Here is a 115,343-nt window from a genome sequence, read left to right as displayed (position 1 = left end):
AGTTCTTTTTGTGTCAGTTTAGCAGTGAGTATTTCCTTGATGTTGATCATTCCTGCTACATTATCTTTTTCGCCATCAATAACCGGATACCTTGTGTATTTCTCTTGCTGGATGACATCAATAATCGTTTCAATATCATCAGAAATATCGAAGGTAACAATCTCAGTTCTGGGAACCATGATTTCCTTTGCGATCCGTTCATCAAATTCAAAAATATTGTTCACATAGTTCAATTCATTCTGATTAATTTCTCCGCTTTCATAACTCTCTGATAATAGGATACGAAGTTCTTCCTCTGAATGGGCGATTTCATGTTCAGATGCTGATTTTAGCCCGAACAGTCCGACCAGTAATCGCGCCGAACCATTCAAAACCCAAATGAAGGGGTACATAATTTTATAAAACCAGATGATCGGCCTGGAAAATGCCAGGGTTATTGCTTCTGCTTTTTGGATTGCAACGGTTTTAGGGGCAAGTTCTCCAATTACCACATGCAAAAAAGTAATGGAAGCAAATGCAATAGCGAACGATAATATGCCAGATAATGACTCATTTAAATGCAAGCTTGAAAATACTGGATGGAGCAAATCTTCCACAGTCGGTTCCCCCAGCCATCCTAGACCAAGAGCTGTAATGGTAATGCCCAGCTGACAGGCGGAAAGATATTCATCGAGATGTGTGACCACGTGTTTGGCTGATTGTGCCCCTTTCCTTCCTTCAGCAATTAGCTGATCAATTCTTGATGTCCTAACCTTGACAATTGCAAATTCAGTAGCGACGAAAAAGCCGGTTATTGCGATTAATAAAACAACTAAAAGCAAGTTGGTGATGATCAATGGATAAGCCTTACATATGTAAGGCATTCACCTCCTTAAAAACTTCACTGTCAGATTAAATCATTTTTTAGTTATACCCGTACAATGAACAGCTAACGCATTTTTTGTCAAAAATGCGAATCAATCCATTTTTATTATTCGTAAATTGCGCATATTATATCAGCATTAAATAACTCTTCATCTTTATGGCGTTTCTAACAAAAGGAATATCTAAATAGTACTTTTTTCTTAACAAATTTTTAAATTTGCCGAAAATAACAATAACGATATTTTCGTCTACGATGATTTGAGGGAGTGGAAAAATGCGTTTTAAAAAGAGAAAGAACACTGTCGACAAAGCAGTGACAAAGAAAAGAACAGGAAAAAAGTTAAGTACCACAAATATGAGTTTAAAACTGAAGATCGTATCCTTGAGCATCATTTCTATCCTTGTCCTTGCACTGGCAACATCGTTTTATGCCCAGCATACGATAAAGTCCAGCAATTTTGATTCCATGGAAGCTGAACTTACTACAATTTCGAGCTTATTATCTGACCAGATTTCGGTCGGAAAAGCGAAAACCATTATTAACAATCCATCTAAAAACAATCCAGGTGTAACCTCACTGCAAAAACAGATGGATGAAATTCTTAAAGAAAACCCATTAATACATAATCTTTATTTAATTACATTAGATGGAGATAAATTTATCATCCCAACTATGAGTTCTGCCATGATGACGGATAAGCTGACATATGGTTCACAATATTCTGGCGGTAAAGCTTTTGACCGTGCAGCTTTAGAAGCCCTTAATGAAAGCAAAAGAACCACTACCGAAATATATAGGTCGGATACTGGCGTTAAAATGACTGGATTTGCACCTATCACCGATATGGGCGGAAAAACAATTGCCCTTTATGGAGTCGAGTTTGACGTTTCGCAGGTAAATAAGAAAATCAATGCTGAAGTTGCAGGTATTTGGATACTGTCATTGATCATCCTAATCCTGTCAGGTACGGCAATGTATTACTTAGTTTCGAGATTGATTAAACCATTGAATAAAATACAAGAGTTAACCGCTAACATCGCCAATGGTGATTTGTCCCAAGAAGATATAAAGGTAAAATCAAAAGATGAAATCGGGTCACTCGCTGAAAGCATCAATGCAATGACCATGTCATTGAGGAATTTGGTTTCTCAAGTCCAGACCAGTACTAGAGAAGTATCAAGTGAAACAGTTGGTTTATCCAAGGTAGCATCAAGTTCTGTTGAGGCGATCAGGGAACTGACAGCCGCCAATCAGCAGGCAGCAGCCAGTACACAAGAACAGAACGCGAATATTGAAGAAATGCAGGCAACATTGGAAGAAATCAATGCAGGAATTGAGGAAATCAATGCTTCCGCACAACAGGCAAGCTTTATCGCAAAAAATTCAACTGTTACTTCAAAAGAAGGAACGGAGAGAATTGATGAAATGCTCGCTGGGCTTGAAGCAGTAGATGAGAATACGAACCATCTAGCTAATATCATCACAGTATTGGAAAAACAATCTGACAAAATCACCCAGTTTGTCAACATTATAAACACCATTTCTGATCAGACAAACCTATTAGCATTAAATGCAGCCATAGAAGCGGCAAGGGCCGGTGAGCATGGAAAAGGCTTTGCAGTTGTTGCAAATGAAGTCAGGAAGCTTGCTGAGGAAAGCGCAAAATCAGCTTCAACGATTATTTCCATTGTTAATGAAAATGTACAGAATACCCGTAATGCAGTAGACTACATTGCCAAGACGAGAGAAGCTGTACAGTACAATAAGGACCTCTCACTTAATGCCAGGAATACACTGACAGAGATATATGAAACAACATTGGAGATTGAGGATAACTCAAGTAACATCGCTACTGCCATTGAACAGCAGGTCATCGCAATCGAACAAATCACAAACTCACTTGATACAGTGTCACATGCATCTCAACAAATTGCTGCAGGGACAAGCCAGACAGACCTATCAACGCAGGAACAGCTGCGAATCGCAGAAAACGTGAATGATACCACAAAGATCCTCCAGCAGACGGCATTGGAACTTGAGAAGCTTACCGGCAATTTCAAATTATAAAAAATAATTAATTAATATAAAAAAGGATGCCCATGGGCATCCTTTTTTATCTCTTCCTGAATCCTTCTTCTTCCAAATATTGTTTAGCTTCATTGTAAGAAAGAAATGTACCATCCAGATTCAGGCCAGCATACACATTCCACATATCATCTTCATGTACAAGGATCAATGTGTGGTTTTCAGTATTGATCCAGCGCTCTTCATCATTGTCCTCTATGATGGCTGATTGAATGGTACTGTTAGGTGAAAGGGACTCAATCGAAAGTTTAATGATCGACTTAAGCTCTTCCGCAGTAAAATCGCGAATATTCACCATCCCTTTCGAATCCAAGTCATATCCTTCTAAAAATTCCGCATAGACAAACCCATTCCCATTTGGGTGTAAGTGATATACAACATTTTTTTTGTCATAAATGCTACCTTCAAAATGAAAGTTAATACGGCTTAAAGAAACATTTTTCCGCTCCAGCTCCGGAAAAGATTCAATGATCGATAGTTTTTGCTCAAAAGTCAGCATTGTTGCCTCCAGGTTAATTACAAATTTTTATGATTCTGTTCATTATAACATTCGGCAAAGGGTTCACAAAAAATATCCTTTCTATAGTTAATGTATGTTACAAAAACCTAAAATTGGGTATAATTAAGTCACATAAGGAGGTATAAAAATGCAAGCGGTAAGCCCCATTAAGTCCAAAAATCAAATTGAAGAAATGAAGAGATATCTAGAGGCACATTCCACCAGGGATTATTGTCTTTTTTTGCTGGGAATCAATACTGGCATTAAGCTTCAAGAATTATTGAGCCTCCGTGTTCATGATGTCTGCAACGAAGAAGGAAAAATAGCAGAATTCCTTTCAATACCTCATTACAGCAATCCCCCTATCTATTTAAATGCCTTAATAAGGAAGGTTCTTAAAAGATACTTAAATGAAAATACCTTGATTAGGACAGATTATCTTTTTAGATCAAGGAAAACAGCTGAACCTATAACAAGACAACAAGCTTACCGAATCATCAATGCTGCTGCAAAAGAAGCCGGGGTCATGGAACCTGTTGGAATGACTACACTCAGGAAAACCTTTGGTTATCATGCCTATTCACAGGGTGTTGCCATTTCTCTAATCCAGAAAAGACTTCAGCATTCATCTCCATCCGAAACGATGCATTTCATCGGGTTAGACCAGAACCCAGTAACCGTTACAATTAATATTAACTTATAAGGGGGTTTTTCATTGAATGAAAGTGTTCTAAATACAGATTCCTTCATCTTATTTTTGGCTTTCTTATTCATTGTCGGAGTATTGACCACACGATTTTCGACCAGGCTCGGTGTTCCATCGCTTATTTTCTTTATCATGGTAGGGATGGTCATGGGAAGTGATGTCCTCGGCATTATCTATTTTGATAATGCAGCACTGACGCAAAAAATCGGTGTCATTGCTCTCGTCATTATACTATTTGAAGGCGGACTGCAAACAAATTGGAAAGACGTTAGGCCAGTAATCGCACCTTCTTTATCACTTGCAACCGTTGGTGTATTAATCACCTCGGGAATCGTGGCAATAGCTGCGAAAATGATTTTGGGGCTTGATTGGCTGGAAGCAATATTATTTGGCGCGATCGTTGGATCGACAGACGCCGCAGCTGTTTTTGCAGTCCTAAAAGATCACAATGTTTCTCCAAAACTAGGTTTAACTCTTGAAGCCGAATCTGGGTCTAATGATCCGATGGCTGTGTTTTTAACAGTAGCAATGATTGAACTCATTACCATACCTGATGCAAGTATCTTAAAATTGATCGGGGACTTTTTCTTGCAGATGGGACTGGGCCTGATTCTTGGAATTATTTTTGGAAGAATCGCTGTAAAAGCCCTTAACGCCATCAACCTTGATTCCAGCGGGTTGTATCCAGTTTTTGCAACAGCCTTTGCCCTGCTGACCTATGGACTGACAGCGTTTTTAAATGGTAGCGGCCTATTGGCTGTATACATCGCCGCCATCATAGTCGGAAATGCGGAGATTGCTTACCGCCACTCTATTTTCCGTTTTTCAGAAGGGTTCGCCTGGATGATGCAAATCCTAATGTTTGTCATCCTTGGACTCCTTGTATTTCCTACTGAATTATTCACTCTGGATATTTTAATACAGGGTCTTCTTATTTCAGTAATCCTGATGCTTGTTGCTAGACCTGTAGCGGTATTTATCTCGACAATAAAAATGAATTTCTCGCAAAAAGAGCGAGTTTTCCTTTCATGGGCTGGACTGAAGGGAGCAGTTCCTATCATTCTGGCCACCTTCCCGTTACTAGCCGGAATTGAGGACAGCCATCAGATGTTCAATGTTGTTTTCTTCGTCGTATTGACAAGCGCCCTTATTCAGGGTGCCACCATTCCCAAGTTAGCAGATAAGCTTGGATTAAATGGACCCAAGAAAACTACACCAATGCAGTCACTCGAATTAGTTTCGCTCGGAAAAGCCGATGCTGAAATGATTGAATATGAGATGGAAAGTGATAGTGCCATCGTCGGCAAAACCTTGATGGAAATTCCCTTTCCAGAAGGGACACTGGTGAATGCGATTATCCGAGATGGCAAACTGACCGCTCCTACTGGGAATACAGCAATCTTGGCAGGTGATTTTCTTTACATTTTGTCTGCCAGGAAAAATAAATCCCAGCTGAAAAAACTTTTAAAAGAAAAATCCCATTAGTCCTGAAAACTCTTGAGTTAAATGAAAAACCAGTGGGATTTACTCCACTGGTTTTTTAAATTATGCTCTCAATTTTTCGACGAACATTTCCCGCATTTCTTTTAACGTATTTTTATATTTATATTCATCAAGGATTGTCGCCTGCAGTGTGACACCATTCACCATCGCCCAAAAAATATCCGCGTAAGTGACTGGATCCAAATGAATATTAAATTCTCCTGTATCCTGCCCTTCCTTAATGATTCCGGTTAACAATGAAACAAAGAAATCTTTATATCTTTCAGTCAGTGTCTTTTTTAACTCTGGGTTTCTTGTTGAATAAAGTCTGAACTCATAATGGACAAGAGCCTGGTCCTTGTTCTCTGCATCTTCCGGGTCATTATTTAAATAGGCATCAATCAGAAAGTCAAGCTTCTCCAAAGCCGTCCGCCGTTTGGAGATGGCGTTAGCGAACTTTGTACCTGACTCTTTGGTCTGGACATCCATCAAAGCCAGGTATATTTCATCCTTGCTTTTGAAGTAATTGTAGATCGCCCCTTTGCTTAGGCCCGAATGAGCGACAATGTCATTTACAGTTGCTGCTTCAAATCCCTTCCTTGCAAAACAAGCATGGGCACTTCGCAAAATTTCTTGCCGCTTCCTTTCTTTATACTCCTCCGAAACAATTGGCGTCATTTTCGTTACCTCTATTTCAGCTGGTTTATAACTGGTATACCTTGCTGTACTTCTCTTCAAGATATTGTACAAGATAATCGGCATTCAGTTCTTCACCGGTAGCTCTTACTATCAATTCGTTTGGGGTATATAACATGCCGTATTGATGGATATTCTCCCTCAACCATTTTTGTATGACCGCAAAATCGCCTTTTTCTATGCTTTCGTAAAAATCAGGGACATCCACTTTAATTTTGTTGAGGATTTGGGCTGCATAGAGATTCCCCAATGAATACGATGGAAAATAACCAAAGCCGCCGAACGACCAGTGTATATCCTGAAGAACTCCCTCGCTATCATTCGCAGGGGTAATCCCTAAATATTCATGGATTTTCGAGTTCCATGTTGCTGGAAGATCCTTCACTTCTATTTCACCGGCAATAAGCGCCTTTTCAATTTCGTAACGGACCATGATGTGCAGATTATAAGTCAGTTCATCTGCTTCGACCCTGATGAAGGATGGCTGAACCGCATTGATGGCCCGGTAGAAATCATCCAGTCCAACATTCTCAAGCTGCTCAGGGAAATGTTCTTGCAGCTTCGGGTAGAAATATTTCCAGAATTCTTCACTGCGCCCTACCATATTTTCAAGGAAGCGTGACTGGGATTCATGGATACCAAAAGAAGCTCCTTCCTGCAAAACAGAATCCTCGAACCGCGGATCAATATTCTGCTCATATATACCATGCCCTGCTTCATGGATCGTGCCGAAAATCGCCGAGCGAACATTATCATCTAAATACCTTGTGGTTATCCGGACATCTCCGGTATTGACCGTCTGTGCGAATGGATGAACAGTTTCATCCAGCCTGCCTCCATTCATGTCAAAGCCGATCAGCGGAAGGATAAACCTGTTGAACTCTTTTTGCTTTTCAACTGAATATGATTGTTCAAAAATCTCTACATTCGGCTTGTAAGAAGCATTTTGTATCCGTTTCAGCAAGTCCGTGCTGGATTGTCTTAATTTAACAAACAAAGGATCAAGCTTTTCCACCGTCAAGCCTGGCTCATACTCATCCAGCAGAGCATCGTATGGATGATTTTCATATCCATAGAATTCAATAGCGTTTCTTTTAAACTCAACGATTTTCTCCAGAAAAGGCAGATATTTTTCAAAGTCATTATTTTCCCTTGCCTCTTCCCAGGCATCATTCGCCTTTGATGTCAGCACCGAGAAATCCTTAATCATCTCTGCTGGAATACTTTTTGAACGATTATAGAATTTCAGCCGTTCACGAACCTTTGCCTTTGCTGCATCATCTAAATATTCGTCAGCATTTGGAGAAGAGAGAATACTTAACAATTTCCCCATTTCCTCGGATACGGTCAGCTTGAACGCTTCAGTTCTTAATGTACTGCTAGCTTTTGCAAAAATCGGCCGGCCTTTTTTGGGAGCTATTACTTTTTGGTCCCAGCTAAGCAAACCTGAAATACTATTATAATGGGAAATCTTTTCATCCAGTTCCGTAAATTTCTCGAGTGCAGACAGTATTGTTGGATTCAATACTTTTTGTTTCATGTCTTCTCCCCCTTTTTCTGTCATTCTAATAAACTATCCAGTCGGTTTATTATAATCTATATTGCATTATTTTTTCAATTATCACAAAATTATTAAAAGATCTCTATAAAGTTTTGCAACCTTTCATAACCTTACGACGTCAGACAATATTATAAGTAAAATTTCCCCAAAGGAGGCCATATGAAGAAGTTAGTTCAAAACGCATTATTTATATTGACCACAATTGCAGGTCTGCTATTTTTCATGGCATTTCCCAGGCTTTTTTCATTGAGGACGTCGGGAAGTGAGCACATTGACATTGAACTGGCAGCTCTATTAAAAACCATGTCAGCCACTGCCGAACAGTTATTCAAGCCATCCAGCTGGCAATTTTTAGAAAGCTGGTACCAGGAAACTGTTATCGAAAGGTATACATATTCCATAGAAATCATTTCTGTAAGTCTGTTGTTTACTGTTTTTATAGGAAGCTTTATCGCCTATTTATTTATGACTCTTCCTTATTCCCATCGCTCCAAAGTAAAACATATCCTGAATTTCTTCGGGGGCCTGCCTGATTTACTCATTATTTTCCTGATGCAGCTGGTATTGATTACCCTTTTCAGGGAATTTGATATCCGCCTGGTAAATATGTATGGGCTAGCTGGGAAAGAACCCCTTATTTTTCCAATGATCATAAATTCGTTCCTCCCCTCATTGTTTTTAGCTCAATTCCTAATAAAAATTATGGAGGATGAATTCGAAAAACATTATATACTTTTGGGCCAGGCAAAAGGATTATCTAAAATGCAAATCCTGTTTGTCCACTTAACCCGCAATATCGTACCAGTTGTTTCCATTCACTTCAAAACAATCATCTACCTGGTTTTGACCAACCTTGTTCTCGTTGAACACATGTTTATCCTGGATGGATACATACAAGAACTTTATAATCTCATGATGACACCTGGAGTCTCCCCAGCTAAGATTTTATTTTATGTCGGGGTCTTTATGCTCCCGGTCATCCTCTTGGAAAGACTAGTCACTTTTTTCGGTAAGTTTGTCGGAAAAGCCCGGGGGTTGAATATATGAAAAGGTTCATAAGTCTATTTTCAACTTTATTAGCCTTACTACATAGGAGCATCCATCACCAGAATAGTAAAGCTGGCCTTGGAGGGATAAACAGGAAAACAAAAAGCATGAATATGGGGAAGATAAAAAAAGGAATGGCAGCAAGGACTCAAAACTTATTTAATAGATTAATTGCTCTGTTTCTGTATATTTATAAGCTGAAATATCGGAACGCTAAAGTCGGAGCCCTGATTCTTATCTTATTGTTCATGGTCAGTTGGTTCACTGAACCCATACCAGAGAGTAATGAACCATTAATTTTTGATGAAAACGGTAATTTTGTCGCGGCACCGCCAGCCCCTCCGTCCCTGACTTTCCCGCTTGGGACAGATTTAGGTGCAAGGAGCATGGTGAACCTGATTCTTGTTGGTATTAAATATACACTTGGTGCTGTAATCGGCATCACTCTTATCCGCTTCTTCTTAGGAATCATTCTGGCGTTGCTTACCACATTATGGTATCCAGGCCTTAAACGATATTTCACTGCCTTCTTTTGGCCATTTCGGTACTTTCCGCCTCTGCTGGCCGGTATTATCCTGATTATACCGGTGGCAGCGGTACCTATAGGAATATCTCCAAAAGTAATATTAGAATACCAGATTCTTGTTCTGATGTTCATTGGGCTCCCTGGCGTCTATTCCTTTATCCTGGATTTGATAGACGAGATTGAAAAACAGCCGTTTGTATTGAGTTCTACACTAATGGGAGCAAGCAAGTTCCATACTTTGATCAAGCATGTCTGGCCAAATATCCAGTCCCATTTACTGTTACTGTTCACACAGCAAATGTTATCCGTGCTTCAGCTCTTAACATTCCTTGGCATCTTTTCCTTGTATCTGGGCGGTCCGCACCCCACAGCGCTGACTAATGATCCGCGCCTGATCTATCGATCAATTTCAAATGAACTAGCGGGGATGGCCGGTCAAAATTTCTGGCTGATCAGGCGTGCGCCTTGGATGGCCTACAGCCCCATAGTGATGATTGCTTTTATTGCAATCGTAGTGAATTGGATGAAAAAAGGGATTGAGGACCATATAGCAGGTGTGGTTCCTGTTAGAAATAGAGCTAATAGCCGTGCCGAAAAAGAGGTTGAAGAAAAATTAAGCTGCTCAAGAAGTTTTGTATTAGTTGGCGTGCCGGAGCAGCCTGCTGCAGAGCATGAAAAGAAGAGTTATTATAGTGACTTGTTTCTTGAAAAACTGAGAATGGCCAGGGGGTATATGTGCCGCTATAAGATCTTCCGAATTATCGATATGGGTGCATTGAAGGCTGCGGAACATATATCAGAATACCCTCGCCAGATTTTCACTGCTTTATTGATGGTGTCATTCGTATTATGGGCCGGTGTATTTTCATATGCTGAATTCCTTGGAAAAGATGAGGCAAGCCCAAAACATAAAGAGGCGAAAAGTACAGAAGCATCCAGTGAACCAAAAGAGTCACAGGACCTATATAGTTATAGTTTCACAAATAAGGAACATGTGCCAGTCAATTACAAAGCCGAACTGACATATCAGGATGCAGATGCAATTTTAAAGGGAAGCCTGCATATTTCCACAGTCAATACAACTGGTGCAAACCAGGAAAAAATCTATTTCCACCTTTACCCTAACCAGTTTAAGGAGCCGATTGATGGACCCGACTGGAAATTCATACTAGGTCCATCACCTGCTCCTGGCTGGATGGATATCGCTGACATCAAAGTAAACAACAAGAAAGCTGAGTTTAAAGTCGAAGGCACTATTTTAGAAATTCAAATGAAGGAATGGGAGAGTAAAGAGACCGCAGAACTGGACATTCAATTCAATTTTCAGCTTCCTGTGAATTACAGCAATGCGAGCTATGATTATGCCGCTGTTTGGCTCGGCAGCTTCCTGCCTAAACAAGCAGTGTATGATAAAAATGGCTGGAACTTAGATCCCTATTCACCACTTGGTTATCCGTTTTACAGCGAAACGGCTAATTTTGACGTGACAATTGGCACAGCCGTTAAATACCAGGTCCTTTCGAATGCGGAGGAAGCCAATGCAACTATTGAAAGCAACGGTGAAAATCAGAAATATCACGTCAAGGCGGAAAACTTGCGTGATTTTTCTATCGTCCTTCTGGATAAACAATATTATCAAGCTGAAAGATTCATGGCCAATAATGATACACTTGTGAATGTCTGGTACCGCCCTTCCATTGACAAACAAGAAATCGCAAACAGGAATGCTATGGGCGCTGGGCAATCAATCGACTTTTTCGAGGAAATCTACGGCACCCCACTGCCCTATAAGGAACTGGATGTGATTCGCACCGGGGAAAGTAACCCGCAAATGGCTTACCAGGGAATGATTTTTACACCTGGTTATAATTTTACAGATAATAATTTTTCCTCTCTTAGCATGACAGAGGGTGTGATTCGCCAGTGGCTATCCGGGATGGTCGGAACCCAGGGTTACAAGGAACCATGGGTTAATGAAGGTCTCGTCAGCTTTTCGCTAAAAACCTATATGGGCGAAAAGGGCTACCTGACCAGCAGTTCTGCAGAAGATCAATTAAAGCAGCAGGAAGAGATTGTAAGGATTCAAAAAGAAGGACAGTATTTAAGCAGCCCATTAAGCGATTTTAAGAATATAAATGATTATTCCATCATGATGGGTTTACAGGGTTACAATCTGTATGCTGAGCTGGACAATTTAGTCAAGGCTGGAAAAGTGAATAAAGCAATTAAGAACTATGTCAACGAATATAAGAATAAAAATGCATCCGGACATGATTTAATCACACTTTTTGAAAAGGCCGGCCATCCGCAGGCAAAAGGGTATTTCGAAGGTTGGCTGAAACAGGAAACGAAGGAGTGATGGAGACTTTAACCCTTGCACGTTTAGCTAGAAAAGAATTAATTAGCGAATTGGAAAAAACAGTGATTATTTCCAATTCGCTATAAAAATTTCATTTTCGCTATAATATTAAAAAAGTGGCTATAAAAATGTCTCACACTCAAAAAAACCCTCCTGGAACCTCATTTAAACCGTTCCGTTTTGAGGTGCTTTTTTAAAATATGTGCCGAAATGACAGTTGTATTGGCATCATTATTGGTAAGTAAAAAAGTAAAACTCGCCGTAGTAAAATTGGCGAGTACCTTTATTAGGCATACCAAAACCGTATTTAAATAAAACCTCACTTACTTGTGATATGGTTCACGGTAATCTTTTAAATAAGATGTCTTGTCCTTTATCGAAGCCCAGCAAAAGTAAAATAAGCGGAGATTTTCCGGTTAAATTCAGAATGGAGCTTGTTTCGGGGTAAATAAGGGAAGGTTTTCCGCTTATGCACAGCAAAATCACCTATTTTCGAATTTTTTTAGTCAATAGGCGGAACTTCTCCGTCTATTTTAGTCTTTTTTAATATTAATTACTAATTAAGCGGAATTATTCCGTCTACTTATCAGCTCTGGCGCTTAACCTGATCTCCCAACCGATAAGTGCGGACCCTCTTGATCCTAGAGGCGGAAATCAGCAGCTTATTATCGACTAGCTTATAAGGTTCAATAAAACTGGTGCTTAAAACGGCATTGCAAATGACAGAAGTTTTGCCCCTCTTTAAAGTGTACAATACTTATTGTCCATCATAATAATGAAGTCAATTGATATGTCAACGTTAATGAAATTTCGTAGAAACCTTAATAAATAAAGAAAAAGACGTATGCCAATTCATACGTCAATTCCTGTGTCTATTAATAAGAAAGCACCCGAAAACGGAACCCTTTGATCCTCATTCCAGGCGGGTTTTTCTTCTATTCTTCCTGCTTTACAGCAGCTTCAATCCTGTTTTCAGTCTTGCTTACCCGGATTTCATCTGTCAATGAGTCAATACTGTGCCTGACATTTGCTTTCCCGGAAAAGTTTTCAATCAGATTTTTGACATCTATACCTGATGAGGCTTTTAGGGATTCTTGAAGGGTAGCCATCAAATTGGTGGCATAACCTGTCACCTTGTTCGCTCCGCCATTGGCATCGCTGCCTCCTGTATCGACAACGGTAATCTTGTCAATATTGCCAAGTGGTGCAGCAACCTGCTTCGCGTATTCAGGAAGCATTTTCAAGATCATGTCGAGGATTGCTGCCTGGCCAAATTGTTCGAACGCTTCAGCGATTTTCTCCTTAGCTTCTGCTTCCGCAAGACCTTTCAGGCGGATGATTTCAGCTTCGGATTCACCCTGCGCACGTTCTGCTTCTGCTTTTGCAAGACCATCTATGCGGACTTTTTCAGCTTCTGCGCGTGCCATGGCTTCAATTCGGTATTTATTCGCATCGGCTTCGGCAATTTGCTTCGCTTTATCCGCTGCCGCCGATTGCTCGACTGCATAGCGGTCGGCATCAGCTTTCTTTTTGACTTCTGAATCATACTGTCGCTCGCGGCGGAGGATTTCTTTTTCCTCTAGCTCAATTTGCTTCTGGCGCTCGATGATCTTAACCTGCATTTCTTGTTCTGTAACCTCTTGCTGAGCCCTTGCTGTTTCAAGATCATAAGCCTGGTCAGCACGGGCCTTGGCGATATCCTGCTCACGTCGGAATTCAGCCATTTTCAATCCATTGATTTTTTCGGCTTCAGCTATTTCAGTCGCACGCTCGAATTCTGCTTTTTTTGCTTCCTTATCTGCTTCCGCTTTCTTGATTCGTGTTTCTTTTTCCGCGTCGGCTGTCGCGATATCTGCATCACGCTTTACCTGGGCAATACGAGGTTTACCTAGGGAATCAAGGTAGCCATTCTTATCCCGCACATCTTTGATTGTGAATGACACAATGACGAGTCCCATTTTTGCGAGGTCTTGTGAAGCGACACGCTGAACTTCCTGAGAGAACTTATCACGGTTCTTATAAATCTCTTCTACGGTCATTGAACCTAGAATCGAACGAAGATGCCCTTCTAAAACTTCTTTGGCTTCATTCTCTCTATCTTCCTTTGATTTTCCAAGGAATTGCTCGGCAGCAGTAGCAATTTCACTGATGGATCCCCCGATTTTAATAATCGCGGTTCCATCTGCCATAACTGGAACGCCTTGTTCTGTATACACTTCAGGTGTTGTGACTTCTAGCTTGCTGGAGAGCAGGCTGAGCGGACGTGATTGCTGGAAAACCGGGAAGATGAACGTACCTCCGCCCCTGATGATTTTTATTTTATTATTCGACTCATCTGTATGGACATTGCGGCTTCCGAGAAAGCTTCCAGTAACAATTAAAGCTTCATCCGGTCCTGCAGTTTTATATTTTGTGATGAAAACAGCGATTAACGCAATAATGAGAAATACTACAAAACCAATAACTATAAACATTAGATCCATGCCTTTTCCCCCTAAATATAAGATTCTAATTCTTCATATAATTTAACTTGCAGCACTCCATTTTCGACATCGATAATGAGCACTTTTTTCCCATAGGGTATTTCTGATTTCGTAAAACTGACTGCTGGCTTCGAGATTCGGCCGCTTATATTCTCGATTATGACCTCACCGTAACCGTCGATCGGGATGCCTGTGATTACCGTTCCAATCCGTCCTCTTAAGTCACTTTCTTTATAGACGAGTGACTCCTCAGCATTGGATAGTGGAATCAGCACAAATACATTCAGCAATGTAACGAGAATAAGAGCAATAATTGCGGAAACTGCAGAGATTAATAAGCTTTCCAGCTTTGTAAAAACTTCACCTAAATATCCACCTGCTGAAAAAATCGCGACAAAAGCAAAAATTAACGTTGGATTCATAAAAGGAATAGCTTCTGACAGTCCTTCAAGAGCATCACCAAAAAATAAGTAAAGAATTGTGACGACACCTGAAATTACTAGTCCGTAAAAATAAATCGTTTCTAATGGAATACCAAACAACTCCATTTATATCACCCCTTGCTAAAATCGAACCATGCACCCTCCCTTATTCCATTTATTTCTTGATATGTAATACGATTGTCATAGTTTTAAGTTTCAAAAATTTTTATTATTTTGCAGAAAAATAACTGCATCTTTATTCTTCAAAAAAAAACCGTGAAAGACCTCCACGGATTTTCTTCTTCTTATTTAACTAGAGGGCTCTTTACCCTGCTGTAAATCTTCTTTATCATCCTAATTTGACCACGGTGGTTCAGTTCATCCTCAAGCACATGAAACCATTTGAAGTAATTGTTCCCCTGCTCGTTCCACCACCAGTTCGTTTGTTCGAACAGCCATTCATCAGCTAGTGTATGGAATTTACTATAGGTTTCTTCCCGGACAGCCTGGAGATCGGCAAGATAATGTTCTAGGTCAAATCCCTTTAACGCTGCCTGTCCCTTTTCCCCAAGCTCAAGGCCCGCTGATAGCGTTTCTTCTTCTTCCTCGGTTGGATCCCTTTTCTCAAAGGTTACAATTTGATAGATTGTTTCTACCGCGGCCATATGGCCAAGCAGCATACCAATAGAGTTTGCTTCTTCATGGACAAGAAAATCCAGTTCTTCTATTGAGAGTCCTTCCACTTCTTCCAGAGTAGTCGCACGTACATAATTCATCATCGACACCAGATGACTGAAAGTTGGACTGAATCCTTCCTTCTGATCGATTAAATAAAGTTTAGATCTGTCTGCTCCCATAGTTCCCCTCATTTCCAATATGAATGTGAAATTATAATATTCTACATTTTCCATGATTATCCTTTAGAATTGGTAATCTTCACTCGTCTAATTATTCTCTTATTTATCTGAGCACCAAAAAAACAGCCCAGCTATTTAGCTGAAGCTGTTCATCATTACATCGCTAAATCTTCGGAATTAGCATCATCTTTTCCTTGTGGAGCGATTACTTCATTGTAAAATGTAGCATTAGCCGTACTTATATAAGGAGCGAGCCATAGGAATCCAATTCCTAGAGTAAAAATCGCAATAAAAGCCCAGCCGATAAAGCTTAAATTCAACAGGAAAAACTTCCACTTATACCCTTTCATCCTTTTTTTACTTTCGGTAATCGCTTCAAGACCTGAAAGCTCCGGTTGATCCCTGAGCAGATAAAAAACCTGAGAATATGAAATCCCTTTGATAATACCTGGTATTATCAATAATAATGTCCATAACATGGAAAAGAAAAAGACCAGAATAGAAGAACCTACTACTTTTAATGCCAGTTCCCATTCCTTATATACAGAAAAGACATCAGAGATTTTCGGGTCATACCACCTAGCAATAACTAAATAAAACCAATAGCTGGCTACCGTGAGGGGAATGAAGAAAAGTGTCAGAACAAAATTAACTGATTCTGCGATAAGCGGCGTTTCCGTCTGGGAAACCCACTGCGAAAATCCCCCACTTAGAAATATTTCAATGAACATTGGCACGAAAGTAGTTATGAAAAAAATAGTTATCGTTAAGCCAACGCTAATTCCCCATTTTCCTTTTAGTGAAGCAAGTGCTTTCTTTTTGATTTGTGATATAGTCATTTCCATTTAATTCCCTCCTTTACATAAAAATGTTATCGGTTAATCCCCCAACATCTTAAGTATATTTTATTATATTATCAACTTTTTTATCATACTTAGAATATAAGAAACTTCAAATTATGAAGTTTATTATTAGGTAAGGGGTCCAGTTTGAGAGACAGGATGGTGGGAGGATATGGGCTAGCCCGCTGGAATGAAGATAACTATTGATTTTGAAATAAAATAAGCTGCACTTGGCGGCATTTTCCAAAAAATCTATGCAGTATCCATATAATCTATGCATTTTTTCTTGCCGATCACTGCAAAAAGCGTGTTTAAAGACAAGGATCATTTCTCTAACAACGAAATATGATTGAATGACCTATGTTTAAACCAAAAAAATTAAGCTTATTATGAGAAAAGAGCTAGCACACTTAATATCGAACTACATAATCGCATCTTATCAAGTTAAAATCGGCTTTCGGATTTTAACAACAATCTTTACGAAAACAGCCAAAGACAAAAAAGGGCGCTTAGTAAATACTAAGCGCCCATCTATTAAGATGTCTTGTCTTTTAAGTGGTCTGTCTTTTAAAATGTCTTGCTTAAGAATTCGCGTGTACGTTCTTCAGTTGGATTTTCAAAAATTTCTTCAGGGTGCCCAACTTCAACAATACGTCCTCCATGCATGTAAACGACCCAATCCGCCACCTCACGGGCAAATCCCATTTCATGGGTCACGACGACCATTGTCATGCCTTCTTCCGCCAGTTCCTTCATGGTTGCCAGTACTTCTCCGACAAGTTCTGGGTCCAGTGCAGATGTAGGTTCATCGAATAGCATGATATCCGGCTTCATCGCCAACGCTCTCGCAATTGCAACCCTCTGTTTCTGTCCGCCGGAAAGCTTGGATGGATAGACTTTTTCTTTATCTGCAAGTCCAACCTTGCCTAGAAGTTCTCTAGCCTCCTGGATTGCCTGTGCCTTGCTGACACCCTTTACATGAACTGGTGCTTCAATAATGTTTTCAATAACGGTTTTGTGAGGAAACAAATTGAAGTGCTGGAACACCATGCCGATCTTCTGGCGAACTTCGTTCAGATCATGGCTATCAGCATTAATTTCTTCTCCTTCAATAATAATTTGACCATTATCTTTTATTTCCAAAAAGTTTAAACAGCGCAGCAATGTACTTTTACCAGACCCGCTCGCACCGATCAGGCAGACCACATCGCTTTCTTTTACAGTTATATCAACATCCTTCAATACGTGAAGGTCGCCAAATGATTTATTCAGTTTCTTAACATTGATCATATCTCTTCCGTCCAAAATAATTTCCCCCTTAATCACTTACGGATAGTTTTTTCTCAAGCAGTCCAACTAGAGCAGATATCAGATAAACCAGGAATAGGTAGTATATAGCAACAATGAGCAGATATGTCATATTGTCAAAATTATTTGCTCCTTTTGTTGTCGCTACATTGAATAGTTCATACATTCCTATGAATGCTGCTAAAGATGAATCCTTGAGGCCGATGATGAATTGATTCCCAAGTGGAGGCAAGGCACGTCGGAAAGCCTGTGGAAGGATGATTCTTCTCATTGTAAGGGATCTGCTCATTCCAAGAGAACGGCCTGCTTCCATTTGGCCTTTGTCAATGGATTGAATAGTTCCTCTGAAGATTTCTGCGATATATGCACCGTTATGGAAAGCAAGACCTAGGGCTACTGACCAGAACGCGGAGATATTAAAACTCGTCATTCCAAAATAGAAGATGAAGATCTGTACAATTAACGGGGTTCCCCTGACCAGATAAATATAGGCATCGGCAATCCATTCCAGTACCTTGATTCCTGAAATTTTTAAAAAGGCGAATAACAAACCTATGAAAATAGCAATTAAAATCGACACTGCTGTTACCTGCAATGTTAGCAGCATACCTTTGAGGAAAATATCATACGTGTCAAAAAAGACTTCTATAACATGCGATAGACTTGGCAAGATTCATTCAACTCCCTGTGGGCTCTTTTTATCGTTCGTTTCATAAATAGTTATTGATGTTTTATGAAAATAGCATTTTAAGCAGAAACGAATGTGCAGTTTAACCGCACATTCGCTCCAAATTGACAACTTATTCCTCCGGCTTGGCTGTTATGTCTTCACCGAAGTATTTTTCACTGATTTTTTTCAACGTTCCATTTTCTCTCAAAGTTTCCAATGCTTCGTTGACTTTTTTCAGTAATTCATCATTGTCTTTGGCTATAGCAATTGCCTGCTCGCTTCGGCCAAGAAGCTCTCTGCCTTCGATTTTAAGACCGGCACCAATTGCTTCTTTTCCTGTAACAAAGTCCGTTATGACAGCGTCGTGCCTTTTATTGGCCAATGCTTCCAACGCTGTTACGTCACTATCATAAAGCACAATGTTATCTGTTACCTCTTCTGCCGATTTTGCATAGGTTGAACCTTTCGAAACTGCGATTTCCTTTCCTTTTAAATCCGAAAGTTTTTGAACATCGCTGTCAGGCCTAACAAAGATTTGCGGTCCTGAATAGTAGTACGGAGTTGAAAAATCAACATGCTTTAAACGCTCTTCATTTATGGTATGGCTGGCAACAGCCGCATCGAAACGTCCTGACTTGACTCCTTCAACAATACTGGCAAACTTGAATTTCTGCTGGTTTGGTTCAAGACCCAGTTCTTTTGCCACTGCTTCGGCAACATCGATATCAAAACCGGACATCTTGCCTCCGCCACTTGTCACGCTGAATGGCTTGAATTCACCAGAAGAAGCAAATGTAAACTTTCCTTCCTCAGCGAGATCCATACCGCCTTCACCGGATGTTTTTTCATCACTGCCACATGCAGCAAGGAGACCTGTAAGGGTCACCACTAAAATGAATAATGATAACAATTTCTTCACTGCTAAAACTCCCCCTCATAATGATTAGTTTCTTTACATATTTATTCTGTTAAACGGCTATCATAACCAATCTATGAAAAACCGTAACATTTCACCCTAAATTATTGATACCCACTTGAATACACTAGTAAACTACTATTTTGAAAAACAGTTCTTTTATCCTCTTGGGGTCTAAAAAACCGCTGAATCTCTAAAATATATTAATAAGTATAATTCTAACAATCTCGTAATATGCATACAAAATTCAAATTGTCTGATAATTCATTAAATATTAGCATATTCCCCAACCTCGTTAACTCAGCTAACCGAGCCTCCCTTTTGCCGCCAGATGCTCTTAAATACTCCTGATTCTTCTTTGCTAAGCCAACTGCAAGGAAATATTTTATTATACTAAAAAAAGCCAGGACCCCATAAACCGGCCCTGACTTCAGTCAATTTTACCTATATTTTAATTATAAATTAACCAGGTTATTAATCAACGATTCTCTCTGGACAAGAATATACATTGAAAGATTTTCCCCGGATAAAACCAACAGCAGTAATATTTAAATCCTTAGCCAATTTGATGGCCAGGTCTGTTGGTGCAGATTTGGACAATACTATACCCACTCCGATTTTTGCTGCTTTTAACAATACTTCAGAAGAAATCCTGCCGCTGAATACAATGACTTTATCTCGTACAGGAATCCTGTTAAGGATACTATATCCATATAACTTATCTAATGCATTATGACGCCCAATATCGGTGCGTACTGCAAGGATTTCGGTTGGTGAACAAAGAGCTGCATTATGTACTCCTCCTGTTTCAAGAAAAACCTGTGAGCTGCTTTGCATCTGGTTCATAAGTGCAATGCTTTGTGCTGCTGTTATGGTCGTTCTGGACATGGAAGTTTTAGCTGTCCTGGCGTCATTATGAAAATAAAATTGCCGACTTTTCCCGCAGCATGAGCCAATAAATCGCTTTGAATAATATTCCTGGTTAGTCGTCATATTTACTTTGGTCATTACGTAAGCATATCCTCTGCTCTCGTCGATGCTGAGTGAGTGGATGTCGTTGCTTGAACGGATCACCCCTTCAGAAGCAAGAAAACCGACAACCATTTCTTCAAAATGTGTAGGAGTGCAAACCATAGTAGCGAACTCCATATCGTTTACATAAATGGTAAGTGGAAACTCATTCACAATGACATCTTCTACATCCAAAAATTTCCCATTTTGATATTTTGTAATCGTATATCTATCACTCATATTTTCTAACATAGCCGTCACCTGGATTTTAAGATTTTGAGAATACTTAAAATCTAAACACAATCTTTTAGTTTTCACAAGAAAAATTTCCAACATCATCACAGTGTAAAATTATAATAGCAGTCTTAAAGGGTATTGCAACTATAATGCTAAAATGATAAAATTTTGTCGAAGTTCACAAATCTGTAACATTTTGATTCGAGATAGCGACCCTGTCTTCGGTTAGGATGTTGTGGAAATGTAAGCGATTAACAGTTGGTCATTAAGTAGCGATACCTGCTTGGTACTAACCGTCAATCTTTCTATCAAAGTCCCTTCCTCTATGGGTGGGGACCGGAGAGATTGACGGTTTTCTGTTTGTTTTTGGGGTACATCCTGCTTGAGTCAGCAAAAAGGTACATAGCAAACGGGTTTCATAGCTTGAAAGATTTCATCAACTGCAATTCGTGTCTTTTGGAGATCGAAAATTTAACAGCGCAAAGGGGAAAAAGAATGAAAAAGACTAAGAATCGGTGGCTTATTGCAGCATCAGCGGTCGGTATCCATATTTCCATCGGGTCAGTGTATGCCTGGAGCAACTTTACTAACCCATTAATCGAGGAGTTCGGCTGGACTTCCAAGCAAGTACAATTTACATTCAGCCTTGCCATTTTATTTTTAGGATTATCAGCTGCTTTTCTAGGGCATTTTGTTGAAAAGCACGGTCCGAGAAAAGCTGGGCTTCTCGCTGCAGGCTTTTTCGGGGCAGGCATTTTAGGTTCAGGGCTTGCAGTCAGCCTTGGTTCATTGCCTTTACTGTATATTACTTATGGAGTGTTGGGCGGTATTGGTCTCGGAGTAGGATATATTGCGCCTGTTTCTACTTTGGTGAAGTGGTTTCCGGACAGAAGAGGTCTTGCCACCGGACTTGCGATCATGGGATTTGGCTTTGCAGCAGCAATAAGCAGCCCGATCATGGATTCCTTGATTAAATCAGTTGGAACGGCTAACACTTTTTATATTTTGGGTGCAGCGTATTTTATTATTATGACATTATCTTCCCTTTATCTCGAAAAACCTCCTGTTGATTGGGCTCCAGAAGGGTTCAGGGAAAAAGCCGCGTCAGGCAAGGTGAAGGTAAAGAAGGATCTTTCCCAGCTTACTGCGAATGAAGCGATCAAAACATCCCGTTTTTATTATCTATGGGTAATGCTTTTTATCAACGTAACATGCGGTATCGCCATTTTATCTGCGGCTAAGCCATTAGCTGAAGAGAGTATTGGCTTAACGACTGCAGAAGCAGCAGCACTTGTCGGGATCATGGGTCTTTTTAATGGCTTTGGCCGTATCGCCTGGGCTTCAATTTCAGACTATATCGGACGACCAAATACGTACACAATTTTCTTTGCCACACAAATTGTTTTATTCATGCTATTACCGCATACAAAAGAAGCATTTCTTTTCCAAGTCATGCTGGCTGTAGTATATACGATGTACGGCGGCGGTTTTTCAGCGATTCCTGCATTCATCGGCGACATTTTTGGGACAAAACAGCTAGGAGCGATTCACGGATATATCCTTACTGCATGGGCAGCTGCCGGTCTCGCGGGACCAATGTTCGCAGCATGGATGAAAGACACTACTGGCAGCTATGCAACTAGCTTGACCTTCTTCAGCGGACTTTTTGTTATTGCTCTTGCAGTATCCATTTTAATTCGCCGCGACATCCAGAAACTTCGTAAGCAAAACGAAGCGAATGAAAGAATGGCAGGCTAATCCTTTGTAATTGCCTCACCTTATGGTAAAATACCTTCATCTTATAACCTGTATGGATGACAGGAGGATATTATGAATAAATACGAGGCAGAATTCAGTAACTTGGTACGTTCCTTCCGTAAAAAACATATGGGTAAAGGCCCAAGCAAAATTACCACTACCTTTTGTAAGAAGTGGGCAATTTGCGAAATGGAAGGGAATCTTTCACCAGTTGAGAAGTTTATCGCATCTGCTAATGAAGGCAAGCAGGCACTGCGGGCAGCCAGAACGGAAATGGTGAAAGAAATGTATCGGAAAAACCCTCCGGTTGAAATGGAAGAATTCCTCGGCTGCAAGCTCGTGGAACTTTTTGTAGATATCGATATCGACCGAGATTTCGGAATGTCCATCTTTGTATTTGAAGAGGATATCCAGGAAAAATTCAACAGCTGATTTGGTATGGCACTTGGCAGCGACCCTGCTAAAGACTAACCACCGTTAAACCTGAAGGTATTGTTTCAGGATTAACGGTGGTTTTTTTATAGAATTAAAGATTGTATATAGGAGTGTTTGCAATGGGAAAAACAAAACATCCAGGACCACAGAAAAAAGAGGCAATGCCTGCACCCAAGCACTGGGTCAGCCCAATTCCTTTTGGACTAGGCAAGGTTAAGCCGAAACATATAAGAGATACCATGAAAACACTTTGGGACAATCGGGATAACTTTGGCTATGCGACCAACATCCTGACCAAAGGAGTATGTGATGGATGCGCTCTTGGCGTATCTGGACTACATGACCAGACTTTGACCGGCCCCCATATTTGTACGACCAGATTAAACGTCCTCAGGCTTAATACTGCCGGGGCAATTAATCCGGAAATCCTGCATGCGGACATTGATGAACTAAGAAAATATGACAGTACCCAGCTGCGTAAATTAGGACGCATCCCCTACCCTTTGATCCGCAGAAAAGGCGAGCGGAGTTTTTCTCGTATTACTTGGGATGAAGCAATGGACATGATTGCAGAGAAGATGAAAAAGCTGGATCCAAAACAATATGCTTTTTATCTTACAAGCCGTGGAATTACAAATGAATCCTACTATGTTGCAGGTAAAGTATCCCGTTTCCTTGGGACCAATAATATTGACAATGCCAGCCGTATTTGCCATTCACCTTCCAAAACCGCTTTGAAACGCTCTATTGGTGTGGGCGCTTCTACTTCAAATTATCTGGATTGGATTGGAACCGACGTTCTGCTATTCTGGGGCAGCGTAGCTTCAAACAGCTCCCCTGTTTCATCTAAGTACATGCTTGAAGCAAAGAAAAAAGGAACAAAAATAATCGTCGTCAATCCATATAAAGAGCCGGCAATGGATGAATATTGGATTCCTTCAAATCCTGAATCAGCCTTGTTTGGAACAAAGATTGCTGATGACTTTTATCAGGTCAATATTGGCGGGGATATCGCCTTTATGCACGGAATCATGAAGCACTGGTTTGATATGGAGAAAATGATGTACGGTTCTGCCATCAACCATGAATTTGTCAAGGAACATGTAAATGGATATCAAGAATTAAAAGCTAAAGTTCAGAGTCAAGGCTGGGAAGAGATTGTAGCCTCCTCTGGCATTTCTAAAGAACGTATAATTGAACTTGCGGAACTGCTCGCTAACAGCAAGAATGCCGTTTATGCATGGGCCCTTGGTTTAACAATGCACTCATTCGCAACAGATAACATTTCACAAGTGGCCAACCTGGCGTTGCTCCGAGGCCACCTTGGCCGAAAGCATGCCGGCCTTATGCCATTCCGCGGACACTCTTCCGTTCAAGGCAGCGGTGAAATGGGTGCGGATCCCTTCGTTCTGCCTGGCGGAGATTTTTATGGAGAGAACATTAAGCGCATTGAAGACCTATGGGGATTTGAACTTCCTGAATGGCAAGGCGACATTGTCGGGGTTACTCTGGAAAATACTTTACTCCCCGAAGATCATGAACGAAAAATCAAAATGTACTATCTTTCTGGAGGTAATTTCCTTGAAACGATGCCAGATCCAAATTTTGTCGAGAAAGCATTATCCGAATTGGACATCCGTGTCCACCAGGATATCATTTTAAATACTTCTACTCTGGTAGACGCGATGGAAGCTGTCATTGTCCTCCCTGCAAAAACCCGTTATGAGCAGGAGGGCGGAGGAACATCCACATCTACTGAGCGTATGGTTTATTTCAGTCCTGAAATCGAAGGCAATAAAAACCAGGTTGAAGAAGCACGTGCTGAATGGAAAATCTACGTTGATCTAGCCAAGCGGGTCAAACCTGAAACAGCACACTTGGTGGACTTCCAAGATGCCCAGGAAATAAGGAATGAAATTGCGAAGGCCAACCCTAACTATAACGGCATCCAACACCTGAAAAAAGCCGGCGATGTTTTCCAATGGGGCGGTGCCTGGTTGTGCGAAGATGGAATTTGTCCAACTCCAGATGGGAGAGGAAATCTGATTTCGGTCGATATTCCGGATCTAGGCAAAAAGGAAGGCCAATTCATCGTAACCTCAAGACGCGGAAAACAATTTAATTCAATGGTGTACAATGAGGTCGATCCTCTTAATGGAGCTGGACGCTATGACGTCTTGATGAATGCCGAAGATGCCCAGGACCTTAGCATAGCTGAAGGAGAAGGAATAGTTCTTTACAACGGCTTCGGTGTTTTCCAGGGAAGAGCAAAATTCGTGGACATATCGCGCGGTAATGTGCAGGTGCACTTCCCTGAAGGAAACTTCCTGCTGCCAAGAGGACGCTATGAAAAGTACGCCGGTATTCCGGACTACAATATTACTGTCACACTTGAAAAGGCAGACCGCTTCAACGCCCGGAAAGATGTTGAACACTATGAAAAGCGAATTGAAGATGATGAACTTGATGCACCGGCTTAAAATGCCCAAAAAGCAGCTTGCAGACCGTAAAGTCCGCAAGCTGTTTTTATTTTATATAGAAAGTTTTGTTTTTCACACAGGTTAGCCAATAACAATTTTCAACTCTTTTTGTACTTGCTGATAGAAGTTTACATGTAAGCAAAAACGTTTCAAAGCAAGTTTTCAGCAGTCAAAGCAAAGTTTTTTAACAAATGTTCAGGTGTTTATTGTTCTATTTTCAGCTTTTCTAAAAACCTGTTACATCCATCTCGGGCCTCTGCGACCTTCCTCATGGCCCCTCTCTTCAGAGCTGCTTTCTGACTTCATATGATGCTCTTCCTCAACATCTCTTCCAGGTCTCCTTCGAGGACCAAAAAAGTTCCATGGATTCCTTCTTTCCTCGTGATGACCCCTAGATTGTTCGTTAATAATTTTCACATCTTTAGCATGGATGGTAAGGTGGTCAACGTGGATGACCTTACCTGCTTTTTTTTCGGACATATTTTTCCCTCCTGTTTTTTTGTTCAGTATTATCCTATTCTGTCTCTGGTTAAGGGTATAGGCGAATTTTGATTTATTATTAAGATTTATATTAAAGGCTGTTTTCGTAAAGATTGTTGTTAAAATCCTAAAGCCGATTTTAACGTGATAAAAGCTATTTTGCAGGTCGGTACTAAGTTGGCAAGCTCTTTTCTCTTGTTAAGCGTTAATTGTGAAGAAACTTAAGTAATTCCATCCTATTTTGTAGTCAATAGCAACAAAGTTTGAGAAAAGAGCCATATTAAAAATGCGCTGATAATAATAAGGAAGATATGTAATATTTTTCAGCTTCAATGTTCGTTTATCTTCATTTTGCCCGGGTAAAACTTGTACATCGATAATATAAGCTTTTTTGAAGGAGACTTGAAGTTCATGTTTGGTTTTTCTGATTTTTTAGGTTTTCTTTTAGCCCTTTTATTTATTTATCCTGTCGTATCACTCATTCATGAATTAGGGCATTCCTTTTTTGCATGGCTGTTTGGGGGGAAATTCATTTTCTCATTAGGCCGAGGTCGAAAGATTTTCCAAAAAGGACCTTTCATTTTAAATAGCATGTATTTTTTAGATGCTTTTTGTGAATATGAACAACTGAAATGGAATAATCGCTTTACCCACTTCTTAGTACATGCCGGAGGAGTGATATTCAATCTTGGATCAGTACTGGTGCTAAACCTGCTTATTTCAAAAGGAATTATAGAACCACATACGCTCTTTGTTCGGTATTCCTATTTCTCTGTCTGGATTGCTACTTTCTCATTAGTACCCGTCGATTACGGAAACGAAAATTATAGTGATGGTCTATCCATTTACAAAGTCCTTCGACATAATAAATGGCCAAAGCTGACCGGTTAATTTTAGAAGCCCCTGTGACTGCAGAGGCTTTTTTTACCCATATAAATAAGAGACTTTCCTGGCTGCAGGAAAGTCTCTTCATCCATATCTCTCATATTATTTCTTTTTATTTTGATTTTCTTCTCTGTACCTATTTTCCGCTTTGACTGCCCTTGAAAATTCCTTGGCATAAAGTACTTCCTGGGTATCAGACAATCCGTTATTCTGGTCAGTATTCAACCCTTTGTTAGGAGCCTTGTTTTTATCCATTTCCATTCCCTCCTTTTATTGAATTGAGTTCTGTCTCCATTATGTCCGTACCCTTCATACAATGATATAAACTAGAGAATATCCCCTGTAACCATAGTAAGCTATAGAGCCCAGCTGCGGTTGCGGTGTTTTTCCTTTATGACTTCCCGTAATCTAGCATGGTCTTATCTCCATTTTCATATGATGGTGAAAAGGAGGACAGTCCATGGTCATTTTCAATGCTTATGTATTTTTCACTCTTTTAACCGTCTTACTTGTTTCCATTATATTGGTGCGCAACTACAGGCCTTCTCTGTCTGGCATGAGCGGGATGATTATCTCAATGTACCTGGGAATGAATATAGGGTTAACAACAGGCATCCTGCTTGGAGCTGTTTATCGCGGCGACATGTTTAGTTCCACCCTGCTTTCCATGTTGATAGGGGCTGTATGTGGCAGCATATTAGGAGCTTTATTCAATACTCTCTCCTCAATTGAGGGGCTTATGTCCGGTATTATGGGTGGCATGATGGGGGCTATGCTGGGTGAAATGCTCTTGCCTGAAAAGGCACTCATCATGATTAACATTTTTTTAACGATTACACTTTCAGCCTTATTTCTTTTTAGAATCCTGCTATCTGATTCCTCATCGATTAAGTCAAAAAGGGACCTTATCAAGCCAGCAATCTCTTTTGTTTTGCTTTCAATATATCTTTTATCAGGCAGCTTTTTAGGATCCCAATGGATTGCAGATCTTCAGCATTTACAGGAGCCACAGCAACACATGAATCATAAGTAAAATCAAACTATACGGTGCAAAAATAGATTGTTTGACAGACCTTTTATAAAAACGATTCGCAGCATTTTCATATAAGAAGGTGCGCTCAGGAATTACCCAAGCGCTTATTTGATAACATGGCCTAATCCAATATCGACAGAACTTTTTTCGTAAATGCAGCCATTTCCAGTTTCTCTAAAGCCTGACAGTAATCATATTCAATATTCCCAATCAACGGTTCTTCCTTGTCCTTTAAATAATCCAAAATACGAAAGTCACTGAACCATTCGTTATGGCCGGCATCTTCATGTTCAACATTTTTCCAGGCATTCTTCAGACTCGGGCTATAGATTCTCCTCGCTCCTGCCCGCAGCTTGCAGGTCTTCAATTTCTTTTTGTATTGCAGGCTGGGAATGCCCTCATTCACATGGCTGAAAATGTGAGGCCAATAATCCATTCTTGAGCCAGTGTGAGTGTGTTCTTTAGCCCATTCCACTGCCTTAATCAATAGATCCTTTTCAAATAAAATTGTGTATAGCCTCTTCCCCAGCCGTATCCGTTCAGGCAAGGATTCAAACTGGTTCACTGCCTGTCCGGCAAGCTTTAGAATTCCATAATCTATATATGGAAACAAAATATGATTTAATGACAACAACTCCTGCAATTCAAACTCAAGTGTTTTGAATACTTCTTTGATAAAGGTTTGGTTCTGGATTACTCTCTTTTCAATATAGTTTTGTTCATTGATAATAAGGGCTGTTGTCAGAATTGCGGAATCTGGAGTCCTCCAGCAGTAATCCCATATTGTTTCCATGAAGAATGAAACATTAAAGTAACGAAGCAGGGAAAACAACGGTTCCTTCCTCTTGATACTTTCTTCATACAGAAGCAGCTGAGGAAAGGCATCCTGGAATATAAGCCAATTCCCTCTTTCCAGAAAAGAAAAATAAGACTGTTTTTCCTTTCTCGACAGCAATCTTGATAAAAGCTCCCCCTTCAAATCGGTCATGCTCCAGCCCCCATTGCGGGAGACCATATGTGCAAGGAAAGCCCAATGGATTTCTGGATGCCTTAAATAGAAATCCAGATATGCCTTTGTCCTGGTAACATTGTTTTGGTTCAGTTCCTCCGTCTTCACCATTATTGTATTAATGATTTTTCTTTCTTCCGCTGAGGGTTTCTTTGTAAAGCCCTTTTGTTGCATTTTTATCAATCGATCTTTAATAATATCAATCTGCGTTGTTCCTTTTCTGTAAAAAAAGTGAATTTTTCATTCCCCCTTCTCTGTACTGAAGAACAGGCAATTTATACTCCCCTTCCATTCTATTGCTGTTTTTGCTAATAAATGATGCAGAATGATTCTAGAAGAATTGGTTATAAATATAAATTCTTCTGTGGTTCAAGTTACCTTACCGGCAAAAGCCCATAGGATAGTAGGTAGTGAAATATGTTTTGGGGAGGAATTTGATGTTTTATCATATAAAAGAGTTACAATATCAAGCAAAGCCCGAAAGGCCCGATCCTGTCTATGCAAAAAAACTACAGGAAGTGCTTGGCGGACAATTCGGGGAAATTTCAGTTGCCCTTCAATATTTGTTTCAGGGATGGAACACCCGCGGTGATGGGAAATATCGCGATCTTCTAATGGATACAGGAACAGAAGAGCTTGCCCATATTGAAATGCTTTCGACTATGATTGCCAGACTTTTGGATGGAGCGCCTGTTGGGGCTCAGGAGGAAGCCGCTAAGGATCCGATGATGAAGGCGATCCTGGGAGGAATGAATCCACAGCATGTCATTGTATCGGGACTTGGAGCAATGCCTGCTGACAGTGTTGGAAACCGCTGGACAGCCGATTATATCATTGCAAGCGGCAATCTCCTTGCAGACTTCAGGGCTAATCTGAATGCTGAATCACAAGGAAGACTGCAGGTTGCCCGATTGTATAATGAAACGACCGACCCTGGTGTAAGGGATATGCTTGCATGGCTGCTGGCAAGGGATACCATGCACCAAAATCAGTGGATTGCGGCTATAAAGGAATTGGAAGCAAAAGAAAATGTGGTGGTACCAAGTACATTCCCGAAACATCTGGAAAAACAGGAAGTATCTTATGTACTCTTCAACTTTTCAGAAGGAGACGAAAGTGCCTCCGGCAGATGGGCAAGCGGACCTAGCATGGATGGCTTAGGAACCTTCCAATATGTCCAGAACCCGGTTCCGTTCGGACCAAAGCCTAAACTTAAACCCGCTCCTCCTTATATCCATGACACCCTCCCAGCAGTGATGAAGGATGGCCATATGCCGCCTAACATGATGTAGCGGTTATTAAATTAAGGCTGTTTTCGTAAAGATTGTTGTTAAAATCCTAAAGCCGATTTTAACGTGATAAAAGCTATTTTGCAGGTCGGTACTAAGTTGGCAAGCTCTTTTCTCTTATTAAGCGTTACTTTGTGAAGAAACTTAAATAATTCCATCCTATTTTGCAGTCAATAGCAACAAAGTTTGAGAAAAGAGCCTAAATTAAAAACAGGCCAGTTAAGGCATCAGCTAGCTAGCGGCGGTTTATAAGAAAAGAAAAGCCTGTAACAAATAACTGATACAGGCTTTCTGCTTTTTGAATCCTGCTGAGTTCAAACCAGCCACCTCACCCTGTCAAAATCAAGCAAAAAATATTGTTCCATAAAGTATTTAAAATACTGACAGATTTGGGTTTTATCAGACAGTTATTAAAGCAAATCCAATTAAAAAAGGGAGACAGTTAAACCTTATCAATACATGTGCAACTGGCTATTAGCCCCATAAAAGTTATTAGTATAAGTTCAATCCTTATACTGATAAATGTGAATATTTTACTCACTGATTGGTACATCAATCAATACAATTCCTTCCTGTGATGAGACTTCATGGGCAAGAAGGTTGTCAAGTTCCTTAAGGTCATTCGCCCTTACACCCTTTATCCCAAAGCTCTCTGCCAGTTGAACAAAATCCGGATTGCTGAAACTTACACCATAACTGTGGCCAAACTTTTTTTCCATCATCTGTTTTTCAATCTTCAGCATCGAATCATTCAAACAAATGATCACAAAAGCTAATCCTAATCTTTTTGCCGTTTCAATTTCCCCCACGTTCATCAAGAGTCCTCCATCTCCTGTTATACATATAACTTTCTTTTCTGGCCCAGCCAATTTTGCCCCTATCGATCCTGGCAACGCGATTCCCATGGATGCAAGCCCATTTGAAATGATTAATTGCCCTGGCCAGTCAGGATGGAAGTGACGTGCTATTTTCATTTTGTGTTCACCAACATCAGATAGGACAATGGTGTTTTTGTCAGTATGCTTTTCTATTACATGGAGAATATTCCTGGTTGTTAGAGGCTGTCTACTTATCGTTTCTTCATTCCAGAATGCTTGGCTGTCCTGCAATATCCTTTCTTTGAGACTGTTGGCGGGAACCCACTCTTTAGAAACTATATCCCTATTTATCAGAAGCTTAAAGATTTGTTCCAAATCACCAATCAATTGACTGCATACAGGATAATATTCATCGCACTCAGCCTCCCGAGAATGAATATGCACAACGGGAACCTTATTTTTATTCCAGTCTTTCGGAAGGCTTTCAATCATGTCCATTCCAATCACAATAAGCAGATCTGCCTCAACTATTCCCTCTGATACTAAATCATTCTCTTTGAATCCAAAGGTAAAGTAATTAAGAGGATGACTTTTTGGCAAGACCCCTTTGGCCATAAAGCTGTTTGCTACTGGTATTTTAAGCTTTTCAGCAAAAGTTTGGAAGGCCTCGCTAGCCCCTTGCCTAATTACGCCGTTTCCAATGAGGATAAAAGGTTTTTGACACTGTTTAAGAATTAATTCTGTTTCTTCGATTTCCTTCATCGACGGGACGACACTTGGAGCAGATCTTTTAAACATAGCTTTTCTGGAAATAGCCTCTGATGCCAGGTTCTCTGGTAACTCTACAAGCACGGCTCCAGGTTTTTCACTTTCTGCTTTCCGAAAAGCGTTATGGATAATTTCTGGAACCGTTTCTGACTGTTTAATTTGCACTGACCATTTCGTTACTGGTTCAAAGATTTTCACTACATCAATAAATTGATGAGTCTGTTTATGCTGTCTTTCCATCCCAGCTTGCCCAGTTATCGCTACAACAGGTGAGCCATCCAATGTGGCACTTGCCACACCTGTTAATAAATTTGTGGCACCAGGACCAAGGGTAGCCAGGCAAACGCCAGGTTTTCCCGATACCCTCCCATATACATCGGCCATAAATGCTGCACCCTGCTCGTGGCGAACAGGAACATATTGGATTGATGTTGATCTCGACAATGAGTCTGCAATATCTAATACTTCCTTGCCGAATATCCCAAAAACGCATCTTACGCCTTCCGTTTCCAAACATTGAACAAGCAAATCAGAAGTTTTCATAATTCCCCTCCAAAAATGTGTACTAATTTAATGGTTTCCTCTGATATGTGATTCATTCAAGGGAACTTGTAAATTTCAAAAAAACCAAAAAGCTGTATGATAGCATTCATTACAGCTTTGCGAAAAGAGCGAAATGCTATTGAGTTGTTTCTACGTTTTCTCGGTTGGATAAGGCAAGGAGACCGCAAATGATTTAGGTAAAACACATGCCTAATTAGTTTCTCATATACCCTTACCCATATCGTTCTTGTGTTCTATAACGGTGCAAGGCCTTGCCATACTCTATGACCTATTGTGGTACTAAGAGAGAATTTCCAGCCATATTCTTATAAAAAAATCAATAAGAAGAGGTGAAAAGTTATATGGAAAGAGTAAAGGTGAATTTACAACCGATTGTAAGTAAAATAAACTTACCCACTGTTTTGAAAACTGCCATTTTACCGGGAGACTCGATTGAAAGATTATTTATTGCAACCCAAATTGGAGAAATCTTTTATATAGGTAACGGAGCTATTAAAACTTTTTTAGATATCCGCTCGCAAGTTATTAAATTGGGGGTTCGAGGCGGTGGCTATGATGAACGGGGATTATTAGGCCTTGCATTTCATCCACAGTTTAATTACAACGGTTTGTTCTATCTTCATTATTCAGTAGCTGGAACACAAGGCCCCGGTGCCCTTCCTGAAACTTCAATGCCTGACCCTTGTGATCCAAAAACTATAAATCGAAAATGGGTTAATAGAGAAACTCAATTTGATCATATAGATACAGTAGAAGAATGGATTCTGCATGCGAATGGACAGCCTAAAAAACGACGTACATTACTCAACTTAAGAAGGCCATTTTTTAATCATAATGGTGTCAATAGCTTAAACTTTTCACCTGAAACAGGAAAGCTAGTTTTAACTACAGGAGATGGCGGTTTAGGCTATGATCCATTTAATTTGAGTCAGGACGATATGGAAATTGCCGGTAAAATAATTGAAATCGATATAGCTAAAAATACATCTTTCGATAATCAGCACGTAGTTACTCGTTTTAATGAACTGCCTGCACCAATTCAGGAAATACTTACGGTAATTGCCAAAGGAGTACGCAATATACCAGGGATATCATTTCAAAGATATTATAATCATTATATTAAATATGCGGGAATTGTCGGACAGGATATAGTTGAATCGATTTTTTCATTCATTCATTATAAACCGATACCGGTTACTGAGCTTTTAATGAACTCTAGCCCCGCACAGGAAATCTCTATTAACTTTGGATGGCGAGGATGGGAGGGCGCTTTTCCTACTTCGATTATGAATGTCTGCTCTGCAAATTCGAATTTGGATGATAAAACCGTTGTTTATTACAGTGAAGCAATTGAGACAGCAGTTAAGCGGATTCAGCCATTAACTAATTATTATCATAGAGACCCTCGGCCCGATAAGTTCGAGGGAACTGCCCTTACAGGAGTCCATCCATATATGGGGAAAGCGATCCCCGCTTTGAATGGAAGTGTTGTATTTACCGACTTAGCCCGCAGGGAAGAATCGAGAACTCCAGTTAAAGGGGTTTTAGCTTATACGAGGGTAAGGCCAGATTGTAAACTAAATGATTATAATGTTATTGAAACTGATTATAATTTCGGATCGGAATCTGCTTATTATGTAAGTCTGGGAGCGAATCTAGACCAGACAAGATTATATTTAGGGGTTTATAGCTCGATGAAAGTGACTGACTTTAACCAAGGTACTGTTTTTGAAATCATTCCGTGATTCATAAATTCAGGAACATATCTTACAGGGATATTAAGAATTAAATTAAGCATAAATAAAACCAAGGAAGCGATTAGGCTCCCTTGGTTGTTTGTTTATCCAGGTGCGGAACATAGAATGAGTTGATATCGCAATTTTCTCTCATATAAGTTTCTAGGCTAACTCCCGTATACCTTTTAAAAAATCAAAAATATCCTGTATCATATATCAACAAAGACTGTTCCTGGACTTATACCTACCTGGCAATAATGTGTTGATTTGAGGAAAAACTAACTTATAAACATTTTTAGTCTTTTAAACATGTGTAAAGCAATTTCAACCCACATCCAGCTATAAAGAAAAGCAAGCAAAATGATCCCTGCGGTTGTAAGTAAAGAAAAGGAATCAGGGACGGATGGGCCTAGAACGGGAAAGTGGAAAATATATAAAAGAATCATCATTCCGGAACTTAAAAGAATTGTACCTGAAGTAATAATGCTTAGTCTCTTCCTAAAAAAGTAAAATGATGCTCCTATGCCAAGTCCTAACAATCCTGTTGTAAATGGAAATACAATTAATTCACTTGGCTGCAGGATAAATAATAATATAATGGTCAGAAAGTAGGACATTAGTCCAAGTGGAATGGATAACATAGAACATAACAAAATAGGTGCAGTGGCGAATGGACTAAAAAATAATCCTATACCTGGTAGAAGGCCACCTGCAGCCTGCAGGATCGCAGCAATACAGGCAAAAAGTGCCCCCAAAATAAGCTTCATGGTTTTTTTTCGTTTGTTGAATATTAGTTGAGTTAAATGCACTTCTTCAGAAATAGGCTTAAAAAACATTCACCTTTCCACCTCATGTTAAATGATATCCTTACCAAACATTATATTTATCATTTATTAGAAGTGAACCTATTCTTACTACCTTAAACAAAAGAAAGCAGGCCTTATAATGATGTGCCCCCAAAAGTCAGAATACACTCTAACCTTTAGGGTGCTCATTCATTATTGGACCTGCTTTTTATTTAACAATTACTTTCCCAACCATTCCTTCCTGGAAATGATAGCGACATATCAGTTCATAAGTACCGTTCTGTTCCGGTTTCACGGAAATGTTTTTTTCTTTTCCGGGCTGGAGCTCGATGTCAATCCCAAGCTTTTCCACTGTAAAGGTGTGCTCTTTCTTCCCTTTGTTTATTAATTTCAATGTTGTAGTTGTTCCGTTTGGAATCGTGATAACTTTCGGATTAAAGTAATCATCATTCAACTCTACTTCAATCACCTTAACATTCTCCATTGGTTTAGTTACAACATCAGACACGGCAAAACCGCCTTCTGCGCCTATAGTTGCCACAACCATAAACATTGCAAGAAAAACGATACATCCAGTAATCCACTTTTTCGCAGACATTTGTGATCCCTCCTTTCATATCCTTATTTTTTTCTAAGTTATATGAAATTATCACTCTAAATTAACAGGGAGTACCAAAAAGATATAATAGCAGTGGTTAATAAGTAAAAAAGCCCAGTTAAGCATGAGCTTAACTGAACATTTTTGACCACACATTTTTTTATAGTGCATAAAACATAGATCGCCCATTTGACGACCCATGGCCACTTTTTGTAAAAAACAGAAGAAAGACCAATGGAGCAAAACAGAAACAAAAAAAACCCCCTCTCTTATGATATTAAACCGTTCCGTTTTGAGGTGCTTTTTTTAAAATATGTGCCGAAATGACAGTTGTATTGGCAACATTATTGGTAAATAAAAAAGTAAAATTCGCCGTAGTAAAATTGGCGAGTACTTTTATTAGGCATACCAAAACCTTATTTAAATAAAACCTCACTTTCATCGTAATCTTTTAAAAAAGATGTCTTGTCCTTTATCGAAGCCCAGCAAAAGTAAAATAAGCGGAGATTTTCCGGTTAAATTCAGAATGGAGCTTGAATTCGGGCTAAATAAGGGAAGGTTTTCCGCTTATGCACAGCAAAATCACCCATTTTCGAATTTTTCGAGTCAATAGGCGGAATCTCTCCGTCTATTTCAGCCTTTTTTAATATTAATTACTAATTAAGCGGAATTATTCCGTCTACTTATCAGCTCTGGCGCTTAACCTGATCTCCCAACCGATAAGTGCGGGCCCTCTTGATCCTAGAGGCGGAAATCCGCAGCTTATTATCGACTAGCTTATAAGGATCAATAAAACTGGTACTTAAAACGGCATTGCAAATGACAGAAGTTTTGCCCCTCTTTTTAAGTGTACAATACTTATTGTCATTCATAATAATGATGTCAATTGATATGTCAAACCGTAGAAACCTTGATAAATAAAGAAAAAGACGTATGCCAATTCATACGTCAATTCCTGTGTCTATTAATATGAAAGCACCCGAAAACGGAACCCCTCCCTTATGATATAAGGGAGGGGGCTTTTCAAAAAGTATGATTCCTACTGGGTTCGAACCAGCGACCTCTACCCTGTCAAGGTAGCGCTCTCCCAGCTGAGCTAAGGAATCGTTTTTAAGTTTGTCCTGTCTGATGAGGACATTTATTAATATATACTGAATTCAGCATAATGTCAATAATTTTCCCATAAAAAATACCTGGATTATGTCATTCTTATCTTCTGGATTATCCTTTTAATATATTCATCTTCATGTGGTACGAAGTCCTTTTTGGAGACCAGCATCTCTTTTGGTTTCTTTTCGCCTTCCTCACTTACCAGGAAACCTTTAAGCATTACTTCTCTCGCTTTGTCAAACCATAGATCTTCAAAATCAGTCATACTTGCGACCATGATTCCAGAGACCTCTTCCTTTTGCAGCTGGAATTTTTCAAAAGGCTGATGTCCCTTGTACAGGAAAACATGGCATATCTCTCGATCAATGAATTCCGGACTGATTAGAGAATCTCTAATCGTACCTAATGGCTCCTCAAAGGCAAGGTCGATGCCAAGTTCCTCCTTCACTTCCCTCAGGCCATCCAGTGGATTTTCATGCGCCAGTATATGCCCCGCGGCCGTGATATCCAGCAAACCGGAATAATCTTTCTTAGCGGAACTCCGAACTTGAAAATAAAGAAAGTCCTCTCCGTTTATCCTCTCTGTAAACCAGCAATGAAATGTCTCATGCCAGTGGCCAGCTTTATGAACCTCAAATCTCGGAGCGGTCCCCAAACAGCTCCCCTGTTGATTAAAAATCTTAAGCATCTCACTTTCCATCATTACACCTCCATTCCAGATTATACCACTATCCATTTACCAAAACAACGAACGAATGTTCTAAAATAATTGAATAAAGAACGAATGTTCGGGTATAATAAAATTATAAAATATAAGGAGTGGATCCATATGAATTTCCTTTTAGAAAAATCACTAAAAGAAAGCCATCCGGTTGAAATGATTTATTTTGCAGCCAATAACCAGATTACACAGCGAAGAATTATTGTCAAAGAGATAAGGGGCAATTATGTTAAAGCATTCTGTTTCCTTAGAAATGATGAACGTTTATTCAAAGTTGACAACATCCTATCCGTCATGCCAGAAAAAAGGCAATTCCTCAAGACCAGTTAAAAAAAGAAGCCCCCGGAATGAGGACTTCTTAAAAATCAACTCGCTGTACTTGGCTTAGGGGTATTATTTCTTTTGATCAGTAATTGCAATGCAATTATTAATACAAACGAACCAAGACCAATTATATCGGAAATTTTCTCTGGATATATCAGCAGCAATCCTCCGATAATGGCTATAACTCTTTCATACCAGAACAAGCCCCTTAACCAATGCCCTATGATACCTGCTCCGATTAATATCATTCCTGATAACGCAGTAAAGACTACCCAAATCAACTCATACCAGGTTGTATCAATCATCAGCATTTGTGGTGACAGAACAAAAATGTAAGGAATGATAAACGCAGCAATCGCTAGTTTTGAAGACATGATACCTGTTTTTAAAGGTTCACCGCCTGATACACCGGCTGCGGCAAATGCAGCTAGGGCTACAGGTGGCGTTATATCTGCGATGATTCCAAAATAGAAAACAAAGAGATGTGCTGACAAATCCGGTACACCAAGCATTATGATTGCCGGGGCTGCAATAGTTGAAGTGATAACATAGTTTGCAGTTGTTGGTGAACCCATTCCTAGAATCAGGGAGGCAATCATAGTAAAGATCAAGGTAGGGATTAAAGCTCCGCCAGCAAGATCCAAAAGACCATTTGCAAGTTTCAACCCTAAACCCGTCTTGGTTACAACACCTACAATAATACCAGCTGCTGCTGTTGCAGCTACAACGCCAAGTGCAGAACGGGCACCGTCTACAAGGGCTGCTATAATACCTTTAAATCCTACTCGTGTTTCTTTTCTAATCGCACTCACAACTACCGTAATCACGATACTCCAAATGGCAGATCTCATGACACTCATTCCAGATAACATCAGGATCATGATAGCCACAATGGGAACAAGCAAATAAAGTTTGGAAATGATTTCTTTCTTCCCAGGGATTTCGTCATCTCTTAATCCTCTAAGCCCAACCCTTTTTGCTTCAAAATGTGTCATGATCCAAATTCCTGTAAAATACAGAACAGCAGGAATAGCTGCTGCTTTCGCAATGTCCCAATAACTGATCCCACCGCCAATAAATTCAACCATCAAGAAAGCAGCAGCGCCCATAATTGGAGGCATCAGCTGGCCGCCTGTTGAAGCAGAAGCTTCTACAGCCCCGGAGAATTCTTTTCCGTATCCTAATTTTTTCATCATCGGAATAGTAAAAGCTCCAGATTGAACGACGTTAGCAACCGAGCTTCCGCTTATGGTCCCTTGTAAAGCACTGGAAAAAATAGCAACCTTCGCAGGTCCGCCAATTCTCTTTCCTGCAATAAACACAGCTAGATCATTAAAGTATTGGCCAACACCTGTTTTTTCAAGGAATGAACCAAACAGCAAAAATAAGAAGATAAACGTGGACGATACACCCAGGGGCGTTCCAAGAATCCCCTCGGTTGTAAAGAACATCGTTTGGATCAAGCTGTCAACATCCAGTCCACGGTGTGCCAGGAATCCCGGCATATAAGGACCGTACAATGCATACACCATGAATAAGGCCGCAATAATCATAATTGGCAGTCCTACTGTTCTTCTGGTAGCTTCAAGAACGAGTAAGATTGCTGCTAGTCCAATATAAAAATCAACTGGTGTAAGTCTTCCTACCCTGTTTACCAGCTCGTCTATCATTAAAGGCCAATAAGCTCCAACAGCGACCGCAACCAGTGCTAAAACGATATCATACCAGGCAACTTTATTTTTCGAAAGATTTTTTTTGCGCGCTGGAAACAAAAGGAATATTAGTGCAAGTGCAAATCCTAAATGGATAGATCGCTGAAGCTGTGCAGTCAATACACCGAATATCGAAGTGTATAGCTGGAACAATGAGAATGTCAGCAATAAGATAAATACAACCATCCCCAATATTCCTTTTAGTTTCCTTGAAGCAGCTTCTGGGTCATATTTTTCCATCAACTCCTGCTGCTGTTCGAGTGTTAATGTTTCATTATTTGTTGTGCTCAAGGATATTCACTCCTTCCATTTGCTGTAAAATATTTATTTTTTTCACCTGTATCCTTACCCTGGTCCCTGGCTCAATTGCTTTTGTTAGCGGGAAGGATATATGGCCCTGAACAAAAGTATGGTTAGCACGGACCTTACCGACACGCAGGATGAATTGCTCGAACCTTCTGTTCATATTTTTTATATAGTATTTGCCATCCTTCATTTCAAAGGTTTCACCTTCTGCAACTTCTGACGGCATTCCGATTGCAAAGTCCTCGTACTCCAATTCATATTGGCGGATTTCCTTTTGCTCCGTAATTTGATAGCTTTCAATGACATCTGTAAGATGGATAGAGTGCTTATATTTTATCTTGAAGGTTTCACCGGCCGAGATTGGAACAAAGCATAGAATTTTATCTCGGTCCGGCTCAACAAAAACAAGAGCTTGTTTAGAAGGTATGTATAAGAAAATTATCGCCAAAAAGAGAAAGAGGAACAACAGAACGAAGAGATAACTCTTCTTAATTGATTTCATTTTAATCCTGCCTCGCCCGTCTATTGTCCAATTATAGAGGTTAATTATTAAAGAATAAAAAAGACCGGATGAAATTTCGGTCTTCCTTTCGCAGAATTCAGCTGGAACTCAATAAGAGCAGAATAGGAATTGACCGGACAGAGCCCTGTTTAAAGGGTTTTGTCCGGTCAATGTCTATCTATTACTCCGAAGCCTTGATTCCCTTTTCATCAAAATACTTTTGAGCTCCTGGGTGAACATCAATTCCAACGCCATTCAAAGCATTTTCAGGTTTGATTTGTTTTGCTTTTGCATGTTGAACCTTATCAAGATTCTCAAAAATAGCCTTCGTGATATCATAGACAACATCATTAGAAAGCTCTGCTTTTACAACAAGCATTGCCTGAACTGCAACAGTTGGAACTGCCGCACCAATTTTATAAGTTCCGCTAGCGATTTCTTCTTTAGTATAATATGGATATTTTTCAATAAGCTTATCGGCTTTATCAGCATCTACAGGTACTATGACAACTTTGTCTGTAGCAGAAAGTTCTTCTACAGCAGCAGTCGGATGTCCAGCAGTTACAAACGCAGCATCGATATTTCCATCTTTAATACCGCTGACTGATTCATCAAAGCTCAAATCTTGCTTCTCAATATCATCAAGTGTCATGCCATATACCTCAAGGATTTGCTCGGCATTAGCTGCAGTACCAGATCCCGGTGCACCAATTGAAACCTTCTTGCCTTTTAGATCCTCGACCGTTTTGATTCCTGACTTTTCTGTAGTTACGATTTGGATTGTTTCAGGATATAGTGTGCCAATTGCTTTGATATTGTCAATCGCATTTCCGTCAAACATAAGTTTTCCTTCTGTTGCATAGGAAGCAATATCAGTTTGTGTGAATGCGATTTCACCTTTATCGTCTTTAATGCTCTGCATGTTTTCCGCAGAAGCTCCTGTAGTTTCAGCATTCGTATCAATCCCAGTTGCGTCAGTAACAATGTTGGCAAATGCGCCACCCAACGGGAAGTATGTACCCCCTGTCCCACCAGTAAGGATGCTCATGAATTTTGGTTTTTCTTCTTTTTGTCCCTCGCCGCCCTTTTCTTCAGAGCCGCCTCCGCATGCTGCAAGAACCATTGAAAGAACAAGCATCAATGCCGCGAACAAAATTAACTTTCTTTTTTTCATCAGATTTCCCCCTTATTATTTAGAATTTTTCAACATAATCTTAACATAAGACTTCACACAATTGTCAAAAAAATTACTTGCTATTTAAATTTCTCGATAGATTACCTGAAAAGCTTTTTCGAAACACATATGCTAAAATCGTGTTGATAGATAAAAGAATATTTTTAAGTTCGACATTTGGAGGTAAATATGGATTTTCCTATGGGCAAAATTGAAGAAATCACGCTCCAAAGTAAGGAGCTGGGAGAAAAAATTACGTTGCTGGTATACCTGCCTGCCAACTATTCCCCCTTATATAAATATTCTTTGCTGATCGCACAGGATGGGCGCGATTATTTCCAGCTAGGACGGATTGGCAGGATTGCTGACGAGTTTCTTGGGAACAAAGAAATTGAAAACGTCATCATCGTTGGAATCCCCTATGAGTCAGTCGAGGATCGGCGGAGAAAATATCACCCAAAAGGGGAGCAGAATCAAGCCTATATCCGTTTTCTGGCTCATGAACTTGTCCCTTATTTGGATGAACAATATCCTACGTACCAAATGGGAATGGGACGCGCATTGATCGGCGATTCTCTGGCTGGTACAATTTCACTGCTGGCGGCTCTCCAATACCCGCATACTTTCGGAAAAGTGCTGCTGCAATCACCTTTTGTTAATGAGGATGTATTTTCAGCTGTAGAGGGTTTCAGCCAGCCTGAATTGCTGAACATTTATCATACAATCGGTGAGCAAGAAACAATTGTGAAGACATCTTCATCCAAAAACAAAGATTTCCTGACTCCAAATAGAGAGTTATCTAAGTTATTCAAAGAAAAAGGTTTTGGATACTTTTACGAAGAATTTAGCGGAGACCACACATGGACCTATTGGCAGCCTAATCTGAAGAAGGCAATTAAACGAATGTTTTCTTTATAAATGCTTCTTTATATTATATATTGCGAAAATTTGCTATAATGAATGGTAAATCATAATTTGGGTTTTCTCGTCAATACGAGATGCATCACTATAATGAAACGGGGGTACCTGCGATGAAATTCGGTATTGTCATTTTTCCATCAAAGAAGATCCAGGATTACGCAAATTCAATGAGAAGGCGCTATGATCCACACTATGCGTTAATTCCGCCACACATTACTTTAAAATCTTCCTTTGAAGCGACAGAAGAAGAAATCAAGGAAATTGCTAATAAAATTGATTTAATTTCCAGGAATTTCAATCCAGTCAGCTTGAAGGTCACTAAGATTGGCTCCTTTAAGCCCGTGAATAACGTCATTTACCTGAAGGTTGAATCACCTGAAGATTTAGATACTCTGCATAATCAGCTTAATTCAGCATTTGATGGAAACCAGGAGTATAACTTTGTTCCACATATCACTATCGGACAGAAAATGTCAGATGACGAGCATTCAGATGTTTATGGATCATTGAGAATGACAAAAGTCGAATTTGAAGATACTGCTGACCGGATCCACCTGCTTTACCAGTTGGACAACGGCTCATGGACAGTATATGAAACATATAGACTTGGAAAGGAATAAACAATCGTGGAAGTAAAAATTGTAAACAGCGAACAAGAGTTAGCAGATGCATTTGATGTGCGTAAAACAGTATTTATTTATGAACAGAACGTACCTGAAGAAGAAGAAATCGATCAATTTGAATCAGAATCCGTTCATTTTGTGTTATATGATGATTACGGAAAAGCGGCTGGGGCTGGAAGATTTCGTGTATTGGACGGAGTCGGTAAGGGTGAACGGATTTGTGTCCTAAAAGAAAACCGTAAAACTGGAGCTGGTGTCGCAGTCATGAATAAAATCGAGGATTATGCCAGTTCAAAAGGAATTAGAACACTGAAATTGAATGCACAGACACACGCCATCCCCTTTTACAGCAAGCTGGGGTATGAAACGATTTCAGACGAATTTATGGATGCCGGCATCCCACATAAGACGATGAAAAAATCCATATAAGTTTAAACCCCCATTCTAATTAGAATGGGGGTTTGCTTTTAAATATAAAAAGCACTACAGCTTATTTAAATTGACTCGCTGTAGTGCCTTCCTTTGCCAGTAATTTCTGCATATGCCTGGTTTACCACTAAAGGATTTACTTTTTTCTTATAGACCCTGTCGATACGAGGGAAGCTGGTTTCTGATGCTGCCAGCTGCATCCGTGCCACGGCCTGCTGTTCCTTCCGATCTTGCATCGGTGCTGCTGCTTGCTCCTGTTGTTCCTGGCCCTTTAACACAGGGTCTTCTTTCCGGATTCTGTTGACTCTATTAATCATATATGGGTCATAGTCTAACCCGATTTCTCGCTCAGCATATTGTATGTATTGATAGTTTGTCACTGGAAGAATGTATCCCATTTTAATATCCCCCAATTTACCGTTTTTTAATTCCTCACTATAACCTTCTTTCCTTTTTCCCTGTTTATGACCGTATTAAACTGCTATTTTTATATTTTTCTTTTTGCAGCCTGCTGAGATAACAAAAATCCTATATGTTATCTTTTCTCGGCTGAAAACACCTTTTGTTAGAAATTCTATTCTGGTATGATAAAGATTGTGCTATTTTTCATCCGGAATGAGGGGAAATATGAAAACAGCTAAGTATAACCAACAGGTAATTAGCCTTGAACAATATAATCGAAGTGAATTTCAAAAGCTTTATGATGATGGGAAGAAGGGAATGCTTTCCTGTTCGGTATGCGGAAGCCCTGTTCGCCTTTATCTTGGGATTCAGGAAAAACCCCACTTCTATCATCACCTTTCGGGAAAGGAAGACTGCCAGGAAAAGAGTTTACCTATGCCATCGATACAGGCTCCCGAGAAACAAGAATATATCGAGCGAAATGGTTTCAAAATCCCGAAATCCCGCTCTATAACTGCAGAGGCAGAAATCGAAGAGAAATTCATTTTCCCTCGGGAAATCAAAGTGCCTTCACCCTTTACCCCGCTTCCGCCAGCAAAACCAGGAATAAAGTTGGATTACATAAAACAGCTTAAACAAGCCGGAATCCATTTTGATGGCAATCAGGAAAAAGCCGTTACGGCAACAGATGGACCATTATTGATTTTAGCAGGAGCTGGAAGCGGCAAGACAAGGGTCCTTACCGCGAGAACTGCTTTCATGCTTGAAGAAAAGAAAATCAATCCAGGTTCGGTCATGCTTGTAACCTTCACCGCAAAGGCTGCTGCCGAAATGAAGAAGCGGATTGCTCATTATCCAGCAATGTCACCAGCCAAAGTAAACCAGCTGGTATCTGGTACGTTCCATAGCATCTTCTACCGGATTCTCTGTTATCATGAACGTGAGAAATGGTCATCAGACAAGCTGATGAAAAAAGAATGGCAACGAGAACAAATCTTGAAGGAAGCCGGGAGAAAGCTTCAGCTTGATGATAAAGAGTTTGCCTATGACCTCGCTCTCCAGCAAATCGGTTTGTGGAAAAATACGATGATCATGCCCAATGAAGTTAGGCCAGAGTCTCCATGGGAAGAAAAGGTTGCATTGCTTTATAAAGACTATGAAGCTGCTAAAGACAAACAGAATTTATTTGATTTTGATGATATGCTTCTTGGTTGTTATAAGCTATTTAAAGAACAGCCTTCGATTCTGGAAAATTATCAAAATCGTTTTCATTATTTTCTAATCGATGAGTTCCAGGATATAAATAAAGTTCAATATGAGCTCGTAAAGATGCTTTCTAGTAAACATGGAAATGTTTGCGCGGTTGGGGATGACGACCAGTCGATCTACTCCTTCCGTGGCAGTGACCCTGCATACTTGTTAAACTTCAAATCAGATTTTAAAAATACAGAAGTAATCATCCTAAATCAAAATTATCGATCTCCTCATGAAATTGTGGAAACTGCCAACACACTTATTTCGGCTAATCTTATGCGCCAGGAAAAAGAAATGCGCGCCCAATACTCAGGTGAGTGTCCTCCAGTCATCTTTCATCCTTATGACGAAGAAGAGGAAGCTACGATGATACTGACAGACATCCAGGAACGGATTGAACAGGGAGAGCGACCTGCTGATTTTGCTATTTTATTCAGGACCAATGCTGCAAGCAGGGCAGTATTTGAAAGGTTAGCCAACTCCAGTCTTCCTTTCCGGCTGGACCAGGATATCGAATCGTTCTATGAGCGTTTCATGGTAAAAGGTATGCTTTCCTTTTTGAGGCTTAGCCTGAATCCCGATAATTCTGAGGCGATTAAAAATATTCTTCCATCGCTCTTTTTAAAGCAGTCGATTTTCCGGGATTTACAAGCGAATAGCATCCTTAATGATTGTTCCATGCTTGATGCCCTTACCTACGTGAAAACTGGGCACTCCTTTCAGGAACAAAAATTGAAGAGGCTAATCCCGATCGTCAGCTCCCTGTCATCCATGTCACCGGTTGCTGCAATTGATATTGTAGAAAAGGATCTGGGGTACCAGGACTTCATAAAAAAACGCGGTAACGAGGGCAACCAGCTAGAAAAAGGTTCCGATGATATCCGGGACTTAAAAGTGGCAGCCCGGAACTTTAAAACTCTAGCCGAGTTCATTGATCATGCTGACCACATGATCGCCATGAACAGCGAAATCAAACGCAGCAGCAAGTTAATGACCGACGCGATTACACTGAGCACCATCCACCGGTCAAAAGGTTTGGAGTACGAAAATGTTTATATTATCGGAACAGTTGACGGGAGCATCCCGCATGACTACGCACTGGAAGCCTACAGGAATGGAGACCGCCAGCCACTTGAGGAAGAGCGGCGCCTGCTTTATGTAGCAGTAACCAGGGCAGAAAAAAAACTGTTTATTTCTGTCCCACAGAGAAGGCGGGGCAGGAAAGCAAACCCTTCCCGCTTTTTAGGGAGAATTTGATTTTTTGAAAAGGCCTGCAAGTGGGCCTTTCCATTGATTACTCCAGCGGAACGACAAGTAACTATCAGTTACTTTAAAAAGATACATGCCAAATCAGGACCTGGGGATTTAAACTCAGGTCCTGATTTGGCATTTAAGAATGTCATCATTTCTTGTTAATCATCTTTGAAATCTGTCCGAAATCAAGCTGTTTTCCATCCTTAACAATGGATTCCACAATCTTGTCTTCCATTTCTTTGTTTACCGGCTTATTGGCCAATTGCGAAACACGGCGGATTACGCCCCTTACAGTCTTTTCATCTTTAAAGTTCGCATTTTGAAGTGAATTAGCAAGTTCAAAAACATCCTTCATATTTACGCCAGTTTTCTTTTCTATGTTCTTGAAAAAATTATTATCCATATAAATTCATGCCTCCTTCTTTAACTACTCTATTGTATGAAGGAAGGTGAAAATGGTGATAGACAGTGCTTGGATGATTTATTAGCCCTTAATAGCAAAGCGAAAGCTGTTCCAATGCGGAACAGCTTTCACAGTGCTTTTCAATTAGTTGTAGAAGCTTGCTCCTACAATAATCAACAAAATGAACAATACGACGATCAAAACGAATGTTGAACCATAGTAACCACCGCCATAGCCGTAGCCACCGCCGCAAAAGCCGCCAAAACCGTAGCCCATTCTTCTTCACCTCACTTTTTATTACTCAATAGCAATATATGTAAGGTGTACGGCATTTGTATGGGCGAGCCCCCATCATGTATAAAAGTTGGATCGAAATTAATCGAGATCTGAATCAGGCCTTGCTATTTCTTTATCGTAAAGATCAATACTTATATCACCATTCGAGTCCATCTCTGCATAAAAAATGTCTTGCGGTTCATACCCTTTTTCCTGAATTTTTTTGTTCAGGCTCATTCTATCGACCCCTGCCTGCCTGAGGTTTTCCTCAATTACCTTTCCATCCATGTAAACCGACACTGGTACCGACTCTTTTTCGACTTTTGCATAGATATCTTCATTGGATAGCGGCTGTTTAGCTTTTTTTAATAAAACACTCAGTTCTCCATTTGAATCAAGGCTCGCAAATTCAACATCTGCCACTTTGAAAACACTTTTTTTGCGCAGCTGTTCCAAAAGTTCATCAATACTGTATTTTTCCTTACGCAAGTTTTTTTCGATTATATTTCCATTTTCAATAAATGTTGTTGATTTTCCTTCTACAATCCTTCGAAATTTCCTGTTTCTTAAAGAGATAACTGAAATAGCAAACGGGACGAATGACCAGACAATCATGCTGGCAACTCCGTCCCCAAGGCTGAGGTCTGGATCCATTGATAATGTCCCTGCAATATCTCCAACAGTAATCCCGACAATATATTCAAAAAATGACAGACTTGATAACTGCTTTTTGCCAAGAAGCTTTGTAATGATGAACAAGCCAATGATCAGCAAGATAGACCGTATGATGGTATTAAAGATATCCGGCATTGGATCATCCCTTAACTCTGGAATCAGCCTTTAGGTTTAAAGATCAATGCCCCGATAAAACCGAATATAACAGCAGCGGATATACCTGAGCTTGTAATTTCGAACATACCAGTCAGAACGCCGACCAGACCGTGCTGCTCCGCTTCCTGCAATGCACCGTGAACGAGCGAATTTCCAAAGCTTGTGATAGGAATCGTAGCGCCCGCTCCTGCAAAGTCAATTAAGGGTTCATAAAGTCCAAAGCCATCAAGGATCGCCCCAAGTACCACCAGTAAACTCATAGTATGGCCTGGTGTCAATTTGGCAATATCGAACAGCAACTGGCCAAATACACATATTAATCCTCCAATAATAAATGCCCAGAAGAACATTGGCAGCAATGTGTTTCCTCCTCTCTAATCCATTTCAATCGATACGGCATGAGCAATACAAGGTATTGTTTCCTTCTGTTGGAATGACAGCGGGGATAACAATGCCCCTGTCGCTACAACCAGTATCTTCTTATAGGTTCCTTTTTTCATTTCATTCAATAAGTGGCCATATAATACAGAAGCTGAACATCCAGCCCCGCTGCCTCCGGATTGGACCGGCTGGTCATCTTTATATATCAGCAGTCCGCAATCCTTAAACTGTTCTCTTGTAATATCCAGTCCGGCCTGCTGCAATAGTTCATATGTAGCAGCCTGGCCAATCCTTCCGAGATCACCCGTAAGGATTAGATCATAATAGGAGGGCTGTCGTTTTAAATCCCTGAAATGGCTAATGATCGTATCAGCAGCTGCAGGTGCCATCGCTCCGCCCATATTGAAAGGATCTGAGATACCCATATCGACTACCTTTCCAATCGTAGCGGATGTTGTGACGATTTTACCTTGTTTATCCGAGTTATCAGTCAGTACTGCTGCCCCTGCCCCGGTAACTGTCCATTGTGCTGTTGGAGGCTTCTGCCCCCCATACTCTGTTGGGTACCTGAACTGTTTTTCTGCAGCAGAGTTGTGGCTTGAAGCACCTGTTATGACCTTTTTGGCCCCTTGATAGTTGACGATAAAGGATGCAAGGGCAAGACCTTCCATTGATGTGGAACATGCTCCAAACAATCCGAAATAAGGTATCTCCATCGTCCTGGCAGCAAAGCTGGTTGGCGTTATTTGGTTGATTAGATCACCAGCCAGCATGAATTGCATATCCTCTTTTTGAAACTCCCCTTTTTGCAGAGCTGCTTTGATTGCCTCTTCAAGTAAGACTCTATGAGCTTTCTCATACGAATCTTCCCCCATCCACAAATCGTCATGAAGGACATCGAAATCATTCGCCAGATTGCCTGCCGCTTCAAAGGGCCCTCCGGATGTTCCCCACGATTCAATGACCGGGCGATTGGTAAATTGCCATGACTGCTTTCCAGCCAACATTTAGATCACCCCCATCATTGTCAGTAAAGTCTTGATAAGTGCAACGACAAACGCTGCAAAAACACCAAATAAAATAACGCTCCCTGCCAGCTTAAACATATTTCCCCCGACTCCCAGGACAAACCCTTCTGTACGATGTTCAATCGCTGCTGAAATAACTGAGTTTCCGAACCCTGTAACCGGAACAGCACTGCCCGCCCCAGCAAATTGACCGATATGATCATATACGCCGAACCCGGTCAGGAGCATTGAAATGAAAATCATTGTGGCGACAGTGGGGTTCCCAGCAGTCTGTTCCGTAAAATCAAAGAAGTATATATAAAAATAAGTTATCGCTTGTCCGATTGTGCAAATCAGGCCGCCAACTAGAAAAGCCTTGATGCAATTTTTCACCACCGGCCTCTTGAGTTCATGCTTTTGTTCAAGCTGTTGATACTTTTTTTGCTCCGGAGTCATCTTTTGCTTCTTTTTGTCCCCCATCTCGCCCATCCTTTCCTTAGGTCATTTCCTTTTTCAATGAAATAATCCGCTGCAACTCTTCTTCTGCCTTCTTATCTGGATAGGTCGGATCTTTCATTCTTTCGCGAAGCTCAACCGTTTCAATAAAAATCTTAAAATCACTCGAAACGATGAAATTTTCACCCGGATAATTTTTTTCCAGCTTTTTATTTATTTCCTTTTCAATCCTTTTCATGCCGAACCGCTTCATATGCTTTACTTTGTAAGCAACCAGGGTATCTTTCTTTCCGGCAATGACAGCAACATCAAAAATTTCATCCAGTTCGGCAATATCCTTTTTGACCTTTGCTGCGAGCTTGAGATCTTTTTCTTCAAGATCATTGGTTGCTCCTGGAGCAGGATTAACCGACTGGATCATAGAGGCTCTGCTCTCTGGAGATGTCTTTCCAAAGGAGCAGCCTGCAACACCAAATCCAAGCAATAATAGTACCGCTAAAATTTTTAATGTTCGTTTTATATTCATCCCATAAATCCCTTCCTATGCTTCAGCTGATTGGTTAAAATTATTTTCCGCGTCCACACTCTAATTTATGAATTTTTTATTTCGGGTTTTATTTCCATTAACCATAAAAACAGCCATCGTAGCGGAACTTGATTAACATATCCCAATTTAGATCCACCTTATAAGTTTGTCTAAACAAATAAAATCGCCTGCCAGTAAGGTTGGCAGACGATTTTTCTATTCTTGCTTTCTTTTTTTTCCGCAGCCACAGCCGCCTTTTCTTCGTACTCGGCGGGTTGCTGCTGTTTTACGTTTAGTGCTATTTAAGTTTGAATCTTTATTATTCGATTTTTGCTTTTCTTCCATGATATACAACCCCTTATCAAGAGTTCATATGATAGGTTATGAACAAGTATACTCAGGGGTTCTGGACGTTCTTACTAATTCAAAGCTTAATCTTTAATGAAGGTATGCTGAATCAGTGATGCCACGCCTGCAATGGCAAGTATATTGATTACCGGGATTGCTAACTGAGGAAATAACATATAGCTTCCAAATAAGAATACTGCAGACCAGATGCCGGTGCACCAATGACAGCTTAACAGTTCACCAATCCAATACCTCAAGCCGGTTCCTTTTATTTCTATAAAGGTCTCCGTGGTTCCATCCTCAAGAGTCTCTTCTACAAAATTATGGAATGGTTCACGAAGGAATTCAGTGATTTTATCGTATACGATCAGCCTGGTCAAACGAAAGCTTGCCATCACTAAAAGACAAAATTCAAGCCAACTAACCATGTGCTTTCACCCACCTGTATTTTTTGATTCCATACAGCTTATGCAGGCAAATTCACGGAGGGGAGTCATTAGCCTGTCCGCTCTTGTCATTAATTTTTATATTAACATGTTAAAAATTAGACAAACACCCACACCATTAAGAGGGCGATTCATATTCTATTAAGGACAATAGGTCATATCAACTAAAAGGAGATGAATATATTATGGGTTGCAAAGGTAACAAACATGATGGCGACAGCTGTGTATGCGAAGTTCTGCGCGCAATTGCAGATGCCCAGGATGAAGTGGATGTAGATAACGATTGCGATGTGAGCTGTCACAAGTCTATTCAGGAATTACTGGCAGGTGCACAGACTCCAACCACCGATTTAGATACTATCCCATTAATTCTTTATTGCGGTGATTGCGTACCATTCGAAGGATTCGGAACTCGAATCCGCCCTAATGGAACCGGACCACAGAGACTTGACTGCTTCCGCTCATTCTTCTTCCGTGTCACATCTGTAGATGACAACTGCTGCGCAAAAATCGAGCTGTTGACTACACGCGGAGATGAGGGTGCAGGCTTCGATAATCCTTGCGAGCAAATCACAACTGGAGGATCCACAAACGAATTCTTCAGGACTGGAATCTGCATTACTGTAGACTTGGATTGCTTCTGTGCAGTGACTTGCCTAGACCCTGTTGCGGCATTGCCACTTTCCAGCCTTCCTGGAAATACGCGATAAACAACAAGTTGTAAAATCAGGCTTACCTTAATTGGTAAGCCTTTTTTATAACCCCACCCGCTTAATGTCGATTATGTCTTCTTTACGAATGCTTACACTTTTCTTTCTGGGGCTTATAGAGTGAATGAACAATACTTCTCCTTTTAAATCCAGGAAATAACCTTTAAATGATTGCCCCAGGGTAATGAATTCATATTTAACCTTCGCTACGCTTGCGGGGACAAGCTTCAAATGTTTGATTTTCTCTTCCAGTGTATATTCATTGAAGTTCTTCTTTTTCCGAGCTTCAAGCTGTTCCGCCTCAATATTTACTTCTTCTTCAGTAATTTCTTTTGCCTCCGTTTCGACTTCTTCTATTTTCTCGTCATTTTCATGTAATTGTTGGCTCTCAGACATCTCTTCATTATTTTTAATTGTAAATTGTTTTTGCATATCTGCCTGCGGCAGGTTAATGCTCGGTTGATTAATGTAAAACAAAGGAGATTGCTTACGATTGCGTTTCTTCCCCATTTACGGCACCTCCATAACTTCGCTCACCCTATATTTATGCGATAGCCTAGGATAGGTGCCAGACCAGAAAAATAATAAGATTTGAAAGGCTTGAGAAAAAAACAAAAACCCGCGCATTGGCGGGCTGGTTATTCTTATAGGATATGAAATCCGGAATCTACATGGATATTTTCCCCTGTGATTCCACGCGACATATCACTGAAGAGGAAGACTGCTGTGTCACCGACTTCTTCAGGTGTTGTATTGCGGCGAAGCGGGGCTTTTTCTTCAATTTCCCTTAAGATTGAGTTGAAGTCACTAACACCTTTCGCTGATAGTGTACGTATTGGACCGGCTGAAATTGAATTCACACGGATATTTTGCTTTCCAAGGTCTGCTGCAAGGTAGCGGACACTTGCATCCAAAGATGCCTTCGCTACTCCCATTACATTATAATTAGGAATTGCACGCTCTCCTCCCAAGTATGTCAATGTAACAATACTTCCGCCCTCTGACATCAGTTCTTTGGCTTCCTTAGCTACAGCAGTCAGTGAGTATGCACTGATATTATGAGCAAGCAGGAAACCTTCGCGGGATACATTCATATAGTCGCCCTGCAGTTCTTCCTTGTTTGCGAATGCGATACAATGGGCCACACCATAAATTGTACCCGCAGCTTCCTTAATTTCGCTGAAGCATTTCGCAACATCTTCATCCTTTGTAACGTCACATGGCAATACTAAATAGTTTTGATCCAAAGATTCGGCAAGCTCACGGACACTTTTTTCCATACGCTCACCTGCGTAAGTAAAAATTAAATTTGCCCCGGCATTGTGGAGAGATTGAGCAATACCCCAGGCGATACTTCTTTTATTGGCGACACCCATTACTACATATGTTTTACCGTTCAAAGAAAGAGTCATTTTTCCGTTCCCCCAATTTAATACATGTTATTAGTACCTAGTGCTAATTCTACACTAAACTTTCACATTTGCAAAGAAAAACCCGCCAAGATGACGGGTTTTGTTCTATTTAACACCAGAAACAGAATTCAAGCTCACGTTTAAGTTCATCAACATACTCTTTTGAACCCGTCACAATCAAACGGTCATTAAGCCTTAACTCAGTATCGCCGTGAGGCACGATTGATTCATTCTCACGCAAAATGCGGACAAAAATAACGTCCCCGGTAAATGGAAAGCGCCTTAGCGTCATACCATCAAATTGATCATTAAGCATTCTGATTTCATGCAGGGAATTTTCCTGATTAGTAAGGATGCTCATGACACCAGGAGATTCAATCATTGCGCGCAAAAGGGATTCCGTTGAACGAAGGACCGAGAAGACTTCAATGCCCTCTTCCTGTGCTTTCTCAGCAAGGTCTGGACTTTCAATCCTGGCTATTACACGCTGAATTCCATGCTCCTTCGCACTGACGGCAATTGTTGCATTCAGGTCAGCATCCCCGGTAGAAATCACCACGATATCCGCATCGTACACTCCCTGTCTTTCAAGTGTATCCATTTCATAATTTTCCATTTCGATGATTTCAAAAACAGAATCAGCTAACTGTTTCTCCGCTTTTTCCTGTTTCGTATGAAAGAGTACCGGTTCGTATAAAGAAGATTGCAGTGCTCTTGAAACCGGCAGTGTCATTTGATTTGCACCAATAAATGCAACCTTGACTTTAGCTTTCTCCGCTTTTTCCTGAGGGAATAACTTTTTGAATAAAATAGGCGTCAAGACGCTGGAGATGACCGCAACAAGAATCAGTGTACCGCTCATTTCAGGCGTGATCATTTCCATTCTCTCACCAATTGTTGCCGCAGCAATGACAAGTGACAATGTGGAGGTCAACAGGAAGCCCGATGCAAGTACAGTCTTTGTGTCGTACCACTTCTTCAATATATAAACTGGAATCATCTTTGATAAAAATAAAGCCAGCAGCAGCAGCGGAATCAATAATAAAAGTTTTTTATCACTGAATAATGACCATAAGTCAAGATCAACTCCAACCATCACAAAGAAAATCGGAATCAGGAAACCGTAGCCGAATGAATCAAGCTTATGGACCATTTCCTGGTCTGGGGAAAGCAATGAGACTAGTACCCCTGCCAGAAATGCTCCCAGGATATTTTCTGCGCCAACTGTTTCCGAGATGGCGACAAGCAAAATGATCAATGCGAAAACGGCGCGCGTGCCTATTTGGGTTGTGCCTGTTGACAACGCATTGATGAACGTCCGATTTTTGAAGGATTTGCCGATGAAATAAAGCCCTACTCCGGCAGCAAAAAGCACAAGCAGCAGCCATGTATTTCCGCCGCCAGTATCATACAGTGATACAAAAACGGCAAGAAGGATCATCGTAGCAAGATCTGCTATGACGGCAACTAATAATATGATCTGGCCGATATTGGTTTTCATTAAGTGTGCGTCCTTTAAAGTCGGGACAACGACTCCAAGAGAAATTGTCGAGATAATCAATGTCATCAACAATACATTTTCAATGAACCCTGCCAGAACGAATACATAAGACAATCCAAGTGAAGCAATAAATATTCCAACAAAGATGACTGAAGATACAACAAATGTATTTGGTTCACTCTGGGTATTGGGTTTGGCTTTAGCTTTATTTTTCCTGCTAGAAAAGGCAGTGAAGTCGATTTCCAATCCACTCAAGAACATCAGGAATAAGAATCCTAGTGTAGAAAGAGTGCTGAGCCATGCATCTTCATGGACAATATTAAAGCCGCTCTTGCCAATAATCAAACCCATTATGATTTCGGCAACCACTACCGGGATGATATTCAACCTCAAGCGGTGCAATAAAATAGGTGTTAAAAATGCAACAATAATGACGATTACTAGCGAAGTAATCGAAGCATGCTGTTCCATCCTCTCCCCTCCTTTGTTTAGTCGGATTTGCCATAACCAGTCGGCTTACAGCTGCAGGCATCTAAATATAAACATTTATTGTTTAAGTAAGGTAACTCATGAACGCAGTAGCGATTCCAAAATAAATCAAAATACTGATAATATCATTGATTGTTGTGATGAATGGGCCTGATGCGACGGCAGGGTCAATTTTTAATCTGTGCATAAGCAACGGGACCAGCGAGCCCGCAAGTGTAGCGATGATCAGCGTGATAAAAATTGAAATCCCAACTAGAGCTCCAAGGAAAAGTTCCCCTTTCCAAAAATACACAATGAAAGTGACGAGGAGACCGCAAACAGCCCCTGTTATTAAGCCTGTTCCCGCTTCCCTGAGGATAATACTCCATTTACTCTCTTTCTCAAGATCCCCAGTTGCAATTCCTCGGACAGCAACAGCCAGGGCCTGAGTACCAGTATTACCTGCCATACCCGCTATAAGCGGAATGAATACCGCCAGAATCGCTACTTTATCCAATGTATCCTCAAATCTTCCTATGAGGCTTGCTGTGAACATTCCCAAAAAGAGCAAGATGATCAGCCACGGTAATCGCTTCCTGGCAGCGGTTAATGGATTACGGTCGACAGTGTCAAGATCCGAAATACCGGCCAGTTTCGAGTAGTCATCCGAAGCTTCTTCTTCCATGACGTCTATGATATCATCAACAGTAATAATCCCAAGAAGGTGGTTTTGGAAATCAACAACAGGAAGGGCCAGGAAATTATAATCCCGCATCATCCTTGCGACTTCTTCCTGGTCCTCACCCACCGAAACAGACACAACCCGGTCACTCATGACCTCGGAAATCATTGTCTCATCATCGGCAACAATCAGGTCTCTCAAGGAAATAACACCAGCAAGTCTTTTGTCTTCATCAACGACAAAAATATAATAAATCGTCTCGGCCCGCGGGGCTTCTTTTTTCAGGATATACATTGCCGATCTGACCGTCTGGTTGGCAGAAATGGCAATGAATTCTGTAGTCATGATACTTCCAGCTGTGTATTCCTCATAATGCAGCAAGTCTTTGATTTCCTGTGCTGCGTCTTCATCCATGATCGTCAAATAACTGGCAACCTGATCTTTATCGAGTTCATTCAGGACATCCACCGCGTCATCCGCATACATGTTTGACAGCATGTCAGCGGCATAATTAGGATTCATCTGTGCTAATACATCTTTAAAATCTTCCTCATCCGCTTCGAGGTTCTCAAACAGATCGGCCATTTCCTCAGGGGAGAGGAAATTATATACTTTGGCCCGATCCTCATCATCAAGCTCACTGAAAAATTCAGCCTGATCGTATGGATGCAAATCTAAAAATTCTGCACGAAAGTCATCAATTTTCTCAGAGTAAAGTGCTTCCATCAGCAATCCGGAATTAATTTGCTGCCTGGATGCCGATTCTATCCGTTCTTCAGACATACACCTTACCCCCTTTCCTTTATGTACATTTCATTATACTAGCATTTAATGATTTCTTTGTCTTTTATCTTCACTTTTTCACCTAAAAAAATGGGCAATATATGCTTGTTGCCTCAACGTGATAAATGTTAATCTAAGCTGGAACTTTTCACTTTAATATTCCCTTTTTTCGTTTAAACTTTTCTTTTTTCCGCAGCGGGAAGAATAACCGTAAAAGGAGGATTACTTGATGAAACTTGATATTATTGGTGATATCCATGGTTGTTATTTTGAATTTGAAGAACTGACGAAAAAGCTTGGATATGATTGGAGTTCTGGTCTGCCGGTTCATCCTGATGGAAGGCGTCTTGCTTTTGTCGGGGACTTGACCGACCGAGGGCCGGAATCATTAAAGACAGCCCTGTTGGTTTGGGAATTGGTTATGAACAGCAGGTCTGCTTACTATGTTCCTGGTAACCATTGCAATAAACTATACCGTTACCTTTTAGGTAACAAAGTTCAGACGACTCATGGCCTTGAAACAACTGTGTCAGAATTCTTGTCTCTTACTTCGGAGGATAAGAACATTTTTCGAGAGAAATTCATCAGTCTTTACGAATCAGCTCCTTTGTACCATGTGCTCGATGATGGGCACCTTGTCATTGCCCATGCCGGAATACGGGAAGATTATATAGGCAAAAACAATTCAAAAGTAAAAACTTTTGTCCTCTATGGTGATATCACCGGCCAAACCAATCCAGACGGGACCCCCTTAAGGCGTGATTGGGCGCAGAAGTACCATGGAAAAGCAACAATCGTCTATGGCCATACACCTGTAAAGGAGCCGAGGATTCTCAACAATACCTATAATATAGATACAGGAGCTGTTTTTGGCGGAAGACTGTCCGCCCTTCGTTATCCCGAAATGGATATAGAATCCGTGCAATCCACCATGCCGTTTTTACCCGAAAAATTCAGGGAGTTAAAATAATACCCACAATCGAAAAAGCTAACCATGGATTGGTTAGCTTTTCCTTTTTATTTCCCAATAAACATTTGGGTCCAATAGTTCCCCTGTGAGGTATGACCAACCCCAATATGCGTGAAGTTTGGACTTAATATATTCTTCCTGTGACCTTCGCTGTTCATCCATGCATTCACGACTTCCTCGGCACTCTGTTGACCCATTGCTATGTTCTCACCAGCAGTATTGTAAGAAACCCCAAAGTCCCTCATCATATCGAATGGCGATCCATAAGTCGGGCTAGTATGCGAAAAGTAATTCTTGGCCTGCATGTCGTTTGATTTTTCCTGTGCGACATTACTTAAAGCTGTATCAGGCTGCAGGTTTGACAGACCATTTTTTCTGCGCTGTTCATTTGTCAAGTCAATGACTTTTGCCTCAAAGGCACTGATTTCTGTTCCAGTAGGAGTCGCTTTTTGCTCGGGAGCTGGTGCAGCTTCCCCTTGTGGTGCAGGCGCTGCTTCTGGTGCTGCTGCTCCTTGTTGTGGCGCTGGTGCAGCTTCCCCTTGTGGTGCAGGCGCTGCTTCTGGTGCTGCTGCTCCTTGTTGTGGCGCTGGTGCAGGTGCTGGTGCTTGTTCTGGAGCAGCTCCTTGTTGTGGTGCTGGTGCTGCTCCTTGTTGTGGTGCTGGTGCTGCTCCCTGTTGTGGTGCTGGTGCTGCTCCCTCATTCAAATCAGGTAGATCAACACCATTTCTGCGGTCCAAATCTCCCAGCATCTGATTGAAATCTGCTTGTTGTCCTTCGGTTAGTGTCAATCTGCCCTGCATCATTTCTGTGTGCGGGTATTTCGAACTTGGGATTCCCGTACTGTAGGAGTTCGGGTCTACAGTAATATACCCCTCTGGCATTTGCATGATTTCACTTGTTGAATTTCCGCCATTTCGATTTACTCTTGGCCCGTTTGTATTTCTTTTATTGTTATTTATTTCAGCTCTGCGACTTTGCTGCTTTACCCTATTTGCGTCATTATCCCAATAGCTATCCTGGTCTTTTCCCAGGGTAGTCATCCTGTTGTCTCGCAAATCCATTGCTTCATCATTGTTGTTGCATGCTGCAAGGCCTAATAACATGACAGCAGATACAGCCATTATTTTTCCATGCTTATATATGTTCAAGTGACGTTTCCTCCCTCATATTTCATTTATTACTTCTTTATGATTTGTTGTTTTCACAGAAATATCGGATGAAATTTTTGAGAGAAAATAAAAAGACAAATCGTTTTTATAACGATTTGCCTTTATCAAGCGCTTGCTTCATATCGATTGGAATGCTTGCAAGAAAATTCATTTCTTTATGCAAAAGTGGATGTGTGAAGCTTAATTCCCGGCAATGCAGGGCTTGTCTTGAAATTTTAGTCCTATTGCCGCCATATAAAGTATCACCAAGCAGCGGATGACCTATAAAGCTCATGTGCACTCTGATTTGATGTGTCCTGCCTGTCTTTAATCGGAGCTTTATATGAGTAAAGTCCTCAAAACGTTCACTCACCTTAAACAGTGTACAAGCATACTGCCCATCGGGATTTACCTCCCGTTCGATTATACTGTCAGGCTTCCTCGCAATCGGGGCTTCGATTGTTCCCTCATCCTTCTCGACCATACCTTCAGCAAACGCTTCATAGGTCCGTTTTACACCGCCCGACCTTTGCTGCTTGCTGAATAAATGATGGACATGGCTATGCTTCGCAACGAGGACAAGGCCAGAGGTATCCCTGTCAAGCCTGGTAACAATATGAATCGTGGCAGAAATTCCGTTTTCTTCATAATACCCGATCAGTCCGTTGGCAAGACTGCCAAATGGATGCTCCCTGGAAGGAATCGTATTCATTCCAGGAGGCTTATTGACTACCAGCAAATATTCATCTTCGTAAATTATGGAAAGCGGAATCTGTTCACCCTTCATTCCTAAAGATGGAACTTCAATGGGAAATTCAATTCTGATGTGATCAGCATCTTTCAGTATGTACCTGACATTTACTTCCCGATCATTTACAGAAATCAAGCCGCCTTTGAACTTAATATCAGTCAAAGCCGATTTAGAAATTTCCTTCTCCTTGAGAAATTCCCTAAGCATCATCCCATGGTCAGCAGCCGCGGCCGTAAATTCCAATGTAAAGTTTTTCGCCATCACAGCTGCTCCTGTCTGTCTCGTTTTGTTTAAAACAATTCAATGCTATCATCGACGAATCAAGACGTGAAATATTATATTGGTCCTGCTCGATTTCACCAAAGTTAAACTTTATGCCAGACTATGAAACACCAACCGCTCGTTGGTCAAAGAAACGTTCTTGGGCATTTTGGACGTCCTCTGTCTTCGAAATGTCTATTAAACGCTGGTTCTTGGACATTTTGGACATCCTCTGTCTTCGAAATGTCTATTAAACGCTGGTTCTTGGACATTTTGGACATCCTCTGTCTTCGAAATGTCTATTAAACGCTGGTTCTTGGACATTTTGGACGTCCTCTGTCTTCGAAATGTCTATTAAACGCTGGTTCTTAGACATTTTTGACGCTCTTTGGCTCAGAAAGGTCCAACGACATTTTCAATATTTTACTGCTCTTTAATCACTATCAGAGATAAAGGAATCATGTACCCTTTTCCAGAATGGGAAGGGCCTGAATCTGGCAAAACGGATTTTTTCATCTGCTACTCTGAATTGGATCGATTTAACGTCTTTATGCAGAAGTGTCAAATGGTCTACGGTCACCTGAAAATCTGGTCTGTTTACAGGTTTTAATGTACATGTATGATGATCTGGCAGAATTAACGGAGAGCCCACGGTCCTGAAAACGCGGTTGTTGATTGATGCCATTTCCGCAACTTGAATGGCCCTCAGAGATGGATGCAGGATGGCTCCGCCCAATGCTTTGTTATAGGCTGTACTTCCTGATGGCGTGGACACGCATAAGCCATCGCCGCGAAAACGTTCAAAATGCTGCCCCCTGATTTCAACGTCCATGACCAGCGTGCCTTCAACCGACTTAACAGTCGATTCATTCAAGGCCAGGTACCTGGTTTCCCGTCCGCCGTGCTGATACCTGATGATTACCTCGAGCAATGGATATTCAATCACCTGGTATGGTGTTTTGGCAATAGCAATGACCAGCTTTTCTATTTCTTCAGGAACCCAGTCGGCGTAAAAGCCAAGATGTCCTGTATGTACTCCAATGAATGCGGTTTTATCGAGCCTGCTGCTGTAGCGGTGGAAGGCGTACAAAAGGGTTCCATCCCCTCCAACAGAGATACAGATGTCCGGCTGGTCTTCATCATATTGTAGATCAAAGTCCAATAAATATGTCCTCATTTTATGCATCAATGTATTGGACCGGGAATCTCCCTTTGAAGTGATCGCAAATTTCATGTTTCAAACACCCCTGCATATCGGATTTAAACTATTTCTTCCCATCCTGCTGCATTTCTTTTTTCCGTGTGAAGAATGCCTGTGCATCCTGTATTTCCCCTCTGATCGTCGACATTTCTTCATCAAGGCGGAACGCTGCCTCTGCTGCACGCTGAAGCCTGATTTTTATATCTTCAGGAAAAAGCCCTTTATACTTATAATTTAATGAGTGCTCTACTGTGGCCCAAAAATTCATTGCCAGCGTCCTGATCTGGATTTCAGCAAGGATGTTTCTTTCTCCCCTGATCGTCTGGACTGGATATCGGATGACAACATGGTAGGAGCGGTATCCGCTTGCTTTTTTATGAGAGATGTAATCCCTTTCCTCCACGATTTCAAAATCATTCCGGTTTCTCAGCAATTCAACCACTGTCTTGATATCGTCCACGAACTGGCACATGATTCTCAACCCGGCAATATCCTGCATTTCTGTATCGAGCTTATCCAGTGAAATCCCTTTTTGATGAGCTTTATCCAGTATGCTCGCAATAGGCTTTACCCTTCCTGTTACAAATTCAATCGGGGAATGGTCTGAATGGAGCTCATATTGGCTCCTGATACCTTTTAGCTTTACCTTCAGCTCTTCAACAGCGTGTTTGTAAGGTTCTAAAAATTGATCCCAGTGTTTCACATCAGTCACCTCATCCGGTTCTATTCACGAAAGCCTAAGCGGATGGTGCGGTAAATACCTGTTCCACTTTCGTGACCATTTCCTCTCCATAGTTGCTGTTTCCGGTTATATTTTCAATCAAATATTCCATTTCACCACGGAAGCTTTCCAGTTTCAGCTTGCCTCCCGCATTAGTTAAAAACGCTTCATGCCCAGCCTGGAGCCCTCTTTGAATCGCACCCCATGCAGCTTCTGGGATTGTGACATATTGATATCCCTCTTCATGATCAACAATATAAATAAAGGAAAATTGATCAGAATCTACAAGCATTTGCCCTGTGGCGGAAAGTCTTGTCATTTCTGTCTCCAAGTCTGTATTGAGCAGCAGCTCATCATTTTCAATTTTTGCATCTGTAACTAGAATCTTTTTGCTCATTTTTTTCAACCTCCATAATCTTTTTTATTTTATCATATAGAACCATTTTCTACTAAAGATTGAAGCCAGCCACTTTTAACGAGATAATAAGGGAAGCTTATTTGAAAGGACGGACGTATGTGAGCAAGAATATCGAAATCGAATTCAAGAACATGCTGACTCAGGAAGAGTTCACCTTCCTGTCGGGATACTTCAATTTAGGGCCGGAGCACTTTAAAGAACAGGTTAACCATTATTTTGATACTCCCTCATTTTCCTTGAAGGATAAAGGCTCAGCTTTGAGGATAAGGGAAAAGGGAGATATTTTCGAAATGACCTTAAAGCAGCCTGCTAAACAGGGATTGCTCGAAACGAATCAGATATTAACTCCACTTCAGGCAGAAAACGCGTTGTCAGCCGGAAAATTGCCAGAGGGTGAAGTAAAAACTGCTATTCTGGAAGTGATATCAGATATAGAGGATTTGCAATACTTTGGTTCACTTAAAACCATTCGCGCTGAGGTTGAGTATAAAGGTGGATTACTTGTTCTGGACCATAGTTACTATTTAAATACAGAAGATTATGAGCTAGAATATGAAGTGACGAATGAGTCAGAAGGATATAAGATTTACTCCAAATTCCTGGAAGAACTTAAAATCCCGCTCAGATCTACCGATAATAAAATCAAACGATTTTACGCAAAAAAATACAATCTTTTAAGAGAATAAACCAGGCAGGAGAAATAGAATGAATGTTGATCAGTTAAAATCCATGCTCGAATTGCAGGCCCTTCAAAATTTCAACCAGACCACAGGACAAACTGGCAATGGACTCTTTCAGGATTTGCTTTCAGGCATCCTCAATGATCAAAGCAATGCCCTTGGTGCTACGGCAACAAGGCTAGAAGAGCTGTTCGATAGTGCTCAAGCTGCTGTCAGCTCAATTGATCTAGCTAAACAGAACATCGCACAAATGCTTCCCCCCATACAGCTGACTAAGGTCGCTGCTAAAAATAATGAAGATTTTGATGGAATGATTGATAAGGCGGCTGCAATGTTCAATATCCCAGCCAAGCTGATCAAATCCGTTATTCAAAAGGAATCCAACTTCAATCCAAATGCAGTCAGCCATGCAGGTGCGTCAGGGTTGATGCAATTGATGCCGTCTACGGCAAGAGGCCTGGGTGTGAAAAACGTTTTCGATCCAGGAGAGAATATTTTCGGAGGAACAAAATATCTCCGGCAAATGATGGACAGATATGATAATAATATAGAGCTGGCGCTTGCTGCTTACAATGCTGGACCTGGTAATGTAGATAAATATGGCGGAATTCCTCCATTTAAAGAAACACAAAATTACGTAAAAAAAGTCACCGATGTTTTTTACAGTTAATAAGTGTATATATAAGGAAGATACTTCCACCTTTTTTGACCGTCTGTGAGTGGTAACAGACGGTTTTTTTGTGTAAATTAGTAAAGCAATCATCAGAAAGGTGCAAGCGACTTTTTCACGCCTGCGGGGATTGAAACTTGTCACCAGGTTTTTTATCAAAATTGATGCTTTTTAAAGCTAAAAATCACTGTTTTTCTCGAACACAAGCCTATTTGTTTGAGATATAAATTTAGCATTGCTAAAATAAATAGCATAACTATCAAAGCTGAATGAAATTTCTAAAATCTATTTTAAAGGAGTTATCAATATGGTTGAGAATAAGACCTTACCATTCGAAGCCATTGGCGAAGGGACACTTCACCGGCTGGTTGATGCTTTCTACCAGCGTGTTGGAAGGCATCCTGATCTTGCTCCTATATTCCCGGACGACTTATCAGAAACTGCACGCAAACAAAAGCAGTTTTTGACTCAATATTTAGGAGGGCCGCCCTTATATACGAACGAACATGGCCATCCAATGCTTCGCGCAAGACATCTGCCGTTCGAAATTACGCCAACCAGGGCAAAAGCCTGGCTTGCCTGTATGGCAGAAGCAATGGATGAAGTAGGACTTGATGGCCCTCTAAGGGAGGATTTTTACGCCAGGCTCTACCTGACCGCCCAGCATATGATCAATACACCAGACAATGAAAACGGTGAGAACCTATGAGACTCAGCCGTGAAAACCTTTTGAGCTATGACCCGTCTGAATACTGTCATAGCTTGGATAAGAAGCCTTTAGAAATCTATATGTTTGTTGATCCGCTTTGTCCTGAATGCTGGGCACTTGAGCCAATCATCAAAAAGCTGCACATCGAATATGGAAAATATTTCTCCATCAGACATATACTAAGCGGAAGACTCGCCACTCTGAACATGAACCGAAAGAAACGTTACGAAACCATTGCAGAGCTCTGGGAAAAAACAGCAAGCAGAACAGGCATGTCCTGTGACGGCTCCCTTTGGTTCGAAAACCCTGTATCCTCTCCCTATTTGGCTTCGATTGCCATTAAATCGGCAGAATTACAGGGGAGAAAGAAGGGCATCAGATTCCTGCGCAAGCTCCAGGAAGTATTGTTTCTTGAAAAGCAGAATGTTTCCAACTTTGAAGTGCTCAAGTCATGCGCAAGAAACGTGGGACTGGATGTTGAGGAGTTCGTGACAGATATTCATTCTGAAACAGCTGCAAAAGCATTCCAATGTGATTTGAAAATCACCAATGAAATGGATGTCCAGGAAATACCGACTCTCGTCTTTTTCAACGCCAATGTTGAAGAAGAGGGTATAAAGATTACCGGACTTTACCCCTATGAGGTGTACGTTGAGATTCTCGAAGAAATGCTCCAGGCAAAGCCGAATGCTGCCCAGCCGCCAAACCTTGAACAATTCCTGAAGCAGTACAAAATGGTTGCCTCCAAGGAAGTGGCCGTCGTCTATGACATGACCGTACAACAGGCTGAAAAGGAATTAAAGAAGTTGATGCTAAAACAAAAGGTTGAACAAATCCCCGCTAAATATGGGATGTTCTGGCGATATCTTGAAGGATGACCGTGCCCAGGCACGGTCATTTTTTGTTTAAATAGATGCTGGCTTTTTAAGAAATGGATTTGCTCCAAAATTTGATCTTGATCGATATCTTTGAAAATGTGGTTGATATAGTCAATAAAGTGGTTGATATATTCTCAAAAGTGGTTGATATATTCGAATATGTGGTAGATATCTTGAGGTTTCCTGAAATCCTAACATGCATGGTTGCCATAGGGCGTTTTTGCTTGGTTTTTTTGCCCAGTATCTTTTCGAACCTGGTTTGTCATCATATATTAACACAGAAAAAGACCTTGCAGCTCTCCAACTGCAAGGTCTTTTCTATTTTATACGAACAAAGGGGATGGGAGAAATTTTTCACGGTCAAACAAAGGGGTAAATGTTTGCTTGTGATCAACTTCACGACATAAATATACCATAGCCAAACACATTATAACAATATACTTGTGTGTTATTTCACAATATTGTCAAATACCACTCATCATCACATGGACAGAAGCATATATATCAATTATAAAGTGATCCGGAGTGATGCTGGTGGATAAATTAGGGCTTTGCCTTATAGCTCTTTTCATACTTTTTTCATTTCTTCTCCAAATTGGTGGGTTGATGCATCTTTTGCCTTTATATTTGACCTCCCCTCTCCTTTTTTTCTCACTTTTTATTTTACTGATATATTTAAATAACCGAAAAAAGTTCAAAGGTTTCTAAAAGCCAAAAACCGGCTGCTAAGATGCAGCCGGTTCTTTATTTTAGGCTGTTTTCGTAAAGATTGTTGTTAAAATCCTAAAGCCGATTTTAACGTGATAAAAGCCATTTTGTAGGTCGGTACTAAATTTGCAAGCTCTTTTCTCTTAATAAGCGTTAATTTTGTAAAGATAATCAGGTAATTCCATCCTATTTGGTAGTCAAAAGCAGCAAAGTTTGAGAAAGAGCCTTATTTTATGAAAGCAGTGCTTCCATCTCATTGAGTTTTTCTTCGAATACTTTCAATGCTTCTTCTATTGGCCTTGAGCTGGTCATATCGACTCCTGCTTTTTTCAGGACTTCGATTGGGTAGTCAGAACTTCCTGATTTCAGGAATTCAACATAGCGGTCGACAGCCGGCTGTCCTTCTTCAAGGATTTGTTTGCTGAGCGCTGTTGCAGCACTGAAGCCGGTCGCATACTGGTAAACATAATAATTGTAATAGAAATGCGGGATCCTTGACCATTCGAGGCCGATTTCCTCATCGATAATGATGTCTTCTTCACCGAAGTATTTTTTGTTCAGCTCGTAATAGTCCTTCGTTAACGCGTCTGCAGTCAGTGCTTCGTTATTCTGTGCTTTTTGGTGAATCAGATGTTCAAACTCCGCGAACATTGTCTGCCTGAATACAGTACCTCGGAATCCTTCGAGATAGTGGTTTAACAGATAAAGTCGCTTCTGCTCATCATCAATCGTTTTCAGCATATAGTCATTCAACAGTGCTTCATTGCATGTTGAGGCTACTTCTGCAACGAAAATGGAGTAGCTTCCATATGGATATGGCTGTGTTTTCCTTGTGTAGTAGCTGTGTACAGAATGGCCGAATTCATGGGCGAGTGTGAAAAGATTATTCACATTGTCCTGCCAGTTCATCAGGATATACGGGTTTGTGCCATACGCTCCAGAAGAATAGGCACCGCTTCGCTTTCCTTTGTTCTCATACACATCCACCCAGCGATTTTCAAAGCCTTCTTGAAGAACCTGATTATACTCCTGACCCAGTGGCTCTAGGCCTTTAAGGACATAATCTTTAGCCTCGCCATAAGGGATTTCCATTTTTACGTTCTTTACCAATGGTGTGAAAAGGTCATACATATGAAGCTTTTCCAGGCCTAAAACCTTCCTGCGAAGCTTTATATATCTGTGAAGCAGGTGCAGATTATCATTCACCGTATTCACCAGGTTTTCATAGACACTTTCAGGGATATTATTCGCAGCGAGCGCAGCATGCCTGGCAGAATCATATTTACGAATTCGCGCGTTGAAGTTATCCTTCTTGATATTGCCGCTTAATGTACTGGCAAAAGTATTTTTGAAGCTGCCATATGTTTTATAGACAGCTTTAAAGGCATCCTCACGTACTCTGCGATCCTCGCTTTCAAGAAAACGGATATAGCGGCCGTGTGTTATTTCCACTTCTTCGCCGTTCTCATCCTTGATCGAAGGAAATTCTAAATCCGCATTGTTCAGCATGCCAAAAGTATTTGCCGGAGAGCTCATTACCTCTCCTGCCTGTGCTAGCAAGGCTTCCTGTTCAGCAGAAAGGACATGAGGCCGCTGAAGGTTGATTTCCTCTAATGCATGCTCATATAGTTTTAGCTCTTCTTTTTCCGTTAAAAAGCCCTTGATTTTTTCTTCATCGACAGCGAGAATTTCCGGAACGATGAAAGCCAGCGAACTTCCAGCCTGAGAATAAAGATTCTTGATTCGATCATCAAGACCCTGATAAAAAGAATTCGTAGTATCCTGGTCATAGCGCATATGTGCATATGTATAAAGTCTGCCAAGGCGCTCAAGCAGTTTATCCTGCAATTGGAGAGCATTATATAGCTGGTCAGCACTTTCTCCGAGTTTACCCTGATACTCCTCAACTGAAGGAATCAAACTCTTCACTTCATTAAATTCATTCTCCCAGGCATCATCATTCGCAAAAATATCTTCAAGTCTCCACGTATTTTCAGTGGCAACCTCATCTCTTGATGGCAATTTCTTCACAGCAGATTCATTTGTCATAGGGATCCTCCTTACAAAATTTCGTAATTCGAAAAAACTTTTCTAGTATCCTATATTCTATAATAGAAGCTGATATCCTTCAAAAAATTTGAAAGAGAAAGAAAAGTTTCTTTTATTTATTTACGCATTCTTAACTTCCTTATTTTACGCCTTTACTTTAGTTTTCATGTTATTGGAATACCAATTGTTCAATTTTATTTTCATACTCGGCAAAAAATTTGGCCTCGTTGTCATTTGAATTTTGAATCGTTTTTTCCCTCAACACCTTCACCTTACCAGAATCAATCTTTTCAAGGTACTCTACTTTTGTTAAGAGGAAAACATATTCTGCCAGAGCATACCAGTAATCACGTTGCCCGGCGGCAGGAAGGATCCTTAGTTTTATATCCCCCTTTTTTATGCGGCGAGCAAAAGCTTCCCGAATTCTTGAATAATAGATGATTTCACCTTCTTTGTGATGACGGAATATATCGAGATATATGTATGTTTGCCAGATGAAGGATGGTGTTTCGATATAGGGGCTCGATTGGACAGGCAGGCCGAGAACAGGCGGAAGACCGAAAAGGCTGAGGCGGTTCTTGTATAATTCTTTTAAAAATCGATTTCGCCGAGCTCCAGGTGATGTTTGATACCGTAATTTCAGTTTTTGATTTTCTTTTTGCCAGATTCTCATAAGTGGAAATTCTGATGCTTCTGGACCTATCAGATCTCCTAATAAAAAATCGTTCAGTGTCTTTACTTCAAGTTTAGTGATTGTCTTTCTTGTGGAAATTGGAATGACTCCGTGAAGGTTGATGAATTGGCCTGTTATTGGGCAAAATGCGGGGATATTCCAGACATTTTGGGATCTTCGCAGAAATAGATAGAGGAAATTATTCATAGATACAATCATATTAGACTTACGCTTGATCAGTTTCTCGGCCGCAATCCATATCGGTGTCACTCCATATTCCAGATATGTTTTTGTCCTTTTCGAGAAGACATCTGTATGAATAACTGAACATTGAAATTCAATTGCATATTTTTGCCCCTTCCACTCAAATGCTATATCCGGCTTCTGTCTCATTTGCAAATCAAACTTTTCAAGCTCAGCATGGATGCCCTGCTGCTTCAGCCAATCATACAACTTAAGCTTTCCAGTCAGATGATATTCCGTTTCTCGGTCATATTCATATTCGCAGCTTCCTCCTGCAATATGAGAAAAATGCCAGATTTTTTTATTGCCCAGCTTCATGATTACTTCTTTACCACAGTCTGGACAATAAAATTTTTCGGTTGACCTTATTTCCTTTAACTCTTTTATTGGCCTATCGCTCACTAGAGAAAATCGTTCCCCATTCAATTTGTTGGCTACCAGCAAGCTTTTTCACCTCCTTTATATCCTGAAACTATTCTTCAGTAGAGGAGTAAAAACCTTTTATTTTTGCAAAGGTTAACAGAATGTTCACAGAGACACAAAAAAACAGCCTGGATAAAACCCGGACTGTTACAGCATTGGTGACAAAAGCCTTGAAGTTGATTCGAGAAGTCTGTAGCCGATATTACGATTGTTAAAATCATTCAGGTCAATTTCTTTTGATTGAAGGATATCATTTTCAAATTCCTCGACCAGTTTCCTCGTGCTGCTTGTTTTATAAAGAAATGCATTGACCTCGAAATTCAAGTGGAAACTTCTCATATCCATATTTGAAGTACCAATTGAAGCGAGATCGCCGTCGACAATGACGATTTTGCTGTGCATGAAGCCTTTCTCGTATTCATAAATCTTAACTCCAGCTTCAAGGAGTTCAGGAAAATAGGATCTTGATGCAAAGAAGACAATCCTTTTATCAGGTCTTTTTGGAACAAGCAGCCTGACATCAAGTCCGCTGAGAGCAGCAACTTTAATTGCGCTAAAAATGTCTTCATCCGGAATAAAATAAGGTGACGCAATCCATACAGACTTATCGGCCGAGGATATCATTGAAAAAAATATGTTTTTGATTACACTCCACTCGTTATCTGGCCCGCCAGCGATCATTTGCACTCCGCCATGAGTATTTACCTCAAGGGCAGGTGATAAATATTCTGCCGTCAAAAAGCTTTTATTCGTCATGTAATACCAATCCTGAAGGAAAATCAGCTGCAGGCTCCGGACAGCTTCGCCTTTTGCCATTAAGTGAGTGTCCCTCCAAAAACCAAAATCCTTATTCCTTCCGAGGTACTCATCGCCAATATTCAGGCCACCAACAAAACCAACTGTCCCATCAATGACGATTATCTTACGGTGATTGCGAAAATTAAACTTGCTGTTCAAAAATGGAAGGCGAACAGGGCCAAATTCCACTACTTCGACACCTGCGTTAATCAAGTCCGAAATATAATCTCCTGAAAGTTTCCATGATCCTACGGAATCATACAAGAATCGGACCTTAATCCCCTTCTTGGCTTTTTCAGTGAGAACATTCTTGATTTCATGTCCTATATCATCATCCCGTACTATATAATATTCCATGTGAATGTGATGTGCAGCCTTTTTTAATTCCTCAAGGATATGGCTAAAAGTTTCATCACCATTTGTCAGGACTTTTGTGGAAGTCGCAAAGGAAATGGGACTATTTCCGAGTTTTTGGGCCAGATTGAATAATCGCCGATGATCTTCTTCCATATCAAGCATCCTTGCCTTATTCGCCCTTTCATTGTCTCCCTCAATCCTCAAAAAAGTTTGTTTATCAAGAAAGTATTTCCTGCGGAACATTTTTTCCTTCCGATGATTCCGTCCGAATAATAGATAGAATATAAAGCCGACAACCGGGAAACCGCCGAGAACAACAATCCAGGTTAAAGTCTGGGCTGGATGACGGTTTTCCAGGAAAATAACAAAGCTAATGAAAATAACTGTCAGAGTCATAAAAATACTTATGTACCCCAGGTAAACAGCATCCAGCTTCTCATAGAACAAATAATATATACCTGCCAATATTGTTAAAAACATCAGTATTCGGAATGTATTTTTAATGGTAACCACCTGTTTTCTATTTCTGATTTTCCAATTAAATTAGGAACTGTATATATGTATACGTTTCTATTAAGTAAAGGGATTCATACAAATTATATCAAAAAAGCCGATTTCATTTCTGAAATCGGCCTCCCATTCAGGAAAAATGCTTCCTTATGACGCTAAATACATCATTGTCGATAATTTTGTTGCCATATTCATCAAGACGATGAATCGTTATGCTTGACTCCTGCCCATACTCGAGAAGAACACTTAGTATGTTATCAATTTCCTCTTCGTCTTCGAAATCCTGCTCCGGAAATTCAATATATAAATAATACTTGTCGGAATAATTGTACAAGCTTGTTTTAATTTTATTGATTCCCGGCCGTTTGGAGAGGGCTATAACGTCCTCGAAATCCTTAAAGGACAATAAGAATTCGAGATCATCCTCGAAGGAATCCTCTTCTTCATCCATCCCTTTTGGATTGAATTGATGGTCAAGCAGCTCTTCGATTCTTTCATCAACAGGCATGTCTTTCAGCTTATCGTTAGGAAGCGGCAGTTCGAATTTCGGCCCGTCCTTTGACAATTGGGCTTTGGTGACTAATACCTCCAGACCTTTTTCCAGAGCCTGCACCTGGATCCATAAAGGACCTTCAACAGTAAATTCTTCTTCGGCATGGACCTCATCCATCATCTCCCAGAAAAGTTCCTCACTGCGATCGCGATTATACCAGATTTCTTCCCGGTCAAATCCGCGTTCCTCTATATCCATGTATGAAATATAAAACTTAACTGTATTCTCATTAATACGCTCGATTTCCATTCGCTTTCTCTCCCTTCCAGGCAAAGATTTGAAGGGACTAAATACCCCCAAAAAGCAGTTGGTCCTTATCTTTTACCCTTAATAAATGAGCCTGAATCACCTTGTTTTTTTATTAAAGGAAGGTAAATAGAAATAATCTTGTACTTTCATTTTATGTTAAACACAGCCAATTTGGAAATGAAATATGCACCCATTTTTACAAAAGGCTCATTTACCATTACCTCGTCTCTTTCGTGATATATTTTGCTCGGTAATACCACGAAATTCAAGGAAACTAATGCATATATAAAATTAAAGTATTCTTTACATTTTAGCAGAAAGCTTGCTTGATTTCAATTTGTCTGGCTGTCCAAGTTAACATTCTATCTGGATGGTTAAAAAATAAAGAAAAGCCCCCAAATGGGAGCTTAAGAATTATTGGCTGATTTACAGCAAAATATACGTTTAGTTAACTAAGCGCTGTGCTTCACGCAATTGGAAAGTACGGACTTTGCGTGGAAGGAAGCGTCTGATTTCATCTTCATTATATCCGACTTGCAGGCGCTTTTCGTCAATGATAATTGGGCGGCGAAGTAAGCCAGGATTCTCTTTAATTACCTCGAACAATTCCTGCAAAGGCATTGTTTCTAAATTTACATCAAGCTTTTGGAATGTCTTTGAACGTGTCGAAATGATTTCATCCGTTCCATCTTCTGTCATTCGTAGAATTTCTTTTATTTCATCAATCGATAATGGCTCAGAGAATATATTTCTTTCAGTGTATGGAATTTCATGTTCTTCAAGCCATGATTTAGCTTTTCTGCATGAGGTACAACTTGGTGAAGTGTATAAAGTGACCATTGGTAATTCACACTCCTTGGATTTACTTATATATTATTTGCTTGAAATAAGCTGTCATTTATTAAATAATAATAAGTTTTATTTTATAATTCATATTGATTATTATACACCATCGAAGGGATAAAAGGTATCCCTTTTCATTAAATTAGTCCGGGTAACTATGTAAGAATTTAGTTTCCATATTATATAACGAATGAAACAGCAAAAAGTTTCATTGAAATTAAAATTTTCATCACCCTCTGATTTCAATCTATATAAATATTCGTCCAATTCCACCCGGTTCTGTCCGTCAGAGAACAGTATCATAATTTAATTATATTTACCCTGGACTGAAAATAGTTAAACCACTTTCTGAAAAAAATTTTTATTCTCAATTAAAACCGCGAAATTGAAAACGCAACCATGGTTTTTGCACCAGGGTTGCGCTAATAATTAAATATCCTGAAGTAAATCATCCCGCTTGTCTTCGACTGTCAACACTTCGTCAACAGGCTGATATGACTCACCGTAGAATGTTTTGTCTTTGTAAGTATGAATCATATTATAAGTCTTTTTCATTGCTTGATAGACTAAATCCTCGGAAGCTTCATTTGGAGACCAATAAAGGATTTCCATTTCGTTTATCTCTTTTGTTGCCAGCGACCTTCGTCTATATCCGATTGTCCTGGCATGCTCAAACCCTTCCCTTTTGTAGAAGCGTAGACGTTTTTCAGTATCTGTATCTTCATAATTCACTGGCTCGACTTCCAGGATGATCGGCTTGCCCCTCTCCTTAAGCATGTCGATCAGTTTATGCCCAAGCCCCTGACCTCGAGTATCCTTAGAAACAAAGAGATAATCGATAAAAATAAAATCTTCGGTTTCAACATACATGAGGACATGGCCAGGTCCCTCGTCCTTATGATAGATTTCCGGACGCTCTTTTAAAAGTGTTTCCATATGTTCCTTTGATTTCATTTCCTCGATTGGAAAGTACTGATTCAATTTTTCATACCAATGCATTGCTTATCTCCTTTTCATTTTTATTCCATCCCGATAAGCACCCAGCTTTTCTTATATAAATATGATCATTATGCTTGTATTATTTTTTCTTTATAAAGTTCTTTTAATACGCTGACAATTCTTTTAAAATAAAGATGTACGAATCATGCATTTATATATACCACAATCATGGAATTGTGAAAAAAAAGGTGGAGGTTTATCATGGGCGGTTACATAATGGATTTAACAATCGTTGCTTTGCTGATCGTGGGAATTACCGCAACTATCGGTGTCATAACCAATGGAGTCGGCATCCGATTCTTTAGTGGGAATAAAAGAAATGAATTCGTCGATCAATCAACAAGACTGCAAAACGGTTGGAAAAATGTTGGCGGCAGCAAGAAATAGTTCCACATACCATATAATATTATAACTTATTTTTATATCCTTTATCTAATAATATGAAAAGCCCGGAAGGAGAGCATTCTCCATCCGGGCTTTTGCTTTACTGTTTATGGTGTGTAATCAACATTAGGAGTGTACCTGTTGCTAGCATTCCATAGCAAATACTCGTTGATTCCCTGATCCTTAAGGGCCCTTATCTGGTCTTCCACTTCTTTTTTGCCATAAACAATATAATTCCCGCTGCCAAGCCATGATGCTGTGAAATCCTGCAGCCATGGCCGGGAGACCGGCGGAGTCTTTAATTCAGCCAGTTTGTTTTTTTCCAATTTGGCATATTCCTCGACCAGCCGGTATGGTTGTGTGTCCGGTTTGGCAATACCGAAATAGGAAGTCCAATGGCTGGGGTAAATCATGGAGGAAATGACATCGACATTTTCAGAGATTTTCGAGAAGTTTTGGCCAATACCCGGAGCTTCCGGCAGTGTTGCCGTATATCCAAAGATATCAACGGAAACTTTTACATCATATGGTTTTAATTCTTCACGGGCATAAGCAACGAAATCTGTCACTGCTTTTACGCGTTTTTGGACATTATCCATCTCTACATCCTGATAATCTCCCATTGAATATTTCAAAGTGCTGTCACGTCGTTCGAATCCCTCTGGGAAACGTACATAGTCAAACTGGATTTCTTTAAAACCCATTTTGGCGGCTTCTTTTGCGATTTGGACATTGTATTCCCATACATCTTTTACAAATGGGTTGACGAAGGATTCTCCTCTGCCATTTTTCCAAACTTCACTTCCATCTTTAAATGACCATTCAGGCTTTTTTTGAGCAAGCGCAGAGTCTTTAAAAACAACCACCCTTGCTATTGGATAGATTTGCTTTTCTTCAAGTGTTTTTAAGAGTTTTTGAGTATCCTTGATATATGGTTTCCCAATTTCTTTAAAAGGAGAGTCCTCGCCAGGTTTGTATGTAAGGAATCCATGATCGTCTTTGATATCGATTACCATCGCATTAAGATCGGTGCTGTCGACCAATTTTGTAAGACTATTAAACTTTTCTCCTCCTGCTGAATTGCCTGTCACATAAATTCCTCTTACCGCGTCGGGATACTCGAAGTTATAGCCCGAATCAAACTTAAATCTGGGTATCTGTTTGGGAATTTCCCTGACCAGTGATTGATGTTCCCTGACAGGAAGTTTTTCTGCCTCATTTGTTTTTGACTCGGCAAAAACTGTTCCGCCTGCTTGAGATATAGAGGCAGCTAACAATGCTGCGGCTGCGATTTTTTTAATTTGCACAAACATCTCTCCCTTCAAAACGTGAATCTATTTGATATTTCTACCGAATAATACTATTTTACCCACTTTCGACAGATTTAGATATTATATATTCATATTTTCATATGGAATTTTTTCCTGTAATTTTTAAGCAGAAAAAAAGCGATCTCAAAATAAGAGATCGCTTAGATTATTTCACATATTGCTGTTGATATTGTTTGAGTTCTTTCTCAGAACAATATACATAATGCCCTGGAACAACTTCGCGCATTTTAACTTCTTCTCCGTCTGCATACATATGGACATTCGGATCATACGTTTTGCGTTTGCGTGTACGCTCAGATTCTGGATCTGGAAGCGGAATCGCAGACAGCAAAGATTGAGTGTAAGGATGCAATGGGTTTTTGTATAGTTCTTCAGCAGTTGTTAACTCAACCAGCTTTCCGAAATACATTACCCCAATCCTGTCACTGATATATTTTACCATTGAAAGATCGTGTGCGATAAACAAATATGTTAAACCTTTTTCACGCTGCAATTTCTTCATCAGGTTGACGACTTGGGCCTGGATTGAAACGTCAAGAGCGGAAATCGGTTCGTCTGCAATAATAAATTCCGGCTGAACGGCGAGTGCCCGTGCAATTCCGATACGCTGCCTTTGACCACCTGAAAATTCATGTGGATAGCGGTTGGCATGTTCTCTGTTTAAACCAACTGTTTCAAGCAGTTCATAGACCTTTTCCATTCTTTCTTGTCTGGTCTTAGCCAGACCATGAATATCAATGCCTTCCGCAATGACATCAGATACTTTCATCCTTGGATTCAAGGATGCATAAGGATCCTGGAAAATCATTTGCATGCTTCTGTTGAATTTCTTCAAATCTTTTTTGTTTTTCTTTCCATGAACATTTTCGCCCTTATACAGAACTTCTCCATCTGTCGCTTCATAAAGTCTGATAATTGTACGTCCAGTTGTGGATTTACCACAGCCTGATTCACCAACCAACCCAAGAGTTTCTCCTTTAAAGATATCAAAAGTAATTCCGTCAATAGCCTTGACTTCATTCGGTTGACCCATATTGAAGTATTGCCTCAGATTCTTTATTTCAAGAAGTTTTTCTCTATTTTCCATCAGCCAGTCCTCCTCCTACAGTTTATTTCGTGCCCATGAATTTACGCATTCTGCTCTTCACAGCTTCCGGTGGTTCCACCTTAGGAGCATCTGGATGCAACAGCCATGTAGCAGCATAATGTGTATCAGACACTTTAAACATTGGAGGCTGTTCTTCTAGATCGATTTGCATTGCATATTCATTACGTGCCGCAAAAGCATCACCTTTAGGCGGATGCAATAAGTTAGGCGGCGTACCAGGTATTGCATACAGTTCTTCTTCTTTGGCATCGAGGCTTGGCATGGAACTGATCAATCCCCATGTATAAGGATGCTGCGGGTTGTAGAACACTTCATCCACAGTACCTATTTCAACAATTTTGCCACCGTACATTACTGCCACCCGATCCGCTACGTTTGCTACAACGCCAAGGTCGTGAGTGATGAAAATAATGGATGTATCTATTTTTGTCTGCAAATCCTTCATCAGTTCCAAAATTTGTGCCTGAATCGTTACATCCAATGCTGTTGTTGGTTCATCAGCTATTAAGACCTTTGGATTACATGCTAATGCAATCGCAATAACAACCCTCTGTCTCATACCGCCTGAAAATTGATGTGGATATTGCTTGATTCTAATTTCCGGTTTAGGGATACCTACGAGCTTTAACAGCTGTAAAGCACGCTCTCTTGCCGCAGCCTTGCTCATATTCTGATGTTTGATCAGCGGCTCCATGATTTGCTTGCCGACAGTCATTGTCGGATTCAAAGATGTCATTGGATCCTGGAAAATCATTGAGATATCCTTACCACGGATTTTCTGCATTTGTCTGTCGGTTAATTTTGTCAGGTCTTTGCCATCAAACAAAATTTCTCCCTGAGTGATTTCTGAATTCGCTGGAGGCAGCAATCTCATGATTGCTTTAGTCGTTACTGATTTACCTGAACCAGATTCTCCAACTATAGCAAGGGTTTCCCCCTTCTTTAATTCAAAGTTCACACCGCGGATGGCCTTTACTTCGCCCGAGAATGTGTGGAAGGAGATATTTAAATCCTTAACTTCTAAAATATTTTCCATAATACATTCACCTGCCCTTTAATCGCGCATTTTCGGATCAAGCGCATCGCGCAATCCGTCTGCCAGCATATTGAACGTAATCATGATGATACTGATGACAACAGCTGGAATTATCATCTCATGTGGGTGCAATCTTAGCACTTTAAATCCTTCATCAATCAAGGTTCCAAGGGAAGCATATGGATCCTGAAGACCAAGACCGATAAAGCTCAAGAACGCTTCGAAGAAGACTGCATTTGGTATCGTGAACATTGTATTGATAATGATGACACCTGCAAGGTTTGGCAATAAGTGTTTAGAGATGATCTTGCCATCACTGTTTCCAAGTGTTTTCGAAGCCAGTACAAACTCCTGTTCCTTCAGCTTAAGCGTCTGGGCACGTACCACACGGGCCATTCCAACCCAACCTGTAATTGTAAGTGCAACGGTAATCGAAATGATACCTGGACGCAAGACTAGAATCATCAATATAACGACAATCATTGTTGGAATACCTACAAGAATTTCGGTAATCCTTTGCATCACATTGTCCAATCTTCCACCGTAATACCCTGATATCGCACCATAGGCAACACCAATGATCATATCAATAACCGCGGCTAATAGTGCAATGTATAAAGAGATTTGCGTACCTTTCCATACTCGCGTGAATAAGTCACGGCCTAAGGCATCGGTACCAAACCAATAATATTCATCTACTTTTTTGACCTCATACATGTTAATTTCTTTTCCTGCTTTATTTACCTTGACACCGTCAAAAGGAAGCCAGCTGATATTTTCAAGCCCCTGAATTCTAGGCGGCAAATTATTATGGCTTACTTTTTGAGTGTCAAACTCCTTGCCACTGATTACTGGTCCAAGGAAAGCCATAATGATAACTAAAGCCATAACTATTAAGCTTGCAAGCGCACCCTTATTTTTACGAACGCGCATCCATGCGTCCTGCCAGAAGGTTAAGCTTGGCTTATTAATTTCCTCGCTTTTGGCCGAATCGATTTCTGCCGGCCTAAAACGGTCTTTTGGAATCTTTGCTTCAAAGTCAGCCATTACTTATTACCTCCAGACAACCTGATACGTGGATCGATGATACCATAAAGAATGTCCACTACAAGGATGATAACTACAAACAATGCAGCAAATAAAATGGTTGTTCCCATGATAACAGGGTAATCATTAACTGTAATCGATTTTACGAACTGTTCACCAAGACCAGGAATCGCAAAAATTTTCTCGATTACAAGAGAACCAGTCATAAGAGAAATTGCTAAAGGACCTAGTACAGTAACTAGCGGAATGAGCGCATTTCGTAATGCGTGCTTGAACGCTATCTCAAAGAAGCTCGCACCCTTAGCTTTTGCCAGCATGATATAGTCTGAACCTAATACCTCGATCATTTCCGTTCTCATGAAACGGGCAGCAATTGCAATTGGCAATGCTGAAAGTGCAATAGTCGGCAGGATTGTGTACTCGAAACCTCGCCAGAAAAGAACCGGGAACCAGCCTAGCTTAACTCCAATAAAATACTGCAGTAATCCTGCAAATACAAAGTTAGGAATAGACTTGCCCAATACTGCGATGAAAGTAGAGCTATAATCGACCCATGTATTCTGTCTTAATGCAGCGAATATGCCAAGCAGAATTCCTACGACTGTACCAAGCAACATTGCTTGGGCACCCAGCTGCATGGAAGGTCCTAAACGCTTGATCATCAGATCAGTAACCGGGGTGTTATTAAACTGAAATGAGATACCTAGATCTCCTTGAAGCAAATTGCCAATATACTTAGCGTACTGCACAGGAACCGGCTGATCTAGACCATACTTGGCCTTCATGATTTCCATTTGTGCAGGGCCCAATTTATTCGCACTTGCAAAAGGCGTACCAGGAATGATTTTCATTAAGAAAAACGTAAGGGACGCTATTATGAAAAGAGTCAAAAACATATAAAGTACCCTTTTTAACAGGTATTTTGCCATATGGGTCCACCTCCTGTATTATTTCAATTTTCCCTATTGTTCGACAAATGCTATACAGGGAAAAAGAGAGTATATCTAGATATACTCTCTTTCTATCCTCAGAATCATTACACTCTGAAATAAGAAACTGGTTGCTTCAGTTTTTATTTTTCGCCTTCAATAGTTACCCACTGGAATGAGTAGTCAGGACCATAGTTGTAGATCGCAAGTCCTTTAACATTCGGGTTAAGAAGGATGTTAGCTGCACGCTGGTAAACAGGCGCTAGACCAGCATCTTCTTCAAGCATGATTCTTTCAGCTTCTTGCTGTGCTTCCCACTGAGCTTTTTCGTCAGTAGCAAGTTTGCCTTGAGCATCTTTAATCAGCTGATCGTATTTAGGGTTAGAGTATCCCATTCTGTTGCTTCCGCCATCAGTGATCCAAAGGTCAGTGAACGACAATGCGTTACCGTAGTCAGGGCCCCATCCTGCGAATTGTAGATCATAATCCATAGCGTTGTCACGCTCTAGACGAACTGCGAAAGGAACGCTTTCCAGCTTGATTGTCAAACCAGGAAGGTTAGTTTCCAATTGGTTCTTGATGTAAGCATCTGTTTTCTTAGCTGCTTCAGTGTCTCCACCAAGGTAGCGAAGCTCTAGCTTATCAACACCAAGTGCCTTAAGGCCAGCTTCCCAATGTTTCTTAGCTTCTTCAGCGTTGAATTTAATGATGTCGCCATTCTTTTCACGGAAGTCTTCACCATTAAGTGTTACGAAATCTTTTGGAACAAAGTAGTTAGCAGCTACTGAACCGTTGTTCAGGATGCTTGCAGCAAGGTCTTCTTTATTGAAGCCCATTGCAATTGCTTTACGGATATCTACGTTTTTAAGAGCTTCGTTCTTCTGGTTCATCTTGATCCAGAATACAGTTGGCTCCATCCAGCTAAGCATACGCTCGTCGCCTTCGTATGAAGGAACGATATCAGAAGATAGCAATCCAGTCATGTCTGTTTCGCCAGCTTCGAATGCGTTAACAGCAGAGTTTGAATCTTTAACCACGTTTACAGTGATTTTTTCAAGTTTAACTTTATCAGCAGCGTGATAGTTTTCGTTCTTTTCAAGTACCCACTCAGTAGCGTCAGTACCTTCCCACTTAGTCATCTTGAAAGGACCGTTGTAAAGTAAGTTTTCAGCATTGCTTGCGAAAGCTTCGCCTTTTTCTTCAACAAACTTCTGGTTTTGCGGATAGAATGTTGGGAAAGCGAAAAGGTCAGCCCAGTATACTACTGGCTTTTCTAGTGTTACTTCCAAAGTCTTTTCGTCTAGTGCTTTAACTCCAAGAGTATTAAGGTCATAATCTTGCTTTTTCGCACCAGCTTCAGTGATTTCTGCAGCACCCTTGATCTTGCCGCCCATCATGTAAGGACCATATGGAGAAGCAGTCTTAGGATCGATTGCGCGCTGCCAAGCAAAAACGAAGTCTTGTGCAGTTACAGGCTCACCGTTAGACCATTTAGAGTCACGAAGTTTGAAAGTGTAAACAGTCTTGTCTTCGCTGATTTGCGGCTCGCCATCTGCAAGTGCAGGAACTGGCTTGTGGTCCTGGTCTAAGCGGTAAAGACCTTCACCTACGTTGTTTATGTAAGTGAAACTTGTTGAACCTTCAGCTAGGACAGTGTCCATTGTTGGGATTTCAGAAGAATCCAGCATTCTTAATTCTTGTGGTACGTTAGCAGTTTCGCCAGTTGTACCTTCGCCTTCTTTCTCTTTTTCTCCAGTCTTTTCATTTCCGCTGCACGCAGTCAGAAATAAAGAGAATACTAGAGTCAAAATCATAAGAAATGAAAATTTTGACTTTTTCAAAGTTTTGCCCCCTCTTTTATTGTTGTTTTCTGAAAACTTTTTACATTCCCTATTATACATAGATTAAAAAAAATGTTCAATATTTTTACGAGAAAAATTTACAACATTGAAACAATAGTAATAAATTTCCTCTCTCATATATGGTATAATGGTGACTTATAAGCCTTTCTTCAATAAAATCAATATGTTGCCAATTGTAATATTTTAGTTTTTTGGTGTATTTATTCCTAATATTATTATTATGAAATAACAAAATAAGGGAGAATCCGTAATATGCGAAAAAAACTTGGGAAAATTTTTTGGGGATTTCTAGTTTCGCAAGCAATAGTTTTCCTCCTTTCATTGGTCTATCATGGTGAAATAACACTGCTTAGCTATATTAATATTATTTTTTATATTGCCAGCGCTCTCCTATTTACCTCTCTTTTAGTCTATACGGTGAATTCAGGATTTTTTGACACAATGTCCTACTCGTTCCGATCCGTTTTTGCCAGAAAAGAAGAAGGAGAGAAAAAAAAATCCTTTGAGGAAATGATTCCTCTATCTGAACTGGTCACTTTTAACGCAAATCCCCTATTAATAGTTGGTATTTTCAATTTAGCGCTGATGCTAGGAGCGCTTTATATTTACTACCTATAATAATAATGCAGATGCACTTGATTAACGTGAAACATTTGATTATAATCATTTTTAATAAATCATTAAAAGCGATGATGAAGAGTAGTACATTTGTTCAAGGCTTATCAGAGAGTTTGTGGTTGGTGGAAACAAACAGCCTGGCATGTGGAATGGACTTCTGAGCCCCTGTTTCGAAACTAAGTAGATACAGGCGTAAAATCCTGCGTTAAAGGAAGCCATGCAGCATTTGCATGGGCTGAGTGACTCATTCGTGAGTAATTAGGGTGGCAACACGGACCATTCGTCCCTACAAATTAGGGGACGAATGGTCTTTTTTGTGTTCTTTTTCTTCTGTTTCCGTGAAAAAGAACCAATATATAAGGAGGAATTTTTTATGCAAACCATTTTTTCCGGTATCCAGCCGAGCGGAACCATCACACTTGGCAACTACATTGGAGCAATGAAACAATTCACCGAATTGCAGGATGAGTATAATTGCTATTTCTGTATTGTTGACCAGCATGCTATTACTGTCCCTCAGGATCGGCTGCAGCTGCGCAAAAACATCAAGAGCCTGGCTGCTCTCTACATCGCTTCTGGTATTGACCCTGAAAAAGTTACTTTATTCATTCAATCAGAGGTGCCGGCGCATGCTCAGGCCGGATGGATGATGCAATGTATCGCATACATTGGGGAGCTTGAAAGAATGACCCAGTTCAAGGACAAATCCAACGGAAAAGAAGCTGTTTCAGCGGGACTGCTAACTTATCCGCCCCTTATGGCAGCTGATATCCTTCTCTACGGAACAGACCTGGTCCCTGTCGGCGAAGACCAAAAACAGCATCTTGAGCTAACAAGAGATTTAGCAGAACGTTTTAACAAAAAATACAACGATGTTTTCACTATTCCTGAAGTCCGCATTGCAAAAGTAGGAGCAAGAGTCATGTCCCTTCAGGATCCAACGAAAAAAATGAGCAAGTCCGATCCTAATGGCAAAGCATTCATTTCCATGCTGGATGATCCTAAACAGATCGAAAAGAAAATTAAAAGTGCTGTCACGGATTCAGAAGGCATAGTGAAATTCGATAAGGAAAACAAACCAGGCGTTTCAAACCTTCTTTCTATTTATTCAATCCTAACTGGCAAGTCTGTTGCTGACATTGAGAAAGAATATGAAGGAAAAGGTTACGGAGATTTCAAAGCAAATCTTGCGAAGGTTGTAGTGGATGTTATAGAACCAATTCAGAAAAAATACTATGAACTGGTTGACTCACCTGAACTTGATGAAATCCTCGATCTTGGAGCTGAAAAAGCAAACCAAGTCGCCAGCAAGATGATTAAGAAAATGGAAAATGCGATGGGTCTTGGCCGCAAAAGGAAATAAGCAAAAAGGAGCTGACTTAGTTCAGCTCCTTTCTTATATATATTTTAATTTACTTTCGGACCGTGCTCCATCTCCCATAGTTTTTCGAAGAACGCCTGTCCTTTTATGATGTTCTCGCAGAAATTCTCATGTTTTCCTGACCAGCCGTATTTTGTTTCTTCAAATAATCTTTCCCAGACCTGTTCAAAGGAAAGCTGCTGAATTTCTTCATATTGTTCGGGTTTCCATTCAGTGAACCAGTAACGGACTTCTGCTACATTCTTTGAAGAATTCAGCTGATCCATCGCCATGAACAACAATTGCTTCAATTGCCTTTCCTTCCGGGTCAAGCCTCTCATTAAATCAGGCGAAGGTGATAAGATGTGGAAATCCTTCAGGGCCGTTTGGTCGTTGAAGCCATAGTGAATTATATCCTGGTTTTCGATCATCTCATAGACTAGCTGTTCCTGTCTTGGAATCAGCCGGCTTTTTCGAATCGGAATATTATAGCCGATTGTATCCACAGCAAGAATTCCTGTCCCGTCCGATACAACGAAACAATAATCAAGCTGTGTACGCTCATGGTTTTTCCTCAAGTATGCCTTTCGGTAAATGTCATCCAGAAGCTGTTGAGGCAACTCAGATAGATCATTCTCAATGTAATTAAATAACAAATGGTCAATTTTCAGAAGCGGCACCTGATCCAGGAGCTCTACCCCATCATCCTTTCGCCATTCATGAAAATGGCAAACATTGTATCCATTCTCTTCCCCTTCGAACCAGTTTACCCAGACATCATGAAGATACAACATGATTTATAACCCCTCACTTCAAGAAACTGTTTGTCCATCAGTATGGGCAGCACTAAGTAAAATTATTCCTTAAAAGGAAGATCAATTTAATCATTACTTTCTGGCCAATATATACTTAACCAGATGACCCCAATCCCTGCAGGCAGCAGATAACACTCTACTCTTCCCAATATAAATTTTAAATACTCATCCAGGCCATGTCCCGCCGTAATCATATTAAGGTAAGCAATAGTGCTGATTCCCCCAGAGACGGCCAGTCCAAATCCTATCGTCAACACAAATAACCTAAAAATCATCAAATTGGCTCTTTTCATAAGTGAAATTCAGATCACCCAACGCTCTCACCCTTGCCTGTCCATTTTTTATCATATATATGAAGGAAGTCGGTTAGGAAGTACTGTATGTTACTCATATTTGGGGTTTAGGAATTTATTAAGTTTATAAGGAATATCTGACTAATTCTAAGGAATAAAATCAGATTTCAAGGAATATCCAGTTCAAACTCAGGAATATCTCAAGATTTTAAGGATTATCCCTTCTTTGTCAAAAAATCCTCACATTAAACAATAGGAGTTAACAGCATTTTGGAGAATATTCTTCTATAAAATAAGAAAAGGAGAGATGAATTTGTTTTATAAAGACAGAGACATACCTTATAAATTGAAAGCTGAGGAGGCTTTAATGCGGCGACTTAATGCAAATCACCCTAAGCTACCCTTAATTGAAGAAGAATACCGAAAAAACCTAGCAGGAATAAGAGGTGAAAAAGAACTTGATTACCACTTATCAAGTCTTAATGATACCTACCTAATTATTAATGACCTCAGGTTACAGCAAGGAATCCACTTCTTTCAAATCGACTCCCTCCTGATTTCCCCCAAAGTCTCCTTTATTATTGATTCCAAGAATATTGCCGGAACAATTATCTTTGACCATGAATTCAATCAGTGCATACGGTTTTTTAACGAAAAAGAAGAAGGCATCCGCGATCCCTTCACCCAAGTACAAAGACATATCAGATTATTATCACAGTGGCTTAATGAACATAAACTACCTGCATTAAACCTCGACTATCTTGTTGCCATTTCAAGGCCATCAACTATTATAAAATCCAAAGGAACTAACTCTTACAGTAACTTTCGAGTTGTTCATGCTGCCCATCTAATATCGAGGATTAGCGACTTAGAAAAACGTTATCCAAAAGAGAATACTTCTATTAAAGAGATTAAAAGAATAGGAAAACAGCTCGTGAAATATCATGTTCCCTATAAACCAAATATATTAGATACATATTCCATCCACCCTTATGATGTGAAAAATGGGGTCCAATGTCCGCAATGCAAGGCAATTCCTATGCAAAAAGTCTATGGCAGCTGGTATTGCCCTCTATGTCAAACTTTCTCTAAAACAGCACACATTCCCGCATTAAGTGATTATTACTTCCTCTATGGCTGCAACATTACACTCAGTCAATTTTCCGATTTTTTATTGCTGCCAAAATCAAAAAGGAAGTCCGCCTCTTCTTTTTTGATTTCTCTCAATCTCCCCTGCTCAGGCTACAAAAAAGGGCGGGTCTATGACCTTACCTCTCTGATCGAAAAATAGACAAAATAAAAAATCTACCTTTATATGGTAGATTTTTTAACGGCGTGATCTTGGATTCAATGCGTCCTTAAGGCCTTCACCAACGAAGTTGATTGACAAAATCGTAAGTGTAATGGCAAGGGCTGGCGGAATCCAGATCCACGGCTTTCCTTGTAGTACGTCTGGTTCATTTGCGAATGCTAGCATGTTGCCCCAAGAAGGAATCTCTGATGGAACACCGAACCCTAAGAAACTTAGTCCTGTTTCAGCGACAATCATGGAAGCGAAGAGAATTGTTGCCTGAACGATGATTGTGGAAAGGACGTTTGGAAGCAAATGCTTTGTGATTACTTTGAATGGTGAGCATCCGATTGAGATGGCAGCAAGAATGTATTCATTCTCCTTTTCGGCCAAAATCTTGCTTCGGACAATCCTCGCTACCCCGCCCCAGCTCAGCAAGCTGATAACCATGATCAGGATAACAAGACCATTGACTTTACCATGAAAAATTGTAGCTAATACGATAACGAATACCAGGAATGGGAAGTTCAAAACGAAATCAGTAAAACGCATAAGCATGCTGTCAACAAATCCGCCGAAATATCCTGCGATCGATCCTACAATCGTTCCAAAAATGATTACAAATAGTGTACAGCTGATTCCGACTAAAAGGGATACCCTTCCGCCGTATAACAATCTTGTAAAAACGTCACGGCCGTTTTTGTCCGTTCCAAGCCAATGTTCTGCTGATGGCTTGAGGGACATTGAGCCGATATTGATTTTAGTAATATCAATTGTTGTGATGTACGGAGCCAGGAAAGAGACAATCATTACGAAAATCAAGAAGACCAGACTTGTCATCGCCAACTTGTTTTTGATGAATTTTCTTCTTGCGATGGCCCAAGGAGATAAACCTTTTTCTGGCTTCAGGTTAATCTGTGTGTTTTTAGCTGTTGAAATTTCCATAGCCATCCTCCTTAATCAAGCCTGATCCTCGGATCAACGATTCCATATAATATGTCTGCAATCAGATTTCCAAACAATGTCAAAAATGAGAACATCATTGTCAGTGTCATCAAAACAGGATAGTCTCTTTGACTGACAGAATTCAAGAATAATTGACCGATTCCAGGATAAGTGAAAATCGTTTCCGTGATGATTGCACCGCCAACTAGTGCGACGATATCAAATCCAAGGAATGTAATCAGCGGGATGATTGAGTTGCGTAAAATGTGCTGATTGTAAATCTTCTTTTCAGGTGTTCCTTTAGCTCGTGCCGTTCTTACAAAATCCTTACGGCTGTTTTCTATAATGTCATTACGCAGGAATTGCGTATAGCTTGCAGTACTCAGTAATCCTAAAACAAGTGCCGGTAAAAATACATGATGGATTCTGCTGATCCAGTAGGCGGATGTTCCTTCTGCTACCGAAATATCAACTGATCCATTTGACGGGAACCATCCTAAATTGAATGAAAAGAAATAGATTGCAAATACACCAGCAACAAATGAAGGTAATGCAAGGCCTATATAATTCGCGGTGCCTATTAAATTATCGCCAAGTGTATATGGCTTTCTTCCTGCGTATATACCCATGATAAATGCTAGGATATACGTGATTAAAATACTGGAGAAACCTAGGAAAATAGTGTTCGGCAAACGTTCTCCGATGATTTCACTTGCCGGGATTTTATAACGGGTTGATTTTCCGAAATCCCCCTCCATGAAGTTTGTGATCCATGTGAAATATTGTTCGTGGATTGGGTCATTGTATCCGAGTTTCTCGCGCATCTCTGCTATGTATTCCGGATCCGTGTTGTTTGGATCGATTTCCCCACTGAGGGAGTCCCCTGGCATGAGCTTCGCCAGGGAAAACACTACAATGGAGATAAGGAAAAGCATAGGAATCATGCCTAGTATGCGTCGTAAACTGTATTTAAGCATATGCATTCTCCTTAACTGAATAAGTGGTGCTTAATTATTGCTTGATCCACCACTCATGGAATGAGTTAGGACCTGAAACATCGTACTTAACGCCTTGAACACGCTTAGAAACAGCCATTACTTCTTCAAGTTCTGCGATTGGAAGAGCTGGTACTTCTTCATTGAAGATCTTCTGCCATTCAGCATACAGCTGTGCACGTTTCTCAGTGTCAGTTCCTACAACTTCAAGATCAACAGCATCTTCAAGAAGCTTTTGAGCTTTATCATTTACCCAGCGTGGGTAGTTCCATACAGATTCAACGCCCCATAGTGGAAGTGGATCTGGGTCAGCGCCAGTTCCCCAGCCGCCGTAGAATACTTCGATTGCAGGATCATCTTTTTCAAGCTGATCGTAGTATAGGTTAACGTCAGTCATTTGAAGCTCAGACTTCAGACCAACTTCTTCCCAGTATTGAGTCATAGCTTTTGCACGCGCTTCAAACGTTGGGTTTCCAGTTGCATAGTGAGAGAACTTAACAGTGAACTTTTCACCCTTTGGATCTTCACGGAATCCATCTCCGTCTTTATCAACATATCCAGCTTTGTCAAGAATTTCTTTTGCTTTTTCTGGGTCGTACTCATATTGAACAGGCATATCTTCGTTAGGTGCAGCAATCCAGTGTGATGTAGGGATTGGACGGTTTAACGGCTTTCCTAGTCCGCTGAAGAACGCTTTTACCCACTCTTCACGGTTGATTGCATAAAGCATAGCTTGACGAAGCTCTTTGTTTTGGTACTTTTCTTTGTCCATAACGTTTTTCTTGCCATCGTATTTACCTAATTTGAATCCAATGTAGTAGTAAGATAAGCCAGGATATTTTACAACTTCTACATTATCCAATGCTTCGATTTCTGGAAGAACTGTTGGGTGGAACGGAGTCATATCAAGAGTTCCGTTCTTAAGTTCACCAGTTGTAAGGGAAGTATCGATAACTTTGACAACGATCTTTTCAATATGCGGCTTGCCTTTCCAGTAGTCTTCATTACGAGTAAGCTCTACTGATTCACCAGGGATAACCTTTGTTACCTTGTAAGCACCTGTACCGACAGGCTTAGTGCGGACTTGCTCGGAAGCCGCCATATCCTTTGGAGCGATTCCTTCAAATTCCTTGCGGGAAAGCGGATAAGCCCAAACGTTTTCAAGGTTGTTTACACGAGCTTTGTCAAAAGTAATTTTCAAAGTATAGTCATCAACAACTTCAAGACCAGAGATCTTGTCAGCCTTTTTCTCATTGAATTCCTTAACACCTTGGATTGTGTTAACATTTGACCAGCGCTGGTGTTCTCCACCAAGAGTAGCGATTGTCTCGATAGCGAATACCCAGTCATTAACTGTCAATTCTTCGCCATTGTGCCATTTTACGCCTTTTTCAAAAGTGAAAGTGAAAACTTTGTTATCATCAGTTTTCCAGCTAGCGATGTTTGGTTCTGCTTTAAGGTTTTCATCATAGTCGATCAATGGATCGTCGAAGAATGCGATGATGTCATCGTCTCCGTCAGCATCGTAGAAGTTCCAGTTCAAAAGGCCTTTGAATTCAGAACTTAAAGCGTAAGTCAATGTACCGCCATCCTGCGGCTTACCTTCTGCAGCTTTGTCTCCATCTTTCGGATCAGCAGTTGTCTTTTCTTTTTCTCCTCCGCTGCATGCAGCAAGGAATGTTGATAAAACCAATACTAGCATAGCTAGCCAAAGCAATGGTTTCTTCATGGTTTTCCCCCCGTTTTTCTTTTATTTTTTGTAAAAATTATCCCCTAGTAAAGGTGGCAAGCAACTTGATGTCCTGGCTTCACCTCCTTTAAAGCTGGCTTTACCTGGGAACATTCTGCCATCGCTGCTGGGCAGCGCGGGTGGAACGGACACCCTGTCGGAGGGTTAAGCGGACTTGGCACATCCCCTTCCAGCACAATTCTTTCCTTTTTCCTGCGCGGATCCGGCATTGGAATGGCTGAGATCAAAGCCTGAGTATATGGGTGGAGCGGCTCAGCATACATGCTGTTGCGATCAGCAATTTCAACCATATTGCCGAGATACATAACGCCGATCCGGTCACTCATATGCTTAACGACACTAAGGTCATGAGCGATAAATAAGAAAGTCAGATCAAATTCCTTTTGAAGCTCTTTTAATAGATTCAGAACCTGGGATTGCACTGATACGTCAAGCGCAGACACCGGCTCATCCGCGATGATGAGTTTCGGTCTTAACGCCAGCGCCCGGGCAATACCGATTCTTTGTCTCTGTCCGCCGGAAAATTCATGGGCGTATTTATAGTAGGCATCTTCAGGAAGACCTACCCTGGTCAATAAATCTATTACTTCTTCCTTCAAGTCCTTCATGCTGACATTCTTGAAGTTCCGGATGGGTTCAGAAACGATGTCACCAACCATCTGCATCGGGTTCAGCGAAGCATATGGGTCCTGAAAGACCATTTGGATATCCTGGCGGATCGCCTGTAATGTCTTTCCTCTTAATTTAGTGATATCCTTTCCTTCAAAAATGATTTCCCCATCTGTGGCATTCAGCAGTCTGATGATTGTTCTTCCCGTTGTTGATTTGCCGCAGCCTGATTCTCCAACGAGCCCAAGTGTTTCACCCTTTTTAATTTCAAATGATACATCATCAACAGCCTTGACATTGCCAACTGTCCGGCGGAAGAATCCACCTTTTACAGGGTAATAAGTTTTGAGATTCTTAATCTCCAGCAAATTCTCTTTTTCTATTAAAGGTGTATTGCTCATTATGCCCTGACTCCTTCTTTTGGCATACTTGCTTCATATAGAATGCACGCCACTTCATGACCTTGTTCGACCTCTCCAAGCTGTGGAGTGATGCTTGTACACTCTGGCATTGCTTTCGGACATCGGTTTGCAAATCGGCAGCCGATTGCCGGCATGTTCTTAAGCGAAGGGACAATTCCTTTGATTGAGCTTAACTCTTCTTTGTCCTCATCCATCTTGGGGATGGCTCCCATCATCAGTTCAGTATATGGATGCTTAGGATTATAAAAGAGAGTATCGACATCGGCGCGTTCCACGATCCTGCCGGCGTACATTACGATGACCTCATCGCACATCTCTGCCACTACACCAAGATCATGCGTGATCATGATGACAGACATATCATTAACTTCCTGAATGCTCTTTAGCAACTCAAGGATCTGGGCTTGTACAGTAACATCCAATGCGGTTGTAGGCTCGTCCGCAATCAGAAGCTTTGGCTGGTTTGCGATAGCCATTGCGATCATGACCCTTTGTCTCATGCCGCCGGACAATTGGTGAGGGTACTCATCAACAATCTTTTCAGGCCGGGAAATACCAACACTCTTCAGTAAAGCAACACTCTTTTGTCTTGCTTCTGCTTTAGAAATCTTCGTATGGTTGAACAATACTTCCTGCAGCTGAAACCCAATCGTGAAAACCGGATTCATCGATGTCATTGGTTCCTGGAAGATCATTGAAATATCACGCCCGCGGATTTTGTTCATTTCCTTTTCGGACATCTTTTCAAGATGAATGCCTTCAAAGATAATTTCGCCGCCATGGATTTTGCCAACCCCTTTTGGAAGCAGCTGCATAACCGAGAGGCTCATTACTGACTTTCCGCACCCTGATTCGCCAACAACCCCGACAATCTGTCTTGGTTTGACAGCGAAACTCACCTTGTCTACAGCGTTATAGTATTCTCCATCGATATTAAAAGCTGTTTCAAGGTTTTTGATCTCTAACAAAGGTGCTTCTTTATGTATTGAATAGTTGCTCATTGGGACACCTTCTTTTTAAAAAATAAAATATTCAGGAAATTCGATATATTTTAATAAAATGTTATTACAGTTTTATTACATTTGCAATACTTATTTTTCAATTGGGAAATTTATAAGTTTTCATAATTTATAAAAAACCCCGTAATAACTGGGGTTTTTTATGCTAGAAAAAAGTTTAAAATTTTAACGGCTTTGTGAATTCACGGGCAGGAATAGAAAATGAAGCTTTTTCAGAAAAATTTCCATATTGCTTATATTGTTTTACGATTTCGTATCCCATTGCATAACCCAGCAGTCTAGGTCTGCTCCCCAAGCCAAATAAAATTTGATCGTGTTCACGGTCATTTCTGGTTATCGACAGTTTTTTTGAAAGGTCATTAATCCAATATCCTTCCAGGGTTTTTGTCGAATACCGCCTGCTCCATTCGCCAGTATATTTCTCGCCGCAATGAGTCGCTACTGCATGTTCCGCAAGCCCTTCCAAAATGATTGAATCAAGCAAGGTGTATTCATCTGGACTCTTCTTTTGGGCCTGCATCCTGCATACATGGTGATATTCGTGAACAAACAACGCTTCGAGATCTTTCATATCATCTAGTGGTGTCAGAAAAATAAACATTTTATCGATAAAGGATAAGCCAGACTTCCCTTTTCCTTCCTTCATCAATCTTGAATTCGCCGAATCCATTGGAAATAGGAAGATAGGAATATCAGGACCATTCCATTTTGTTTTGTATTTACGAAAAACCTTTTCAGTTTCCGGCCAAAATTTCTTAGCCTTTAATTCTTCGAATATCTTTTTACTTTTGCGGTCCGGCCTGTACATGCCAAAGTTTTTTAAATAGCCGTATACTTTCTTCGCATCAACATCATCTTCAAAATAAGCAAGCAGCTTTTCACAAATATTTTGCGGCCTGTTAAATTCTGTTTTCAGCCATTCGTCCGTCCTCACTACCCCATCTTTTTCCCCCCGAAGAATTCAACTTTACAGCTATATTATGAAAACAATTGCCAGTAGTTCAGAGAATGGCATATTTCACCTTAAAATTTTTTTCTCAATGCAAAAAGCCAGGGAGGTTCCTGGCTTTAGAGGGTTTTATCTTTCATTTTTAAAATCAGAAATCACTCGTTTATCTTAGGGTCAAGTGCATCCCTCAATCCATCCCCCACAAAGTTGAAGCAAATGACAGTCAACAGGATCATCAATCCCGGTCCAAGCGGGTACCACCAGGATTTTAGCAGGATGGTAAAATTCTGTGCATCCTGGAGCATATTTCCCCAGCTTGCATGCGGGGGCTGAATTCCCAGACCCAAATAACTCAATCCTGACTCTGCCAGAATAACATAGCCTACTGCCAGTGTAGCCGAGACGATGATCGGACCCATTGCATTCGGAAGGATATGGGAGAAAATGATCGTAGGCGTCTTTGTTCCAATCGTTTTGGATGCGAGGACAAACTCTCTCGACCTTAAAGAGAGAAATTCACCTCTGACTAATCGGGCGGTAGTTGTCCAGCCCAACAGTGCAAATATCAAAATTAGCTTATCCACTCCCGGCTTGAAAATCGTTACCAGTGTAATCAATAAAAATATAGATGGGATAGAAAGAATGATATCGACAAATCTCATGATCATCGCATCAACAATCCCGCCAACATACCCAGCTACAGCTCCAAGGAAGGTGCCTATCGTTATCGAACCAAGAACAGAAGCGAAGCCGACTAATAGGGAGATTCTTGCTCCATATAGAAGCCTTGAAAATACGTCTCTGCCAAACCTGTCTGTCCCAAGCCAGTGCTCGCTGTTTGGCGGCTGTAATTTCAGGAGCAGGTTCTGCTTGGAAGGTGAGTAAGGGGCAATAACTGGTGCTAACAGAGCAGCAGTTATGATGATGATCAGGAATATCCCCCCAAATATGGCAAGCTTGTTTTTCATGAACTTCCTGACAATGATTCCGAGCATTGTATCATGTGAGGTTTTGACACCGTGCATTTCCAGGCTGCCAGATTGATTTCCAGCAAGATTTGTTTTTGCCATATTTACCTCCCCTTAATACTCGATCCTTGGATCAAAAATTGCATAAAGGATGTCCGCGATCAAATTACCGATAACGACAAACACTGCCGAAATAACAGTCAAGCCCATTATTACCGGGTAATCCCGCTGAAATGCAGAATCTACGAATAACAAGCCAATTCCTGGCCACGTAAAGATTTTTTCAACAATTACCGCTCCGCCAATGAAGGAAGGTATCATTAATCCAAAAATTGTGATGACCGGAATCAGTCCATTCCTGAGACCGTGTTTATAAATAACTTTATTCTCCTTAAAACCCTTCGCCCTCGCTGTCCTTATATAATCCTGTTTAATCACTTCCATCATGCTCGATCTCGTATACCGTGTCAGGCCTGCCATATCAGCCGCAGCCAGAACAAATGCCGGCATGATCAAATGGTGGATTCTGTCCCAGAAGCTGAATGGTGCATTCAAGGTCGCAACCCCACCAGTTGGAAACCAATTATTCTGGACAGCAAAAAGCATGATCAGGATCAAGCCCAGGAAGAAGTTTGGTGTTGCTACGCCGAGAAAGGAAGTCACGGTTACTGTATAATCAAGCTTCGAGTACGGTCTTGTGGCAGATATGACTCCAAATGGGATGGAAATCAGCAGGGCCAGCAAGGTCGATACGACCATTAATAATATCGTATTCGGCATCCTATTCATGATCATTTCTATTACCGGAACTCCTTTTCGTATCAGTGAGGTCCCGAAGTCCCCTTGAAGCATTGCTCCCAGCCATTTCAAATACTGGATATGGATTGGATCATTGAGACCGTATCTTTCCATGAATCTGGCCTTGTCTTCAGGGCTGATGGTCGGATCCATCATCAAGCTGGCAGGATCTCCCGGGGCCAGCTTCATAATGGCAAAAGAGACGATCGTAATGCCCAGCAGCAAAGGAATGGCCATAAGTATTCGGCGAATAATATAAGATAGCATGGCAATTCTCCTTTTAAATTTAAGAGATTTTAAGAAAAGCGTAAGCGCCTCGGTCAGCCCCGACAAGCGTTGCCCGCCTTATAACGCCACGTCCTGTGCTGGCGGGTCTGGCACATCGTGTGCCACTGAGGGCCGACCAGTGAAGTCGTTCTATGACTTCATTGGGCGGACCGAAATCGAAAGGAAAGCCGACTGCCCAGAAACGCAGAAATTGGAGACTCCGGCAAAGAAGCGCTCTTTGCTTCTGCGGGCGGAGTTGCAGTTTCGGAGTTTCTAGGAGGCGACACTAGCCAAACGTCTCGAGGGGCTTGGCGCTGTAGCTGGACAATTCTTAAAGTGAAAGATTTACTATTTCTGATGCTCAATGTTTGAAAGGGAAGGGATTCTCCCTTCCCTCCCATCCTGATCCTATTTTTTCAGCCACCACTTGGAGATTTCGTAAAAATCATCCTTCGCGTGGAATACATAGCCTTCCAGATTAGCCGGCATTACCCTGTGGACATTTGGATAGTACAGGAATGTGTAAGGCTGGTCTTCTGCCAGCATCTTATAAATTTCTGCATATGCTGCTTTGTATTCATCCTGGTCCAGAATCTGTTTCGCTTCTTCCATCAGCTTATCTGCTTCAGGATTTGAGTACCAGACGAAGTTCAGGCCTTCCTTCATCTGACTGGAGTGGAAAATATCATACTGATCCGGGAATGTTGATAAGCTCCATCCAAGAACAAGTGCGTCGTATTTCCAGTTTGGAGCTGAGATTTGCTCGATGAACGCGCTCCATTCGACGATTTCAGGTTTAGCTTCAATTCCAACTTCCTTCAATTGTTCTTGGAGGACTACGACAATGTCTTCCCTTACTTTGTTACCCTGGTTCGTTTTTACTGTGAAGGAGAATTTCTTGCCGTCCTTATCAAGAATTCCGTCACCATCAGTATCCTTCCAGCCAGCTTCAGCCAGCAAAGACTTAGCTTTCTCTACGTCGTATCCGAATTTCGGAACATCATCGTTATAAGCAAAGGAAAGTGGACTTTCCGGAACATCTGCAACTTTACCGTCTCCGTTCATGACAGAACTAACGATTGCTTCCCTGTCAATAGCGTGAGTGATTGCCTGACGGACCTTTTTATCTTTGAAAAGCTCATTTTTCTGGTTATATCCAAGATATGTGTAAGAAAGGCCTAGACCTGATTCCACCTTAACACCAGGGAATGACTTGACAGTTTCGATGTCTGTCCCTGGCACGCCAGCTGCAAAGTGGATATCACCCGCCTGGATTTGAGCAATCATCGCATCCATATCTGGAACAATTTTATACGTGAGTGTATCTAGGTATGGGCGGCCTTTGAAATAATCATCAAATGCCTCTACCTTTACATACTCTCCGTCTTTCCATTCAACGAATTTGAATGGACCAGTACCAATTGGGCTTTTCGTGTTGAATTCGTGCTCGCCAAGATCTGCAACTGGAACATCTTTAAGGATATGCTCAGGCAGAATGTAATAACTCAAAGAAACAGGATAGAAAGAAGCATCCTTCTTGCTCAGCTTGAACTCGACAGTATAATCATCAATTTTTTTGACAGATTCCATTGCTTCGAAGGCCGATCCCCGCTCGCCATTGTAATCAGGGTTTTTTGGGATGCTGAAGGTGAAAACGACATCATCTGCCGTGAACTCTTCCCCGTCATGCCATTTAATCCCCTTTTTCAATTTAGCTGTAAATGTCAATCCATCTTCAGATATATCGATTGACTCAGCCATGCTCAGTGTCGGGTTAAATTCGGTATCAGATGATACAAGGCTGTCATAAATGAATCCTTCTATGTCAGAGCTGGATGTATCTGTTGAATAAAGCGGGTTGAAAACGGTCGGTGCACCAGTTGAACCAATGATTAAATCTCCGCCCTTCTGTGGTCCTGCAGCCTCTTCTTCTTTTTTTCCGTCATCTCCCGGAGTTTCTTTAGGGTCCTCTGCATTATTTCCTGTACAAGCAGTAAGGAATATAGACAGGATCAGGGTAAGACTGATTAACAACCATGAAACTTTTCTTAATTTCACATTATTTCCCCCTTAAATATTTACTATTTTTTAAGACAAGCTGAAAGGTGTTTCTATCTCCTCCCTTCAAATCATGCAGCTGCCCTATGTATATAGATGGCAGGCAACAAAATGATGGCTCTTGACTTCTTTGAAGTCAGGATTCACTTGTTTGCAAAGGTCAAATGCAGCTGGGCACCTTGTATGGAAAACACACCCTTTGGGTGGATTTGATGGACTTGGGAGCTCGCCTTTCAAGATTATCCGCTCCCGTTTCATGACACCTTTCTTCCTGGGAACCGGTACAGCTGACAAAAGTGCCTGAGTGTAGGGATGAAGGGGGTCTGCATAAAGCTCTTTTTTTGAAGCAAGCTCCATCATTTTCCCTAAATACATCACCCCTACCCTGTCACTAATATGTCTGACAACGCTAAGGTCGTGAGAGATAAAGATATAGGTAAGCCCAAATTCCTCCTGAAGATCCTCCATTAAATTGATGATTTGTGCCTGAATCGAAACGTCCAGTGCAGAAACGGCTTCATCAGCTATAATCAATTCGGGGTTTAAAGCCAGGGTTCTGGCTATCCCGATTCTCTGCCTCTGTCCTCCGGAAAATTCATGTGGATAACGATTTATGAATGAAGCATTCAGACCGACCTTTTCTAATAAACTCTCAACATGTTCGTCACGTTCTTTGCTTTTATAGAGGTGGTGGGTATCGAGCGGCTCCCTGATGATCGATCTCAAAGTTTTCCTGGGATTGAGAGAAGCAAATGGATCCTGGAAAATCATCTGGATATTTTTGCGTACATCTTTTCGCAGGTCACTCTCTGAAAGATGGGAGATATCCTTGCCATTAAAGATGATTTTTCCATCGGTAGGATCGTAGAGCCGGATAATAGTTCTGCCGACCGTCGATTTGCCACAGCCCGATTCTCCGACGATTCCGAGCGTTTCTCCTTTATTCACCTTCAAATCTATTCCGTCGACAGCCTTTATATGACCAACTGTCTTTTGCAGCATACCGGATTTGATAGGGAAGTGCTTCTTTAGGCCTTGTAATTCAAGCAAAGTTTGGGAGCTATTCTCCGATGATTTATTTTCTAGTGACTCACTTGCTGAGATCATTTCACCAACTCCTTCCCATCATGTAAAAAGCAGCGTACAGACCGAGTGCTGTATTTCCTCACTAACATTGGCATTTCAGCGAAACATCGGTCAAAAGCATGTGGGCAGCGGGGAGCGAAACGGCAGCCTTTTGGCAAATTTTCTGGAGATGGTACATTCCCTTCTATTGAGGTAAGTCTAGCGTGATCCTCGTCTATCGATGGGATAGAACCCATCAAACCATTCGTGTAAGGATGGAGCGGATTTTCAAATAGATCCTCCACTATTGCCTCTTCCACAACCTGGCCAGCATACATAACGACGACCCGGTCTGCTACTTCAGAAACTACACCAAGGTCATGGGTAATAATCAGGATAGCGGTATCGAATTTGGTGCTTAGATCCTTCATTAAATCTAATATTTGCGCCTGGATTGTCACGTCCAGTGCTGTTGTCGGCTCATCGGCAATCAATAGCTTTGGGTTGCAGCTCATCGCCATCGCTATCATTACCCGCTGGCGCATTCCTCCCGACAGCCGATGTGGATAATCATTTATAATTTCCTTTGCACGGGAAAATCCCACTAGTTCCAGCATCTCGATCGCCTTTTTCTTGGCCATTGCATGAGTTAATCCCTGATGGTATGTCAGTACTTCGGTGATTTGCTCCCCGATCGTAAGAACAGGATTCAGTGATGTCATCGGTTCCTGAAAAATCATTGAAATATCATTGCCGCGGATCCTGCACATCTCTTCCTCACTGGCTTTAGCAAGGTCCTGGCCATTAAAATGGATCTGCCCGTCCACAATTTCCCCGGGTGGATTAGGAATCAATCGCATAATAGATAGAGAGGTGATACTTTTTCCAGAGCCCGATTCCCCTACCAATGCGACAGTTTCTCCTTTGTTGATTACAAGATCTACTCCGTCCACTGCTGGAATCACTGTCTTTTTCCTTTTAAAATAGGTTTTAAGATTCTTTAGTTCCAATAAGGCTGTCACGATTCTTGCACACCGCCTATCCTAATGAAATTGATATAAAGAGAATTGACTTTTTACCCAGTAAAAGATTCTGATAATTATTAATTATTAGAAACCAACTCCTTTTATTACACTTTCATTACTTTTTTTAAGCCGTTTTTCCGTACTAATTTTGTTTAAGTGTGCTTTTTGAAGGAATAATACTTTTTCAGAAAAATAGATTTGGGCTTTATTTCCAAGAAGAAAACGACAAGAAGATAGATTGTGATGGCAGTTTCTTTGAGGAAATACCAGTTAACATTACGAACCGCATGCAGGAAAATTTATCGATTCGATCCATTCGGGGAGATTAATCTTGTTCATTCAGGGGTAATGCCACACTTCTGCTTTTGCAAACAGTCAATGAGTGTTGTCATTAGCCAAATGGCAGTCCAGAGAATTAACGGACAAAACAAAAAGCAGAAACCCTCAAATTCAAAAGGGTTTCTGCTTTGATATAGGGAGGGATTTCCCTCCATCTTGATTATGCGTCGTATTTTCGGAATGCTATTGTGGCGTTGTGGCCTCCAAAACCGAGGGAGTTGCTGATTGCTGCATTTACCTGCTGCCTGCGTGATGTATTTGGAACATAGTCCAGGTCACATTCAGGGTCTGGTGTTTCAAGATTGATGGTCGGCGGCAGAATTCCTTCCTTCAGGGCCAGGACTGTGAAGATTGCTTCGATTCCTCCAGCTGCGCCTAACAAATGGCCTGTCATCGATTTTGTTGAACTTACTGCCAGCTTGTATGCCTGCTCGCCAAAGACTGTCTTGATTGCCATCGTTTCGTATTTATCATTATACTCTGTGCTTGTTCCGTGCGCGTTAATATAACCGACCTCTTCTGGAGCAAGGCCTGCATCATCAAGTGCCATTTTCATCGCTCTTGCTCCGCCCTCACCTTCTGGAGCTGGTGCAGTAATATGGTATGCATCTCCAGTTGCTCCATAACCTACGATTTCTGCGTAAATTTTAGCTCCGCGTGCCAATGCGTGCTCTAATTCTTCAAGAACGACAATTCCCGCTCCTTCACCCATGACAAACCCGTCGCGGTCTTTATCGAACGGTCTGCTTGCTTTCTGTGGATCATGATTTGTAGATAATGCTGTATTTGCACAGAATCCAGCAAAAGACATTTTTGTGATTGGCGCCTCTGCTCCGCCAGTTACCATCACATCTGCATCGCCGCGCTGGATGACCTTAAACGCATCACCAATCGAGTTTGTCCCAGTTGCACAGGCTGTGACTGTACAAGAGTTGAATCCCCTCGCACCAAGGGTGATTGATACTTGTCCTGTTGCCATATCAGGAATCATCATTGGCACGAAGAACGGGCTGACCCTGCGGTACCCTCTGTTCATGAATGTTTCATGCTGCTGCTCAAATGTCTCCATTCCGCCAATACCGGATCCGATCCATACACCGACGCGCGGTGCATTTTCGTCCGTTATTTCTAGAGCGGCATCTTTTACAGCCATCAAGGATGCGGCCACCGCGTAATGAGTGAAGCGATCCATTTTCCTGGCATCTTTGCGGTCCATGAAGTTTTCTACGTTAAATTCTTTTACTTCAGCTGCTACCTTTGCAGGGAAGTCATCTGCATTTAGTCTTGTGACGGGGCCAACACCCGATACACCTTCCACGATATTTTTCCAGGTAGTTTCTGCATCATTGCCCAGAGGCGTCACAGCCCCAATTCCGGTAACTACTACTCTGCGTTTCTCCATCATTATTGCATCTCCTTTATCTTATCTCTTTTAAAATCGAGTCAGTGTTGTTGTGATTAATTACCCCAGCGCATGGCAATAGCGCCCCATGTCAATCCTCCGCCAAATCCGACCATAACTACTACATCGCCATCCTTGATTTTTCCTGCTTCAAGTTCTTCAAAAAGGGAAATAGGGATTGAAGCTGCAGATGTATTTCCGTACTTATGAACTGTCTTTGACATTTTTTCAATTGGAAGCTCAAGCCTCTGACGAGCTGATTCCATAATCCTGATATTTGCCTGGTGTGGGATCAGAAAGTCCACATCCTCTTTTGATAGCCCGGCTTTTTCAAGGACATTGATACTGCTTTCACCCATCTGCCTTACTGCAAACTTGAAGACCTCCCGGCCGTTCATCACAATATAATCGTCCTGGTAAAGGAACTTTCCGCCAGATCCATCTGAACCCAGTTCGAATGAAAGCACCCCTTTTCCATCAGGAACAGGTCCCATTACAACAGCCCCGGCACCATCACCAAACAGTACAGCGGTATTACGGTCGTTCCAATCGGTGATTTTGGATAGTTTCTCTACACCAACTATTAAAACATACTTATAAGTACCTGCTTCTATAAATTGCTTGGCGGTGACCATTCCATACATGAAGCCGGCACATGCGGCACTCACGTCCATGGCAGCAGCTTTTTTTGCACCAAGCTGAGCCTGAAGCATGCATGCTACTGTAGGGAAAGGCTGATCAGGCGTAACTGTCGCTACCAGTATCAGGTCTAGATCCTCAGCAGAAATACCAGCATTTTTGATGGCCTCTGCTGCAGCACGATAGGCTAAATCAGATGTATCCATATCATCCCCGGCAATTCTTCTTTCTTCAATGCCAGTCCTTGTCCGGATCCACTCATCCGAAGTATCCATCCTTTTTTCTAAATCAAGGTTTGTTACAATATTTTCTGGTAAATACCGCCCAACCCCAGTTATCCCTGCATTCATGGGATCCATCTCCTTTTAATTTGAATTCTGTCTATTTAGAACAACTAATATTATCAATTATTATGACTTGGTACTAATTTTATCAGAAACCATTCGTTTACTGCAACTGAAAAATTAGATTTCCACTCTTGCCCTAGTCCAGATGACCAGATTTTTCATAGACTGACAGTGAGACATTCCGTCTATATCTGCAAAAGGATTAGAAGTAGAGAAAGGTGTGAATATCAATGGGAGATGAATGGGAAAACGACCTGTTTGGTTTTAAACACAGAAATGATCCTGAAGTCAGCGCAAAGCATGATAGGGATCATTTCGACCGCTTCATGTTTGGCGGTACGAGGAATATTGAGGAACAAAGTGAGCCTCCTGCTGAGCAACCTTCCCCCTTGAGCAAGTATCTTGAGAGGATTGATTTAGATGAAGTTATGTTCCATGTTGATACGCTGATTACTTCAGCTAAGGAGCTAAAGCCGCTTTTGGGCAAAGTCAGGCCAATCTTCGACCATTTCATTGAAAAAAATAAAAGCTGAGGCGCGCCTCAGCTTTTCCTGTACCAGCTTATTCTTTTGATGCATCTGCTTTTCCCAGTTCATATGCTTCGTTCATCACGTTAGTAAAAAGCGTAAAGAACGGCTGCAGGTTGTCCATTGTCAACTCGATACCTGCTTCCTGCAGTTTCTGCTGAGCTTCCGGAAGATATTTCATGGCGATTTGCATAAATTCCATCGTTTTATCGTTGTTTTGCATGTTTATTGCCTCCTATTGTCTAGAATTACTGATTGGGTAGTTTACCGGTGTCTTTATAAGTATTGATATAAGAATTCATTTTTTTTCGATATTCAGAATCGACAAGAGGGCTGAATTTGCCCAGGGTAATCACACCGTCCTGAAAATCGAATGATAAATTGCCTGATTTAAGATCACCATTATTGTACTTCTCAGCAGTTAGTTCATACAAGTCATCAACATGCTGGACAGTACTTGTTAAAACGGTGGACTCACCAAAATCCGACTGGTCAGAAATATATCCAATTACATAGAAGCCTTTGTCCTTTACTTTTTCAATTACGGGAACATTATATCCATCACCAGCAGGGTATATTACATCAGCACCCTCACTTAAAACATCATCGAGAACATCCATTGCTTTCCTTTGGTCATCCCAGTGACCCACATAGCGAATGTCTATCTTCATGTCCTTATTTTCAAAAATAGCCCCATCATAGAAACCTTCCACTTCAGGCTGCCATTCATATGCCGCTATTATTCCAACCTTGCCGGTTTCGGACATATGGCTGGCAACCATACCTCCAAAGAAACCCATGGCATAGCCCTTAAAATTCAGGCTTGTCGAATTTTTTGTCCTAGCATCACCGTTAAAACTAATAAAATGAATATCAGGATATTTCCCTGAAATCTTATTGAAAAAGGCAGCGTACTCGTTGCCATGGCCATAGATGAGGTTCACACCTTTACGGTCAAACTCCTTGACAGCTTCCTCTACCAATTCTTGTGAATTCATGCCTTCTTTGAAAAAGACATCAACCCCCAAACCGGCCTGAATTTGCAAAAGTCCACGATATCCCTTTGTCCCCCACACCTGATCATCTATTGTTTCAGGCACCAGCAGACCGACTTTCTCCACCTTGCCAGTTGCGAGAGGTTGTCCGCACCCTCCGAGCAAAAGAAGGCTTAACAATATCAGCCCGAAACGTTTCAGCATCCGATGCATCTCCTTTATGCGCCACTGTGCAAATATCATTTTCAACCTCAGTGTCCGCTTTTTAAATGGAACCGATAAAAAGAATCTTTTACCATTTTACTCTGTGGAGTATCGTTTGAAAAGTGATTTATGGAAAATCCCTTCAGACTCTGCTGTTCTGTATCCTGAAATATTGCTCCCTTTGTTTGCTTAATCCCCTGCTCACTTCTTCATTACTGGCCACTTTACTAAATTTAATGGTCTCTTTAAAATTTGGCTTTGCTACACAGCACCCAGGCATTGCAGGTTCCTTGCCAAGCAATTCCCTGACGCATGCTTTCCACCTGCCTGAATCTCCACTCGAGAGTAAAAACTGCCCGTGCTTGCCTGATTCAGCCATTTCCCTAATCGATTTTACCGCATCATCAATGTACAAACAATCATCCGTCCACTCCAATTGGCTGACGTCAGGTAATTCACGGATTTCATTCGATGAATGGTTCATCACCTGCTGAAAAAAAAACTTCCCAGGCTGCCAGGGACCATAAATGGTCGGAAGATAGATTGTCAGAATGGAAGGAAGTCTATTGTTGATAAAACGGTTCAATTCAACACCTGCTTTTTCAAGTTTCGCATTTTTCTGGGCAAAATAGGCAGGAAGGACCACTACCGTACTCATCTCTTTACTGTTGCGGAACTCCAGTTTAGTTAAAAGTGTTTCCAGAAAATCAACTGTACGATCCTCATCTAGAAACGCTTCAAACAAAGTAATAAAAAGAAAATCTTCGGTCTCAACAGCTTGCCAATCTAATAGACTGGTTTCTATAAAGTTGGCATTCCTGCCGATTTCCAGACGTTTTTCTTCTGTATAATAATCCTCTCCTTCACCTGCAGGATGGATTCCTTCTACTTCAATTCCAATATCGAGCATGTGCCGACATAGACTATAACCTATAAAATCGTACACTCCAAAAATTGCTGCCCTTTCCATTTGAATTCCTCCTTGCAAATACTCTCTTGTATCCTATGAATCTAATATTAAAAATATTTACAAGGAGTTATAGGACTTGCTCATGTTTTGATAAAAATTGGACGATTTGGTTCCCTAACTGAAGCTTCTTTTCTGGCAAGACATAGGTTATCGTAATAGGAAGACTGGCTTTTTCCCATTCTGCAGACATTTCTTTGATGATATTTGATTGCTTATAGGCTCTGTTACCAGACAGTACGTGAATAATTTTTACTGGTGTATCTTTATTGAATATATCAGCACCGTTACCCGCTTGATTAAGTTTTTGAAGAAGAGTCTCGATGTCCGTTTCGTAGGCTGTTTCAAGTTCGGCTACAAGCTTTTTGTAAAAAAACTTGTTTTCTTTCTCTTGTGCCAGATGCGTATGCAATGAGAGGATTGGATTAATAAGGACCAATGACCTTATCTTATAATCACTATGAGCCAATAGCTTCAAGGCAATTAATGCCCCCATCCCTTCTGCTACTACATGGAAGGAAGTATTCAAAATTTCATTGCGGACTATATGACTGCATAATCTCATCGCCAGATCAACAGCCTTTTCACTTCCCCAATGCCTGCCATATAGATTTGAATAGAAAACAGTGTATCCTTCCCTCTTCCATATGTTCAGCATTGAACGTTTACCTTCATTCTGTGTCCAGAAACTGCTTGCACCGTTCACAAAATGTCTTTCATCTCCAATAGCCAGGATACCGAAACCATTTGGTCTATCAGGGTAATGGATTACATTCCATTCGGTATCCAGTTTAAAGTTCCGGCTCTCCATTTTACCAGCCCCTTCCCTACAGATTATTCATATTACTGTATGTAATTTAATAAGAAATGAACGGGAGTTTGCCCATTTTTTTCACTAAACCTTAGAATCATTATGAAAGATTAGGGCCTGTTTAAATAAGGCGGGAACTCTGGAAAATGATTTTGATTCCTGTTACATCTATATAATAATACTCTGATACGGTAAATTGGAATGATAACGTGAAAACGCTTTTCATTTTGTTTAAATTTCATTTATAATTTAGATGGCTTGTGGTAAGATGAGAAAAGATTTAATAATGTTAGAGGTGAAAATCGTGAAATATTTCTGGACTTTATTCTGGACATTCCTTCTTGTTCTAATGCTTAATTATGTAGCCGGCGCTATGATTGGCGTTGGATTGGACTTGGTTCAAAGCACGATCATTGCTATTGTGGCAACAATTATCATTCTCGTGGTTCCTGCAGTCCTTCCCAACGGTTCTGAAGAAAAGCACGGTCATTAAGTACATAAAAAAGTCATCCACATGGATGACTTTTTTTCTTTCAGGGCACATGCTGTGAAAATGTTCGTCAGGCTGAATTTAACGTCTCTTACTGTATAAGTTTCAATTGAATATCATCATTATCTACGCCAATTTCCACCTGGCTTTTCTCTTTTATCCTGCCTGCTATAATTTCCTTTGCAAGCTTTGTTTCTACGGTCCTCTGAATGAATCGCTTCAACGGTCTCGCTCCGTAAACAGGATCAAAACCTTGCTCAGCTAAAAACTCTTTTGCCTCATCCGTGATATTCAGCTGAATTTGCTGGTCTGCCAGCCTTCCCTGCAGAGTGGAAACTAATTTTTCGACAATCATTTTGATTTCCTTCAATGCGAGAGGCTTGAAGAGAATGATTTCATCAACACGATTCAAGAATTCAGGACGGAAATGGCTGCGCAGCTGGGACATGACCCGGTCCCTTGTTTCGGGCGAGATATCTTTCGACCGATCCTGTCGCTCCAATAAATGATGCGAGCCAATATTGGATGTCATAATAATCACTGTGTTTTTAAAGTCGACCGTCCTGCCCTGTGAATCTGTTACCCTGCCATCATCCAGCATTTGGAGCAGGATATTGAATACTTCAGGATGCGCCTTTTCTACTTCGTCAAGAAGGATCACTGAATACGGGTTCCTCCTGACAGCCTCTGTCAGCTGACCGCCTTCCTCATATCCGACATATCCTGGAGGAGCTCCGATCAACCTTGAAACTGCATGCTTTTCCATATACTCAGACATATCAATTCGAATGATATGTTCTTCACTGTCGAACAATGACTGAGCAAGTGTTTTGGCCAGTTCTGTTTTTCCAACCCCGGTTGGCCCCAGGAAAATGAATGAACCAATCGGCCTGTTTGGATCCTTGATGCCAGCCCTTGCCCTAAGAACTGCATCAGCAACAAGAGACACAGCCTCATCCTGTCCGACCACGCGTTCGTGCAGAATTCTCTCAAGTTTGAGGAGCTTTTCGCGCTCTCCTTCAACCAGCCTCATCACAGGAATTCCTGTCCACCGTGAAACAATTCCGGCAATTTCTTCTTCGGTCACTTCCTCACGAAGAAGCCGTTCACCTTCGTTTTTGCTGACTTCCTGTTCGAGCTCTTTCAGTTCTTTTTCCAGAGAAGGAATACGGCCATGCCTCAATTCAGCAGCCTTGTTCAAATCATAATCATTTTCTGCCTTTTCCAGTTCACGGCGGAGCTTTTCGAGCATTTCCCGTTTTTCCTGGACCTTTTGGATCCCTTCTTTTTCCTTCTGCCATCTTGCTTTCATCCCATTTGCTTTTTCCCTTAAATTTGCAAGTTCTTTCCGAAGAGTTTCCAACCGTTCCCGGCTGGCATCATCTTTTTCCTTTGTCAAAGCCGCTTCTTCGATTTCTAACTGCATAACCCTTCTAGTCACTTCATCAAGCTCAGATGGCATTGAGTCTATTTCAGTACGGATCATTGCGCAAGCTTCATCAATGAGGTCAATCGCTTTATCTGGCAGGAACCTGTCCGTGATATACCTATCAGATAATGTGGCAGCTGCGACCAGCGCACGGTCATGTATATTTACTCCATGGTGGATTTCAAACCTTTCTTTCAACCCACGTAAAATCGAGACTGTATCCTCGACATCAGGTTCACGCACGAGTACCTGCTGGAATCTACGTTCTAACGCGGGATCCTTTTCAATATACTTGCGGTGCTCATCCAATGTTGTTGCTCCAATGCAATGGAGCTCACCGCGGGCCAGCATAGGCTTAAGCATATTACCGGCATCCATTGCCCCTTCTGTCTTACCGGCCCCTACGATAGTGTGGAGTTCATCAATGAAAAGCAGGATTTTCCCTTCACTCTTTTTCACTTCATTCAATACAGCTTTCAGTCTCTCTTCAAATTCACCCCGGAACTTGGCACCTGCAATCAGCGCACTCATATCCAGCGCAAAAACAGTCTTATCTTTCAAGCCTTCGGGAACATCCTTACGAACAATTCTTTGCGCAAGACCTTCCACGATAGCAGTCTTTCCAACGCCCGGTTCCCCAATCAATACGGGATTGTTTTTTGTCTTCCTTGACAGGATACGGATTACATTACGTATTTCGCTATCCCTGCCAATTACCGGATCCACCTTGCCTGAACGAACTTCCTCGACAAGGTCTCTTCCATATTTTTTTAAAACTTCATAAGTACCTTCTGGATTTGGTGAAGTCACTCTTTGATTCCCCCTAACCTCTTTGATTCTAGTTAACAATTTGGCCCTGGTTATGTCTGAGTTCCTCAAGAGAGAGCCCGTGTCAGAACCAGCAGTTTCGAGTGCCGCAAGCAAAACATGTTCCACGGAAAGATATTCGTCTTCAAACTGTTTCATTTCCTTTTCGCCTTGTGCCAAAACCTTTTGCAGCGTTGATGTAATATATAACTTTCCCTGCTCAACTCCACTTCCTGAGACTTGTGGTTTTTTTGCCAGGGAACGATTTAAGCGCTTTTTAAAATCCTCCAGATTTATTCCAATACCAGCGAGCAAAGATGCAGCCAGATTGCCTTCTTGTCCGAGTAAGGCCAGAACCAAATGTGTATCATCCACTTCCTGATGGTTATGTTGAACAGACATGGTCTGCGCTGATACAAATGCCTGCTGAAGGCTTTCTGTCATCCTATTCAAATCCAACCCAACCACTCCTTTGACCTTTTTTGACCTTTAGTTATATTATAATAAAAATTTCCATAAAGTAAAGCCATCCACATTGGATGGCTTATCGCTTTTATTTAAATTTTGGCATGTATGTCCAATGACGGTTGTGATTGGAGTTTTCAGGAAAACGATCTCCAGCTTTCAGCTTGATCTTTTGCGGGTTGTTGACATTGCTCCCTGTTTCTCCAATTTCAATATAAATACCATTGTTAGGCGCCTTTTGCCCTGCACGGAACTGATGACTCTGACCCATCTGCCTTCCTCCTTTATAAGTAATCCGGCTGTTATATTATTTACTTTTTTACATAAAGTATTAATGCCTAATTTATCCTTCCAAAAGAAATGATCATAAGTTGCGTTAGTTTGCATGAAAAAGGTACTGGATCGATACAATAAGGATAAAATTTGATGTAATTAAAGAGATACTTCTTGGCTTACAACACATCATCAATTCATCGTCAAACGTCCATCTTGAAATTGCTGAGCATTTACTTGCTTTAAAATAGATGACTTTGCGTTGTTTATGAACCCTGCTTTAAAGGTTCACGTATAGTATGGACCGCGGACCGCTGTTTTGTAGTAGGGCCAGGTGTTATTTTATTTTCTTATCAACAAATAACCCCCGGCTATTCCAATAACCGGGGTATTTTATGTGTATGAAGTTGACAACAAATGTCCTGTAGAAATCATTATTTTTTCGAGACAGTTTCGGATTAAATTATTTCTAGGGCTTATAAAATTTCTATGTGACCTTTTTCTGTTCTCGAGCTCCATTTGGGCTTATAGAATTTTTCTATGTGACCTTTTGTAGCTCCGAACTCCCTTTTGGGCTTATAGAATTTTTCTATGTGACCTTTTGAAGCTCCGAACTCCCTTTTGGGTTTATAGAATTTTTCTATGTGACCTTTTAAAGCTCCGAACTCCCTTTTGGGCTTATAGAATTTTTCTATTTGACCTTTTGTGGCTGCGAACTCCCTTTTGGGCTTATAGAATTTTTCTATGTGACCTTTTGAAGCTCCGAACTCCCTTTTGGGCTTATAGAATTTTTCTATGTGACCTTTTGAAGCTCCGAACTCCCTTTTGGGCTTATAGAATCTTTCTATGTGACCTTTTTCTGTTCTCGAGCTCCATTTGGGCTTATAGAATTTTTCTATGTGACCTTTTTCTGTTCTCGAGCTCCATTTGGGCTTATAGAATCTTTCTTTATGACCTTTTGTAGCTGTGAACTCCCTTTTGGGCTTATAGAATTTTTCTATGTGACCTTTTAAAGATCCGAACTCCCTTTTGGGCTTATAGAATTTTTCTATGTGACCTTTTGAAGCTCCGAACTCCCTTTTGGGTTTATAGAATTTTTCTATGTGACCTTTTTCTTTCCTCTAGCTCCATTCAGGCTTATAAAATTCCCTTCTTCACCATCACCCACTCAATTTAATCTTTTAAAATTTCCACCAGCAATGCTTTTTGCGCATGCAGTCGATTTCCTGCCTGATCGAAGACGACGGAATGCTTTCCGTCTATTACTTCTGCGGTTACTTCTTCATCACGATGAGCCGGGAGACAGTGCATGAACAGGTAATCTTCTTTTGCAGTCTTTAGCAATTCAGCATTTACCTGAAAATCTTGAAAATCCTTTAATCTTTTTTCGTTCTCGCTTTCCTGCCCCATGCTGGTCCATACATCTGTGTAAATCACATCTGCATCAGCGACAGCATCTGAAGGAGATTCTGTAATAACAAGCTTTGCACCGCTCTCGGATGCATAACCTTCACAAAGCGATGTAATTTCAGAATCAGGGAAATACCCTTTTGGACATGCAAGCGATATGTCCATGCCAACTTTTGTGCAGGCGATCATCAACGAGTGAGCGACATTGTTGCCATCCCCGATATATGCAAGCTTAAGGCCTGCCAGCTTGCCCTTTTTTTCGTATATCGTCATTAGATCGGCCAGTGCCTGGCAAGGGTGATACATATCGGTCAATCCATTTATGACTGGTATATCTGCATGTTCTGCCAGTTCCTCAATCGCTTTATGAGAAAATGTACGGATCATGATGCCATCAAGATACTGAGAAAGGACTTGAGCCGTATCGCTTAGCGATTCACCTCTCCCCAATTGAAGATCATTTCCATTTAAATATAATGCGCTTCCTCCAAGCTGGATCATGCCGACTTCAAAGGATACCCTGGTACGAGTCGATGATTTATCGAAAATCATTCCGAGAATTTTTCCTTTTAAAGGCTGGTCAAATTGTTTTTTCAAGGTCTTCTCCTTCAGCAAAAGCGCCTTTTCCAGCAATGCCATAATCTCAAATTTTTCTAAATCAGCGAGTGTTAATAAATCCTTCCCTTTTAAATCGATCTCCACCTGCTGCAATGATGTCATTTTATAGTCACTTCCTCATTATTTTCTGTCAGCCATTCATCCAGTGATTTCACATTCCAATCTTCCACGCTACTGCTTTCTAAAAATGCAATTAAGGTTTCTGCATGGGTCAATATGATTTTTCGGTTTTTTACTGCCCACTCCCTTAAAGCGATGTCCTTTTCCGTTGCTCCAGGGCAGTAAAGTGCAGAGATCTGGGTATAGTCAGTGAGGTAATCGAAATCAACAAGAACTGCAGATGGGAACTGGTTCGTCATTTCAAATAGAACATTTTTGTCAGCAAAGGCAATCGGGCCTTGAACATTCTTTCCATTTATCGAATGGAAGCTTTTATTGATGGCTTCTTGAAAAGAAGATCCGATACTAATACCCTCGCCTGTAGAAATCATCTGCGGACCTGTTTTACTATCAAGCCCTTTCAATGCGAAATTCGAAAACACTGGATGTTTAACGCAGACAAAAGGCGAATCAGAATCTAGCACGATTTCGTCTTTCGACAAAAAGTATTTCCCGAGCAATATTTTTGTCGCTTTATTCACTAAATCAACTCCGGCTACCTTGCTAACGATCGGCATAGTCCTGCTTGAACGCGGGTTGACTTCGAGCAAGTACACTTCGGTTCCTTTCACAATGAATTGGATATTCATTAACCCTTTGTATTTAAGTGCGCACACGATTCTTTTTGCATAATCTGCCATCAACTTTTTTGTCTCCTGGGGGAAGCTTTGGGCAGGGAGTATACAAAAGCTGTCGCCCGAATGGACACCGGTTTTTTCAATATGTTCTACGATCGTGGGAATTAAAACATGCTCACCGTCTGCAGCGAGATCAAGCTCTGCCTCCCTGGCCTCAAGATACTGGTCAACCAGGATTGGAAATTGAACTTTCCCGCTCTCCATTACCCTTTTCAATTCCTGGTGATTTTGAATCACAACCATATTCAGCCCGCCAATAACATACGACGGCCTGATCAGCACCGGATAACCCAGGCGCTCGGCTGCATTCTGCAATTCTTCCTGATTCGCGGCTGTCTCTCCTTTTACTCTCGGGATTTTCAGTTTATCCATTAACTGGTAAAACTGATCTCTGTCCTCAAATACATCGATTGTCCCGGAGCTCGTTCCTAACAGTTCTATCCCTTCTTCTTCGAGCCCTTTTGCTAGATTTAAAGCTGTCTGGCCTCCCAGCTGAACAATGACTTCATGAATGCCTTCCAGTTCGATCACATTCAAAATATCTTCCAGGGTTAATGGCTCAAAATACAGGCGATCAGATGTCGCGAAATCTGTACTCACTGTCTCGGGATTATTATTGATCATAATTGTTTCAACATTTTCTTCCTTAAGAGCAAATACACCGTGAACAGAGCAATAGTCAAATTCAACTCCTTGCCCTATGCTGATTGGGCCGCTGCCAATGATAAGAACCTTTCGCTTTCCACTTTTAGCCGCCGCCTCATTTGCTCCGAGATAGCTGGAGTAAAAATAATTGGAAGCTGATTCAAATTCAGCAGCACATGTATCAACCATCTTATACACCGGCATGACCTCGTATTGTTTACGGAGTTCCCGGACTTCTTTCTCTGAAACATCCCATATTGAGGATAGAAAAGCATCGCTGAATCCTTTTTCTTTCAAAACTCTAAGCTCGGAAGCAGTAATTTCCTCAAAGTTTTGGTCTTCAATCTTCTCCTCCAATTCAATGATTGATTTAAATTTCCCCAGAAAAAATCGATCAATTTTTGTTTCTTCATGCAGATCCTTGATTTGTTCGCCCCTTCGCATCAGCTCCAGCAAAGCAAAAATACGCTGATCTGTCTGATTTGCTGCCAATCTGTACAGCTCTTCAACGCTAAAATCCGCAATTGCAGGAAGCTTCAAGTCCATTGTTTTGATGTTAAGTGACCGGACGGCTTTGATGAACGCTCGTTCAAAGCTTCGGTCAATGGCCATTGCTTCACCAGTTGCCTTCATTTGTGTCCCGAGGGTCCGGTCTATTTGGGGGAATTGTTCAAACGGCCATTTCGGGATTTTCACTACAATATAATCCAGAGCCGGCTCATAGCTGGCAAAGGTATTGCCTGTTACTGGATTTTTTATCTCTGCCAGGCTATATCCGACTGCCAGTTTTGCTGCCATGCGGGCAATCGGGTATCCTGTCGCTTTTGAGGCCAGTGCGGACGAGCGGCTGACCCTTGGATTTACTTCAATCAAGTAATAATTCTTGCTATCTGGGTCAAGGGCAAACTGGATGTTACATCCGCCGACGATTCCTAAAGCAGAAATGATTTTAACAGCTGAAGTTCTGAGCATTTGATACTCACGGTCTGTCAGCGTTTGGGAAGGAGCTACCACAATGGAGTCCCCAGTATGGATGCCGACCGGGTCAATATTCTCCATATTGCATATGGCGATACAGGTACCTTCTGCATCCCGCATCATTTCATATTCAACTTCTTTAAATCCGGCAATACTTCTTTCAACAAGGCATTGATTGATTGGGCTCTCATTTAACCCGCCTGAAACAAGGGAAATCAAATCTTCCATATTTCCAGCAATTCCCCCTCCAGTGCCTCCTAATGTGTAGGCTGGGCGTACAATCAGGGGAAAGCCGATTTTTTCTGCAAAAGCAACAGCTTCTTCAACTAATTGGACAATCTCGCTTTCTGGTACAGGTTCATTCAGCTTATGCATCAGGCTCCGGAATGCTTCCCTGTCCTCCCCTTGCTTGATGCTCGCCACTGAAGTGCCAAGTACTTTCACACAATATTTTTCGAGGATTCCTTCCTCACTCAGTCTGAACACCAGATTAAGACCTGCCTGGCCGCCCAGTGTGCCCAGAATGCCATCTGGCCGTTCACGTTGAATGATCTTCTCCACGCTTTCTACCGTCATTGGTTCAAAATAGACTGCGTCTGCAAAAACATGATCTGTCATAACGGTGGCCGGATTATTATTGACAAGGATGACCCGATAGCCTTCTTCCTTAAGCGCGATGCAGGCCTGGGTTCCCGCATAATCAAATTCTGCCGCCTGGCCGATGATGATCGGACCAGAACCTATTACCAATATCGATTTAACGCTAGTATCCTTAGGCATAGCTGACTTCTCTCCGCTTTCTGTATTTTACTGTGTTGATGAATTCTTCAAATATGAAAATGCTGTCTTCAGGTCCCGGACTTGCTTCAGGATGGAACTGGACTGTCATCAAAGGCAGTTTTTCGTGATAAAGCCCCTCGATCGACTGGTCATTTTTGTTCAGGAAGCGTATTTTTAAGCCTGTGTTTCCCAGGCTTTTTTGATCGACCATATAGCTGTGGTTTTGTGATGACATGAATACACGGTTTCCTGTGACGTCGAATACAGGCTGGTTTGCTCCACGATGTCCGAAAAGCATCTTTTTCGTATCCGCTCCGAAAGCAAGGGCAGCAAGCTGGTGGCCAAGACAGATTCCTAACACAGGGTAGTATTCGGCTGCTTTCCTGATCTCCGGCAGCTGATTTATCAACTCTTTCGGGTCGCCCGGTCCATTGGATAAAAGCACCCCATCAGGCTTCAGTGCAGAAATTTGTTCAAAGCTATAATCATAAGGCACAATTGTAACCAGGCATTTTTGTTTTACGAGATAGTCGGCTATCGACTTTTTGAAACCATAGTCTACCAGTACAATATGTGTATTACCCATTCCGATTGTTTCGGGCGACTTGATTGAGACCTCTTTCACCTTAAGGCTGTTAAATGAGTCAAAGTAAGAATCACATTCAGGCCGGTTCGATAATATTGCGGGCATCGTGCCCTTTTCACGGATGTTTTTTACAAGCTCACGAGTATCTACATGTTCGAGGACAGGAATATTCCATTTATCGAGATACTCTGTAAATGAATAATTAGCCTCATAATGATAGGCCTCTTTTGCAGCTTCGCAGACAATCACGGCTGCAACATGCGGTTTTTTGCTTTCAAAATCCTGTTTATTTATGCCATAATTGCCGATCAAAGGGTAAGTGAACACAATGATTTGGTTCTTATAGGAAGGATCCGTCAGTACCTCCTGATAACCAGTCATCCCTGTAAAAAATACAATTTCACCGGCTATTTCCTCTTCGCCTAGTAAACCAGGCAGCTGTCCCTCAAACGTCTTGCCGTCAGCCAGATGCAAATATCCTTTCATCAGTCACCTCTCCAGTTGGATAAAAATTTATTTAAATTAATTTTTATGCATTTTATATTTAAAAATATACAGCTATGAAGCTGTTACAGTTGTCTTTACTATATTATCTTTCATTATTAAGACAGCCTTTTCAAGCTCTTCAGCACTTACACTTAGTGGCGGGAGAAGCCTGATGACCTTTTCTCCTGCAGGCAAGGCGATTAATCCCGACTTCCTCAATTGTGCGAGTATCGGTGGGGCCGCAACAGTTAATTCGATTCCTGCCATTAAGCCGAGGCCTCTAATTTCTTTTACTGCTCCTAAACTGCCAAGCTCCTTATCCAGCAGTTGAAATAACAATTCCCCTTTGGCGGTGACCTCTGTCAGGTACTTTTCGTCAAAGATGATGTCCATTACAGCTGATGCTGCGGCTGTGCTGATTGGATTCCCTCCGAATGTAGAGCCGTGGCTTCCAGGCCCGAAATGTTCTGCCAGTTCCATTTTTCCGATTGCCGCCCCAATAGGCAGGCCATTACCAAGTCCTTTAGCAACCGTTATGATATCTGGTGAAATATCGAAGTGCTGAAAGGCAAATGGCTTTCCTGTGCGGCCGATTCCTGTCTGGATTTCATCTACAATAAGCAGGACCCCATTTTCTGTGCATATCCTGGAGGCTTCTTTTATAAAATCGGCAGTAACGACATGAATTCCGCCTTCCCCCTGGACCATCTCGATCATGACTGCCGCTGTATCGGAATCAATTTCTTTACTTAAAGCTTCCAAGTCATTGAATGGAAGGTGTATAAAAGTTTCGAGCATGCTGCCGAAACCCTGCTTGATTTTCTCCTGACCGGTAGCTGCCATGCCTGCAAATGTCCTTCCGTGAAATGATTGAAGGAAGGTAATGATTTTAGTCCTGCCAGTCGCTTTTCGTGCCATTTTTATTGCCGCTTCATTTGCTTCTGCCCCGCTATTGGCGAAAAAAACATAGTCCAAGCCAGATGCTGCCGCAAGCTTCGTGGCCGCTTCTTCCTGGATGGATTGCGGAAAAAGATTTGATACATGCCAAAATAATTCGAGCTGCTCTTTGACAGCCTGTTCAACAGCTTCAGGTCGATGACCAAGATTGCAAACACCAATTCCCGAAGTGAAATCCAGATATTCACGTCCATCTTTAGCGTAAATAACAGTACCGCTCGCCTTCTCAGGCTCGATCTCCCATCTTTGATACGTAGGGAATAAATGACTCATTTTAACACTCCTTCTTCAGCTGCTATCGCGGTGCCATACCAGCAGTTATTCTTATAAAATGGCTTTTTGCCAGAAATGATCATCACTTTCTCTATACCAGCAGCTGTTGCGGATAATGCCGAATTTACCTTTGGTATCATTCCGCCATATATACTTCCATCAGAAATAT

General features: G+C 41.0%; 108 protein-coding genes, 1 tRNA gene and 1 other annotated feature (2 of these 110 cut by a window edge). Of the genes, 29 read left to right on the top strand and 80 right to left on the bottom strand.

From position 1 onward, the window contains the following. On the bottom strand, window positions 1-863 hold the 5' portion of the coding sequence (locus B5X77_RS11715; RefSeq protein WP_079508168.1) for a hemolysin family protein. 481 nt of this gene lie to the left of the window's left edge; only the first 863 of its 1,344 coding nucleotides appear in the window; its start codon is at window positions 861-863; the stop codon falls past the left edge of the window. Window positions 864-1,138: 275 nt separating this feature from the next. Here B5X77_RS11715 and B5X77_RS11710 point away from each other — a divergent pair, with 275 nt between their 5' ends. Further along, complete coding sequence (locus B5X77_RS11710; protein ID WP_079508167.1) at window positions 1,139-2,932, top strand: methyl-accepting chemotaxis protein; 1,794 nt, start codon at window positions 1,139-1,141, stop codon at window positions 2,930-2,932. A gap of 46 nt (window positions 2,933-2,978) precedes the next feature. Here the strand turns inward: B5X77_RS11710 and B5X77_RS11705 are convergent, their stop codons facing one another. Then, on the bottom strand, window positions 2,979-3,449 hold the full coding sequence (locus tag B5X77_RS11705; protein WP_079508166.1) for a hypothetical protein: 471 nt from the start codon (window positions 3,447-3,449) through the stop codon (window positions 2,979-2,981). A gap of 148 nt (window positions 3,450-3,597) precedes the next feature. On the opposite strand from B5X77_RS11705, the gene B5X77_RS11700 reads away from it, so the two are divergent. Together B5X77_RS11700 and B5X77_RS11695 are read left to right on the top strand one after the other, a co-directional pair. Beyond that, the gene (locus tag B5X77_RS11700) at window positions 3,598-4,152 is read left to right on the top strand and encodes a tyrosine-type recombinase/integrase (RefSeq protein WP_079508165.1); all 555 of its coding nucleotides are present in this window, start codon (window positions 3,598-3,600) and stop codon (window positions 4,150-4,152) included. A gap of 12 nt (window positions 4,153-4,164) precedes the next feature. Next, window positions 4,165-5,640 (top strand): potassium/proton antiporter, encoded by a 1,476-nt coding sequence (locus B5X77_RS11695; RefSeq protein WP_079508164.1) that lies wholly within the window; start codon window positions 4,165-4,167, stop codon window positions 5,638-5,640. A 60-nt stretch (window positions 5,641-5,700) separates the two neighbouring features. On the opposite strand, the gene B5X77_RS11690 is transcribed toward B5X77_RS11695, so the two are convergent. Further along, on the bottom strand, window positions 5,701-6,399 hold the full coding sequence (locus B5X77_RS11690) for a TetR/AcrR family transcriptional regulator (protein ID WP_079508163.1): 699 nt from the start codon (window positions 6,397-6,399) through the stop codon (window positions 5,701-5,703). Then, window positions 6,341-7,873: a carboxypeptidase M32 gene (locus B5X77_RS11685; protein WP_079508162.1), complete on the bottom strand. Its 1,533-nt coding sequence runs from the start codon at window positions 7,871-7,873 to the stop codon at window positions 6,341-6,343. The genes B5X77_RS11690 and B5X77_RS11685 overlap by 59 nt, the downstream gene beginning before the upstream one ends. A 180-nt stretch (window positions 7,874-8,053) precedes the next feature. On the opposite strand from B5X77_RS11685, the gene B5X77_RS11680 reads away from it, so the two are divergent. Together B5X77_RS11680 and B5X77_RS11675 are read left to right on the top strand one after the other, a co-directional pair. Then, window positions 8,054-8,941, top strand: a complete 888-nt coding sequence (locus B5X77_RS11680) for an ABC transporter permease family protein (RefSeq protein WP_079508161.1) — start codon at window positions 8,054-8,056, stop codon at window positions 8,939-8,941. After that, window positions 8,938-11,826 carry a M1 family aminopeptidase gene (locus B5X77_RS11675; protein ID WP_079508160.1) on the top strand — a complete coding sequence of 963 codons (2,889 nt, stop codon included), beginning with the start codon at window positions 8,938-8,940 and terminating at the stop codon, window positions 11,824-11,826. Before B5X77_RS11680 ends, B5X77_RS11675 begins: the two co-directional genes overlap by 4 nt. Window positions 11,827-12,761: 935 nt before the next feature. On the opposite strand, the gene B5X77_RS11670 is transcribed toward B5X77_RS11675, so the two are convergent. The 8 genes from B5X77_RS11670 to fdhD all read right to left on the bottom strand — a co-directional run bounded on the left by B5X77_RS11670 (window position 12,762) and on the right by fdhD (window position 20,587). Then, on the bottom strand, window positions 12,762-14,309 hold the full coding sequence (locus B5X77_RS11670) for a flotillin family protein (RefSeq protein WP_079508159.1): 1,548 nt from the start codon (window positions 14,307-14,309) through the stop codon (window positions 12,762-12,764). An 11-nt stretch (window positions 14,310-14,320) separates the two neighbouring features. Next, on the bottom strand, window positions 14,321-14,857 hold the full coding sequence (locus B5X77_RS11665) for an NfeD family protein (RefSeq protein ID WP_079508158.1): 537 nt from the start codon (window positions 14,855-14,857) through the stop codon (window positions 14,321-14,323). Window positions 14,858-15,036: 179 nt separating this feature from the next. Continuing rightward, the gene (locus tag B5X77_RS11660) at window positions 15,037-15,588 is read right to left on the bottom strand and encodes a DinB family protein (RefSeq protein ID WP_139378346.1); all 552 of its coding nucleotides are present in this window, start codon (window positions 15,586-15,588) and stop codon (window positions 15,037-15,039) included. Between the two features lie 155 nt (window positions 15,589-15,743). Next, window positions 15,744-16,433 carry a DUF975 family protein gene (locus tag B5X77_RS11655; RefSeq protein ID WP_257391796.1) on the bottom strand — a complete coding sequence of 230 codons (690 nt, stop codon included), beginning with the start codon at window positions 16,431-16,433 and terminating at the stop codon, window positions 15,744-15,746. Window positions 16,434-16,997: 564 nt separating this feature from the next. Next, window positions 16,998-17,720 carry an amino acid ABC transporter ATP-binding protein gene (locus B5X77_RS11650; RefSeq protein ID WP_079510212.1) on the bottom strand — a complete coding sequence of 241 codons (723 nt, stop codon included), beginning with the start codon at window positions 17,718-17,720 and terminating at the stop codon, window positions 16,998-17,000. A gap of 28 nt (window positions 17,721-17,748) precedes the next feature. Then, the gene (locus tag B5X77_RS11645) at window positions 17,749-18,408 is read right to left on the bottom strand and encodes an amino acid ABC transporter permease (protein WP_079508157.1); all 660 of its coding nucleotides are present in this window, start codon (window positions 18,406-18,408) and stop codon (window positions 17,749-17,751) included. A gap of 130 nt (window positions 18,409-18,538) precedes the next feature. Beyond that, window positions 18,539-19,327: a transporter substrate-binding domain-containing protein gene (locus B5X77_RS11640; RefSeq protein WP_176167306.1), complete on the bottom strand. Its 789-nt coding sequence runs from the start codon at window positions 19,325-19,327 to the stop codon at window positions 18,539-18,541. Between the two features lie 471 nt (window positions 19,328-19,798). Further along, a complete protein-coding gene (fdhD, locus tag B5X77_RS11635) occupies window positions 19,799-20,587 on the bottom strand; it encodes a formate dehydrogenase accessory sulfurtransferase FdhD (protein ID WP_079508156.1) in 789 nt (262 codons plus the stop codon). Between the two features lie 480 nt (window positions 20,588-21,067). Here fdhD and B5X77_RS11630 point away from each other — a divergent pair, with 480 nt between their 5' ends. From B5X77_RS11630 to B5X77_RS11620, 3 genes are all read left to right on the top strand, one after another. Next, the gene (locus B5X77_RS11630) at window positions 21,068-22,330 is read left to right on the top strand and encodes an L-lactate MFS transporter (RefSeq protein WP_079508155.1); all 1,263 of its coding nucleotides are present in this window, start codon (window positions 21,068-21,070) and stop codon (window positions 22,328-22,330) included. 72 nt (window positions 22,331-22,402) lie between these two features. Further along, complete coding sequence (locus B5X77_RS11625; protein ID WP_079508154.1) at window positions 22,403-22,762, top strand: Na-translocating system protein MpsC family protein; 360 nt, start codon at window positions 22,403-22,405, stop codon at window positions 22,760-22,762. A 122-nt stretch (window positions 22,763-22,884) separates the two neighbouring features. Next, window positions 22,885-25,245: an FdhF/YdeP family oxidoreductase gene (locus tag B5X77_RS11620; protein ID WP_079508153.1), complete on the top strand. Its 2,361-nt coding sequence runs from the start codon at window positions 22,885-22,887 to the stop codon at window positions 25,243-25,245. A gap of 237 nt (window positions 25,246-25,482) precedes the next feature. Here the strand turns inward: B5X77_RS11620 and B5X77_RS11615 are convergent, their stop codons facing one another. Continuing rightward, window positions 25,483-25,725, bottom strand: a complete 243-nt coding sequence (locus B5X77_RS11615) for a hypothetical protein (protein WP_079508152.1) — start codon at window positions 25,723-25,725, stop codon at window positions 25,483-25,485. Between the two features lie 411 nt (window positions 25,726-26,136). On the opposite strand from B5X77_RS11615, the gene B5X77_RS11610 reads away from it, so the two are divergent. Beyond that, window positions 26,137-26,616 carry a hypothetical protein gene (locus tag B5X77_RS11610; RefSeq protein WP_079508151.1) on the top strand — a complete coding sequence of 160 codons (480 nt, stop codon included), beginning with the start codon at window positions 26,137-26,139 and terminating at the stop codon, window positions 26,614-26,616. A 96-nt stretch (window positions 26,617-26,712) separates the two neighbouring features. On the opposite strand, the gene B5X77_RS23035 is transcribed toward B5X77_RS11610, so the two are convergent. Next, on the bottom strand, window positions 26,713-26,865 hold the full coding sequence (locus B5X77_RS23035; protein ID WP_176167305.1) for a YfhE family protein: 153 nt from the start codon (window positions 26,863-26,865) through the stop codon (window positions 26,713-26,715). Between the two features lie 205 nt (window positions 26,866-27,070). Between B5X77_RS23035 and B5X77_RS11605 the strand changes: the two genes are divergently transcribed. Next, the gene (locus B5X77_RS11605) at window positions 27,071-27,643 is read left to right on the top strand and encodes a hypothetical protein (protein WP_079508150.1); all 573 of its coding nucleotides are present in this window, start codon (window positions 27,071-27,073) and stop codon (window positions 27,641-27,643) included. Between the two features lie 121 nt (window positions 27,644-27,764). On the opposite strand, the gene B5X77_RS11600 is transcribed toward B5X77_RS11605, so the two are convergent. Continuing rightward, on the bottom strand, window positions 27,765-28,763 hold the full coding sequence (locus B5X77_RS11600) for a DUF2515 domain-containing protein (RefSeq protein ID WP_257391883.1): 999 nt from the start codon (window positions 28,761-28,763) through the stop codon (window positions 27,765-27,767). Window positions 28,764-29,089: 326 nt separating this feature from the next. On the opposite strand from B5X77_RS11600, the gene B5X77_RS11595 reads away from it, so the two are divergent. Then, a complete protein-coding gene (locus B5X77_RS11595; protein ID WP_079508149.1) occupies window positions 29,090-29,944 on the top strand; it encodes a manganese catalase in 855 nt (284 codons plus the stop codon). A gap of 530 nt (window positions 29,945-30,474) precedes the next feature. Here B5X77_RS11595 and B5X77_RS11590 read toward each other — a convergent pair. Beyond that, window positions 30,475-32,070 carry an acetolactate synthase large subunit gene (locus B5X77_RS11590; RefSeq protein WP_079508148.1) on the bottom strand — a complete coding sequence of 532 codons (1,596 nt, stop codon included), beginning with the start codon at window positions 32,068-32,070 and terminating at the stop codon, window positions 30,475-30,477. A gap of 362 nt (window positions 32,071-32,432) precedes the next feature. Between B5X77_RS11590 and B5X77_RS11585 the strand changes: the two genes are divergently transcribed. Continuing rightward, window positions 32,433-33,836, top strand: coding sequence for a PQQ-dependent sugar dehydrogenase (locus B5X77_RS11585; RefSeq protein WP_079508147.1), 1,404 nt, complete (start codon window positions 32,433-32,435; stop codon window positions 33,834-33,836). Window positions 33,837-34,105: 269 nt separating this feature from the next. Here the strand turns inward: B5X77_RS11585 and B5X77_RS11580 are convergent, their stop codons facing one another. The 4 genes from B5X77_RS11580 to B5X77_RS11565 all read right to left on the bottom strand — a co-directional run bounded on the left by B5X77_RS11580 (window position 34,106) and on the right by B5X77_RS11565 (window position 37,044). After that, a complete protein-coding gene (locus B5X77_RS11580) occupies window positions 34,106-34,663 on the bottom strand; it encodes a hypothetical protein (RefSeq protein WP_079508146.1) in 558 nt (185 codons plus the stop codon). Window positions 34,664-34,841: 178 nt separating this feature from the next. Next, window positions 34,842-35,231 (bottom strand): cupredoxin domain-containing protein, encoded by a 390-nt coding sequence (locus B5X77_RS11575; RefSeq protein WP_079508145.1) that lies wholly within the window; start codon window positions 35,229-35,231, stop codon window positions 34,842-34,844. Window positions 35,232-36,264: 1,033 nt separating this feature from the next. Further along, window positions 36,265-36,337 (bottom strand) — tRNA-Val (locus tag B5X77_RS11570). Window positions 36,338-36,429: 92 nt separating this feature from the next. After that, a complete protein-coding gene (locus B5X77_RS11565; RefSeq protein ID WP_257391795.1) occupies window positions 36,430-37,044 on the bottom strand; it encodes an NUDIX hydrolase in 615 nt (204 codons plus the stop codon). Between the two features lie 126 nt (window positions 37,045-37,170). Between B5X77_RS11565 and B5X77_RS11560 the strand changes: the two genes are divergently transcribed. Then, window positions 37,171-37,392 (top strand): WYL domain-containing protein, encoded by a 222-nt coding sequence (locus B5X77_RS11560; RefSeq protein WP_079508143.1) that lies wholly within the window; start codon window positions 37,171-37,173, stop codon window positions 37,390-37,392. Between the two features lie 35 nt (window positions 37,393-37,427). Here B5X77_RS11560 and B5X77_RS11555 read toward each other — a convergent pair whose 3' ends face one another. The 3 genes from B5X77_RS11555 to B5X77_RS11545 form a co-directional block, all read right to left on the bottom strand. After that, window positions 37,428-39,338 (bottom strand): TRAP transporter permease, encoded by a 1,911-nt coding sequence (locus B5X77_RS11555; RefSeq protein WP_079510209.1) that lies wholly within the window; start codon window positions 39,336-39,338, stop codon window positions 37,428-37,430. Window positions 39,339-39,372: 34 nt separating this feature from the next. Then, window positions 39,373-39,906, bottom strand: coding sequence for a DUF1850 domain-containing protein (locus B5X77_RS11550; RefSeq protein WP_079508142.1), 534 nt, complete (start codon window positions 39,904-39,906; stop codon window positions 39,373-39,375). 181 nt (window positions 39,907-40,087) lie between these two features. Then, window positions 40,088-41,080: a TAXI family TRAP transporter solute-binding subunit gene (locus B5X77_RS11545; protein ID WP_079508141.1), complete on the bottom strand. Its 993-nt coding sequence runs from the start codon at window positions 41,078-41,080 to the stop codon at window positions 40,088-40,090. Between the two features lie 189 nt (window positions 41,081-41,269). On the opposite strand from B5X77_RS11545, the gene B5X77_RS11540 reads away from it, so the two are divergent. The 3 genes from B5X77_RS11540 (at window position 41,270) to B5X77_RS11530 (ending at window position 43,053) form a co-directional block, all read left to right on the top strand. Further along, window positions 41,270-41,998, top strand: a complete 729-nt coding sequence (locus B5X77_RS11540) for an alpha/beta hydrolase (RefSeq protein ID WP_079508140.1) — start codon at window positions 41,270-41,272, stop codon at window positions 41,996-41,998. A 113-nt stretch (window positions 41,999-42,111) separates the two neighbouring features. Beyond that, window positions 42,112-42,621 (top strand): YjcG family protein, encoded by a 510-nt coding sequence (locus B5X77_RS11535; RefSeq protein WP_079508139.1) that lies wholly within the window; start codon window positions 42,112-42,114, stop codon window positions 42,619-42,621. A 6-nt stretch (window positions 42,622-42,627) separates the two neighbouring features. Further along, window positions 42,628-43,053 (top strand): GNAT family N-acetyltransferase, encoded by a 426-nt coding sequence (locus tag B5X77_RS11530; RefSeq protein WP_079508138.1) that lies wholly within the window; start codon window positions 42,628-42,630, stop codon window positions 43,051-43,053. 65 nt (window positions 43,054-43,118) lie between these two features. On the opposite strand, the gene B5X77_RS11525 is transcribed toward B5X77_RS11530, so the two are convergent. Then, the gene (locus B5X77_RS11525; protein WP_079508137.1) at window positions 43,119-43,451 is read right to left on the bottom strand and encodes a hypothetical protein; all 333 of its coding nucleotides are present in this window, start codon (window positions 43,449-43,451) and stop codon (window positions 43,119-43,121) included. A gap of 229 nt (window positions 43,452-43,680) precedes the next feature. Between B5X77_RS11525 and B5X77_RS11520 the strand changes: the two genes are divergently transcribed. Continuing rightward, window positions 43,681-45,966: a UvrD-helicase domain-containing protein gene (locus tag B5X77_RS11520; RefSeq protein ID WP_079508136.1), complete on the top strand. Its 2,286-nt coding sequence runs from the start codon at window positions 43,681-43,683 to the stop codon at window positions 45,964-45,966. 145 nt (window positions 45,967-46,111) lie between these two features. On the opposite strand, the gene B5X77_RS11515 is transcribed toward B5X77_RS11520, so the two are convergent. The 9 genes from B5X77_RS11515 to B5X77_RS11480 all read right to left on the bottom strand — a co-directional run bounded on the left by B5X77_RS11515 (window position 46,112) and on the right by B5X77_RS11480 (window position 50,619). Further along, complete coding sequence (locus B5X77_RS11515; protein WP_079508135.1) at window positions 46,112-46,366, bottom strand: sporulation-specific transcription regulator SpoVIF; 255 nt, start codon at window positions 46,364-46,366, stop codon at window positions 46,112-46,114. Between the two features lie 144 nt (window positions 46,367-46,510). Beyond that, the gene (locus tag B5X77_RS11510) at window positions 46,511-46,642 is read right to left on the bottom strand and encodes a YjcZ family sporulation protein (RefSeq protein WP_079508134.1); all 132 of its coding nucleotides are present in this window, start codon (window positions 46,640-46,642) and stop codon (window positions 46,511-46,513) included. Window positions 46,643-46,741: 99 nt separating this feature from the next. Beyond that, the gene (locus B5X77_RS11505) at window positions 46,742-47,452 is read right to left on the bottom strand and encodes a DUF421 domain-containing protein (protein WP_079508133.1); all 711 of its coding nucleotides are present in this window, start codon (window positions 47,450-47,452) and stop codon (window positions 46,742-46,744) included. Between the two features lie 23 nt (window positions 47,453-47,475). Further along, complete coding sequence (gene spoVAE, locus B5X77_RS11500) at window positions 47,476-47,832, bottom strand: stage V sporulation protein AE (RefSeq protein ID WP_079508132.1); 357 nt, start codon at window positions 47,830-47,832, stop codon at window positions 47,476-47,478. 15 nt (window positions 47,833-47,847) lie between these two features. Next, complete coding sequence (gene spoVAD / locus B5X77_RS11495) at window positions 47,848-48,861, bottom strand: stage V sporulation protein AD (protein WP_079508131.1); 1,014 nt, start codon at window positions 48,859-48,861, stop codon at window positions 47,848-47,850. After that, complete coding sequence (gene spoVAC, locus B5X77_RS11490; RefSeq protein WP_079508130.1) at window positions 48,862-49,341, bottom strand: stage V sporulation protein AC; 480 nt, start codon at window positions 49,339-49,341, stop codon at window positions 48,862-48,864. Window positions 49,342-49,357: 16 nt separating this feature from the next. Continuing rightward, on the bottom strand, window positions 49,358-49,843 hold the full coding sequence (locus tag B5X77_RS11485; RefSeq protein WP_176167304.1) for a YhcN/YlaJ family sporulation lipoprotein: 486 nt from the start codon (window positions 49,841-49,843) through the stop codon (window positions 49,358-49,360). Between the two features lie 216 nt (window positions 49,844-50,059). Next, complete coding sequence (locus B5X77_RS23720; RefSeq protein ID WP_257391794.1) at window positions 50,060-50,188, bottom strand: hypothetical protein; 129 nt, start codon at window positions 50,186-50,188, stop codon at window positions 50,060-50,062. A gap of 86 nt (window positions 50,189-50,274) precedes the next feature. Continuing rightward, on the bottom strand, window positions 50,275-50,619 hold the full coding sequence (locus B5X77_RS11480) for a DUF1360 domain-containing protein (RefSeq protein WP_079508129.1): 345 nt from the start codon (window positions 50,617-50,619) through the stop codon (window positions 50,275-50,277). A gap of 203 nt (window positions 50,620-50,822) precedes the next feature. Here B5X77_RS11480 and B5X77_RS11475 point away from each other — a divergent pair, with 203 nt between their 5' ends. Then, window positions 50,823-51,347 carry a CotY/CotZ family spore coat protein gene (locus B5X77_RS11475; protein WP_079508128.1) on the top strand — a complete coding sequence of 175 codons (525 nt, stop codon included), beginning with the start codon at window positions 50,823-50,825 and terminating at the stop codon, window positions 51,345-51,347. A 45-nt stretch (window positions 51,348-51,392) separates the two neighbouring features. On the opposite strand, the gene B5X77_RS11470 is transcribed toward B5X77_RS11475, so the two are convergent. From B5X77_RS11470 to mgtE, 4 genes are all read right to left on the bottom strand, one after another. Then, window positions 51,393-51,857: a hypothetical protein gene (locus B5X77_RS11470; protein ID WP_079508127.1), complete on the bottom strand. Its 465-nt coding sequence runs from the start codon at window positions 51,855-51,857 to the stop codon at window positions 51,393-51,395. 134 nt (window positions 51,858-51,991) lie between these two features. Next, a complete protein-coding gene (fabI, locus tag B5X77_RS11465) occupies window positions 51,992-52,759 on the bottom strand; it encodes an enoyl-ACP reductase FabI (RefSeq protein WP_079508126.1) in 768 nt (255 codons plus the stop codon). Between the two features lie 109 nt (window positions 52,760-52,868). After that, window positions 52,869-54,731 carry a monovalent cation:proton antiporter family protein gene (locus B5X77_RS11460; protein ID WP_079508125.1) on the bottom strand — a complete coding sequence of 621 codons (1,863 nt, stop codon included), beginning with the start codon at window positions 54,729-54,731 and terminating at the stop codon, window positions 52,869-52,871. An 82-nt stretch (window positions 54,732-54,813) separates the two neighbouring features. Continuing rightward, the gene (gene mgtE / locus B5X77_RS11455; RefSeq protein ID WP_079508124.1) at window positions 54,814-56,193 is read right to left on the bottom strand and encodes a magnesium transporter; all 1,380 of its coding nucleotides are present in this window, start codon (window positions 56,191-56,193) and stop codon (window positions 54,814-54,816) included. A 229-nt stretch (window positions 56,194-56,422) separates the two neighbouring features. Between mgtE and prpE the strand changes: the two genes are divergently transcribed. Further along, on the top strand, window positions 56,423-57,163 hold the full coding sequence (gene prpE / locus B5X77_RS11450) for a bis(5'-nucleosyl)-tetraphosphatase PrpE (protein WP_079508123.1): 741 nt from the start codon (window positions 56,423-56,425) through the stop codon (window positions 57,161-57,163). Between the two features lie 47 nt (window positions 57,164-57,210). Here prpE and B5X77_RS23715 read toward each other — a convergent pair whose 3' ends face one another. From B5X77_RS23715 to B5X77_RS11425, 5 genes are all read right to left on the bottom strand, one after another. After that, the gene (locus tag B5X77_RS23715; protein WP_257391793.1) at window positions 57,211-58,311 is read right to left on the bottom strand and encodes a CAP domain-containing protein; all 1,101 of its coding nucleotides are present in this window, start codon (window positions 58,309-58,311) and stop codon (window positions 57,211-57,213) included. 106 nt (window positions 58,312-58,417) lie between these two features. Further along, a complete protein-coding gene (locus B5X77_RS11440) occupies window positions 58,418-59,323 on the bottom strand; it encodes an RluA family pseudouridine synthase (RefSeq protein ID WP_079508122.1) in 906 nt (301 codons plus the stop codon). Between the two features lie 433 nt (window positions 59,324-59,756). Next, on the bottom strand, window positions 59,757-60,557 hold the full coding sequence (locus tag B5X77_RS11435) for an NAD kinase (RefSeq protein WP_079508121.1): 801 nt from the start codon (window positions 60,555-60,557) through the stop codon (window positions 59,757-59,759). 31 nt (window positions 60,558-60,588) lie between these two features. Further along, on the bottom strand, window positions 60,589-61,227 hold the full coding sequence (locus B5X77_RS11430; protein WP_079508120.1) for a GTP diphosphokinase: 639 nt from the start codon (window positions 61,225-61,227) through the stop codon (window positions 60,589-60,591). 34 nt (window positions 61,228-61,261) lie between these two features. After that, entirely contained in the window at window positions 61,262-61,642 is a 381-nt protein-coding gene (locus B5X77_RS11425; RefSeq protein ID WP_257391792.1) for a UPF0738 family protein, read from the bottom strand. A 119-nt stretch (window positions 61,643-61,761) separates the two neighbouring features. Between B5X77_RS11425 and B5X77_RS11420 the strand changes: the two genes are divergently transcribed. The 4 genes from B5X77_RS11420 to B5X77_RS11405 all read left to right on the top strand — a co-directional run bounded on the left by B5X77_RS11420 (window position 61,762) and on the right by B5X77_RS11405 (window position 64,600). After that, entirely contained in the window at window positions 61,762-62,349 is a 588-nt protein-coding gene (locus tag B5X77_RS11420; protein ID WP_079508118.1) for a CYTH domain-containing protein, read from the top strand. 19 nt (window positions 62,350-62,368) lie between these two features. Then, window positions 62,369-63,013, top strand: a complete 645-nt coding sequence (locus tag B5X77_RS11415) for a lytic transglycosylase domain-containing protein (RefSeq protein WP_079508117.1) — start codon at window positions 62,369-62,371, stop codon at window positions 63,011-63,013. Window positions 63,014-63,320: 307 nt separating this feature from the next. Next, window positions 63,321-63,722, top strand: coding sequence for a globin domain-containing protein (locus B5X77_RS11410; RefSeq protein WP_079508116.1), 402 nt, complete (start codon window positions 63,321-63,323; stop codon window positions 63,720-63,722). Continuing rightward, complete coding sequence (locus B5X77_RS11405; protein ID WP_079508115.1) at window positions 63,719-64,600, top strand: ClpXP adapter SpxH family protein; 882 nt, start codon at window positions 63,719-63,721, stop codon at window positions 64,598-64,600. Before B5X77_RS11410 ends, B5X77_RS11405 begins: the two co-directional genes overlap by 4 nt. A gap of 939 nt (window positions 64,601-65,539) precedes the next feature. Here the strand turns inward: B5X77_RS11405 and pepF are convergent. From pepF to B5X77_RS11365, 6 genes are all read right to left on the bottom strand, one after another. Next, entirely contained in the window at window positions 65,540-67,357 is a 1,818-nt protein-coding gene (gene pepF, locus B5X77_RS11390; RefSeq protein ID WP_079508112.1) for an oligoendopeptidase F, read from the bottom strand. Between the two features lie 169 nt (window positions 67,358-67,526). Continuing rightward, window positions 67,527-68,717 carry a competence protein CoiA gene (locus B5X77_RS11385; protein ID WP_079508111.1) on the bottom strand — a complete coding sequence of 397 codons (1,191 nt, stop codon included), beginning with the start codon at window positions 68,715-68,717 and terminating at the stop codon, window positions 67,527-67,529. Between the two features lie 126 nt (window positions 68,718-68,843). Then, the gene (gene cls / locus B5X77_RS11380; RefSeq protein WP_079510206.1) at window positions 68,844-70,355 is read right to left on the bottom strand and encodes a cardiolipin synthase; all 1,512 of its coding nucleotides are present in this window, start codon (window positions 70,353-70,355) and stop codon (window positions 68,844-68,846) included. Between the two features lie 136 nt (window positions 70,356-70,491). Further along, on the bottom strand, window positions 70,492-71,163 hold the full coding sequence (mecA, locus tag B5X77_RS11375) for an adaptor protein MecA (protein ID WP_079508110.1): 672 nt from the start codon (window positions 71,161-71,163) through the stop codon (window positions 70,492-70,494). A gap of 444 nt (window positions 71,164-71,607) precedes the next feature. After that, window positions 71,608-72,003, bottom strand: coding sequence for a transcriptional regulator SpxA (gene spxA / locus B5X77_RS11370; RefSeq protein ID WP_079508109.1), 396 nt, complete (start codon window positions 72,001-72,003; stop codon window positions 71,608-71,610). Between the two features lie 432 nt (window positions 72,004-72,435). After that, on the bottom strand, window positions 72,436-73,005 hold the full coding sequence (locus B5X77_RS11365) for a GNAT family N-acetyltransferase (protein WP_079508108.1): 570 nt from the start codon (window positions 73,003-73,005) through the stop codon (window positions 72,436-72,438). A 201-nt stretch (window positions 73,006-73,206) separates the two neighbouring features. On the opposite strand from B5X77_RS11365, the gene B5X77_RS11360 reads away from it, so the two are divergent. Continuing rightward, window positions 73,207-73,392: a hypothetical protein gene (locus tag B5X77_RS11360; RefSeq protein WP_079508107.1), complete on the top strand. Its 186-nt coding sequence runs from the start codon at window positions 73,207-73,209 to the stop codon at window positions 73,390-73,392. Between the two features lie 104 nt (window positions 73,393-73,496). On the opposite strand, the gene B5X77_RS11355 is transcribed toward B5X77_RS11360, so the two are convergent. The 6 genes from B5X77_RS11355 to B5X77_RS11330 form a co-directional block, all read right to left on the bottom strand. Next, window positions 73,497-74,702 carry a putative glycoside hydrolase gene (locus tag B5X77_RS11355; RefSeq protein ID WP_176167303.1) on the bottom strand — a complete coding sequence of 402 codons (1,206 nt, stop codon included), beginning with the start codon at window positions 74,700-74,702 and terminating at the stop codon, window positions 73,497-73,499. A 163-nt stretch (window positions 74,703-74,865) separates the two neighbouring features. Next, the gene (locus tag B5X77_RS11350) at window positions 74,866-75,807 is read right to left on the bottom strand and encodes an ABC transporter ATP-binding protein (RefSeq protein WP_079508106.1); all 942 of its coding nucleotides are present in this window, start codon (window positions 75,805-75,807) and stop codon (window positions 74,866-74,868) included. 22 nt (window positions 75,808-75,829) lie between these two features. Then, window positions 75,830-76,864 (bottom strand): ABC transporter ATP-binding protein, encoded by a 1,035-nt coding sequence (locus B5X77_RS11345; protein WP_079508105.1) that lies wholly within the window; start codon window positions 76,862-76,864, stop codon window positions 75,830-75,832. Between the two features lie 18 nt (window positions 76,865-76,882). Further along, on the bottom strand, window positions 76,883-77,911 hold the full coding sequence (gene opp3C / locus B5X77_RS11340; protein WP_079508104.1) for an oligopeptide ABC transporter permease: 1,029 nt from the start codon (window positions 77,909-77,911) through the stop codon (window positions 76,883-76,885). Beyond that, a complete protein-coding gene (gene opp3b / locus B5X77_RS11335; RefSeq protein ID WP_079508103.1) occupies window positions 77,911-78,840 on the bottom strand; it encodes an oligopeptide ABC transporter permease in 930 nt (309 codons plus the stop codon). Before opp3b ends, opp3C begins: the two co-directional genes overlap by 1 nt. Before the next feature lie 143 nt (window positions 78,841-78,983). After that, the gene (locus tag B5X77_RS11330; protein ID WP_079508102.1) at window positions 78,984-80,681 is read right to left on the bottom strand and encodes a peptide ABC transporter substrate-binding protein; all 1,698 of its coding nucleotides are present in this window, start codon (window positions 80,679-80,681) and stop codon (window positions 78,984-78,986) included. A 273-nt stretch (window positions 80,682-80,954) separates the two neighbouring features. Here B5X77_RS11330 and B5X77_RS24010 point away from each other — a divergent pair, with 273 nt between their 5' ends. Both B5X77_RS24010 and trpS read left to right on the top strand, forming a co-directional pair. Then, window positions 80,955-81,320, top strand: coding sequence for a DUF3899 domain-containing protein (locus B5X77_RS24010; RefSeq protein ID WP_079508101.1), 366 nt, complete (start codon window positions 80,955-80,957; stop codon window positions 81,318-81,320). A gap of 62 nt (window positions 81,321-81,382) precedes the next feature. Next, window positions 81,383-81,611: a binding site (T-box leader), on the top strand. Window positions 81,612-81,693: 82 nt separating this feature from the next. Then, on the top strand, window positions 81,694-82,683 hold the full coding sequence (trpS, locus tag B5X77_RS11320; protein WP_079508100.1) for a tryptophan--tRNA ligase: 990 nt from the start codon (window positions 81,694-81,696) through the stop codon (window positions 82,681-82,683). Window positions 82,684-82,727: 44 nt separating this feature from the next. On the opposite strand, the gene B5X77_RS11315 is transcribed toward trpS, so the two are convergent. Then, entirely contained in the window at window positions 82,728-83,474 is a 747-nt protein-coding gene (locus B5X77_RS11315) for a YjbA family protein (RefSeq protein WP_079508099.1), read from the bottom strand. 86 nt (window positions 83,475-83,560) lie between these two features. Further along, window positions 83,561-83,770, bottom strand: coding sequence for a hypothetical protein (locus tag B5X77_RS11310; RefSeq protein WP_079508098.1), 210 nt, complete (start codon window positions 83,768-83,770; stop codon window positions 83,561-83,563). 331 nt (window positions 83,771-84,101) lie between these two features. Here B5X77_RS11310 and B5X77_RS11305 point away from each other — a divergent pair, with 331 nt between their 5' ends. Next, complete coding sequence (locus tag B5X77_RS11305) at window positions 84,102-85,079, top strand: nuclease-related domain-containing protein (RefSeq protein ID WP_176167302.1); 978 nt, start codon at window positions 84,102-84,104, stop codon at window positions 85,077-85,079. 36 nt (window positions 85,080-85,115) lie between these two features. On the opposite strand, the gene opp4C (B5X77_RS11300) is transcribed toward B5X77_RS11305, so the two are convergent. From opp4C (B5X77_RS11300) to B5X77_RS11240, 13 genes are all read right to left on the bottom strand, one after another. Next, a complete protein-coding gene (gene opp4C / locus B5X77_RS11300) occupies window positions 85,116-86,024 on the bottom strand; it encodes an oligopeptide ABC transporter permease (RefSeq protein WP_079508096.1) in 909 nt (302 codons plus the stop codon). An 11-nt stretch (window positions 86,025-86,035) separates the two neighbouring features. After that, window positions 86,036-87,001, bottom strand: coding sequence for an oligopeptide ABC transporter permease (opp4B, locus tag B5X77_RS11295; protein ID WP_079508095.1), 966 nt, complete (start codon window positions 86,999-87,001; stop codon window positions 86,036-86,038). A gap of 34 nt (window positions 87,002-87,035) precedes the next feature. Next, complete coding sequence (gene opp4A / locus B5X77_RS11290; protein ID WP_079508094.1) at window positions 87,036-88,748, bottom strand: oligopeptide ABC transporter substrate-binding protein; 1,713 nt, start codon at window positions 88,746-88,748, stop codon at window positions 87,036-87,038. 44 nt (window positions 88,749-88,792) lie between these two features. Beyond that, window positions 88,793-89,779: an ABC transporter ATP-binding protein gene (locus tag B5X77_RS11285; protein ID WP_079508093.1), complete on the bottom strand. Its 987-nt coding sequence runs from the start codon at window positions 89,777-89,779 to the stop codon at window positions 88,793-88,795. Continuing rightward, window positions 89,779-90,801 carry an ABC transporter ATP-binding protein gene (locus tag B5X77_RS11280; protein ID WP_079508092.1) on the bottom strand — a complete coding sequence of 341 codons (1,023 nt, stop codon included), beginning with the start codon at window positions 90,799-90,801 and terminating at the stop codon, window positions 89,779-89,781. Before B5X77_RS11280 ends, B5X77_RS11285 begins: the two co-directional genes overlap by 1 nt. Window positions 90,802-90,976: 175 nt before the next feature. Continuing rightward, complete coding sequence (locus B5X77_RS11275) at window positions 90,977-91,753, bottom strand: DUF2268 domain-containing putative Zn-dependent protease (protein WP_257391791.1); 777 nt, start codon at window positions 91,751-91,753, stop codon at window positions 90,977-90,979. A 170-nt stretch (window positions 91,754-91,923) separates the two neighbouring features. Further along, window positions 91,924-92,793: an oligopeptide ABC transporter permease gene (gene opp4C, locus B5X77_RS11270; RefSeq protein WP_257391881.1), complete on the bottom strand. Its 870-nt coding sequence runs from the start codon at window positions 92,791-92,793 to the stop codon at window positions 91,924-91,926. Window positions 92,794-92,850: 57 nt separating this feature from the next. Beyond that, the gene (locus B5X77_RS11265) at window positions 92,851-93,801 is read right to left on the bottom strand and encodes an ABC transporter permease (RefSeq protein ID WP_079508090.1); all 951 of its coding nucleotides are present in this window, start codon (window positions 93,799-93,801) and stop codon (window positions 92,851-92,853) included. A 408-nt stretch (window positions 93,802-94,209) separates the two neighbouring features. Further along, window positions 94,210-95,859, bottom strand: coding sequence for a peptide-binding protein (locus B5X77_RS11260; RefSeq protein WP_079508089.1), 1,650 nt, complete (start codon window positions 95,857-95,859; stop codon window positions 94,210-94,212). 84 nt (window positions 95,860-95,943) lie between these two features. After that, entirely contained in the window at window positions 95,944-96,966 is a 1,023-nt protein-coding gene (locus B5X77_RS11255; protein WP_079508088.1) for an ABC transporter ATP-binding protein, read from the bottom strand. After that, window positions 96,963-97,946: an ABC transporter ATP-binding protein gene (locus tag B5X77_RS11250; RefSeq protein WP_079508087.1), complete on the bottom strand. Its 984-nt coding sequence runs from the start codon at window positions 97,944-97,946 to the stop codon at window positions 96,963-96,965. Before B5X77_RS11250 ends, B5X77_RS11255 begins: the two co-directional genes overlap by 4 nt. 502 nt (window positions 97,947-98,448) lie before the next feature. Further along, window positions 98,449-99,690: a beta-ketoacyl-ACP synthase II gene (fabF, locus tag B5X77_RS11245; protein ID WP_079510203.1), complete on the bottom strand. Its 1,242-nt coding sequence runs from the start codon at window positions 99,688-99,690 to the stop codon at window positions 98,449-98,451. A 56-nt stretch (window positions 99,691-99,746) separates the two neighbouring features. Beyond that, a complete protein-coding gene (locus tag B5X77_RS11240; RefSeq protein ID WP_079508086.1) occupies window positions 99,747-100,679 on the bottom strand; it encodes a beta-ketoacyl-ACP synthase III in 933 nt (310 codons plus the stop codon). A 227-nt stretch (window positions 100,680-100,906) separates the two neighbouring features. On the opposite strand from B5X77_RS11240, the gene B5X77_RS11235 reads away from it, so the two are divergent. Then, window positions 100,907-101,209: a hypothetical protein gene (locus B5X77_RS11235; protein ID WP_079508085.1), complete on the top strand. Its 303-nt coding sequence runs from the start codon at window positions 100,907-100,909 to the stop codon at window positions 101,207-101,209. A 28-nt stretch (window positions 101,210-101,237) separates the two neighbouring features. Here the strand turns inward: B5X77_RS11235 and B5X77_RS11230 are convergent, their stop codons facing one another. From B5X77_RS11230 to B5X77_RS11215, 4 genes are all read right to left on the bottom strand, one after another. Then, complete coding sequence (locus tag B5X77_RS11230; protein WP_079508084.1) at window positions 101,238-101,426, bottom strand: ComZ family protein; 189 nt, start codon at window positions 101,424-101,426, stop codon at window positions 101,238-101,240. Window positions 101,427-101,451: 25 nt separating this feature from the next. Then, window positions 101,452-102,402 (bottom strand): BMP family ABC transporter substrate-binding protein, encoded by a 951-nt coding sequence (locus B5X77_RS11225; RefSeq protein ID WP_079508083.1) that lies wholly within the window; start codon window positions 102,400-102,402, stop codon window positions 101,452-101,454. Window positions 102,403-102,544: 142 nt separating this feature from the next. Beyond that, the gene (locus B5X77_RS11220; RefSeq protein WP_079508082.1) at window positions 102,545-103,372 is read right to left on the bottom strand and encodes a hypothetical protein; all 828 of its coding nucleotides are present in this window, start codon (window positions 103,370-103,372) and stop codon (window positions 102,545-102,547) included. 67 nt (window positions 103,373-103,439) lie between these two features. Next, window positions 103,440-104,180 (bottom strand): alpha/beta hydrolase, encoded by a 741-nt coding sequence (locus tag B5X77_RS11215; protein WP_079508081.1) that lies wholly within the window; start codon window positions 104,178-104,180, stop codon window positions 103,440-103,442. 304 nt (window positions 104,181-104,484) lie between these two features. Between B5X77_RS11215 and B5X77_RS11210 the strand changes: the two genes are divergently transcribed. Continuing rightward, window positions 104,485-104,673: a YjzD family protein gene (locus B5X77_RS11210; RefSeq protein ID WP_079510202.1), complete on the top strand. Its 189-nt coding sequence runs from the start codon at window positions 104,485-104,487 to the stop codon at window positions 104,671-104,673. Between the two features lie 88 nt (window positions 104,674-104,761). On the opposite strand, the gene clpB is transcribed toward B5X77_RS11210, so the two are convergent. The 7 genes from clpB to argB form a co-directional block, all read right to left on the bottom strand. Next, entirely contained in the window at window positions 104,762-107,365 is a 2,604-nt protein-coding gene (clpB, locus tag B5X77_RS11205) for an ATP-dependent chaperone ClpB (RefSeq protein ID WP_079508080.1), read from the bottom strand. A gap of 94 nt (window positions 107,366-107,459) precedes the next feature. Then, on the bottom strand, window positions 107,460-107,642 hold the full coding sequence (locus B5X77_RS11200) for a YjzC family protein (RefSeq protein ID WP_079508079.1): 183 nt from the start codon (window positions 107,640-107,642) through the stop codon (window positions 107,460-107,462). A gap of 1,175 nt (window positions 107,643-108,817) precedes the next feature. After that, window positions 108,818-109,774, bottom strand: a complete 957-nt coding sequence (gene argF / locus B5X77_RS11195; protein ID WP_079508078.1) for an ornithine carbamoyltransferase — start codon at window positions 109,772-109,774, stop codon at window positions 108,818-108,820. Then, entirely contained in the window at window positions 109,771-112,872 is a 3,102-nt protein-coding gene (locus B5X77_RS11190; protein WP_079508077.1) for a carbamoyl phosphate synthase large subunit, read from the bottom strand. The genes argF and B5X77_RS11190 overlap by 4 nt, the downstream gene beginning before the upstream one ends. After that, a complete protein-coding gene (locus tag B5X77_RS11185; protein ID WP_079508076.1) occupies window positions 112,865-113,944 on the bottom strand; it encodes a carbamoyl phosphate synthase small subunit in 1,080 nt (359 codons plus the stop codon). Before B5X77_RS11185 ends, B5X77_RS11190 begins: the two co-directional genes overlap by 8 nt. Window positions 113,945-114,016: 72 nt before the next feature. Further along, window positions 114,017-115,174 carry an acetylornithine transaminase gene (locus tag B5X77_RS11180; protein WP_079508075.1) on the bottom strand — a complete coding sequence of 386 codons (1,158 nt, stop codon included), beginning with the start codon at window positions 115,172-115,174 and terminating at the stop codon, window positions 114,017-114,019. Next, a protein-coding gene (gene argB / locus B5X77_RS11175; protein WP_079508074.1) for an acetylglutamate kinase crosses the window boundary here: on the bottom strand, window positions 115,171-115,343 show its end. It continues 601 nt past the right edge of the window; 173 of the gene's 774 nt are visible here — the last part of the coding sequence; its start codon lies beyond the right edge, outside the window; it ends in the stop codon at window positions 115,171-115,173. Before argB ends, B5X77_RS11180 begins: the two co-directional genes overlap by 4 nt.

This window comes from Mesobacillus jeotgali (genome assembly GCF_900166585.1).
Classification (GTDB): domain Bacteria; phylum Bacillota; class Bacilli; order Bacillales; family Cytobacillaceae; genus Mesobacillus; species Mesobacillus jeotgali_A.
Note: the sequence above shows the minus strand (reverse complement) of the source record. Positions and strands in the feature narration are given on the sequence as shown.

What these genes read in the sequence shown, in the direction of transcription:
- B5X77_RS11710 (WP_079508167.1), top strand. Translation starts at nt 1,139, where the DNA reads ATGCGTTTTAAAAAGAGAAAGAACACTGTCGACAAAGCAGTGACAAAG.
- B5X77_RS11705 (WP_079508166.1), bottom strand. Translation starts at nt 3,449, where the DNA reads ATGCTGACTTTTGAGCAAAAACTATCGATCATTGAATCTTTTCCGGAG.
- B5X77_RS11700 (WP_079508165.1), top strand. Translation starts at nt 3,598, where the DNA reads ATGCAAGCGGTAAGCCCCATTAAGTCCAAAAATCAAATTGAAGAAATG.
- B5X77_RS11690 (WP_079508163.1), bottom strand. Translation starts at nt 6,399, where the DNA reads ATGCCGATTATCTTGTACAATATCTTGAAGAGAAGTACAGCAAGGTAT.
- B5X77_RS11685 (WP_079508162.1), bottom strand. Translation starts at nt 7,873, where the DNA reads ATGAAACAAAAAGTATTGAATCCAACAATACTGTCTGCACTCGAGAAA.
- B5X77_RS11680 (WP_079508161.1), top strand. Translation starts at nt 8,054, where the DNA reads ATGAAGAAGTTAGTTCAAAACGCATTATTTATATTGACCACAATTGCA.
- B5X77_RS11675 (WP_079508160.1), top strand. Translation starts at nt 8,938, where the DNA reads ATGAAAAGGTTCATAAGTCTATTTTCAACTTTATTAGCCTTACTACAT.
- B5X77_RS11670 (WP_079508159.1), bottom strand. Translation starts at nt 14,309, where the DNA reads ATGGATCTAATGTTTATAGTTATTGGTTTTGTAGTATTTCTCATTATT.
- B5X77_RS11665 (WP_079508158.1), bottom strand. Translation starts at nt 14,857, where the DNA reads ATGGAGTTGTTTGGTATTCCATTAGAAACGATTTATTTTTACGGACTA.
- B5X77_RS11660 (WP_139378346.1), bottom strand. Translation starts at nt 15,588, where the DNA reads ATGGGAGCAGACAGATCTAAACTTTATTTAATCGATCAGAAGGAAGGA.
- B5X77_RS11655 (WP_257391796.1), bottom strand. Translation starts at nt 16,433, where the DNA reads ATGGAAATGACTATATCACAAATCAAAAAGAAAGCACTTGCTTCACTA.
- B5X77_RS11650 (WP_079510212.1), bottom strand. Translation starts at nt 17,720, where the DNA reads ATGATCAATGTTAAGAAACTGAATAAATCATTTGGCGACCTTCACGTA.
- fdhD (WP_079508156.1), bottom strand. Translation starts at nt 20,587, where the DNA reads ATGTTAGAAAATATGAGTGATAGATATACGATTACAAAATATCAAAAT.
- B5X77_RS11630 (WP_079508155.1), top strand. Translation starts at nt 21,068, where the DNA reads ATGAAAAAGACTAAGAATCGGTGGCTTATTGCAGCATCAGCGGTCGGT.
- B5X77_RS11625 (WP_079508154.1), top strand. Translation starts at nt 22,403, where the DNA reads ATGAATAAATACGAGGCAGAATTCAGTAACTTGGTACGTTCCTTCCGT.
- B5X77_RS11620 (WP_079508153.1), top strand. Translation starts at nt 22,885, where the DNA reads ATGGGAAAAACAAAACATCCAGGACCACAGAAAAAAGAGGCAATGCCT.
- B5X77_RS11615 (WP_079508152.1), bottom strand. Translation starts at nt 25,725, where the DNA reads ATGTCCGAAAAAAAAGCAGGTAAGGTCATCCACGTTGACCACCTTACC.
- B5X77_RS11610 (WP_079508151.1), top strand. Translation starts at nt 26,137, where the DNA reads ATGTTTGGTTTTTCTGATTTTTTAGGTTTTCTTTTAGCCCTTTTATTT.
- B5X77_RS23035 (WP_176167305.1), bottom strand. Translation starts at nt 26,865, where the DNA reads ATGGATAAAAACAAGGCTCCTAACAAAGGGTTGAATACTGACCAGAAT.
- B5X77_RS11605 (WP_079508150.1), top strand. Translation starts at nt 27,071, where the DNA reads ATGGTCATTTTCAATGCTTATGTATTTTTCACTCTTTTAACCGTCTTA.
- B5X77_RS11600 (WP_257391883.1), bottom strand. Translation starts at nt 28,763, where the DNA reads ATGGTGAAGACGGAGGAACTGAACCAAAACAATGTTACCAGGACAAAG.
- B5X77_RS11595 (WP_079508149.1), top strand. Translation starts at nt 29,090, where the DNA reads ATGTTTTATCATATAAAAGAGTTACAATATCAAGCAAAGCCCGAAAGG.
- B5X77_RS11590 (WP_079508148.1), bottom strand. Translation starts at nt 32,070, where the DNA reads ATGAAAACTTCTGATTTGCTTGTTCAATGTTTGGAAACGGAAGGCGTA.
- B5X77_RS11585 (WP_079508147.1), top strand. Translation starts at nt 32,433, where the DNA reads ATGGAAAGAGTAAAGGTGAATTTACAACCGATTGTAAGTAAAATAAAC.
- B5X77_RS11580 (WP_079508146.1), bottom strand. Translation starts at nt 34,663, where the DNA reads ATGTTTTTTAAGCCTATTTCTGAAGAAGTGCATTTAACTCAACTAATA.
- B5X77_RS11575 (WP_079508145.1), bottom strand. Translation starts at nt 35,231, where the DNA reads ATGTCTGCGAAAAAGTGGATTACTGGATGTATCGTTTTTCTTGCAATG.
- B5X77_RS11565 (WP_257391795.1), bottom strand. Translation starts at nt 37,044, where the DNA reads ATGATGGAAAGTGAGATGCTTAAGATTTTTAATCAACAGGGGAGCTGT.
- B5X77_RS11560 (WP_079508143.1), top strand. Translation starts at nt 37,171, where the DNA reads ATGAATTTCCTTTTAGAAAAATCACTAAAAGAAAGCCATCCGGTTGAA.
- B5X77_RS11555 (WP_079510209.1), bottom strand. Translation starts at nt 39,338, where the DNA reads ATGGAAAAATATGACCCAGAAGCTGCTTCAAGGAAACTAAAAGGAATA.
- B5X77_RS11550 (WP_079508142.1), bottom strand. Translation starts at nt 39,906, where the DNA reads ATGAAATCAATTAAGAAGAGTTATCTCTTCGTTCTGTTGTTCCTCTTT.
- B5X77_RS11545 (WP_079508141.1), bottom strand. Translation starts at nt 41,080, where the DNA reads ATGAAAAAAAGAAAGTTAATTTTGTTCGCGGCATTGATGCTTGTTCTT.
- B5X77_RS11540 (WP_079508140.1), top strand. Translation starts at nt 41,270, where the DNA reads ATGGATTTTCCTATGGGCAAAATTGAAGAAATCACGCTCCAAAGTAAG.
- B5X77_RS11535 (WP_079508139.1), top strand. Translation starts at nt 42,112, where the DNA reads ATGAAATTCGGTATTGTCATTTTTCCATCAAAGAAGATCCAGGATTAC.
- B5X77_RS11525 (WP_079508137.1), bottom strand. Translation starts at nt 43,451, where the DNA reads ATGGGATACATTCTTCCAGTGACAAACTATCAATACATACAATATGCT.
- B5X77_RS11520 (WP_079508136.1), top strand. Translation starts at nt 43,681, where the DNA reads ATGAAAACAGCTAAGTATAACCAACAGGTAATTAGCCTTGAACAATAT.
- B5X77_RS11515 (WP_079508135.1), bottom strand. Translation starts at nt 46,366, where the DNA reads ATGGATAATAATTTTTTCAAGAACATAGAAAAGAAAACTGGCGTAAAT.
- B5X77_RS11510 (WP_079508134.1), bottom strand. Translation starts at nt 46,642, where the DNA reads ATGGGCTACGGTTTTGGCGGCTTTTGCGGCGGTGGCTACGGCTATGGC.
- B5X77_RS11505 (WP_079508133.1), bottom strand. Translation starts at nt 47,452, where the DNA reads ATGCCGGATATCTTTAATACCATCATACGGTCTATCTTGCTGATCATT.
- spoVAD (WP_079508131.1), bottom strand. Translation starts at nt 48,861, where the DNA reads ATGTTGGCTGGAAAGCAGTCATGGCAATTTACCAATCGCCCGGTCATT.
- spoVAC (WP_079508130.1), bottom strand. Translation starts at nt 49,341, where the DNA reads ATGGGGGACAAAAAGAAGCAAAAGATGACTCCGGAGCAAAAAAAGTAT.
- B5X77_RS11485 (WP_176167304.1), bottom strand. Translation starts at nt 49,843, where the DNA reads ATGAATATAAAACGAACATTAAAAATTTTAGCGGTACTATTATTGCTT.
- B5X77_RS23720 (WP_257391794.1), bottom strand. Translation starts at nt 50,188, where the DNA reads ATGGAAGAAAAGCAAAAATCGAATAATAAAGATTCAAACTTAAATAGC.
- B5X77_RS11480 (WP_079508129.1), bottom strand. Translation starts at nt 50,619, where the DNA reads ATGGTTAGTTGGCTTGAATTTTGTCTTTTAGTGATGGCAAGCTTTCGT.
- B5X77_RS11475 (WP_079508128.1), top strand. Translation starts at nt 50,823, where the DNA reads ATGGGTTGCAAAGGTAACAAACATGATGGCGACAGCTGTGTATGCGAA.
- B5X77_RS11470 (WP_079508127.1), bottom strand. Translation starts at nt 51,857, where the DNA reads ATGGGGAAGAAACGCAATCGTAAGCAATCTCCTTTGTTTTACATTAAT.
- fabI (WP_079508126.1), bottom strand. Translation starts at nt 52,759, where the DNA reads ATGACTCTTTCTTTGAACGGTAAAACATATGTAGTAATGGGTGTCGCC.
- B5X77_RS11460 (WP_079508125.1), bottom strand. Translation starts at nt 54,731, where the DNA reads ATGGAACAGCATGCTTCGATTACTTCGCTAGTAATCGTCATTATTGTT.
- mgtE (WP_079508124.1), bottom strand. Translation starts at nt 56,193, where the DNA reads ATGTCTGAAGAACGGATAGAATCGGCATCCAGGCAGCAAATTAATTCC.
- prpE (WP_079508123.1), top strand. Translation starts at nt 56,423, where the DNA reads ATGAAACTTGATATTATTGGTGATATCCATGGTTGTTATTTTGAATTT.
- B5X77_RS11440 (WP_079508122.1), bottom strand. Translation starts at nt 59,323, where the DNA reads ATGGCGAAAAACTTTACATTGGAATTTACGGCCGCGGCTGCTGACCAT.
- B5X77_RS11435 (WP_079508121.1), bottom strand. Translation starts at nt 60,557, where the DNA reads ATGAAATTTGCGATCACTTCAAAGGGAGATTCCCGGTCCAATACATTG.
- B5X77_RS11425 (WP_257391792.1), bottom strand. Translation starts at nt 61,642, where the DNA reads ATGAGCAAAAAGATTCTAGTTACAGATGCAAAAATTGAAAATGATGAG.
- B5X77_RS11415 (WP_079508117.1), top strand. Translation starts at nt 62,369, where the DNA reads ATGAATGTTGATCAGTTAAAATCCATGCTCGAATTGCAGGCCCTTCAA.
- B5X77_RS11410 (WP_079508116.1), top strand. Translation starts at nt 63,321, where the DNA reads ATGGTTGAGAATAAGACCTTACCATTCGAAGCCATTGGCGAAGGGACA.
- B5X77_RS11405 (WP_079508115.1), top strand. Translation starts at nt 63,719, where the DNA reads ATGAGACTCAGCCGTGAAAACCTTTTGAGCTATGACCCGTCTGAATAC.
- pepF (WP_079508112.1), bottom strand. Translation starts at nt 67,357, where the DNA reads ATGACAAATGAATCTGCTGTGAAGAAATTGCCATCAAGAGATGAGGTT.
- mecA (WP_079508110.1), bottom strand. Translation starts at nt 71,163, where the DNA reads ATGGAAATCGAGCGTATTAATGAGAATACAGTTAAGTTTTATATTTCA.
- spxA (WP_079508109.1), bottom strand. Translation starts at nt 72,003, where the DNA reads ATGGTCACTTTATACACTTCACCAAGTTGTACCTCATGCAGAAAAGCT.
- B5X77_RS11365 (WP_079508108.1), bottom strand. Translation starts at nt 73,005, where the DNA reads ATGCATTGGTATGAAAAATTGAATCAGTACTTTCCAATCGAGGAAATG.
- B5X77_RS11360 (WP_079508107.1), top strand. Translation starts at nt 73,207, where the DNA reads ATGGGCGGTTACATAATGGATTTAACAATCGTTGCTTTGCTGATCGTG.
- B5X77_RS11355 (WP_176167303.1), bottom strand. Translation starts at nt 74,702, where the DNA reads ATGTTTGTGCAAATTAAAAAAATCGCAGCCGCAGCATTGTTAGCTGCC.
- B5X77_RS11350 (WP_079508106.1), bottom strand. Translation starts at nt 75,807, where the DNA reads ATGGAAAATAGAGAAAAACTTCTTGAAATAAAGAATCTGAGGCAATAC.
- B5X77_RS11345 (WP_079508105.1), bottom strand. Translation starts at nt 76,864, where the DNA reads ATGGAAAATATTTTAGAAGTTAAGGATTTAAATATCTCCTTCCACACA.
- opp3C (WP_079508104.1), bottom strand. Translation starts at nt 77,911, where the DNA reads ATGGCTGACTTTGAAGCAAAGATTCCAAAAGACCGTTTTAGGCCGGCA.
- opp3b (WP_079508103.1), bottom strand. Translation starts at nt 78,840, where the DNA reads ATGGCAAAATACCTGTTAAAAAGGGTACTTTATATGTTTTTGACTCTT.
- B5X77_RS24010 (WP_079508101.1), top strand. Translation starts at nt 80,955, where the DNA reads ATGCGAAAAAAACTTGGGAAAATTTTTTGGGGATTTCTAGTTTCGCAA.
- trpS (WP_079508100.1), top strand. Translation starts at nt 81,694, where the DNA reads ATGCAAACCATTTTTTCCGGTATCCAGCCGAGCGGAACCATCACACTT.
- B5X77_RS11315 (WP_079508099.1), bottom strand. Translation starts at nt 83,474, where the DNA reads ATGTTGTATCTTCATGATGTCTGGGTAAACTGGTTCGAAGGGGAAGAG.
- B5X77_RS11310 (WP_079508098.1), bottom strand. Translation starts at nt 83,770, where the DNA reads ATGATTTTTAGGTTATTTGTGTTGACGATAGGATTTGGACTGGCCGTC.
- opp4C (WP_079508096.1), bottom strand. Translation starts at nt 86,024, where the DNA reads ATGGAAATTTCAACAGCTAAAAACACACAGATTAACCTGAAGCCAGAA.
- opp4B (WP_079508095.1), bottom strand. Translation starts at nt 87,001, where the DNA reads ATGCTTAAATACAGTTTACGACGCATACTAGGCATGATTCCTATGCTT.
- opp4A (WP_079508094.1), bottom strand. Translation starts at nt 88,748, where the DNA reads ATGAAGAAACCATTGCTTTGGCTAGCTATGCTAGTATTGGTTTTATCA.
- B5X77_RS11285 (WP_079508093.1), bottom strand. Translation starts at nt 89,779, where the DNA reads ATGAGCAATACACCTTTAATAGAAAAAGAGAATTTGCTGGAGATTAAG.
- B5X77_RS11280 (WP_079508092.1), bottom strand. Translation starts at nt 90,801, where the DNA reads ATGAGCAACTATTCAATACATAAAGAAGCACCTTTGTTAGAGATCAAA.
- opp4C (WP_257391881.1), bottom strand. Translation starts at nt 92,793, where the DNA reads ATGCACGGTGTCAAAACCTCACATGATACAATGCTCGGAATCATTGTC.
- B5X77_RS11265 (WP_079508090.1), bottom strand. Translation starts at nt 93,801, where the DNA reads ATGCTATCTTATATTATTCGCCGAATACTTATGGCCATTCCTTTGCTG.
- B5X77_RS11255 (WP_079508088.1), bottom strand. Translation starts at nt 96,966, where the DNA reads ATGATCTCAGCAAGTGAGTCACTAGAAAATAAATCATCGGAGAATAGC.
- fabF (WP_079510203.1), bottom strand. Translation starts at nt 99,690, where the DNA reads ATGGAGAAACGCAGAGTAGTAGTTACCGGAATTGGGGCTGTGACGCCT.
- B5X77_RS11240 (WP_079508086.1), bottom strand. Translation starts at nt 100,679, where the DNA reads ATGAATGCAGGGATAACTGGGGTTGGGCGGTATTTACCAGAAAATATT.
- B5X77_RS11235 (WP_079508085.1), top strand. Translation starts at nt 100,907, where the DNA reads ATGGGAGATGAATGGGAAAACGACCTGTTTGGTTTTAAACACAGAAAT.
- B5X77_RS11230 (WP_079508084.1), bottom strand. Translation starts at nt 101,426, where the DNA reads ATGCAAAACAACGATAAAACGATGGAATTTATGCAAATCGCCATGAAA.
- B5X77_RS11225 (WP_079508083.1), bottom strand. Translation starts at nt 102,402, where the DNA reads ATGCTGAAACGTTTCGGGCTGATATTGTTAAGCCTTCTTTTGCTCGGA.
- B5X77_RS11220 (WP_079508082.1), bottom strand. Translation starts at nt 103,372, where the DNA reads ATGGAAAGGGCAGCAATTTTTGGAGTGTACGATTTTATAGGTTATAGT.
- B5X77_RS11215 (WP_079508081.1), bottom strand. Translation starts at nt 104,180, where the DNA reads ATGGAGAGCCGGAACTTTAAACTGGATACCGAATGGAATGTAATCCAT.
- B5X77_RS11200 (WP_079508079.1), bottom strand. Translation starts at nt 107,642, where the DNA reads ATGGGTCAGAGTCATCAGTTCCGTGCAGGGCAAAAGGCGCCTAACAAT.
- argF (WP_079508078.1), bottom strand. Translation starts at nt 109,774, where the DNA reads ATGACATCATTGCAGCAGGTGGAGATCGATTTAAAAGGGAAGGATTTA.
- B5X77_RS11190 (WP_079508077.1), bottom strand. Translation starts at nt 112,872, where the DNA reads ATGCCTAAGGATACTAGCGTTAAATCGATATTGGTAATAGGTTCTGGT.
- B5X77_RS11185 (WP_079508076.1), bottom strand. Translation starts at nt 113,944, where the DNA reads ATGAAAGGATATTTGCATCTGGCTGACGGCAAGACGTTTGAGGGACAG.
- B5X77_RS11180 (WP_079508075.1), bottom strand. Translation starts at nt 115,174, where the DNA reads ATGAGTCATTTATTCCCTACGTATCAAAGATGGGAGATCGAGCCTGAG.